General features: G+C 71.1%; 108 protein-coding genes, 6 tRNA genes and 3 pseudogenes (2 of these 117 running past the window's edge). 49 read left to right on the top strand and 68 right to left on the bottom strand.

What is annotated here, in order from left to right:
* On the top strand, positions 1–653 hold the end of the coding sequence (locus OOK40_RS10195) for an SCO7613 C-terminal domain-containing membrane protein (protein WP_266478575.1). 2143 nt of this gene lie to the left of the window's left edge; 653 of the gene's 2796 nt are visible here — the last part of the coding sequence; its start codon lies beyond the left edge, outside the window; it ends in the stop codon at positions 651–653.
* Between the two features lie 65 nt (positions 654–718).
* Here the strand turns inward: OOK40_RS10195 and OOK40_RS10190 are convergent.
* Positions 719–790 (bottom strand) — tRNA-Val (locus tag OOK40_RS10190).
* A 54-nt stretch (positions 791–844) separates the two neighbouring features.
* Positions 845–1303: a TIGR02611 family protein gene (locus OOK40_RS10185; RefSeq protein ID WP_266478572.1), complete on the bottom strand. Its 459-nt coding sequence runs from the start codon at positions 1301–1303 to the stop codon at positions 845–847.
* Between the two features lie 190 nt (positions 1304–1493).
* Here OOK40_RS10185 and OOK40_RS10180 point away from each other — a divergent pair, with 190 nt between their 5' ends.
* Together OOK40_RS10180 and OOK40_RS10175 are read left to right on the top strand one after the other, a co-directional pair.
* Positions 1494–1907: an SsgA family sporulation/cell division regulator gene (locus tag OOK40_RS10180; RefSeq protein WP_003959770.1), complete on the top strand. Its 414-nt coding sequence runs from the start codon at positions 1494–1496 to the stop codon at positions 1905–1907.
* 245 nt (positions 1908–2152) lie between these two features.
* Complete coding sequence (locus tag OOK40_RS10175; RefSeq protein ID WP_266478569.1) at positions 2153–2710, top strand: CGNR zinc finger domain-containing protein; 558 nt, start codon at positions 2153–2155, stop codon at positions 2708–2710.
* Positions 2711–2725: 15 nt separating this feature from the next.
* Here OOK40_RS10175 and OOK40_RS10170 read toward each other — a convergent pair whose 3' ends face one another.
* Positions 2726–2878 (bottom strand): hypothetical protein, encoded by a 153-nt coding sequence (locus OOK40_RS10170; RefSeq protein WP_186357054.1) that lies wholly within the window; start codon positions 2876–2878, stop codon positions 2726–2728.
* 103 nt (positions 2879–2981) lie between these two features.
* Positions 2982–3428: a hypothetical protein gene (locus OOK40_RS10165; RefSeq protein ID WP_266478565.1), complete on the bottom strand. Its 447-nt coding sequence runs from the start codon at positions 3426–3428 to the stop codon at positions 2982–2984.
* Between the two features lie 166 nt (positions 3429–3594).
* Here OOK40_RS10165 and OOK40_RS10160 point away from each other — a divergent pair, with 166 nt between their 5' ends.
* On the top strand, positions 3595–4101 hold the full coding sequence (locus OOK40_RS10160; RefSeq protein WP_266478562.1) for a DsbA family protein: 507 nt from the start codon (positions 3595–3597) through the stop codon (positions 4099–4101).
* A 6-nt stretch (positions 4102–4107) separates the two neighbouring features.
* On the opposite strand, the gene OOK40_RS10155 is transcribed toward OOK40_RS10160, so the two are convergent.
* Genes OOK40_RS10155 through OOK40_RS10145 form a run of 3 tightly spaced genes read right to left on the bottom strand, consistent with a single transcriptional unit; the run spans position 4108 to position 6875 of the window.
* Positions 4108–4947 (bottom strand): GNAT family N-acetyltransferase, encoded by an 840-nt coding sequence (locus OOK40_RS10155; protein ID WP_266478558.1) that lies wholly within the window; start codon positions 4945–4947, stop codon positions 4108–4110.
* A 42-nt stretch (positions 4948–4989) separates the two neighbouring features.
* On the bottom strand, positions 4990–5820 hold the full coding sequence (locus OOK40_RS10150; RefSeq protein WP_266478555.1) for an aminotransferase class IV: 831 nt from the start codon (positions 5818–5820) through the stop codon (positions 4990–4992).
* The gene (locus OOK40_RS10145) at positions 5817–6875 is read right to left on the bottom strand and encodes a chorismate-binding protein (RefSeq protein WP_266478552.1); all 1059 of its coding nucleotides are present in this window, start codon (positions 6873–6875) and stop codon (positions 5817–5819) included. The genes OOK40_RS10150 and OOK40_RS10145 overlap by 4 nt, the downstream gene beginning before the upstream one ends.
* Positions 6876–7020: 145 nt before the next feature.
* Here OOK40_RS10145 and OOK40_RS10140 point away from each other — a divergent pair.
* The 5 genes from OOK40_RS10140 (at position 7021) to OOK40_RS10120 (ending at position 7482) form a co-directional block, all read left to right on the top strand.
* Positions 7021–7093: transfer RNA gene (locus OOK40_RS10140), tRNA-Gly, on the top strand.
* A gap of 33 nt (positions 7094–7126) precedes the next feature.
* A tRNA-Cys gene (locus OOK40_RS10135) sits at positions 7127–7200 on the top strand.
* A 1-nt stretch (position 7201) separates the two neighbouring features.
* Positions 7202–7273 (top strand) — tRNA-Val (locus OOK40_RS10130).
* 20 nt (positions 7274–7293) lie between these two features.
* Positions 7294–7365 (top strand) — tRNA-Val (locus OOK40_RS10125).
* A gap of 42 nt (positions 7366–7407) precedes the next feature.
* A tRNA-Val gene (locus tag OOK40_RS10120) sits at positions 7408–7482 on the top strand.
* 54 nt (positions 7483–7536) lie between these two features.
* Here the strand turns inward: OOK40_RS10120 and OOK40_RS10115 are convergent.
* The 4 genes from OOK40_RS10115 to OOK40_RS10100 form a co-directional block, all read right to left on the bottom strand.
* On the bottom strand, positions 7537–7815 hold the full coding sequence (locus OOK40_RS10115; RefSeq protein WP_266478549.1) for a zf-TFIIB domain-containing protein: 279 nt from the start codon (positions 7813–7815) through the stop codon (positions 7537–7539).
* 68 nt (positions 7816–7883) lie between these two features.
* The gene (locus OOK40_RS10110; protein ID WP_266478546.1) at positions 7884–8849 is read right to left on the bottom strand and encodes a phosphotransferase family protein; all 966 of its coding nucleotides are present in this window, start codon (positions 8847–8849) and stop codon (positions 7884–7886) included.
* A gap of 952 nt (positions 8850–9801) precedes the next feature.
* Positions 9802–10008 (bottom strand): hypothetical protein, encoded by a 207-nt coding sequence (locus OOK40_RS10105; RefSeq protein WP_266478543.1) that lies wholly within the window; start codon positions 10006–10008, stop codon positions 9802–9804.
* 188 nt (positions 10009–10196) lie between these two features.
* On the bottom strand, positions 10197–10454 hold the full coding sequence (locus OOK40_RS10100; protein ID WP_266478540.1) for a hypothetical protein: 258 nt from the start codon (positions 10452–10454) through the stop codon (positions 10197–10199).
* 231 nt (positions 10455–10685) lie between these two features.
* On the opposite strand from OOK40_RS10100, the gene OOK40_RS10095 reads away from it, so the two are divergent.
* Positions 10686–11879 carry a serine/threonine-protein kinase gene (locus tag OOK40_RS10095; protein ID WP_266478537.1) on the top strand — a complete coding sequence of 398 codons (1194 nt, stop codon included), beginning with the start codon at positions 10686–10688 and terminating at the stop codon, positions 11877–11879.
* A gap of 21 nt (positions 11880–11900) precedes the next feature.
* On the opposite strand, the gene OOK40_RS10090 is transcribed toward OOK40_RS10095, so the two are convergent.
* From OOK40_RS10090 to OOK40_RS10050, 9 genes and pseudogenes are all read right to left on the bottom strand, one after another.
* Positions 11901–12719, bottom strand: a complete 819-nt coding sequence (locus OOK40_RS10090; RefSeq protein ID WP_266478534.1) for an RNA methyltransferase — start codon at positions 12717–12719, stop codon at positions 11901–11903.
* An 81-nt stretch (positions 12720–12800) separates the two neighbouring features.
* A complete protein-coding gene (cobA, locus tag OOK40_RS10085) occupies positions 12801–14072 on the bottom strand; it encodes a uroporphyrinogen-III C-methyltransferase (RefSeq protein ID WP_266478530.1) in 1272 nt (423 codons plus the stop codon).
* Positions 14073–14918: 846 nt separating this feature from the next.
* Entirely contained in the window at positions 14919–18317 is a 3399-nt protein-coding gene (gene cobT / locus OOK40_RS10080) for a nicotinate-nucleotide--dimethylbenzimidazole phosphoribosyltransferase (RefSeq protein WP_266478526.1), read from the bottom strand.
* Positions 18318–18651: 334 nt separating this feature from the next.
* The gene (gene cbiE, locus OOK40_RS10075; RefSeq protein ID WP_266478522.1) at positions 18652–19884 is read right to left on the bottom strand and encodes a precorrin-6y C5,15-methyltransferase (decarboxylating) subunit CbiE; all 1233 of its coding nucleotides are present in this window, start codon (positions 19882–19884) and stop codon (positions 18652–18654) included.
* A 102-nt stretch (positions 19885–19986) separates the two neighbouring features.
* Positions 19987–20679, bottom strand: coding sequence for a GNAT family N-acetyltransferase (locus tag OOK40_RS10070; RefSeq protein WP_266479095.1), 693 nt, complete (start codon positions 20677–20679; stop codon positions 19987–19989).
* A gap of 104 nt (positions 20680–20783) precedes the next feature.
* Positions 20784–21644, bottom strand: a complete 861-nt coding sequence (locus tag OOK40_RS10065) for a MetQ/NlpA family ABC transporter substrate-binding protein (protein ID WP_266478518.1) — start codon at positions 21642–21644, stop codon at positions 20784–20786.
* Positions 21645–21721: 77 nt separating this feature from the next.
* Positions 21722–22393 carry a methionine ABC transporter permease gene (locus OOK40_RS10060; protein ID WP_266478514.1) on the bottom strand — a complete coding sequence of 224 codons (672 nt, stop codon included), beginning with the start codon at positions 22391–22393 and terminating at the stop codon, positions 21722–21724.
* Positions 22390–23463 carry a methionine ABC transporter ATP-binding protein gene (locus tag OOK40_RS10055; RefSeq protein ID WP_266478511.1) on the bottom strand — a complete coding sequence of 358 codons (1074 nt, stop codon included), beginning with the start codon at positions 23461–23463 and terminating at the stop codon, positions 22390–22392. Before OOK40_RS10055 ends, OOK40_RS10060 begins: the two co-directional genes overlap by 4 nt.
* A 394-nt stretch (positions 23464–23857) precedes the next feature.
* A pseudogene (locus OOK40_RS10050) lies at positions 23858–24244 on the bottom strand (HAD-IA family hydrolase); the annotation flags it as partial.
* A 56-nt stretch (positions 24245–24300) separates the two neighbouring features.
* On the opposite strand from OOK40_RS10050, the gene OOK40_RS10045 reads away from it, so the two are divergent.
* Together OOK40_RS10045 and OOK40_RS10040 are read left to right on the top strand one after the other, a co-directional pair.
* Entirely contained in the window at positions 24301–24660 is a 360-nt protein-coding gene (locus OOK40_RS10045; RefSeq protein ID WP_266478509.1) for a hypothetical protein, read from the top strand.
* Positions 24661–24662: 2 nt separating this feature from the next.
* Positions 24663–25094 (top strand): hypothetical protein, encoded by a 432-nt coding sequence (locus OOK40_RS10040; RefSeq protein WP_266478506.1) that lies wholly within the window; start codon positions 24663–24665, stop codon positions 25092–25094.
* Between the two features lie 6 nt (positions 25095–25100).
* On the opposite strand, the gene OOK40_RS10035 is transcribed toward OOK40_RS10040, so the two are convergent.
* From OOK40_RS10035 to OOK40_RS10025, 3 genes are all read right to left on the bottom strand, one after another.
* On the bottom strand, positions 25101–25604 hold the full coding sequence (locus OOK40_RS10035; RefSeq protein ID WP_266478502.1) for a GNAT family N-acetyltransferase: 504 nt from the start codon (positions 25602–25604) through the stop codon (positions 25101–25103).
* 36 nt (positions 25605–25640) lie between these two features.
* Positions 25641–26150, bottom strand: coding sequence for a sigma-70 family RNA polymerase sigma factor (locus OOK40_RS10030; protein WP_266478497.1), 510 nt, complete (start codon positions 26148–26150; stop codon positions 25641–25643).
* 91 nt (positions 26151–26241) lie between these two features.
* A complete protein-coding gene (locus OOK40_RS10025) occupies positions 26242–27408 on the bottom strand; it encodes a glycerophosphodiester phosphodiesterase (RefSeq protein WP_266479092.1) in 1167 nt (388 codons plus the stop codon).
* Positions 27409–27657: 249 nt separating this feature from the next.
* On the opposite strand from OOK40_RS10025, the gene OOK40_RS10020 reads away from it, so the two are divergent.
* The gene (locus OOK40_RS10020) at positions 27658–28320 is read left to right on the top strand and encodes a lysophospholipid acyltransferase family protein (protein WP_323136044.1); all 663 of its coding nucleotides are present in this window, start codon (positions 27658–27660) and stop codon (positions 28318–28320) included.
* A gap of 220 nt (positions 28321–28540) precedes the next feature.
* Here the strand turns inward: OOK40_RS10020 and OOK40_RS10015 are convergent, their stop codons facing one another.
* A complete protein-coding gene (locus OOK40_RS10015) occupies positions 28541–30088 on the bottom strand; it encodes an MFS transporter (RefSeq protein ID WP_266478491.1) in 1548 nt (515 codons plus the stop codon).
* On the bottom strand, positions 30085–30636 hold the full coding sequence (locus OOK40_RS10010; protein ID WP_266478487.1) for a TetR/AcrR family transcriptional regulator: 552 nt from the start codon (positions 30634–30636) through the stop codon (positions 30085–30087). The genes OOK40_RS10015 and OOK40_RS10010 overlap by 4 nt, the downstream gene beginning before the upstream one ends.
* An 85-nt stretch (positions 30637–30721) precedes the next feature.
* Here OOK40_RS10010 and OOK40_RS10005 point away from each other — a divergent pair, with 85 nt between their 5' ends.
* A complete protein-coding gene (locus OOK40_RS10005; protein WP_266478484.1) occupies positions 30722–31225 on the top strand; it encodes an HAD domain-containing protein in 504 nt (167 codons plus the stop codon).
* Between the two features lie 23 nt (positions 31226–31248).
* Here the strand turns inward: OOK40_RS10005 and argH are convergent, their stop codons facing one another.
* Positions 31249–32676 carry an argininosuccinate lyase gene (gene argH / locus OOK40_RS10000; RefSeq protein ID WP_266478481.1) on the bottom strand — a complete coding sequence of 476 codons (1428 nt, stop codon included), beginning with the start codon at positions 32674–32676 and terminating at the stop codon, positions 31249–31251.
* A 113-nt stretch (positions 32677–32789) separates the two neighbouring features.
* Positions 32790–33983: an argininosuccinate synthase gene (locus OOK40_RS09995; protein WP_266478478.1), complete on the bottom strand. Its 1194-nt coding sequence runs from the start codon at positions 33981–33983 to the stop codon at positions 32790–32792.
* 316 nt (positions 33984–34299) lie between these two features.
* On the opposite strand from OOK40_RS09995, the gene OOK40_RS09990 reads away from it, so the two are divergent.
* The 8 genes from OOK40_RS09990 to OOK40_RS09955 all read left to right on the top strand — a co-directional run bounded on the left by OOK40_RS09990 (position 34300) and on the right by OOK40_RS09955 (position 41529).
* Entirely contained in the window at positions 34300–35673 is a 1374-nt protein-coding gene (locus OOK40_RS09990; protein ID WP_266478475.1) for a ferredoxin reductase family protein, read from the top strand.
* Complete coding sequence (locus tag OOK40_RS09985; RefSeq protein WP_266478470.1) at positions 35670–36263, top strand: FMN-binding protein; 594 nt, start codon at positions 35670–35672, stop codon at positions 36261–36263. The genes OOK40_RS09990 and OOK40_RS09985 overlap by 4 nt, the downstream gene beginning before the upstream one ends.
* Positions 36264–36288: 25 nt before the next feature.
* The gene (locus OOK40_RS09980; RefSeq protein WP_266479090.1) at positions 36289–37014 is read left to right on the top strand and encodes an FAD:protein FMN transferase; all 726 of its coding nucleotides are present in this window, start codon (positions 36289–36291) and stop codon (positions 37012–37014) included.
* 7 nt (positions 37015–37021) lie between these two features.
* Positions 37022–37606, top strand: coding sequence for a pyridoxamine 5'-phosphate oxidase family protein (locus tag OOK40_RS09975; protein WP_266478467.1), 585 nt, complete (start codon positions 37022–37024; stop codon positions 37604–37606).
* Positions 37607–37661: 55 nt separating this feature from the next.
* The gene (locus OOK40_RS09970) at positions 37662–38411 is read left to right on the top strand and encodes a L,D-transpeptidase (protein WP_266478456.1); all 750 of its coding nucleotides are present in this window, start codon (positions 37662–37664) and stop codon (positions 38409–38411) included.
* Positions 38412–38558: 147 nt separating this feature from the next.
* Positions 38559–39890 carry a ferredoxin reductase family protein gene (locus OOK40_RS09965; RefSeq protein WP_266478454.1) on the top strand — a complete coding sequence of 444 codons (1332 nt, stop codon included), beginning with the start codon at positions 38559–38561 and terminating at the stop codon, positions 39888–39890.
* A gap of 38 nt (positions 39891–39928) precedes the next feature.
* Positions 39929–40753 (top strand): FMN-binding protein, encoded by an 825-nt coding sequence (locus OOK40_RS09960; RefSeq protein ID WP_266478452.1) that lies wholly within the window; start codon positions 39929–39931, stop codon positions 40751–40753.
* Complete coding sequence (locus OOK40_RS09955) at positions 40753–41529, top strand: FAD:protein FMN transferase (RefSeq protein ID WP_266478450.1); 777 nt, start codon at positions 40753–40755, stop codon at positions 41527–41529. Before OOK40_RS09960 ends, OOK40_RS09955 begins: the two co-directional genes overlap by 1 nt.
* Positions 41530–41547: 18 nt before the next feature.
* Here OOK40_RS09955 and OOK40_RS09950 read toward each other — a convergent pair whose 3' ends face one another.
* From OOK40_RS09950 to OOK40_RS09925, 6 genes are all read right to left on the bottom strand, one after another.
* A complete protein-coding gene (locus tag OOK40_RS09950; RefSeq protein WP_266478448.1) occupies positions 41548–42084 on the bottom strand; it encodes an arginine repressor in 537 nt (178 codons plus the stop codon).
* A gap of 7 nt (positions 42085–42091) precedes the next feature.
* On the bottom strand, positions 42092–43288 hold the full coding sequence (locus OOK40_RS09945) for an acetylornithine transaminase (RefSeq protein WP_266478446.1): 1197 nt from the start codon (positions 43286–43288) through the stop codon (positions 42092–42094).
* Positions 43285–44190, bottom strand: a complete 906-nt coding sequence (argB, locus tag OOK40_RS09940; RefSeq protein WP_266478444.1) for an acetylglutamate kinase — start codon at positions 44188–44190, stop codon at positions 43285–43287. The genes OOK40_RS09945 and argB overlap by 4 nt, the downstream gene beginning before the upstream one ends.
* A complete protein-coding gene (gene argJ, locus OOK40_RS09935) occupies positions 44187–45356 on the bottom strand; it encodes a bifunctional glutamate N-acetyltransferase/amino-acid acetyltransferase ArgJ (protein WP_266478441.1) in 1170 nt (389 codons plus the stop codon). The genes argB and argJ overlap by 4 nt, the downstream gene beginning before the upstream one ends.
* Positions 45353–46381 (bottom strand): N-acetyl-gamma-glutamyl-phosphate reductase, encoded by a 1029-nt coding sequence (argC, locus tag OOK40_RS09930; protein ID WP_266478438.1) that lies wholly within the window; start codon positions 46379–46381, stop codon positions 45353–45355. Before argC ends, argJ begins: the two co-directional genes overlap by 4 nt.
* A 303-nt stretch (positions 46382–46684) precedes the next feature.
* A complete protein-coding gene (locus OOK40_RS09925) occupies positions 46685–47266 on the bottom strand; it encodes a TetR/AcrR family transcriptional regulator (RefSeq protein WP_266478435.1) in 582 nt (193 codons plus the stop codon).
* A gap of 128 nt (positions 47267–47394) precedes the next feature.
* On the opposite strand from OOK40_RS09925, the gene OOK40_RS09920 reads away from it, so the two are divergent.
* The 3 genes from OOK40_RS09920 to OOK40_RS09910 all read left to right on the top strand — a co-directional run bounded on the left by OOK40_RS09920 (position 47395) and on the right by OOK40_RS09910 (position 51689).
* A complete protein-coding gene (locus tag OOK40_RS09920) occupies positions 47395–48513 on the top strand; it encodes an NAD(P)/FAD-dependent oxidoreductase (RefSeq protein ID WP_266478432.1) in 1119 nt (372 codons plus the stop codon).
* 112 nt (positions 48514–48625) lie between these two features.
* Positions 48626–50269, top strand: coding sequence for an FAD-dependent monooxygenase (locus tag OOK40_RS09915; RefSeq protein ID WP_266478429.1), 1644 nt, complete (start codon positions 48626–48628; stop codon positions 50267–50269).
* A 214-nt stretch (positions 50270–50483) separates the two neighbouring features.
* Entirely contained in the window at positions 50484–51689 is a 1206-nt protein-coding gene (locus OOK40_RS09910; RefSeq protein WP_266478426.1) for a hypothetical protein, read from the top strand.
* 24 nt (positions 51690–51713) lie between these two features.
* On the opposite strand, the gene OOK40_RS09905 is transcribed toward OOK40_RS09910, so the two are convergent.
* Both OOK40_RS09905 and OOK40_RS09900 read right to left on the bottom strand, forming a co-directional pair.
* On the bottom strand, positions 51714–52748 hold the full coding sequence (locus OOK40_RS09905) for a hypothetical protein (protein WP_266478423.1): 1035 nt from the start codon (positions 52746–52748) through the stop codon (positions 51714–51716).
* A gap of 59 nt (positions 52749–52807) precedes the next feature.
* On the bottom strand, positions 52808–54004 hold the full coding sequence (locus OOK40_RS09900; protein ID WP_266478421.1) for an MFS transporter: 1197 nt from the start codon (positions 54002–54004) through the stop codon (positions 52808–52810).
* A gap of 56 nt (positions 54005–54060) precedes the next feature.
* Here OOK40_RS09900 and OOK40_RS09895 point away from each other — a divergent pair, with 56 nt between their 5' ends.
* From OOK40_RS09895 to OOK40_RS09880, 4 genes and pseudogenes are all read left to right on the top strand, one after another.
* Positions 54061–54687: a CGNR zinc finger domain-containing protein gene (locus OOK40_RS09895; protein ID WP_266478419.1), complete on the top strand. Its 627-nt coding sequence runs from the start codon at positions 54061–54063 to the stop codon at positions 54685–54687.
* Positions 54688–54732: 45 nt separating this feature from the next.
* Complete coding sequence (locus OOK40_RS09890; protein ID WP_266478417.1) at positions 54733–55086, top strand: YciI family protein; 354 nt, start codon at positions 54733–54735, stop codon at positions 55084–55086.
* Between the two features lie 8 nt (positions 55087–55094).
* Positions 55095–56291 (top strand): annotated as a pseudogene (locus tag OOK40_RS09885) (RNA polymerase sigma factor); the annotation flags it as partial.
* 12 nt (positions 56292–56303) lie between these two features.
* Complete coding sequence (locus OOK40_RS09880) at positions 56304–56714, top strand: PPOX class F420-dependent oxidoreductase (protein ID WP_266479087.1); 411 nt, start codon at positions 56304–56306, stop codon at positions 56712–56714.
* Between the two features lie 25 nt (positions 56715–56739).
* On the opposite strand, the gene OOK40_RS09875 is transcribed toward OOK40_RS09880, so the two are convergent.
* Positions 56740–57315 (bottom strand): histidine phosphatase family protein, encoded by a 576-nt coding sequence (locus tag OOK40_RS09875; protein WP_266478414.1) that lies wholly within the window; start codon positions 57313–57315, stop codon positions 56740–56742.
* 94 nt (positions 57316–57409) lie between these two features.
* Complete coding sequence (locus OOK40_RS09870; protein ID WP_266478411.1) at positions 57410–58909, bottom strand: PLP-dependent aminotransferase family protein; 1500 nt, start codon at positions 58907–58909, stop codon at positions 57410–57412.
* On the opposite strand from OOK40_RS09870, the gene OOK40_RS09865 reads away from it, so the two are divergent.
* Together OOK40_RS09865 and OOK40_RS09860 are read left to right on the top strand one after the other, a co-directional pair.
* The gene (locus OOK40_RS09865; protein ID WP_266478408.1) at positions 58908–59879 is read left to right on the top strand and encodes a DMT family transporter; all 972 of its coding nucleotides are present in this window, start codon (positions 58908–58910) and stop codon (positions 59877–59879) included. The two genes, OOK40_RS09870 and OOK40_RS09865, sit on opposite strands and share 2 nt — an antisense overlap.
* A gap of 101 nt (positions 59880–59980) precedes the next feature.
* On the top strand, positions 59981–60172 hold the full coding sequence (locus OOK40_RS09860) for a DUF1918 domain-containing protein (protein ID WP_266478405.1): 192 nt from the start codon (positions 59981–59983) through the stop codon (positions 60170–60172).
* 1 nt (position 60173) lies between these two features.
* On the opposite strand, the gene OOK40_RS09855 is transcribed toward OOK40_RS09860, so the two are convergent.
* Entirely contained in the window at positions 60174–61436 is a 1263-nt protein-coding gene (locus OOK40_RS09855) for a glycoside hydrolase family 10 protein (RefSeq protein ID WP_266478402.1), read from the bottom strand.
* Between the two features lie 388 nt (positions 61437–61824).
* On the opposite strand from OOK40_RS09855, the gene OOK40_RS09850 reads away from it, so the two are divergent.
* Complete coding sequence (locus OOK40_RS09850) at positions 61825–62685, top strand: 3-hydroxybutyryl-CoA dehydrogenase (protein WP_266478400.1); 861 nt, start codon at positions 61825–61827, stop codon at positions 62683–62685.
* A 132-nt stretch (positions 62686–62817) separates the two neighbouring features.
* Positions 62818–63075, top strand: coding sequence for a hypothetical protein (locus OOK40_RS09845; RefSeq protein WP_266478397.1), 258 nt, complete (start codon positions 62818–62820; stop codon positions 63073–63075).
* 57 nt (positions 63076–63132) lie between these two features.
* Here OOK40_RS09845 and OOK40_RS09840 read toward each other — a convergent pair whose 3' ends face one another.
* The 10 genes from OOK40_RS09840 to infC form a co-directional block, all read right to left on the bottom strand.
* Positions 63133–63663, bottom strand: coding sequence for an NUDIX hydrolase (locus tag OOK40_RS09840; RefSeq protein WP_266478394.1), 531 nt, complete (start codon positions 63661–63663; stop codon positions 63133–63135).
* Between the two features lie 51 nt (positions 63664–63714).
* Positions 63715–65055, bottom strand: coding sequence for a transcriptional regulator (locus OOK40_RS09835; protein WP_266478391.1), 1341 nt, complete (start codon positions 65053–65055; stop codon positions 63715–63717).
* A gap of 295 nt (positions 65056–65350) precedes the next feature.
* Positions 65351–66463 (bottom strand): PP2C family protein-serine/threonine phosphatase, encoded by a 1113-nt coding sequence (locus OOK40_RS09830; protein WP_266478388.1) that lies wholly within the window; start codon positions 66461–66463, stop codon positions 65351–65353.
* Between the two features lie 178 nt (positions 66464–66641).
* The gene (gene pheT / locus OOK40_RS09825) at positions 66642–69155 is read right to left on the bottom strand and encodes a phenylalanine--tRNA ligase subunit beta (RefSeq protein WP_266478386.1); all 2514 of its coding nucleotides are present in this window, start codon (positions 69153–69155) and stop codon (positions 66642–66644) included.
* A complete protein-coding gene (gene pheS, locus OOK40_RS09820; RefSeq protein ID WP_266478383.1) occupies positions 69155–70282 on the bottom strand; it encodes a phenylalanine--tRNA ligase subunit alpha in 1128 nt (375 codons plus the stop codon). Before pheS ends, pheT begins: the two co-directional genes overlap by 1 nt.
* Before the next feature lie 126 nt (positions 70283–70408).
* A complete protein-coding gene (locus OOK40_RS09815) occupies positions 70409–71530 on the bottom strand; it encodes an ATP-binding protein (protein ID WP_266478380.1) in 1122 nt (373 codons plus the stop codon).
* A 98-nt stretch (positions 71531–71628) separates the two neighbouring features.
* Positions 71629–72468 carry an RNA methyltransferase gene (locus OOK40_RS09810; protein WP_266478375.1) on the bottom strand — a complete coding sequence of 280 codons (840 nt, stop codon included), beginning with the start codon at positions 72466–72468 and terminating at the stop codon, positions 71629–71631.
* Positions 72469–73212: 744 nt separating this feature from the next.
* Entirely contained in the window at positions 73213–73605 is a 393-nt protein-coding gene (gene rplT / locus OOK40_RS09805; protein WP_266478373.1) for a 50S ribosomal protein L20, read from the bottom strand.
* A gap of 101 nt (positions 73606–73706) precedes the next feature.
* On the bottom strand, positions 73707–73901 hold the full coding sequence (gene rpmI, locus OOK40_RS09800) for a 50S ribosomal protein L35 (RefSeq protein ID WP_142216133.1): 195 nt from the start codon (positions 73899–73901) through the stop codon (positions 73707–73709).
* A 119-nt stretch (positions 73902–74020) separates the two neighbouring features.
* Positions 74021–74692, bottom strand: a complete 672-nt coding sequence (infC, locus tag OOK40_RS09795) for a translation initiation factor IF-3 (RefSeq protein ID WP_266478369.1) — start codon at positions 74690–74692, stop codon at positions 74021–74023.
* Positions 74693–75042: 350 nt separating this feature from the next.
* Between infC and OOK40_RS09790 the strand changes: the two genes are divergently transcribed.
* Positions 75043–75405, top strand: a complete 363-nt coding sequence (locus tag OOK40_RS09790) for a DUF1844 domain-containing protein (protein WP_266478368.1) — start codon at positions 75043–75045, stop codon at positions 75403–75405.
* A gap of 113 nt (positions 75406–75518) precedes the next feature.
* On the opposite strand, the gene OOK40_RS09785 is transcribed toward OOK40_RS09790, so the two are convergent.
* Positions 75519–76298: an SseB family protein gene (locus OOK40_RS09785; RefSeq protein ID WP_266478366.1), complete on the bottom strand. Its 780-nt coding sequence runs from the start codon at positions 76296–76298 to the stop codon at positions 75519–75521.
* Positions 76299–76393: 95 nt separating this feature from the next.
* Between OOK40_RS09785 and OOK40_RS09780 the strand changes: the two genes are divergently transcribed.
* Positions 76394–77287: a serine hydrolase gene (locus OOK40_RS09780; protein WP_266478364.1), complete on the top strand. Its 894-nt coding sequence runs from the start codon at positions 76394–76396 to the stop codon at positions 77285–77287.
* Here OOK40_RS09780 and mycP read toward each other — a convergent pair.
* Positions 77274–78446 (bottom strand): type VII secretion-associated serine protease mycosin, encoded by a 1173-nt coding sequence (gene mycP, locus OOK40_RS09775; RefSeq protein ID WP_266478362.1) that lies wholly within the window; start codon positions 78444–78446, stop codon positions 77274–77276. The genes OOK40_RS09780 and mycP overlap by 14 nt on opposite strands.
* A complete protein-coding gene (locus tag OOK40_RS09770; protein WP_266479085.1) occupies positions 78443–79228 on the bottom strand; it encodes a hypothetical protein in 786 nt (261 codons plus the stop codon). Before OOK40_RS09770 ends, mycP begins: the two co-directional genes overlap by 4 nt.
* Positions 79229–80294: 1066 nt before the next feature.
* Between OOK40_RS09770 and OOK40_RS09765 the strand changes: the two genes are divergently transcribed.
* Both OOK40_RS09765 and OOK40_RS09760 read left to right on the top strand, forming a co-directional pair.
* Positions 80295–81497 (top strand): amino acid deaminase/aldolase, encoded by a 1203-nt coding sequence (locus tag OOK40_RS09765; RefSeq protein ID WP_266478361.1) that lies wholly within the window; start codon positions 80295–80297, stop codon positions 81495–81497.
* 299 nt (positions 81498–81796) lie between these two features.
* Positions 81797–82780, top strand: a complete 984-nt coding sequence (locus tag OOK40_RS09760; protein ID WP_266478359.1) for an IS481 family transposase — start codon at positions 81797–81799, stop codon at positions 82778–82780.
* On the opposite strand, the gene OOK40_RS09755 is transcribed toward OOK40_RS09760, so the two are convergent.
* From OOK40_RS09755 to OOK40_RS09740, 4 genes are read right to left on the bottom strand one after another with little or no spacing between them, the layout of a single operon-like run.
* Positions 82777–83712, bottom strand: a complete 936-nt coding sequence (locus OOK40_RS09755) for a DUF2510 domain-containing protein (RefSeq protein ID WP_266478357.1) — start codon at positions 83710–83712, stop codon at positions 82777–82779. The genes OOK40_RS09760 and OOK40_RS09755 overlap by 4 nt on opposite strands.
* Positions 83713–83744: 32 nt before the next feature.
* A complete protein-coding gene (locus tag OOK40_RS09750; protein ID WP_266478356.1) occupies positions 83745–84530 on the bottom strand; it encodes a 3-oxoacyl-ACP reductase in 786 nt (261 codons plus the stop codon).
* A gap of 6 nt (positions 84531–84536) precedes the next feature.
* The gene (locus tag OOK40_RS09745; RefSeq protein WP_266478354.1) at positions 84537–85901 is read right to left on the bottom strand and encodes an aldehyde dehydrogenase; all 1365 of its coding nucleotides are present in this window, start codon (positions 85899–85901) and stop codon (positions 84537–84539) included.
* Positions 85902–85909: 8 nt separating this feature from the next.
* Positions 85910–87274, bottom strand: coding sequence for a glutamine synthetase family protein (locus OOK40_RS09740; RefSeq protein ID WP_266478352.1), 1365 nt, complete (start codon positions 87272–87274; stop codon positions 85910–85912).
* Between the two features lie 78 nt (positions 87275–87352).
* On the opposite strand from OOK40_RS09740, the gene OOK40_RS09735 reads away from it, so the two are divergent.
* From OOK40_RS09735 to OOK40_RS09725, 3 genes are all read left to right on the top strand, one after another.
* Positions 87353–88081, top strand: a complete 729-nt coding sequence (locus OOK40_RS09735) for a FadR/GntR family transcriptional regulator (protein ID WP_266478350.1) — start codon at positions 87353–87355, stop codon at positions 88079–88081.
* A 117-nt stretch (positions 88082–88198) separates the two neighbouring features.
* The gene (gene eat / locus OOK40_RS09730; RefSeq protein ID WP_266478348.1) at positions 88199–89644 is read left to right on the top strand and encodes an ethanolamine permease; all 1446 of its coding nucleotides are present in this window, start codon (positions 88199–88201) and stop codon (positions 89642–89644) included.
* Positions 89645–89677: 33 nt separating this feature from the next.
* A complete protein-coding gene (locus OOK40_RS09725; RefSeq protein WP_266478346.1) occupies positions 89678–90355 on the top strand; it encodes a gamma-glutamyl-gamma-aminobutyrate hydrolase family protein in 678 nt (225 codons plus the stop codon).
* 518 nt (positions 90356–90873) lie between these two features.
* On the opposite strand, the gene OOK40_RS09720 is transcribed toward OOK40_RS09725, so the two are convergent.
* Entirely contained in the window at positions 90874–91800 is a 927-nt protein-coding gene (locus OOK40_RS09720; RefSeq protein WP_266478344.1) for a LysR family transcriptional regulator, read from the bottom strand.
* A gap of 70 nt (positions 91801–91870) precedes the next feature.
* Between OOK40_RS09720 and OOK40_RS09715 the strand changes: the two genes are divergently transcribed.
* On the top strand, positions 91871–93001 hold the full coding sequence (locus OOK40_RS09715) for a TDT family transporter (RefSeq protein ID WP_266478342.1): 1131 nt from the start codon (positions 91871–91873) through the stop codon (positions 92999–93001).
* Here OOK40_RS09715 and OOK40_RS09710 read toward each other — a convergent pair whose 3' ends face one another.
* The 3 genes from OOK40_RS09710 to OOK40_RS09700 form a co-directional block, all read right to left on the bottom strand.
* The gene (locus OOK40_RS09710) at positions 93002–93283 is read right to left on the bottom strand and encodes a hypothetical protein (RefSeq protein ID WP_266478340.1); all 282 of its coding nucleotides are present in this window, start codon (positions 93281–93283) and stop codon (positions 93002–93004) included.
* Positions 93284–93413: 130 nt separating this feature from the next.
* Complete coding sequence (locus OOK40_RS09705) at positions 93414–94136, bottom strand: helical backbone metal receptor (protein WP_266478338.1); 723 nt, start codon at positions 94134–94136, stop codon at positions 93414–93416.
* Positions 94137–94145: 9 nt separating this feature from the next.
* Positions 94146–94724 (bottom strand): helix-turn-helix domain-containing protein, encoded by a 579-nt coding sequence (locus OOK40_RS09700; RefSeq protein WP_266478336.1) that lies wholly within the window; start codon positions 94722–94724, stop codon positions 94146–94148.
* Positions 94725–95058: 334 nt separating this feature from the next.
* Between OOK40_RS09700 and OOK40_RS09695 the strand changes: the two genes are divergently transcribed.
* Positions 95059–95964: a 5'-3' exonuclease gene (locus tag OOK40_RS09695; RefSeq protein WP_266479082.1), complete on the top strand. Its 906-nt coding sequence runs from the start codon at positions 95059–95061 to the stop codon at positions 95962–95964.
* A gap of 49 nt (positions 95965–96013) precedes the next feature.
* Positions 96014–96856 (top strand): siderophore-interacting protein, encoded by an 843-nt coding sequence (locus OOK40_RS09690; RefSeq protein WP_266478334.1) that lies wholly within the window; start codon positions 96014–96016, stop codon positions 96854–96856.
* Between the two features lie 29 nt (positions 96857–96885).
* Here the strand turns inward: OOK40_RS09690 and OOK40_RS09685 are convergent, their stop codons facing one another.
* A complete protein-coding gene (locus OOK40_RS09685; protein WP_266478332.1) occupies positions 96886–97650 on the bottom strand; it encodes a MerR family transcriptional regulator in 765 nt (254 codons plus the stop codon).
* A gap of 108 nt (positions 97651–97758) precedes the next feature.
* On the opposite strand from OOK40_RS09685, the gene OOK40_RS09680 reads away from it, so the two are divergent.
* Positions 97759–98715, top strand: coding sequence for a hypothetical protein (locus OOK40_RS09680; RefSeq protein ID WP_266478330.1), 957 nt, complete (start codon positions 97759–97761; stop codon positions 98713–98715).
* Positions 98712–99173, top strand: coding sequence for an ABA4-like family protein (locus OOK40_RS09675; protein WP_266478328.1), 462 nt, complete (start codon positions 98712–98714; stop codon positions 99171–99173). Before OOK40_RS09680 ends, OOK40_RS09675 begins: the two co-directional genes overlap by 4 nt.
* A gap of 47 nt (positions 99174–99220) precedes the next feature.
* Here the strand turns inward: OOK40_RS09675 and OOK40_RS09670 are convergent, their stop codons facing one another.
* The 3 genes from OOK40_RS09670 to OOK40_RS09660 all read right to left on the bottom strand — a co-directional run bounded on the left by OOK40_RS09670 (position 99221) and on the right by OOK40_RS09660 (position 101877).
* The gene (locus OOK40_RS09670; RefSeq protein WP_266478326.1) at positions 99221–100000 is read right to left on the bottom strand and encodes an ABC transporter permease; all 780 of its coding nucleotides are present in this window, start codon (positions 99998–100000) and stop codon (positions 99221–99223) included.
* Positions 99997–101034 carry an ATP-binding cassette domain-containing protein gene (locus OOK40_RS09665; protein ID WP_266478324.1) on the bottom strand — a complete coding sequence of 346 codons (1038 nt, stop codon included), beginning with the start codon at positions 101032–101034 and terminating at the stop codon, positions 99997–99999. The genes OOK40_RS09670 and OOK40_RS09665 overlap by 4 nt, the downstream gene beginning before the upstream one ends.
* A 183-nt stretch (positions 101035–101217) precedes the next feature.
* On the bottom strand, positions 101218–101877 hold the full coding sequence (locus OOK40_RS09660; RefSeq protein ID WP_266478322.1) for a PadR family transcriptional regulator: 660 nt from the start codon (positions 101875–101877) through the stop codon (positions 101218–101220).
* A 206-nt stretch (positions 101878–102083) separates the two neighbouring features.
* Here OOK40_RS09660 and OOK40_RS09655 point away from each other — a divergent pair, with 206 nt between their 5' ends.
* The 3 genes from OOK40_RS09655 to OOK40_RS09645 all read left to right on the top strand — a co-directional run bounded on the left by OOK40_RS09655 (position 102084) and on the right by OOK40_RS09645 (position 104849).
* The gene (locus OOK40_RS09655; RefSeq protein ID WP_266478321.1) at positions 102084–102668 is read left to right on the top strand and encodes a sigma-70 family RNA polymerase sigma factor; all 585 of its coding nucleotides are present in this window, start codon (positions 102084–102086) and stop codon (positions 102666–102668) included.
* A complete protein-coding gene (locus OOK40_RS09650; RefSeq protein WP_266478319.1) occupies positions 102665–103414 on the top strand; it encodes an anti-sigma factor in 750 nt (249 codons plus the stop codon). Before OOK40_RS09655 ends, OOK40_RS09650 begins: the two co-directional genes overlap by 4 nt.
* A gap of 64 nt (positions 103415–103478) precedes the next feature.
* Positions 103479–104849: a deoxyribodipyrimidine photo-lyase gene (locus OOK40_RS09645; RefSeq protein ID WP_266478318.1), complete on the top strand. Its 1371-nt coding sequence runs from the start codon at positions 103479–103481 to the stop codon at positions 104847–104849.
* 9 nt (positions 104850–104858) lie between these two features.
* On the opposite strand, the gene OOK40_RS09640 is transcribed toward OOK40_RS09645, so the two are convergent.
* Both OOK40_RS09640 and OOK40_RS09635 read right to left on the bottom strand, forming a co-directional pair.
* Positions 104859–106085, bottom strand: a complete 1227-nt coding sequence (locus tag OOK40_RS09640; RefSeq protein WP_266479079.1) for a class I SAM-dependent methyltransferase — start codon at positions 106083–106085, stop codon at positions 104859–104861.
* Between the two features lie 231 nt (positions 106086–106316).
* Positions 106317–106972, bottom strand: a pseudogene (locus OOK40_RS09635) (TetR/AcrR family transcriptional regulator).
* Positions 106973–107168: 196 nt separating this feature from the next.
* Here OOK40_RS09635 and OOK40_RS09630 point away from each other — a divergent pair.
* The gene (locus OOK40_RS09630; RefSeq protein WP_266478317.1) at positions 107169–107567 is read left to right on the top strand and encodes a nuclear transport factor 2 family protein; all 399 of its coding nucleotides are present in this window, start codon (positions 107169–107171) and stop codon (positions 107565–107567) included.
* Between the two features lie 95 nt (positions 107568–107662).
* On the opposite strand, the gene OOK40_RS09625 is transcribed toward OOK40_RS09630, so the two are convergent.
* The 3 genes from OOK40_RS09625 to tatA all read right to left on the bottom strand — a co-directional run.
* Positions 107663–110491, bottom strand: a complete 2829-nt coding sequence (locus tag OOK40_RS09625) for an RNA helicase (protein ID WP_266479076.1) — start codon at positions 110489–110491, stop codon at positions 107663–107665.
* Between the two features lie 233 nt (positions 110492–110724).
* Entirely contained in the window at positions 110725–111615 is an 891-nt protein-coding gene (gene tatC / locus OOK40_RS09620; RefSeq protein ID WP_266479072.1) for a twin-arginine translocase subunit TatC, read from the bottom strand.
* Between the two features lie 98 nt (positions 111616–111713).
* Positions 111714–111941, bottom strand: the 3' portion of a protein-coding gene (tatA, locus tag OOK40_RS09615) for a Sec-independent protein translocase subunit TatA (RefSeq protein WP_266478316.1). 66 nt of this gene lie beyond the right edge of the window; only the last 228 of its 294 coding nucleotides appear in the window; the start codon falls outside the window, past its right edge; it ends in the stop codon at positions 111714–111716.

Genomic DNA, 111941 nt, shown 5'->3' with positions numbered 1-111941 from the left:
TGGCCCTCCCCATGGAACTCACCGGCGCGGCCGCGGGCCTTGTCGCGGTCGTCCTCGCCACCGGGGACAGGCCGACCCTCGCCCTGGTGCTGGCGCTCGGCGCCGTGATCGCCGCGGGCACCGCGGTACGGGCCGAGCGCCGCCCCGCCGCCGGATATCTCGCCGCGGTGCTGTTCGTGCTCGCCACCTGGGTACGGCTGTACGCATCGGACGTCACCACCCCGGAGGCGTACACCCTGCTCGTGACCCTCCCCGCGCTCGCCGTCGGCGTGCTGCGCCGCCGCCGCGACCCGGGGGCCTCGTCCTGGACGGCGTACGGCCCCGGTCTCGCCGCGACGCTGCTGCCGAGCCTCGTCGCGGCCTGGGGAGACGACCACTGGCTGCGCCCGCTGCTGCTCGGCCTGGCGGCCCTGGCCCTCACGCTCACCGGCGCCCGGCTGCGCCTTCAGGCGCTGCTGGTGCTCGGCGGCGCGGTGCTCGCCCTCGACGCGCTGCACGAGCTCGCGCCGTACGTCGTCCAGGTCGTGGGCGTACTCCCCCGCTGGCTGCCGCCCGCGCTCGCCGGACTGCTGCTCCTCGCCGTCGGCGCGACCTACGAGCAGCGGCTGCGCGACGCCCGGAGGCTGCGGGACACCCTGGGCCGGATGCGCTGACTCGGCCCCGGACGCACGAACGCCGAAGGCCCGGAGACTCGACGTCTCCGGGCCTTCGGTCCGGGTGGGCGATACTGGGTTCGAACCAGTGACCTCTTCGGTGTGAACGAAGCGCTCTCCCACTGAGCTAATCGCCCGGGCACTCCGCAAAGATTACCCCATGTCAGAGTGTCCCCCAGACCATTTTCAGGTCACTCCTTGATCTTCCACGGCATCACGATGCCGAACTTCCAGACGTAGATTCCGACCAGCACGGCGATGATCACCAAGCCGATCGTGGTCAGGATGATGTTGCGCCTGCGGACCCTCGGATCGAGCGCGCGCTGCGCCGCCTCGGTCACCTTCCGCTTGGTCCAGCGCAGCACCAGCTGCGCCCAGACGAATTCCGTCGCCCAGATCGCCATGCCGCCGAAGATCACCAGCCAGCCGGGTCCCGGCAGCGGCAGCATCACGATGCCGGCGCCGACCACCGCGAGGCCGACGACGAAAACACCGACCTGCCAGCTCACATGCAGCGGCCTGGACCGCTTGATGAAGTGGGGCGCCCTCGAGCCCAGCACCGGCTCCTTCGCCGCCGTCACGTCCCCCGTGGCGGGAACCTCGGTCGTCTTTTCGACGACCTCGCCCCGCTCGTCACTCTCCGCATTCATGAAGCCAAACGTACCGGATTCGGCGTGGTCACCGGAATGGCCCTATAACACAAAGTGATGCACCGCTATACGAGCGACATGAAGGATCACAAAACGGTCAGAGGGGTTTACAACGGCACCGTAGGTGGCATGTCGATTTCGCCGACGTGCGAATCCCCGAGCGCACACTGAGCGAAAGGCCCTGGCGCTTATGAACACCACGGTCAGCTGCGAGCTGCACCTGCGCCTCGTTGTATCGAGCGAGTCTTCACTGCCTGTACCCGCGGGCCTGCGGTATGACACGGCCGATCCCTACGCCGTGCACGCCACCTTCCACACCGGAGCCGAAGAGACGGTCGAGTGGGTCTTCGCCCGCGATCTTCTCGCCGAGGGTCTGCACCGGCCCACCGGCACGGGCGACGTCAGAGTCTGGCCGTCACGCAGTCATGGCCAGGGCGTCGTCTGCATCGCGCTGAGTTCCCCGGAGGGCGAAGCCCTGCTCGAGGCCCCGGCGCGGGCCCTGGAGTCGTTCCTGAAGCGGACCGACGCCGCGGTGCCACCCGGCACCGAGCATCGTCACTTCGATCTCGACACGGAGCTCTCGCACATCCTCGCCGAGAGCTGAGCCAGGCCGATAGCTGCACGGCGCCGTCCGACTCGGGGCGACGGCGCCGCGCGGACAACCACACACGTCAGACACCGGCGCCGTCACCGCGGATTCCACCGCAGTGACGGCGCCGGTGCGCTCAGGTCCTGTCCGGTCGACCAGGCCGCGAACCCGGCAAGATCGGCCGGACAGGGTCTAGGCACGAACCGCTAGAGTCAGCGCAATTCGGCGGGCACCGGCCCGCAGCAGCCAGGGAGCGAATCGTGCTGATCCCCCACGACACCCGCATCGCCCTCGACACCGTCGTCGATCTGGTGAACACCGCCCCGGAGAGCGGGCAGGACGACGCGCTCGCGGACGTCGCCTCGCTGTACGACTTCGTACGAAGCCACAGTGTCAGCGGCGTGGGCGAGCTGAGCCAGCGGGACCTGAAGGCCGTGCAGGGCGTGCGGACGCAGTTCGCGGAGATCTTCGCAGCGCCCGACAGCCGCACTGCGGCCGAACTGGTCAACGAACTGGTGGCGGCTGCGGGAACCACCCCGCAGCTCACCGACCACGACGGCTACGACTGGCACGTGCACTACTTCGCGCCGGGTGCATCGGTCGCCGACCATCTCGCGGCGGACTGCGGGATGGCGCTGGCCTTCATCGTCGTCGCGGGCGAACAGGAGCGCCTCCGGCGCTGCGAGGCCCCGGACTGCGGGCGCGCCTTCGTCGACCTCTCCCGCAACCGCTCACGCCGCTACTGCGACAGCCGCACCTGCGGCAACCGCCTGCATGTCGCCGCGTACCGCGCGCGCCGCAAGGAAGCGGCCGGCTGAGGGGCCCCGATCCCCTCACAGCAGGAACAGATCGTGTACCGCGGCCATGAGCAGCAGAAAGCCGATCACCGCGAGAAAGATCATCAGGGGCGGCTGGGAGAGTGCGAAGAGGCAGCCACGCGGCTCTTCGGTCGGTGCGGGGGCCTCGCCCCGTGAGGTATCGAGCATCTCGGGGTGATGATGGCGCAGAGCAGCCTGCCGTGATCGATCAACACGCCCCTCGACTGCGGGAGTTCACCAGATCCCGTGTTTGCGGCCATGGCGTGATACGTCAGATGCCGTGCTTCTTGAGGATCGCCTCGATGTCGCTGAAGTCCTCGCCGGAACCGGCGGCCTTCGGCTTCGCCTTGGGCTGGGTCGCGGGACGGCTGCCCGGCCCGAGAGAGGGCGCCGACGCTGCCGGGGCGACGACCCCCTGCTCCGCCGCCCTGGCGGCGGCCTTGCGTTCCTTGCGAGTCCCACCGCCCCGCCGCTCGATGGCCCGGGTGGTCATGAAGAGCAGCCAGGCGCCGCCGAGCAGGGCGAAGCCGAACCAGGCGGACGGGCTGAAGGCCGTGTCCACGACCCATTCGACCGCGCCGGTCAGCACCAGGCCGATGGGGACCAGCGAGTAGGCGGCTATCCGTGCCGCGGCGAGGAAACGCTTGCGGTACGCCGTGACGGCGGCGATGCCCAGGCCCGCCGCGGACACCGCGGAACAAATGGTCTCGGCAAGCATCCGGTCCTCCAGGCTCAGACGGGCATGAGGGGGTACGTCCCTTCCATCGTGCACCGTCGGGCCCCGTTGCGGCCACGGTCCCGGACGACCTCAGGGAGATCTCCGGGGCGGTCTCCTCCCCAGGTCCCGGTCGATGCGGGTGGCCACGGACTGGGACACTGGACCCATGAGCGACTCCACCACCGCCCGCCCCGTCGTGCTCGACGTCTGGTGCGAGCTCCAGTGCCCCGACTGCCGCAGCGCCCTGAAGGATCTGCGGGCTCTGCGCGAGCGCTACGGCGACCGGCTCGAGCTGCGGCTGCGGCACTTCCCCCTCGACAAGCACAAGCACGCCTTCACGGCGGCGCAGGCCGCTGAGGAGGCTGCCGAACAGGGCAAGGGCTGGCCGTACATCGAGGCGGTGCTCGGACGCGTCGACGAGCTCGCCGCGAAGGGCGAGCCGCTCCTGCTCGACGTCGCGCGTGAACTGGGCCTGGACGCCGAGGAGTTCGACACCGCCCTGATCGACGGCCGGCACATCCTGATCGTCGACGCCGACCAGGCCGAGGGCCAGGCGATCGGCGTGACGGGCACGCCGACGTACGTCATCGACGGCGAGCGTCTCGACGGCGGCAAGAGCCAGGAGGGGCTGCGGGAGCGCATCGAGGCGATCGCGGACCGCCTGCTCGGCTAGGTCCGGCTAGATGAGCTGCTTGAAGCTGTTGATGTGGGTCGTCTCGTAGCCGAGCGACTCGTACAGCCTGAGCGCCGGGGTGTTGTCCGCGAAGACGTGCAGTCCGAGCAGCGGCAGCCCGGCGTCCAGCGCGACGCGCTCGGCGAGCAGCATCAGGGACCGGCCATGGCCGCGGCCGCGCTGTCCCTCGACGACCTCGACGTCGTACACGTACGCCCCCGTCTCACCGGGACGCACCTCGCGCCGGCCGACGAGGACATGGCCCACAACGGCGCCCTCCCGCTCCAGGACGTGGAGCCGGACGCCCGGGCCGGCGAGGCCCTCGGGCAGGAGCGCGCTGTGCTGAGCCTCCGACTTGGCGCGCGCCTCGGCCGCGGGGACTCCCCTGTCGATCCAGTTCTGTGCGTAGGTCTCGACGGCCGTGGCACGCCACTGCGCGAACTCCGCCTCGCTCATGGGGCGGCTCGCGACATCCGGCGGCAGGGCGGACGGGCCGTCGGGCAGCTCCTTGAGCATGTTGCGGCCGCGCTCGACGTAGCCGAGTGCGGCCGCGAGCCGCGTGGCCGCGGTCGCCTCCGGCGGAACGGCGACCTGCACCTGGGTGCAGCCCCAGCCACGCAGCACCTCCTCGGCGGCGAGCGCGGCGACGGTCCCCCGCCCGCGCCGCCGGTCTCGCTCGTCGATGCCCAGCGAGCGGATGGTGCCCGCGGTGGCGCTGAGAGCGGGGAAGGTGGCGATCTCGATCCGGCCGACGGGACGGCTGTTGACACAGACCTCGTAGAGCCGTGACTGCGCGCCGTCCGCCTCGTGTTGAAGCGGCCCGGTCGGCCGCAGGGTGGTGGTCATCAGGGGTGTTCTACCTGCCCTGCGGCCGCTCGTCACGGGGTTTTACAGAGCCTTCGGATCCGCGTCGGCGGCCGACCGCTCCTCGAAGATCCGCATGGCCTTGGCGGTGACCGGTCCCGGCGCCTCCGTGAGCGCGCGGTCGTCGACGCGCCGGACCGCCTGTACGTCGCGCAGCGTCGAGGTCAGGAAGATCTCCTCGGCCCGCTCCAGCACGTCGAAGGGCAGGTCGGTCTCCTTGGCCCCGGTCCACGCCACGGTCAGGGCGCGGGTGATGCCCGCAAGACAGCCGGAGGAGACGGGCGGGGTGTGCAGCTCGCCGTCGACGACCACGAAGACGTTGGAACCGGTGCCTTCGCAGAGCTGTCCGACGGTGTTGGCGAACAGTGCCTCGGACGCGCCCTGCTCGCTGGCCCTGGCGAGCGCGACGACGTTCTCGCCGTACGACGTCGTCTTGAGCCCGGTCAGGGCGCCGCGCTCGTTGCGGATCCACGGGACGGTGATCACCGCCGTGGCGTCGGGGCGGCGCCGGCTCTCGCCGAGCGCCACGATCAGTGTGGGCCCCTCGGTGCCGCGGTCGGAGCCGAGCGGCGAAGGGCCGCCGGTGTAGGTGATGCGCAGCCGCCCGAGCTCCATGGGGTTGGCTTCCAGTACGGCCGTGCAGGCGCGCCGCACCTCGTCCAGGTCGGGGTCGGGCAGGCCGAGGCCGCGGGCCGAGCGGGTCAGCCGGTCGAGGTGCCTGGTGAGGGCGAAGGGCTGGCCGTGCACCGCCTTGACCGTCTCGAAGATGCCGTCGCCCACGGTCAGACCGTGATCGAACACGGATACCCGGGCGTTCTCGGCGTCCGTGAGTCCGCCATTGACCCAGAGCTTCATCCAGCTGTCCTTCCGCTTGCCGCGTACACCCCCGACGCTACCGCGAGCAGCCGGGACGCCTTCAGCTCGGTCTCGTCCCACTCGCGCTCGGGGTCGGAGCCCCAGGTGATCCCGGCGCCCGTGCCGAAGCGCAGCACCGGTCCTCGGGGCTGGTCGCGGTCGATCCAGAACGTGCGTATGCCGACGGCGAGCTCGCCGGTGCCGCGGTCGGCGTCGACCCAGCCGATGCCTCCGCAGTACGGGCCCCGGGGTGCCGTCTCCAGAGCGTCGATGATCTTCAGCGCACTGGACTTGGGCGCACCGGTCACCGAGCCGGGCGGGAACGTGGCCGCCAGCAGCTCCGGCCAGCCCGCCTTCGGCCCCAGCTCGCCGCGGACGGTCGAGACGAGGTGCACGAGACCGGGATGAGCCTCGACGGCGCACAGGGCGGGGACGGTGACGGTGCCCGTGGCGCAGACCCGCCCGAGGTCGTTGCGGACCAGGTCCACGATCATCACGTTCTCCGCGCGGTCCTTCTCCTGCAGGTCCTCGGCGGTGCGTCCGGTGCCCTTGATCGGCCCGGACTCGACGATCTGCCTGTCGCGCCTGAGATAGAGCTCGGGGGACGCGGTGGCGATCTCGACGCCGTGGGCGGGCAGCCGAATCGTTCCGGCGTACGGAGCGGGGTTGCCCCGCGCCAGCAGGGCGGTCAGCGCGTCGACGTCGGCCGCATCGGGGTCGGGCAGGGGCGCCGAGAGAATTCGGCAGAGGTTCGCCTGGTAGACCTCGCCCGCCGCGATGTGTTCGCGGATGCGGTGCACACCGGCCGTGTACGCCTGCCGGTCCAGCGAGGAGGTCCAGTCGCCGGCGGCCGGTCCGCGCCAGCGCCCCGGCACGGGCTCGGGCACCGGCTGCGTACGAACATTGTCGAAGCGGGCGCAGGTCAGACGGCCCTCGAAGTCCGCGGCGACCGCCCAGAAGCCGGCGGAGCCGAGTGCTTCCGGGTCGCTGGTGACATCACGGATGTCCGTGGCGAGGAGGTGGCCGAAGCGGGCCAGAGGAGCAAGGTCGTGCACGTCTGTGAGTGTATGGCGGGCGCCGACGGGCCGCTGCGGCGTGAACATACCTCAGCACGCTGCGGAAACGCGTTTTTGTGCTGGACCAGGAATCCGCTAGAGTTCAACACGTCGCCGGGTCGCGCAAGCGGGCCGGAAACGACAAGCGGACGTGGCTCAGTTGGTAGAGCATCACCTTGCCAAGGTGAGGGTCGCGAGTTCGAATCTCGTCGTCCGCTCGATGGGGGATCTTCCCGAACCCCTGCACTCCGGGTGGAGTGGCCGAGAGGCGAGGCAACGGCCTGCAAAGCCGTCTACACGGGTTCAAATCCCGTCTCCACCTCCACGGACGATTAGCTCAGCGGGAGAGCGCTTCCCTGACACGGAAGAGGTCACTGGTTCAATCCCAGTATCGTCCACTGGATCCGCAAGGATTCGCGCGCGATTAGCTCAGCGGGAGAGCGCTTCCCTGACACGGAAGAGGTCACTGGTTCAATCCCAGTATCGCGCACGCAGCACCACGCAGGACCGCAGCACAACTCAAGATCGTCCCGCGCGATTAGCTCAGCGGGAGAGCGCTTCCCTGACACGGAAGAGGTCACTGGTTCAATCCCAGTATCGCGCACCAGCCAGAACCCCCGGCCGTCGAGACGGCCGGGGGTTCTGTCGTCCGTGGGGCGGCTCAGGAGGAGAAGAGCATCCGGCCGAAGCTCTTCTGGCGGTGGTGGCCGCCGTGGTGTCCGCCATGGTGCGGGGCGCCCCAGGCGGGCGCGGCGGGTGCGGGGTAGGCCTGCGGGGCCGGCGGCGCGGGCGGGGCCTGCGTCCACTGCGACTCCAGGCGGGTCAGGGACTCCAGCTCGCCGTAGTCGAGGAATATCCCCCGGCAGCCGCTGCACTGCTCGATCTGAACGCCGTTGCGGTTGTACGTGTGCATCGCTGCATGGCACTTGGGACACTGCATGATCTGCTCAGCTCCTCGCCGTTCGGTCGACGTCGCCGGGATGCATGCCCGGTGACAGGTGGTTCAGCCTACGACGGAGGCTCGAACTCCAACTCGGGCGGGAGGGCGGCAATTCGGGCACACGCGGCGATCACGGCCTGCTCGACCTCGTCCGGTTCGCGGTGTTCTGCGGCGGATTTCGCGAGGGCGAGGGCGGCGGTCTGGACGGTCAGCGCGCGGGCGGGAGCGTCGAGTTGGGGCCAGGGGTCGCCGTCACCGCTGACCGCGGGCCCCTGTGCGGCCGTGTACGCCCCGAGGAAACGCCCCCAGATCTCCGGGGCCAGCAGCCCGGCCGCGTACCAGGCGGCGGGCCGGGCCAGGTCCCAGGCAGGGTCGCCGAGGCCGAGATCGTCCACGTCGATGAGCAGCCAGGGGCCGGCGGGGGCGGGATGGCGGACGAGCTGGCCGAGGTGGAGGTCGCCGTGGCAGAGCGTGCCGGCGCGGGGCGGGGGCGCTTCGTCGCGGGCCCAGGCGGGCAGGCGCGCCCATGCCCGCTCCACGGTGGCGGCCGCGGGGTGCCCGGCCGCCGCCGCACGCATCCGGGCCATGGCCACGGCGGCCTTGGCGGGGCCGCGCATGGGAGGGATGGGGCCGGGGAGCCCGGCGGGCTCGATCCGGTGGAGCCGGGCCAGCAGGGCGGCGGCTTCCTCCCAGGGGGCGGTGTCGGGATCCGCGGGGTCCACGGGCAGGCCGTAGGGCCAGGCGGTGACGGGCCGGCCGTTGACGTCTCCGGCGGGGAGCGGGACGGGGGCCAGGAGGATGCCGGTGAGGCGGGGGTGGGCGGCGACGGCGAGGCGGGCGTGGTGCGCGCCGGGGTCGGTGCCGGGGGCGTGGGCCTTGGCGACGGCTTCGCCGTGCCGGACGACGGCGCCGTCGTCCCGCTCGGCGAGCACGGCCTCGTCGTGCCCGCAGGCGGGGCAGGCCTGGCGCGGCGTGAAGAGGTGGGCGGCGTCGCGGGCGACGTAGGCGAGCGTGCGGACGACGTCTGCGGTCACGGTCTCCCCCCGGGGTGCGGTTTCCCTGGCGGGAGCCTACGCGGCGCGGGTGCGGGCGGGGGTTTTCCCCCACCCCGCCCTCCCCCTACGGCCTGGCGGCCGCGGGAGGTACCCCCATCCCGAAACTGGGGCGAGCCCCCAGCCCCCAGAGGGGAAGGGAAGTGCGGGGGCTGACGCCCCCACAACCCGCGCCCCGGCTTCGCGGCGCGACCCGGGTACCCCCGTGTGCAGCGTGGGCCTTCACGAGGCGAGGCCGCCCGTTGCCGTTGCCGCGCGCGTCGGGTTTTGGGGGCGACCCATAACCCAGGCGCCGGGTTCGGGGCGCGAGGCTCGCATCGCCATGGAGCCCGGGCTTGGCGGGTTCGGGGGCGAGGCCCGCAACCCGTGGGGAGCCCGGGCTTGTCGGCGCGGGCCCCACAACCCCCGCCGGCCGCCGCGGCGCAGGGCTCGTAAACTCGAGGACCCCGGGCTTCGCCGCGCGAGGCCCGCACCGCCGTGGAGCGCCTCATTCGCGGCACACGGCCGTGCCCTCGCGGAGCCAGGGCTTCGCGGCGCTGGGCCGCCCGTACCCCCGTGGGGTCCACTTCGCAGCGTGGTGGTGGCACAGCCGAGGTCGACCAGCTGCGTGGCGCGGTGGGCGCGCACGCCGAGCCGACCAGGCGTGCGGCTCAGCGGTGTGCCTCGTAGTCCGCGCGGGGTGAGCCAACCCCCGGCTTCACGACGCTGCTGCGCCCCGTCCCGGCGGACGGAGTCCGGCGCAGCGGCCCGAAGCCCGTGAGGCCCGCCAGGGCCGAGCGGTGCGAGGGGCGCACGCACGAGGGGAAACAGCGCGATGGCCGGTCAGCTCCCCAGCTGACCGGCCAAACGCTGCCGTCCGCCGCACCCCCGTCCCCACGGGGTTGTTGGCCGGATGTCCCCGACCCGGACCGCTCTTCCGGGCCCGGGGCGCCGCTCAGCGCCCCAGCATCACGCCCACGGACGACGCTTGTGTGACCACTGCTTCCCAGCCGCCGAAGGCGACCACGAGCAGGGCTGCGAGAGGGAGCACCATCGCCGTCGCCACCAGCGGATGGCGTCGGCCCGACGGGCGGCCGCCGAACGCGGCGAATGCCCTGCGTCCCTGCGTGCGGATCATCGTCCGCGATGCCGTGTCGGCCATGGTCCCTCTCCTGTCGTATTTGGCAGCGGCGGGTGTCTGACCTCGGGGGACGAGTGCTGCACCCGCCGCTTGACTTCAACATTAGGGATCCGGGGGGTCCCGGGCGTCATGCCCTCGTACCGATTGCCGGGCCTCCCGGAGGATGAGCATCGCCCCGGTGACGTACTCCCCTGGGTGGAGACGAGCTCCTAGGACTTGGGGTCTTCCCCGAGGGGACGCTCCGAGGAGTCCTCCCGTGGCACCGGCTGCTCGACCAGTGCCAGCACCCTCGTGGCCATGAAGCGCGCTGTCCGCACCACCGTTCCCGTGCGGGTGACTTCGCTCACTTCCACCACCCCCCTGCGCACCGCCGTCTCGACCCTGCGACCCGCCCTGCTTGCCACCACTTCGTACGTACGAGTCGTGTCTCCCGCGTCCACGACTATCTCCACGCGGTCACCCTTCACGATCCAATCCCCCTTCTGCGACGGACCTTTGAGATCTCGCACGGGTCACGGGGGCCCGATCCGCGGCCCCCTGACCACTCTTCAAGTTTCCCACCCGGCACTGACAATCGATCGGGCCGCGAGGGCGCGGCCTATGAGCACACCGGGGCAGGGGTACGTAAGCTGTGCCACGTCAAACGGACGACCGTGGCAGCGGGGGTGGGGTCTCCCCACCGTAGGTAGGGGACGGACATGGCGATGATGCGGCTCCGGCGCGAGGACCCGCGTGTCGTCGGCTCGTTCAGGCTTCACCGGCGGCTCGGCGCGGGTGGCATGGGGGTCGTGTACCTCGGGTCCGACCGGCGCGGGCAGCGCGTGGCTCTGAAGGTGATCCGGCCGGACCTCGCGGAGGACCAGGAGTTCAGATCGCGCTTCGCGCGCGAGGTCTCGGCCGCGCGGCGGATCCGCGGCGGCTGTACGGCACGGCTGGTGGCCGCCGATCTGGAGGCGGAGCGCCCGTGGTTCGCCACCCAGTACGTCCCCGGTCCCTCCCTGCACGACAAGGTGGCCGAGGACGGCACGCTCCGGGCCGCCGAGGTGGCCGCGATCGGGGCCGCCCTGTCGGAGGGCCTGGTCGCGGTGCACGAGGCCGGGGTCGTCCACCGGGATCTGAAGCCGTCGAACATTCTGCTGTCGCCGAAGGGCCCGCGGATCATCGACTTCGGCATCGCCTGGGCGACCGGCGCGAGCACACTTACACACGTCGGCACGGCGGTCGGCTCACCCGGTTTCCTCGCACCCGAGCAGGTGCGCGGCGCCGCCGTCACCCCGGCGACGGACGTCTTCGCGCTGGGCGCCACGCTCGCGTACGCGGCGACCGCCGACTCGCCCTTCGGACACGGCAGTTCGGAAGTCATGCTGTACCGGGTGGTGCATGAGGAGCCGCAGCTGTACGGGGTTCCGGACGCGCTTGCTCCGCTCGTACGGGCCTGTCTGGCGAAGGACCCCGAGGAGCGGCCCAGCACGCTGCAGCTGTCGATGCGGCTCAAGGAGATCGCGGCCAGGGAAGCCCAGGGGCTGTCGGAGGCCCGTCCTCCCGCCCAGCGCGAGCGGATCGAGCAGGACCGTCCGACCTCGCGCTATCCGCAGCGTACGCAGCGCGTGGAGCGCTCCGAGAGGGTGGAGCGGACCGAGCGCCTCGAGCGGCGGACGGCGGGCACGTCCATGCCGCGCCCGGCGCAGCCGCCGCGCACCGGCGGCACGCGCCCTCAGGCGCCGCGCAACACCTCCCGCACGAACGGGCGCCAGGGCACCAAGCCCGGCGTGCGCCCCACATCGCCCGGGCGGCGGCCCGCCAATCCGCGGCTGCTGCGCCAGCGCATCATCGTCTTCGTCGTGGTGACGCTGATCGTGGCGCTCGGAATCGCGGCAGCCCAGCAGCTCTAGCAGGTTGCGTGGGGCTGCGGCTCAGGCGCCCGGGCGGCCCGTCGCGACCGCGTAGAAGGCGACCGCGGCGGCCGCGCCCACGTTGAGCGAGTCCACTCCGTGCGCCATCGGGATCCGCACCCACTCGTCGGCGGCGACCAACGCCTGTGTCGAGAGCCCGTCGCCCTCCGCGCCGAGCATCAGCGCGACGCGCTCCAGCCGGTGGGGGGCCGCCTCGTCGATGGCGGAGGCCTTCTCGTCGGGGGTGAGGGCGAGAAGCTTGAAGCCCGCTTCCCGTACGGACTCCAGGCCCCTGGGCCAGGATTCGAGACGTGCGTACGGGACGGAGAAGACCGCACCCATCGACACCTTCACGGAGCGGCGGTAGAGCGGGTCCGCGCAGTCCGGCGAGAGGAGCACCGCGTCCATGCCGAGGGCGGCGGCACTACGGAAGATCGCGCCGATGTTGGTGTGGTCGTTGACCGACTCCATGACCACCACCCGGCGGGCGGTCAGCAGCAGTTCGTCGGCCGTGGGCAGGGGCTTGCGCTGCATGGAGGCGAGCGCGCCGCGGTGCACGTGGTAGCCGGTGACCCGTTCGGCGAGCTCGGGGCTCACCGCGTACACGGGTGCCGGGAGCTCGTCGATGACGTCCCGCATGACATCGACCCACTTGGCGGAAAGCAGCATCGACCGCATCTCGTAACCGGCGTCCTTGGCGCGCCGGATGACCTTCTCGCCCTCGGCGATGAACAGGCCCTCCGCGGGTTCGCGCTTGCGCCGCAGCTCGACGTCGGTCAGACCCGTGTAGTCGCGCAGGCGCGGGTCGTCGGGGTCCTCGACAGTGATGAGATCAGCCACAGGGTGATACTGCCTTCTCCTGGGTGTGGTGCCAACGGCTGGGCGCAGGTCGGTTACTGGCGGTTACGCGGTGCGGAACGCTTATGGCTTGCGCGGGCCGACGGTGACGACATCGCCGATGACGATGACCGCCGGCGGGCGTACGTCCTCGGCCCGGACCGTCTCGGCGACGGTCGCCAGGGTCGCGTCGACGCGGCGCTGGGACGCGGTCGTGCCCTCCTGGACCAGGGCCACGGGGGTGTCGGGGCTCTTTCCGTGTGCGACGAGGGTCTGCGCGATCGCGCCGATCTTGTCCACGCCCATCAGGACGACGAGCGTGCCGCGGAGCTTGGCGAGCGATTCCCAGTCGACGAGCGAACGCTCGTCGTCGGGGGCGACATGGCCGCTGACCACCGTGAACTCATGGGCCACCCCGCGATGGGTCACCGGGATGCCGACGGCGCCGGGGACGCTGATGGAGCTGGAGATGCCGGGGACGACGGTGCACGCGATGCCCTCCGCGGCGAGGGCTTCGGCCTCCTCCATGCCGCGGCCGAAGACGAAGGGGTCGCCGCCCTTGAGGCGCACGACCGCCTTTCCCGCCCTCGCGTGCTCGATCAGGGCGTTGTTGATGGCCTCCTGGGCCATGAAGCGGCCGTACGGGATCTTCGCGGCATCGATCACCTCGACGTGGGGCGGGAGTTCGTCGAGAAGGTCCCGCGGGCCAAGGCGGTCCGCGATGACGACGTCCGCCTCGGCGAGGAGGCGGCGGCCGCGGACGGTGATCAGATCCGGGTCGCCGGGGCCGCCACCGACGAGGGCGACGCCAGGGGTACGGGTGCGGTGGTGAGGCGCCGCGAGGGAGCCGTCGCGCAGGCCCTCGACAATCGCGTCGCGCACGGCTGCCGAACGGCGCGGGTCGCGTCCCGTCAGCACGGCGACGGTCACGCCCTCGGACCGGCCGGTGGCCGGGGTCCAGGCGGTGGCGGCGCCGGCGTCGTCGGAGCGTACGCACCAGGTGCGGGTGCGCTCGGCCTCGGCGGACGCGCGCGCGTTCGCCTCTGCGTCGGAGGTCGCGATAAGGGCGTACCAGGTATCCGCGAGGTCGCCCTCGGCGTACGTGCGCCGCTCCCAGCCGATCTCGCCGGCCGCGGCCATCGCCTCGACGGAGGGCGTCGCCTCCGGGGACACGAGGACGATGTCGGCACCGGCCGCGATGAGCGCGGGCAGGCGCCGCTGGGCGACCTGGCCACCGCCGAGGACGACGACGCGGCGCCCGGTGAGGCGGAGTCCGACGGGGTAGGCGGGGTGCTCGGCTTGCTCAGCGTGCGCGGCGGGTTCGGCTTGCTCAGCGGGCTCTGCGTGCTCGGCCATGGCGGTCGTGGCTCCTCGTGCGGGGCGGTGCGTGTACGGGACCGCTGCGGCGGTGAAGCGGCTGGTGAGGTGGGGTGGGGTGGGGCCCTGGCGAATACCTTAAGGGGGTGGGGGGTTTCTCCCCTGCCCCGCCCCTTCCCGAAACTGGGGCGGTGCCCCAGACCCCGTGGGGGGCTACGCGGGGGCTGACGCCCCCACGGCCCCCGGCGGCAGCTTCGCGCCGCGGCCCGTGGCCCGGGAGTCGGGGGGCGGGCGTAGCGGCCATCGGAGGCGGCTACCGGCCGGTCGCCCGGAACGGGAGGCGGGCCTGCCGACAACCGCGCCGCGGCCGCCGACGACGCCCGACGACCCGCCAGAGGCCTCCAGCAACCGGTCTCGCTCCGAGACGGGCGGGCGGGCGGTGGGACAACGGCCCGCCGAAGGCGGGCACACCCACCACCGGACCGCGGCCACCGAGGCGGCAAGCCGCCGGGCGGAAGCCGACGACGACGGCCGCCCACCCACCGGAAGCCCCAACCGAGCCGGTCGGCCCGAACGGGCGGGACAACGGCCCGCCGAAGGCGGGCGCACCACCCACCGGGCGACAGCCACCGACCGGTCGCCCGGAACGGGCGGCGGGCCTGCTGGCCAGCGGGCGGAAGCCGCCGACGGCGCCCGACCACCCACCAGAGGCCTCGAGCAACCGGTCGGCCCGAACGGGCGGGCGGGACAACGGCCCGCCGAAGGCGGGCGCACCCACCACCGGGTCGGCCGGAACGGGCGGGCGGCGGGCGCACCCACCACCCGGCCGCAGCCGCGCAGCAGGAGGCGTCCACCCAGTCGGCCGGAAGGGGCCGCCGCCGCGGGCTACTTCTCCGTGACGCCCGCCGAGTCGAACGTCGCCACCTCATGCATCGCCCGCGCAGCACTCTGCACCACCGGCAGCGCCAGCAGCGCCCCCGTGCCCTCCCCCAGCCGCAGGTCCAGGTCGACCAGCGGCCGCAGGCCCAGTTTGTTGAGGGCCGCCACGTGGCCCGGCTCCGCGCTGCGGTGGCCCGCGATGCACGCCGCCAGGGCCTCCGGCGCGATCGCTCGGGCGACCAGCGCGGCCGCTCCCGCCGAGACGCCGTCCAGTACCACCGGCGTACGCAGCGACGCGCCGCCGAGGATGAAGCCGACCAGCGCGGCGTGCTCCAGGCCGCCGACCGCCGCCAGGACGCCGATCGGGTCGGCCGGGTCCGGCGCGTGCAGTTCGAGCGCGCGGCGCACGACGTCGACCTTGCGCGCGTGCATCTCGTCGTTGATGCCCGTACCACGGCCGGTGATCTCGCCCGGGTCGATGCCGGTGTACACGGCGATCAGCGCGGCCGAGACCGTCGTGTTCGCGATGCCCATCTCACCGGTGAGCAGCCCCTTGTTGCCCGCCGCCACCAGATCCCGCGCCGTCTCGATGCCGACCTCGACGGCCGAGAGGACCTCCTCGCGGCTGAGCGCGGGCCCGGTCGTGAAGTCGGCCGTGCCGGGCCGTACCTTGCGCGGCAGCAGTCCGGGCGTGGCGGGCAGGTCCCCGGCCACGCCGACGTCGATGACGCAGACCTCGGCGCCCACCTGATTGGCGAACGCGTTGCAGACCGCGCCGCCGCCGAGGAAGTTGGCCACCATCTGGGCCGTGACCTCCTGGGGCCAGGCCGTGACGCCCTGCGCGTGCACCCCGTGGTCGCCCGCGAAGATCGCGACGGCCGCGGGCTCCGGGATCGGCGGCGGGCACATCCGGGACAGTCCGCTCAGCTGCGCGGAGATGATCTCCAGCATCCCGAGCGCGCCCGCGGGCTTGGTCATCCGCTTCTGCCGCTCCCACGCCTCACCGAGCGCCTTCGCGTCCAGCGGACGGATGTTGGAGACGGTCTCCTGGAGGAGGTCGTGGGGCTCCTCACCGGGCAGGGCGCGACGCCCGTACGTCTCCTCGTGGACGACCCACGACAGCGGACGGCGCTTGGACCAGCCCGCCTGCATCAGCTCGGGCTCCTCGGGGAACTCGTCGACGTAACCGACACACAGGTACGCCACGACCTCCAGGTGCTCCGGCAGCCCCAGCGCACGCACCATCTCGCGCTCGTCGAAAAAGCTGACCCAGCCGACGCCGAGGCCTTCCGCGCGGGCGGCGAGCCAGAGGTTCTCGACGGCGAGCGCGGAGGAGTACGGAGCCATCTGCGGCTGGGTGTGACGGCCGAGCGTGTGGCGGCCGCCGCGCGTCGGGTCGGCGGTGACCACGATGTTCACAGGGGTGTCGAGGATCGCCTCGATCTTCAGTTCCTTGAACTGCTTGGCTCTGCCCTTCGGCAGCGACTTCGCGTACGCCTCGCGCTGACGCTGGGCCAGTTCGTGCATCGTCCGACGGGTCTCGGCGGAGCGGATGACGACGAAGTCCCAGGGCTGGGAGTGGCCGACGCTGGGCGCCGTGTGGGCGGCTTCCAGGACGCGCAGCAGCACTTCGTGCGGGATGGGGTCGCTGCGGAAGCCGTTACGGATGTCCCGGCGTTCGCGCATGACGCGCAGTACGGCTTCGCGCTCGGCGTCGTCGTATCCGGGCGCGGCCGCGCGACCGGCTGCAACCGGCTCGGGCGCGGTGACGGCGGCGGGCTCCGGCTCCAGTTCGGGCTCGGGCGCGGGTTCTTCGGCCACGACGACCTCCTCGGGAGCCACGATCGGCCCGTCCTCGGCGCCAGGCACGGCAACAGGCACGTCGGCGGGCTCGGGAACCACCTCGACGACAGGCAGGGCAGCAGGTACTTCGGCGGGCTCGACAGCCGCCAGGACGAGTGGTTCCGGGTCGCCTTCGCGCGGCGCGGGCACGAGGATCGGCTCGGCATGAGCAGCCGGCTCCGGCACGAACTGCGGCTCCGCCTCCGGCTCAGTGACCGCTGCCACGGCCCCGACCTCCTCCACGGGCTCGGGCGCCGGTTCGGGCTCGGGCGCCGTTTCGGGCTCGGCCTGCACCACCGCGGGGACCGGCGTCGGCGCGAGGTGGGGAGTGGTGGGCAGCGACCCGTTGACCGGGACGAACTGCCCGGCCGACGGCTGCTCGGGCTCCGCCTCCGGCTGCGCCTGCGGCTCGGGCTCGGGTTCGGCGGCCGCGAGAGGAGCCTCGGCGACAACGGGAGGGACCGGTGTGGCAGGAGCGGGCTCCGGGGCGACCGCTTCCACCGACGCCGGAGGAGGCGTGTGGAACTGCGGCGGCTGCGGATCCCAGGGAGCCCCGCCCTGCGGCGGAATCTCGCCCAGCTGCGGTCCCGGCAGCATGGCTGCCGACCCCTCGCGCGGGATGTCGAGGTACTCCGGACCCGCCGTGGGCGGCCCGGGGTTGGCGACCGCCATCGCGGGCGGGCGCGCGCCCGCCGGACCGCGGTCGGCGAGCGAGCGCACCACTCCGCCCGAGGTGTCGGGCAGCGGCGGGCCCATGTGCAGCGGGCGTCGCATGGGCGGAGGCGTCGGCATGCCCGATGTGGGCGGAATGCGTACGCCATTGAGGTCGACGGAACCGGAGTCCCGGCCACCGGCCTCGTGAGCACCCGACTCGTGAGCGTCGAAGACAGGCAGGGCGGGTGCCGGCGGCTCGGCCACCGGGGCCGGTTCGGCGACAGGCTCCGAGACGGGCTGCTCATCTCTGAACTCAGGCGCCGGCGGCGCGGGAGCGGCGAACTCGGCAGCCGCGTACTCCGGCGCCGCGTACTCCGGTCCAGCGGGCGACTGCACTCCCACGAACGCCTCGGCATGAACCGCGGACACAAAGGACTCGGCGCCATGGTGCTCGGAGACGAGATGCTCGGGAGCGGAGGTCTGAGCCGTCGGCGCGGGCGGCGGCACGGCCACCGGAGCCTGTCCTTCCATGGATCCCGCAGATCCATGGCCGGCCGGCGCCTGAGCCAGCGGGCCCTGCTGCACGGACTGCACGGAGACGGGCTGCACGGGCACGGACTGCACGGGGACGGACTGCATCGCCTGGACAGGCTGCGCCGACTCCACGGACTGCACGGACTGCACGGACTGCATCGCCTGGACAGGCTGCGCCGACTGCACGGGCTGCATCGGCTGCGGATCGCTCCACGCCCCCTGCGCGCCCGGCATCAGCAGCAGATCGTCCTCTTCGGAGCCGTTCTCGGAGGGGTCGAGGTAGGTGTACGAGCCAGGAGCGGGGACGCCCGGCTGCTCCACCATGCCTGCGTTCTCCGGCAGCCCCTCGCCCGGGATCTGGCCGGTGTCAGTCATGCGTACCCCTCGCCCATCGCTTGTGTTCCTTCGCCCGTCGCCCGGGACGCCCGATCGCGGCACACCTGACGCCCGTCAACAAGAACGAGCGTGTGCGCCGCGCGGCACGATGCCCCCACGGTCTCCAAGCATTCTCGCGGCCGTTCGGCGCCGCGGCCATGAGATCTGCCACGGCCCGTTGTGGGCTGCGCCACGTTGCGCTTCCCCCGGTTCTGACGTACCACATATCGGAACCAAAGCGGCCCCATTTTCCGGACATTGACGAACGAAGCGACGAACGTCCGGGTGCGGTACAACGATCGGCCAGCCTACCGCGCGCCGTCCGGCGGCAGGGTCATGGGGCGCTCTCCACCCGTCGGCCGGAGACCAGGAAGACGACGGAACGCTCCCGCTCCGCCCATGCCGTGGTGTCCATGTCGACGCACTGCAGCAGCGCGCACTCCACCTCGTAGCCGCCGGCCGCGAGGGCGGCGCCGATCGCCTCCGCCTCGTCGCGGGTCGAGGCATGGGTGACGATGCGCTGCGGCCGCCGGTCGGCGCACGCGGTCACCACCGGCACTCCCCCGCCCCCGATCCGTACGACATCGGGCTCCGGCAGCCGCTCCAGCACATGGGGCGCGCGGCCCTGGACGACCTGGAGCTGGGCGCCCGCGTGCCGGGCTGTGGCGTCGGTGCGTGCGCAGGCGTCCGCGTCAACGTCGACGGCGATGACCGCGGCGCCGAAGCGGGCCGCCTCCGCCGCGAGTGCGCCGCTGCCCGAGCCGATGTCCCAGACGAGGTCGCCGATGCGCGGCCCGAGGCGGGCCAGTTGGGCGGCGCGCAGCTGCACCGACTCGCCCTCGCCGGGACCTTCTCCGTACGCGTGTCCGTACGCCTGCGAAGGCAGCGCCCAGCCCCGTACCGCCGACGGGTAGCCGGGCTCGTGGCCCGCGATCCAGCCGCCGCCCTGGACGGCCGCGGTCCCTGCTCCCCCGATGACGATGACGACATTGGGGTCGCGCCAGGCGTGGTCGGCGGCCTTGTCGGAGGTCAGGACGGTGACCTGCTCGCGGTCGGTGCCCAGTTCCTCGCAGATGACGAAGGTGCGGTGCACGCCTTCGAGCAGCAGGGCGAGCTCGGCGGGCCCGGCGCCCGGGGAGGTGAGGACGGCGACCTTGGGGTGCGCCCGGCACACGTTGACGGCGCGGCGCAGCGTACGGCGGTGTGCGACGACGATCTGGGCGTCGTCCCAGGGCATCCCGGCGCGGGCGAAGGCCGTGGCGACGGACGAGACGGCGGGCACGACCTCGACCTCCAGGCCGTGCTCGGGCGCGCGCAGGGTGCGTACGACGCCGAAGAAACCCGGGTCGCCGTCGGCGAGGACGACGGCGCTGCCACGGTGCCCGGCGATCCGCCGGGCGGCGAGGCCGACGCTGCCCAGCCGGATGCGCTCGGCACCCGCCGGTACCTCGGGCAGCGCCAGATGGTGCGCGGCTCCGGCCACCAGCGTGGCGGCGGAGAGGGCGGACCTGGCCGCTGCGGTGAGGGGCGAACCGTCCCAGCCGATCACCGTGACGCGGTCGGCCATCGTCGTCAGTCTCCTGGTGTCGTCGCAGGTCGGGGCAGCCCGCAGGTGCGGGCATGGCGAGAGTACCTGGAGCGGGCCGCGGTGGGTCGTGGCCGGGTGGCGTCAGTTCCAGTCGGTGAAGGAGGCGTATCCCGCGTCCGCCAGCCGGCCCGAGACGCCTTCGAGGTCCTCGGGGAGCAGGCTCCAGACGATCAGATCGGTGCGGATGTCGGCCCAGCCACCGTCCTCGGTCTGAGTACGCGCTATCCATGCGTTGCGCAGGACGCCCTCGCTGATGCAGCCGATCTTCTGCGCCACCTGCTGCGAGGCGGTGTTGTCGGCGGCGGTGCGCAGTTCCAGTCGCTCGAACTTCTGGACGCGGAACAGCCACTGGGCGACGGCGAGCACCGATTCGGTGGCGTAACCCTCGCCGCGCGCCCAGGGGGCGGTGACGTACGCGACCTCGGTGGCGAGGGTGCGCCAGTCGGTGTTCTTGAGACGGACGATGCCGACGAGCCGCTGGGTGAGGAACTCGGTGACGGCCAGAACGATTCCGCGGCCTTCGGTGCGCTCTGCAGGAGCGATCCTGCGGATCCATTCGTCGGAGTCTGCGGCCGTGTACGGGTGGGGCACAGAGGTCCAGGCGGTGACCATCTCGTCGTTCATCATCTCGGTGTGCGCCGGGATGTCGGCTTCTTCGAAGGGGCGCAGCACCAACCGCTCCGTGCTGATGGACACGTCCGGGAAGGTGGTAGTCATGCGCAGCTCCATGCCGAAGACCGTGTGAGAAGGGTCGTAGCCGTAAAGGCACAGCATGCAGCATCCGGTGACGGATGCGCATGGCCGGGTGGCGAGTTGAGCGAGGCCCGGCGCACCTGCCGCGGTGCGCCGGGCCTCGCTCAAGGGGCCTATGGCAAGCCCTACTTGACGGCGCCGAAGGCGGGGACGACCGAGCCGGTGTACTTGTCCTCGATGAACTTCTTCACCTCGGGGGAGTTGAGGAGCTGCGCGAGCTTCTGCACGCGCGCGTCCTTCTCGTTGCCCTGCTTGACGGCGAGGAAGTTGGCGTACGGGTTGCCCTCCGCCTTCTCCAGCGCCAGGGCGTCCGTGGCGGGCTTGAGGTCGGCCTCGATGGCGTAGTTGCCGTTGATTACCGCGGCGTCGACGTCGTTCAGGGCGCGGGGCAGCGTGGCGGCCTCGATCTCCTTGAACTTCAGGCCCTTGCTGTCCTTGATGTCGGAGAGCTTGGCGTCGGTGCCCGCGCCGTCCTTGAGGGTGATCAGGCCGTTGTCGGCCAGCAGCTTGAGCGCGCGGCCCTCGTTGGTGGTGTCGTTCGGCACGGCCACAGTCTGGCCGGACGTGAGCTCCTTGAGGTCCTTGACCTTCTTGGAGTAGAGGCCGAGCGGCTCCAGGTGGACGTTGACGACCGGGACGATGTGGGTGTTGTTCTTCTTGTTGAAGTCGTCGAGGTACGGCTTGTGCTGGAAGAAGTTGGCGTCGACCTGGCCGCTCTCGGTGGCGGTGTTCGGCAGGACGTAGTCCGTGAACTCCTTGACCTCGAGGCTCAGTCCGGCCTTCTTCGCCAGGTTGTCCCTGACGTAGTTGAGGATGTCGGCGTGCGGCGTCGGGGACGCGGCGACGACCAGCGCCTTGGACTGGTCGGCCTTGGCGCCGGAGTCGGCCCTGGCGGCCGGGTCGGACGCGGTGCCGCAAGCGGTGAGGCCGAGGGCGAGGGCCCCGAGAGCGGCGGCGGACACGGTGAGCTTGGTGTTCTTGCGCACGAAAAGTGCCTCTTTCTGGTGGAGCGGAACGGCGCCCGGACAAGGAGTGCGGGCTGTGCGGGGGAAGGTCTGGTGGGTCAGGAAGCGGTACGGCCCCGGCGTGCCAGGAGTCGTACGACTCCGTCGCCAATGAGCTGTACGGCGGTGACGACGGCGATCAGGACGACGACCGTGATCAGCATGAACTGGGTCTCGAAGCGCTGGAATCCGTAGGTGACGGCCTTGGAGCCGAGCCCTTCGCCGCCGACCGCGCCGGCCATCGCCGAGTAGCCGACGAGCACGATCACGGTGGTCGTGACGGCGGAGACGAGCGAGGGCAGGGCCTGCGGCAGCAGCACCTTGCGGACGATCGTCGGGATCGAGCCGCCCATCGACTGCACGGCCTCGACCAGACCGTGGTCGACCTCGCGGATCGCGGTCTCGACGAGCCGGGCGAAGAACGGAATCGCGCCGACGGCGAGCGGCACGATCATCGCGGTGGGGCCGATGAAGGTGCCGACGACCAGGGTGGTGAAGGGGATCAGCGCGATCAGCAGGATGATGAACGGCAGCGAACGGCCGATGTTCACGATCACGCCGACGACCTTGTTCACCGGGGTGTTCTGCAAGAGTCCGCCCTTGTCGGTGAGGACCAGGAGCACACCGAGCGGCAGTCCGCCCGCGACGGTGACGAGGGTCGACCACAGCACCATGTAGAGGGTGTCGACGGTGCCCTGGCTCAGCAGCGGCTGCATTTCCGACCAGGTCACTTGGCGACTCCCTCGACCAGCGCGGCGGTGCTCTGCGCGGGGAGGGCGAACTGCTCGGCGGGGGCCTCGGAGTCGACGACCTCGACCTGCAGGCCCTGCTCGCGCAGGAAGCCGACCGGGACGACGTTCTCCTCGTACCGTCCGGGCAGTTCGATACGCATCCGGCCGATCTGCTTGCCGCCGACGGTGTCCATCGCGGCGCCGAGGATCGAGATGTCGACGTTGTACGTGCGCGAGAGCTGGGAGATGACCGGCTGGGTCGCGGACTCACCGTGGAAGGTGACGTCGACGACGGTGCTTTCGGGGCCGGAGGCCTCGCCGCCGACCGGGAACAGCTCCTGAGCCAGCTCGGAGCCGGGGGTCGCGAGCAGTTCGCTCACGGTGCCGGATTCGATGATCTTCCCCTTCTTCATCAGTGCTGCCGAGTCGCAGATGGTCTTGACGACGTCCATCTCGTGCGTGATGAGCAGGACGGTCAGTCCGAGCTGCCGGTTGAGGTCGCGCAGCAGCTGCAGGATCGAGCGGGTGGTCTCGGGGTCGAGGGCGCTGGTCGCCTCGTCGGAGAGCAGCACCTTGGGGTCGCCGGCGAGTGCGCGGGCGATGCCGACGCGCTGCTTCTGGCCGCCGGAGAGCTGGCCGGGATAGGCCTTCGCCTTGTCGGCGAGGCCCACCAGGTCGAGCAGTTCGAGTGCCTTGCGCGAGCGCTCGGCGCCGGAGACACCGAGGATCTCCAGCGGCAGCTCGATGTTGTCCTTGACGGTGCGCGAGGACAGCAGGTTGAAGTGCTGGAAGACCATGCCGATACGGCTGCGTGCCTCGCGCAGTTCTCTGGAGGCGCGGCGGCCGCGGCCGGCGAGCGCGGTGAGGTCCTGGCCGGCCACGGTCACGGTGCCGGAAGTGGGGCGCTCGAGCAGGTTGACACAGCAGATGAGCGAGGACTTTCCGGCGCCGCTCTGACCGATGACGCCGAAGACCTCGCCCTCACGGACATGCAGATCGACGCCGTCCAGGGCGGAGACCTCGCGGCCTCGTGACGCGTAGACCTTGGTAAGGCCCGTAGTGGTGATCACAGGGGGTTTCCGTCACATTCGAGTGCACGGCGAAGTGTCCGCCGGGCACGGGGCATTCGGGTTGTGGACAGTGGGGCGCCGCACGGCTGATTCGGCTGGTGGCCGGGGGCAACGCGGGCGCGGGGCAGGCTCGCTCCGATGCTTCCTTGTGAAGCACCGGAATCGGCTCGACTGTCGGTCTCGCTTCGGGGCGCGAGGCTCAGGCAGGGGCCCTCAGTTGGCGCACATTCGACACATACAACGAGCACCGGGCGTCGTGATCGCCTCGGTCGCAAGGGTGCGGCTGCTCGTCGTGGTCATGTCGGCAAGTAAAGCAGACAGCGGTACGAAGCGATCAGCGCTGTCCGAATAACGGACTGCACTGCCTCAGCATTCGGACGGGATACGGTCAGGCTCAGCCGGCGGCCGTGGTCTCCACTCCCCCATGCGTGGCCTGCGCGGACACGGCCGAGAGGTCCCTGACGACGACATCGGTGAACAGCTCGGAACGCTCGTGCGTTGTGGCCAAGGCCACGGTCCGCATGCCCGCCGCGCGGCCCGCGGTCAGCCCCGCCGGGGCGTCCTCGAAGACCACGCAGCGCGCCGGGTCGCCGCCGAGGCGGACGGCACCGAGCAGATACGGCTCCGGGTCGGGCTTGCCGCGTGTGATGTCGTCGGCGGCGACGAGGACCTTGGGGCCGATGCCGACCTCTTCGAGCCGTGCCTCGGCCGGCCGGCGGGTCGCGGAGGTGACCACGGCCCAGCGGTAGGCGGGCAGCCGGTCCAGCAGCTCAGCGGTGCCGCCGGCGGCCGGGGCCGCGCGCATCGGGCCTTTTGGCCCGTAATACGCTCGGGGCCATGCTTGACGCCCTGACGGTCGCGGTCGCCGTGACCGCGCTCGCCCTCGCCGCCTGGTGCGGCTACGCCGCCCTTCGCGACCAGCCCACCAAGGACTGGCACTTCATCGGCATGGCCGTGGTGTCGGTGCTGGCGCTGGCGCAACTGCTGGTCGGGATCGTGCAACTGGCACGCGGCGAGGAGGCCGACGAGGGTTCGGTCATCTTCGTCGCGTATCTGATCGGGGCGTTCGCGGCCGTACCGGCGGCGGGTTTCCTCTCACTCACGGAGCGGACCCGCTGGGGTTCCGTCACGGTCGCGGCGGGCGCGATCGTCCTGGCCGTGCTCGAAGTGCGTCTCTACGACATCTGGAACGGCTGACCATGACCGAGACCGCGGAAAGCAAGAAGACCCGGCTGGTCCAGGGCCCCGGGCTGCTGCTGGTCTGGGTGTACGGAGTGATGTCGGTGGGCGCCGTCTCGCGCTCCGTCTACCAGATCGCCACCGACTACGACTCGGCGCCGCTGGCCCACACACTCTCCGCCGTCGCGGCCGTCGTGTACGCGTTCATCACGTACACGCTGGTACGCGGCGGGGAGCGGGCCCGCAGGGCGGCGCTGGTGTGCTGCGCCGCCGAGCTCGCGGGCGTACTGATCGTGGGCACCTGGACGGTGGTGGAGCCTTCCGCCTTCCCGGACTCGACGGTCTGGTCGGCGTACGGCATGGGCTACATCTTCATCCCGGTGCTGCTGCCGGTCACCGGAATGCTCTGGCTGCGCCGCTCCCGTAGGGACATGGCGCAGCCCGCCGCCTGATCGCCGCTACGCGCTCGCGGCGAAGTCGCGCGCCACGGCCTCCTTCTCCAGCGTGAGCAGCGTCAGCCGGGGGCCGACCTGCTCGCTGGAGACCTGCACGTAGCCGCGGCTGCGGTACAGCCGCAGATTGCTCTCGCTGCGGTGGCCGGTGAAGAGCTGGAAGCGCTTGGCGGCGTCTTCGCCCGAAAAACGCTTCTCGATCGCGTCGAGCAGTCGGCCTCCCAGGCCGTGGCGCTGCATCCGGGGGTGCACGATCAGCTTGGCGATCCGGGCCGTTCCGCCCTCGTCGACGCTGCCGCGCACGGAGGCGACCACCTCGTCGCCGAGCTTGGCCACCAGCGCGTGCCCCTGGGCTATTTCGGCCCGCAGGTCGTCCAGGGACTGGGTGAGGGGCTCGATTCCGTAGTCGCCGTACAGCTCGGCCTCGCTCTGGTAGCACAGATACTGCAGCTTGAGGATCTGCTCCGCGTCCTGTGCTCTTGCCGCTGAGATGGTCACGCTCATGCCCATGTGCGCATGCCTCCCGCTCACCTGTCCGCCGGTTGTCTACCGCTCCTTTCCCCCAGGTTCAGGAGCCGCAACCTCTGCCGTCAGCATTCTGCGCAGGCATCCCAGGCAACGGGAACGCATCGGCCCCAGACTGCCTTGTGAGATTCCCAACTCCCCTGCGATTTCGCGGTAGGTCGGGTCGTCGGGCGACAGCATCGCAGTCAGCAGCCGCGGGCAGTTGCCCGGTGTGCGGGCGATCGCATCGCGCAGGGCACGGCGGCGCTCGGACCACAGCGCGGCCCCTTCCGGGCCGCCCGCCGGGTCCGCCGACGGCTCCGGACCGTACGGCCGCTCCCGGGCCGCGGTGCGCCTGGCGCGGCGCGCCTCCGCGCGTACGGCCGACCTGACCCAGCGGGCGGCGTCCGGCGGCGGGCCGGCTCCGTCGAGGCGTTCGAGCAGCCGCACCCAGACGGCCTGTTCGAGATCGCGGGCCTCTATCGCGGCGGCGGGGGCCTCGGCCGTCGCCTCGGCGCTCACGAGCGGACGGAGTTCTTCGAGAAGCGTCATGACCGGCGGGACGTGCCGTCGCACGGCGGCGGTTGCCGTGCGACGGCACAGTCACCCGTACGGGCGGCCGGGCCTCGTGTGCGGCCGCCGGTCAGCCGTTGAAGTCGGCGGCCGCAAGCAGTCCGGTGTCGGCGTTGTCGGTGAAGATGCCGTCGATGCCGGTCTCGAAGTAGATCTTGAACGCACCGAACGCGTCGCCATAGGCGTTCGGGTCGGTGCCGCGCCGGAAGTCGGCGGGCAGGAAGGCGTTCTCGTTGCGCATCGTGTAGGGGTGCAGGATCAGGCCCTTGGCGTGCGCGTCGGCCACCAGCGTCGTCGGCGTGCCCAGCTTGCCGCTCGCGTCCTTCGGGATGATCAGGTCGAGGGTGGGACCGATGCCCTGCGCGTAGGACGCGATCCACTGCAGTCCCTCGGGCTTGACCAGGTCGGCGACCGTGCGCGGGTCGCCCGCCACGACGAAGTCCCACGGGCGGCTGCTCGCGCCGGACAGCAGCACGACGCGCGGCGAGGACACGAGCTTCGCCAACCGCTGGATGCTGCTCGGCTCGAACGACTGAAGGAAGACGGGCGAGTTGCGGCGGTCGCGGCCGTACCTGCGCAGCAGCCGGGCGAGCGGCTCCTCGAGACCGAGGCCAAGACCGCGGAAGTACGTGGGGTGCTTGGTCTCGACATGGAGCCATACGGGACGGCCGCGCCGGCGGCCCTCCTTCTCGGCCCAGCGCAGCACCTCTTCGAAGGTGGGGATCGTCCAGCGGCCGTCGTAGAGGGTGTTCTCCTGACGGATGGCCGGGATCCGCTCCTTGGCGCGCAGCGTCTTGAGCTCGGCGAGTGTGAAGTCCTCGGTGAACCAGCCGGTCAGGCTGACGCCGTCGATGGACTTGGTGGTCTTGCGGGAGGCGAACTCCGGGTGGGCGGCGACATCCGTGGTACCCGTGATGTCGTTCTCGTGACGGCAGACGAGATGGCCGTCCTTGGTGGGCACCAGGTCCTGCTCGATGACATGGGCGCCGAGGTCCAGTGCCAGCTGGTAGGAACCGAGAGTGTGCTCGGGCCGGTAGCCGCTGGCGCCGCGGTGGCCGATGATGGTGGGGGAGGGCAGATCCCTGTACGACGAACCGTGTCCGTCATGGCTCACTTGGCGCTCGTCGGCCTCGGCAGTTCCGGCGGTGAGGCCGCCGACACCGAGAGCCGCAGTGCCGATTACCGCCGCGCCCAGGACGGTCCGACGTCCGGGACTTCTGTCCGCACCCTGTGTCATCGACATTCCTCCGTGTGATGTCCCGCACCTGCCAAGCGATCGCCCGATGGTAGGCAGCCGCGCCTTACCTGCGGCAGACCGTGGACGAACGCAGCGAAAATTCACGTCAACACTGCGTATCCGCTCCGTGAACCCGATGTGCGATCAGGTGCGACCCGCGAGTATGGTCCTCACCTGCACAGACTTCGCCGCCGTTACCGTCCGCCCCCACGCCACCGCCGTATGACACCGGAGGACCCGTTGTCCCGCTTGTCGATCATCAAGGCCGTGCTAGGACCGATCCTGCGCCTGATGTTCCGCCCCCGCGTGGAAGGCGCCGAGAACATCCCGGGGACCGGACCCGTCATCCTCGCCGGCAACCATCTGACGTTCATCGACTCGATGATCCTCCCGCTGGTGTGCGCCCGTCCGGTCTACTTCATCGGCAAGGACGAGTACGTCACGGGCAAGGGCGTCAAGGGCCGGATGATGGCCTGGTTCTTCACCGGCTGCGGCATGATCCCGGTGGACCGCGACGGCGCCAACGGCGGTGTGGCCGCGCTGATGACCGGCCGTCGGGTGCTGGAGGAGGGCAAGATCTTCGGCATCTACCCGGAGGGCACCCGCTCCCCCGACGGCCGCCTGTACCGGGGGCGTACGGGCATCGCCCGGCTCACCCTGATGACCGGTGCGCCCGTGGTCCCGTTCGCGGTGATCGGCACGGACAAGCTCCAGCCGGGCGGCGCGGGTCTGCCGCGGCCGGGCCGGGTGACGATTCGGTTCGGCGAGCCGATGGAGTTCTCGCGCTACGACGGGATGGACCGCGACCGCTATGTGCTGCGGGCGGTGACGGACTCGGTGATGACGGAAGTCATGGAGCTGTCCGGCCAGGAATACGTGGACATGTACGCAACGAAGGCGAAGGCGGCGTGACGGCCTGACGGCCTTGCGGCTAGGTCCTGTTCGGTCGATCAGGCCGGATCAGTGAGCGGGGTCTGGTGCGTGCGATCGCAAGGCGGAGGAAGGAGCCGACGCGGAGCGTCGGCGACTGACGACAACGCAGCGAGCGTGCGTGCCAGGGCACGCGAGCCCGGCAAGATCGGCCGAACAGGACCTAGGTGGGCCGGACCCGGCGTGGGGTCCGGCCTTTCCTCTAGGGGTGTTCGAGGCCGTCCTCGAGCTTCTGGCCGCGCAGCAGGAACCAAGCGGCAACCGCGGTGGCGAGCAGCACCGCCGCGCCCACACCCGTCGCGAACCGCAGCCCGTCGACGAACGCCTCCTGGGCGGCGCCGACCAGGGCCGCACCCTGGTGCTGGGGCAGCGCGCCCGCCGCATCGACGGCCCCGCCGAGCGACTCGTGGGCAGCGGATGCCGCCTGGGACGGCACGCCGTGAGGGGTGGCGAAGTCACGGTAGACACCGGTGACGACGGAGCCCAGCAGTGCGATGCCGAGGGCCGCCCCGAGTTCGTAGGCCGTCTCGGACACCGCGGACGCTGAGCCGGCCTGCTCCTTGGGCACGCTGGACAGAATGATGTCGGCGGTGACGGTGAAGGAGAATCCCGCGCCGACACCGACGAAGAGCAGCGCGGCTCCGAGCAGCGGATAACCCGTGGACTGGCTGATCATCGTCATCGTGGCCAGAGCGAGGCCCACGGCGGCGAGCCCGCCGGCCACCACGGACCGTACGGAGAACCGCCGTGCGACGGTGCCCGCTATCAGACCGGTCGCCACCGCGCCGATCGCGGCGGGCAGTTCGGCAAGACCGGCCTCGAACGGCTCCCTGCCCTGGACCAGCTGCAGGAACTGGGACAGGAAGAACACCAGGCCGGAGAGCCCGAGGATGGTGAGCAGGTCGGCCAGAACCGCGCCGGAGAAGCCCCGGTGGCGAAACAGCCTCATGTCGAGCAGCGGCGCCGGCAGCGTCAACTGCCTGCGGACGAAGCCGTACAGCGCGCCGAGCCCGATGAGGGCCGCGGCACCGGCCTCCCAGGTGAGGCCGTGGGTCGCTGCCTCCTTGATGCCGTATACGACGCCGACTATGCCGACGAGGGACAGCGCGACGCTGATCAGGTCCCAGGGCCCGGACACCGGGTTCTTCGACTCCGGCAGCAGCTTGATGCCGACGAGCACCAGAACGGCCATCACGGGCAGGTTGATCAGAAAGACCGAGCCCCACCAGAAGTGCTCCAGCAGGAAGCCGCCGACGACCGGCCCGACCGCCGCACCGGCGGAGGCCGTCGCGCCCCAGATCCCGATGGCGAGGCTGCGCTCCTTGGGGTCGTGGAAGATGTTCCGGATCAGCGCGAGGGTCGACGGCATGAGGGTCGCGCCTGCGACGCCGAGAAGAGCGCGAGCGAGAATCATCATCTCGGGGGTGGTGGCGTACGCGTTGAGGACGGAGACGGCGCCGAACGCGACCGCACCGACCAGCAGAAGCTTCTTGCGGCCGATCCGGTCACCGAGGCTGCCCATGGAGACGAGCAGGCCCGCTATGACGAACGAGTAGACGTCGCCGATCCACAACAGCTGGGTGCCGGAGGGCTTCAGGTCCTCGCTGAGGAACGGGGTGGCCAGGCCGAGAACGGTGGCGTCCACGGCCACCAGCAGGACGGCCAGCACCAGAACCGCCAGCGCGATCCAGCGCCCGGGGCGGTACAGGGTCTCGTCCGTCCGGCTCGGGCGCTGGACGGTGCTGCTCATTTCTCCACACTCCGTCGTGCTCCGCCGAGCAGCAGCTCGGCGATCATGTACTGGAAGTCCTTCTTGGCGACGCGGCCGTCCATGACGGACCAGGCGCAGGCACCGATGAGGCCGTAGAGAGCCTCGGTCAGCCAGGCGGGCGTCAAGTCGATCCGGAACTCGCCCTCTTCCTGGCCGCGCTTGAAGAGCGCGGACACCCGGGCGTCGAGCCGTGCCCAGCCCTCGTGGACCTGTTCGCCCTCGAAGAGCTGGTTCTCGGTGACGAGGAACGCGAGCAGATCGGCGGCGGGCTCCATCTCGGCGATGAGCCGCCGCAGCCCGTCCCCCGCCCCGCCCTCGTCGAGCCGCGCCCGGTCGAGCGCGGCCTCGAATTCCTGTATGCCGAGCGCTTCCAGGGCCTTGACCAGCGCGTCCCGCCCCGCAAAGTGCCGATGGAGGGTGGCCCGACCGATACCGGCTGCGCGGGCGACCTCGTCCATGGTGGCGGTGGACTTGCGGGAGAGGAGGGCGGCGGCGGCGCGAAGCACCTGGTCCCGGTCGAGAGTCATGAGACAACCATAGCCCACGTGAGACATGAATGTCTCACGCGATATTGCGTCGCCTCATCCGACGCGGAAAAGAGAGCATGTGCGCATGAAGCCGTTGCTACTGATCGACATCGACGGCCCGCTCAATCCGTACGCGGCGCGGGCACAGCGCAGACCGGAGGGATACCGCACCCACCGGATGCGGCCGTCCGGCTGGACGGACGGCAAGCCGTTGCGCGTCTGGCTCAACCCGGAGCACGGGGTGGAGCTGCTGGCGCTGGCCGACGTGTACGAGCTCGTCTGGGCGACCACCTGGAAGGGCGAGGCGAACGAGTGGATAGGTCCCCATCTCGGCCTGCCCGAACTGCCGTTCATCGACTGGCCCCAGATGCACGGAAAGGCCCCTCGCGGGACCTTCTGGAAGACGCAGTACATCCTGGAGTACGCGGCGGGGCGGCCGTTCGCCTGGGTCGACGACGACATCACCGACCTGGACCGCGAATGGGTGGACCAACACCACCTCGCCGCCGCCCTACTGCTGCGCATCAATGAGGGCATCGGGCTGACCCGGCCGGACTTCGACGCGCTCGCGGACTGGGCGGCGGCATAGGCGCCACGCGGCGGCGTAGGCTCCTACTCCTTTTCAGTGGCCCACGCGTGCTGGACCGCCAAGTCCGCCTTCAGCTCAGCCAGTTGCACCGCAACCGCCGAAGGCGCCGTGCCGCCCCTGCCGTTTCGCGAGGCCAGAGCGCCGTGGACGTTCAGGACCGTGCGGACCTCCGGGGTCAGGTGGGGCGAGATCTTCGCGAACTGCGCGTCCGTGAGCTGGTCGAGCTCGATACCGAGCGCCTCGCACTCCTTAACACACTCCCCCGCCACCTCGTGCGCCACCCGGAACGGCACGCCCTGCTTGACCAGCCACTCCGCGATGTCCGTCGCGAGCGAGAAACCGGCCGGGGCCAGCTCCTCCATCCGCTCGCGGTTGACCGTCAGCGTCGCCATCATGCCGGTGAAGGCCGGGAGCAGAACCTCCAGCTGGTCGCAGGAGTCGAAGACCGGCTCCTTGTCCTCCTGCAGATCGCGGTTGTACGCGAGCGGCAGGGCCTTCAGCGTGGCCATCAGGCCCGTCAGATTGCCGATCAGACGGCCCGACTTACCGCGCGCCAGCTCCGCGATGTCCGGGTTCTTCTTCTGCGGCATGATCGACGACCCGGTCGAGAACGCGTCGTGCAAGGTCACGAAGGAGAACTCCTTCGTGTTCCAGATGATGATCTCCTCCGCGATCCGCGACAGATTGACACCGATCATCGCGGTGATGAAGGCGAACTCCGCGACGAAGTCCCGCGAGGCCGTGCCGTCGATGGAGTTGCCCACCGAGCCGTGTTCGAAGCCCAGGTCCGCGGCGACCGCCTCCGGGTCGAGGCCGAGCGAGGAACCGGCGAGGGCGCCCGAGCCGTACGGGGAGACCGCGGTCCGCTCGTCCCACTGCCGCAGCCGCTCAGCGTCCCGGGACAGCGACTGGACATGTGCCAGGACGTGGTGGGCGAAGAGCACCGGCTGTGCGTGCTGAAGATGCGTACGGCCGGGCATCGCGACGTCCGGGTGCGCCTCTGCCAGACCCACCAGCGCGTCCTGGAGGCCGGCGATCAGGCCGCCGATGATGCGGGCGTGGTCCCGCAGATACATCCGGAAGAGAGTGGCCACCTGGTCGTTCCGCGACCGCCCGGCCCGCAGTTTGCCGCCGAGGTCGGCGCCGAGGCGCTCCAGCAGGCCCCGCTCGAGGGCGGTGTGCACGTCCTCGTCGGCGATCGTGCCCACGAAGGACCCGTCGGCGACATCCGCTTCGAGCTGGTCGAGCCCGGCCAGCATGCGCTGGAGCTCGTCGTCCGTGAGCAGGCCCGCCTTGTGCAGCACGCGCGCGTGCGCCCGGGAACCGGCGATGTCGTACGGCGCGAGACGCCAGTCGAAGTGGACCGACGCGGACAGCTTGGCCAGCGCCTCGGCAGGACCGTCGGCGAACCGGCCGCCCCAGAGCCGGACGTCACCGTTGTTGCTGCTCACAGCTGAAGCTCCTCTTGAGGGTGGATGTGCAACTCCCCCTAGGCCCTGGCGGGCCTGGGGGGACCCCCATCCGCCGCGGAGCAACGGGGAGGCGGCTTGGTACAAGTATGGAATCAGGCGAGGTCGCGCTTCGCGGCGATCTTCGACGACAGGCCGAAGAGCTCGATGAAGCCCTGCGCCTTGGACTGGTCGAACGTGTCGCCCGAGTCGTAGGTGGCGAGGTTGAAGTCGTACAGCGACTCGTCGGACCTCCGGCCCGTGACGACGGCGCGGCCGCCCTGGAGGGTCATCCGGATGTCGCCGGTGACGTGCTGGTTGGCCTCGTTGATGAAGCCGTCCAGGGCCCGCTTGAGCGGGGAGAACCACAGGCCGTCGTAGACCATCTCGCCCCAGCGCTGCTCGACCTGCCGCTTGTAGCGCGCCAGCTCACGCTCGACCGTGACGTTCTCCAGCTCCTGGTGGGCGGTGATCAGCGCGATCGCGCCCGGCGCCTCGTACACCTCACGGGACTTGATGCCGACGAGCCGGTCCTCGACCATGTCGATCCGGCCGATGCCGTGCGCGCCGGCCCGCTCGTTGAGCTGCTGGATGGCCTGCAGGACGGAGACGGGCTTGCCGTCGATGGCGACCGGGACGCCTTCCTTGAAGGAGATGACGACCTCGTCGGCCTCCCGCTGCACCGCCGGGTTCGAGGTGTACTCGTAGATGTCCTCGATCGGCCCGTTCCAGATGTCCTCCAGGAAGCCGGTCTCGACGGCCCGCCCGAAGACGTTCTGGTCGATGGAGTACGGCGACTTCTTGGTGGTCGCGATCGGGAGCTGCTTCTCCTCGCAGAAGGCGATCGCCTTGTCCCGGGTCATCGCGTAGTCACGGACCGGGGCGATGCACTTCAGATCGGGACCGAGGGCGGAGATACCGGCTTCGAACCGCACCTGGTCGTTGCCCTTGCCGGTGCAGCCGTGGGCGACGATGCCGGCGCCGTGCTTCTTGGCGGCGGCGACGAGGTGCTTGACGATCGTCGGCCGGGAGAGGGCGGAGACCAGCGGGTAGCGGTCCATGTAGAGGGCGTTGGCCTTGATCGCCGGAAGGCAGTACTCGTCCGCGAACTCGTCCTTGGCGTCGGCGACCTCGGCCTCCACCGCACCGCAGGCGAGCGCGCGCTTGCGGATGACGTCCAGGTCCTCGCCGCCCTGGCCGACGTCCACGGCAACGGCGATGACCTCGGCGCCCGTCTCCTCGGCGATCCAGCCGATGGCGACGGAGGTGTCCAGGCCGCCCGAGTAGGCGAGTACGACGCGCTCGGTCACGGGTTTCTCCTTACGGTGCATTCAACGATAGGCATAACTATGCACTAGTCCGTATGTTTCGTCAACGCGGTCCCCGCGACGCGCGCCACACCCACAAAACGGCGCGGCATATTCCGCTTTCTGTGGCACATCGGGCGCACGCGGTTGTCCGTCCCGGCAGGCGCGCCTACGATCGCCCGGCGGTCATACCTCCGCACGGCGTCCCCCAGCGTCCAATTCGCGGAACCCGCCCCGTTCGGAATGTCCCGGGTGCAGGCTTCCGCGCACACATGCTCTGCGGCACCCGGCGGCAGGCAGCACGTACTGGGAGATCCCCATGTCCACGGCTTACGGCGCACGCACCGCACGCCGGTATGCCGCATCTCTGCACGGCAGACGGCGCTCTCCCGCCGTTCCCGTCCTGCTCCTCGTCTGGGGCGGCGCCGCCGCCGTACTGGCCCTGTGGTGGAGCAGCACCCCCGCTGTCGTCGGCGACTCGGAGTGGATCATCGGCGCGGGCCGTATCACCGGGCTCCTCGCCGGCTACGGCTGTGCCGTCCTCGTCGGTCTGATGGCCCGGGTCCCCGGTCTTGAGCGCCGGGTCGGCAGCGACCGCATCGCCCGTTGGCACGCGATGGGCGGCCGGTACACCCTCAGCCTCGTTCTCGCCCATCTCTTCCTGATCGTCTGGGGGTACGCGACGGAGGGCGCCACCGGCATGGTGGAACAGACGGTCACCCTGGTCCTGGACTACCCGGACATGATCACGGCAGCCGTCGGCACGGCGCTGTTCGTCGTCGTCGGCCTGGTCTCGGCCGGTGCGGTGCGCCGCCGGGTCAGCTACGAGACCTGGTACTACCTCCACCTCACCACCTATGCCGCGCTCTATCTGACCTTCTGGCACCAGCTGACGAACGGCTCTCAATTCCTCGGCAACAAGGCCGCCTGCGCCGCCTGGTACGTGCTGTACGGCGGGGTGGCACTGCTGGTCCTCTGGTACCGGATCCTCGTTCCTGTACGTCTCAACCTCCGTCATCGCATGCGCGTCGAGGCCGTCGTCGCCGAGGCGCCCGGCGTGCTGTCCGTGCTGATCCGGGGCAAACGGCTGCACAAGCTGCGCGCCGAGCCCGGCCAGTTCTTCCGCTGGCGCTTCATGGCCAAGGGGCTGCGCTGGTCCGCCAATCCGTACTCGCTGTCCGCCCTGCCCCGGCCGGATCTGATGAGGATCACCGTCAAGGCCGCCGGCGGGCACAGCGCCGCCCTCGCCGCGGTCCGCCCGGGGACCCGGGTGTGGGCCGAGGGGCCGTACGGCGCACTCACCGCGGCCCGGCGCAGGCACCGCAAGGTGCTCCTGGTCGCCGGCGGGGTGGGGATCACCCCGCTGCGGGCTCTGTTCGAAGCGCTGCCGGCCGGACCCGGCGATCTGACACTCCTCTACTGGGCCCACACCGAGCAGGACCTGGCACTGCGCGGCGAGCTTGAGGCGATCGCCGACGCCCGCCGCGCACGGCTGTACTACTCGGTCGACAGCGTGCACGGCCGGCGAGGAGCCCGCCTCACCGCGTCCACCCTGCAGAAGGTGGTCCCCGACATCACCCGGCACGACGTCTATCTGTGCGGTCCGCCCGCGATGACGAAGGCCGCCCGGGAGGCGCTGCGCGAGGCCGGGGTCCGGGCCGGTCACATCCACCAGGAGATCTTCGAACTGTGAGCACCACGAGAAAGGGCGCGTTGCGCCGGGTCGTACTGAGCTCCGTGGTAACCGTCTCGGGCGTCGTACTCATGCTCGCGCTCAAGCCGCACACCGTGCCCGGCACCTCCGTACAGGCGGCTGATCCCACTCGGTCTGTGGCTCCCGCGCCGTCGGGAACCCCGACGACGACGGCCTCGGCGAGTGCCCGGCCCTCGCCCTCCGCGTCGAAGCCGGCCGCTGCGTCCGCCTCGAAGGGCCCGCAGACCAAGGCGCCGACGGCGACGCGCAGCGCATCGAAGCCGCCGTCCGCGCCCGCCAAGCAGACCGTCACCACCCGCTCCGTGACGGGCAGCACGGTGCAGACCAAGTACGGCCCGGTGCAGGTAAGGATCACTCTGTCCGGCGACCGGATCACAGCCGCCTCCGCCGTGCAGTCGCCGTCGGAGACGCCGCGCTCCCGCGACATCTCGTCGACGGCGATCCCCACACTCAACCAGCGGACCCTGTCCGCCCAGAGCGCGGACATCGACGCCGTCTCCGGCGCCAGCTACACCAGCGAGGGCTATATCGGCTCCCTGCAGAGTGCTCTGGACAAGGCCGGTGCCTGAGCGCCTGCGCCATGTCGAGGAGGCGATGGGCACCGTGTTCTCCTTCGACATACGAGGCGCCGACGAGGAGGGGGTCCCCGCTGCCCTCGCGTCGGCCGTGCGATCGCTGCACCAAGTGGACCAGGTGTTCTCCACCTACCGCCCCCAGAGCCAGGTCAGCAGGCTGGCCAGGGGCGAACTGACCCTGCCTCAGTGCGACCCGGAGGTCACCGAGGTGTGGCGGCTCTGCGAGCGCGCCGAGCTGCTCAGCGGCGGGAGTTTCACCGCCTCGTACGCGGGTTCCTGGGACCCGACCGGACTGGTGAAGGGCTGGGCGGTGGAACGGGCCGCGCAGCTCATCGCCGAGGCGGGCGCCATTGCCGTATGCGTCAACGGCGGCGGCGATGTACAGCTGTACGGCGCTCCCGCACCGGACCGCCCTTGGCGGATCGGCGTGACGGATCCGCTGGCCCCCGGGGGACTTGCGACCGTCGTGGAGGGCAGCGGCATGTGCGCGGTGGCGACGTCCGGCCCCGCGGAACGCGGCTGCCACATCGTCGACCCCCGTACCGGCGAGACCCCGGCGGACGCACTCGCCTCGGTGACCGTGGTCTGCGAGCGGCTGACCGACGCGGACGCCTGGGCGACGGCCGCATACGCCATGGGAACCGAGGCTCGCGAATGGCTGGAGGCGCTGCCCGGGGCCGAGGCGTACGCCGTTACGGCCGGGGGCACGACCTGGAGCACCAACGGCTGGCGTCGGTACGGATAATCGTGGCATGGGAAAGCTCTACGAACGGATAGACGGCCGACTGCGCACCTTCATCGAGGAACAGCCCCTCTTCTTCACCGCGACCGCGCCGCTGTCCGGCGACGGGACGGTCAACCTGTCCCCCAAGGGTCTGACAGGCTCCTTCGCCGTCATCGACGACCGGACCGTGGCCTACCTCGACTTCGCCGGGAGCCACAACGAGACCATCGCCCACCTCCGCGAGAACGGCCGCATCACCCTGATGTGGTGCGCCTTCCAGGGGCCGCCGAACATCGTGCGGGTGCACGGCCACGGCGAGCCCGTCTTCCGGGACGATCCGCGCTGGAAGGAGCTGCTGGCGCACTTCCCGGACATCGACACCACCCCGCACGGGCTGCGCGCCATCATCGTCGTACGGGCCGAAGTCGTCCGGGACAGCTGCGGATTCGCGGTGCCCTACATGACGTACGACGGGGACCGTGAGACGCACGGCCGGCGGTTCTCGCGCGAGGACGACGCGTCGCTCAGCGCGTACTTCGAGAAGAAGCCGGACATCGCCAGCAGCATGGACGGACTTCCGGGGCTCCCCCTGCCACTGCCGCCGACGCCCTGAGCCGTACGGACCAATGGCGCTGCCGCCGGGGCAGGGAGCGCATACGGTCGCCCCTATGCGCAAGGCTTCTCTCCTCGGTCCTGTTCTGTTCGTCGTCTCCTTCGTGGTCGCTTTCGTGCTCTCCGCATCGGCCGGCGCCGCGCAGGTTCACACGCCGGTTCACACGCCTGTCCGCGCGCCGCTGCCCGCGCGGATGGCCGACACCGGCGGCGGATCCCAGCTGATCACCGCCGAGGCCGCGCGGCCCGGCTCCACCACGGGCACGGTGACCTGGTGGGACCGCCGCGGTGACGGCCGATGGGTGGTCGCGGGATCGGCAGTCGCGCGGTTCGGCGCGAAGGGACTGGTCGAGGGCGCCCTCCGCAAGCAGGGCACCAGCACCACGCCGACCGGGCTGTACCGGCTGCCGTACGCCTTCGGGATCGAGGCGGCGCCCGCCGGGACCGCGTACACGTATCGCCGCGTGACGAAGACGTCCTGGTGGTGCCAGGACACCGCGTCCCGCGCGTACAACCGCTGGGTGGAGTCACTGCCCGCGGACTGCCGGGCCGCCGAGTCCGAGCATCTGACTGCCTACCGCCCGCAGTACGCCCACGCGATGGTCATCGGCTTCAACTACGACCGTCCGGTGCGCGGCCGCGGCGCCGGGATCTTCCTGCACGTCAACGGGCGCGGCGCGACGGCCGGTTGTGTCTCGGTGCCCGAGGCGGCCATGAGCCGGATCCTGGCCTGGGCCGACCGGCACCGCAACCCGCACATCGCCATCGGCACCGCTTCTGGACGCACGGCTCTCACGCGCTACTGACCGGGGCGACCGAGCCACAGATTGCTCAAGCGCCCCTCGAGTTGAACTCCACGCGCCTCGTTTGCGTATCCCCGTACGCGAAAGTGGTACAGGCGAGGAGCAGCCGTGGTGATGTTGCAGACCGGTCGGGCCGCAAGGCGTCAGACCATGCGTGCGATCCGCCCGCGGCGTGACCCGGCGGCGGCGCTGCTGGCCGTCACCTGGGCAGGGGCGGTGGCCGTCCTGTCCCTGTGGTGGCAGAACACGGCGGTGGTGCACATGACCACCGCCGAGTGGCTGATCGGTGCCGGCAGGATCACCGGCCTGCTGGGCGGATACGTGATCGCGCTGGTGGTCTTGCTGATGGCACGCGTCCCGGCTCTGGAACGGCGGGTGGGTTCCGACCGGGTGACCCGCTGGCACGCGATGAGCGGACGCTACGCGATCAGTCTGATCGTCACGCATGTCGTGCTGACCGTCTGGGGGTACGCCGTCCAGGCCCGTACGGGCCTCGTGGAGCAGACCGTCACCGTCGTCGTCGACTTCCCCGAAATGATCAAGGCGGCGATCGGCACCGGGCTCCTGCTGCTCATCGGCTTCGTCTCGGCCGGGGCAGTGCGTCGGCGGATGGCGTACGAGACGTGGTACTACCTGCACCTTCTCACCTATGTCGCGGTGTATCTGACCTTCTGGCACCAGCTGGCGACGGGTGCCGAGTTCGTGGGGAACCCGACGGTGCGCAACGTCTGGTACGTGCTGTACGGGGCGGTCGGCGCGCTGTTGGTCTGGTACCGCGTCCTGGCGCCCGTCCGGCTCAATCTCTGGCACCGGATGCGGGTCGAGTCGACCGTGGACGAGGCACCCGGTGTGGTCTCCGTGCTGATCACCGGGCGGCGGCTGCACCGGCTCGGCGCCGAGGCGGGTCAGTTCTTCCGCTGGCGGTTCCTCACCAAGGGGCTGCGCTGGAGCGCCAATCCGTACTCGCTCTCCGCGGCGCCCCGCCCCACTCTGATGCGTATCACCGTCAAGGCGGTCGGCAAGCACAGCACTGCCCTGTCCCGGCTGGAGCCGGGGACGCGGATCTGGGCAGAGGGGCCGTACGGAGCCATGACCGCCGGCCGCCGGAGCCGCAACAAGGTGCTGCTGATCGCGGGCGGCGCCGGAATCACCCCGCTGCGGGCACTGTTCGAGACGCTGCCCGGCGGCCCGGGCGACCTGACGCTGCTCTACCGGGCCAGCAAGAAGCAGGACCTGGCGCTCTGGAGCGAGCTCCAGCAGATCGCTGAGCGCCGGGACGCACAGCTGATGTACGCGGTAAACGGTCCGGACGGAGCCCGGCCCGAGATCACCTCCGAGCGGCTGAAGGAAGTGCTGCCCGACATCGACGAGCACGACGTCTATCTCTGCGGGCCGCCCGGCCTCGCCGAGGAGTCGTACCAGGCACTGCGCGCAGCGGGAGTGCCGTCCCGCCGGATCCACCACGAGTCCTTCGAGATGTGAGGCCGTCCTTGAAGAGGAAACATCCACTTCGCCGGATCATGATCGGCGCCGCCGCCACCGCGTCTGCTGTCGTCCTTCTGCTCGCGCTGAAGCAGCCTGGCACCAGCGTGGCGGAGGCGTCGTCGCAGGCAGGCTCGCAGGTGCCGCCCGCCGGCTCGGCGTCCGCCGGAAACGGAGCCGGGGCGGGACGGACGGTGCTCGGTGACAGCGCCGGCACGCAGTACGGCGACGTCCAGGTCCAGCTCACCCTCAGCGGCGGCAGAATCACCGGGGCGCAGGCGGTGAAGGCGCCCAGCGCCGAGGCCAAGAGCCGACAGATCGCCGCCGACGCAATCCCCCGGCTCAACCAGGCTGTGCTGAGGGCGCAGAGCGCACAGATCGACGCCGTCTCCGGGGCCAGCTACACCAGCGAGGGCTACATCAAGTCCCTGCAGAGCGCGCTCGACAAGGCGGCGGCGGTGGGCTCCGGTGCCGAGACCGCCGGTTCCGGCTCGGGCTCGGGTTCCGGTGAGACCGCCGGCTCGGGCTCAGGTTCCGGCTCGAACCCGGGCTCGGGCTCGGGTTCCGGCTCCGGTGGCGCCCCGGCGGCGAAGACCGTCCTCGGCAATGTGGCCGACACCCAGTACGGCCCGGTGCAGGTCCGGATCACGGTCAGCGGCGGCAAGGTCACCGCGGCCGACGCCGTCAAGGCTCCCGACTCCGACGCCAACAGCCGACGGATCGCCGCCACCGCAGTCCCCCAGCTCAACCAGGCAGCACTCACGGCGCAGAGCGCACAGATCGACGCCGTCTCCGGGGCCAGCTACACCAGCGAGGGCTACATCAAGTCCCTGCAGAGCGCGCTCGACAAGGCCGGTCTGTGATGCCCGACAGCCGTGAGCGTCTGCGCCATGTCGAGCACTCCATGGGGACTGTCTTCTCGTTCGACATCCGTATCGCCGAGGCCGGCGCCTCACCCAGGGTGCGCGCCGGACTCGCCGCCGCCGTGGCGGGGCTGCACCGTGTGGACGAGACCTTCTCGACCTACCGTCCCGGCAGCCAGCTCAGCCGGCTCGCCCGCGGCGAACTCTCGCTCGGAGACTGCGTCACGGAGGTCGCCGAAGTACTCGATCTGTGCGCGGCCGCCGAGCGGGAGAGCGAGGGCTGGTTCACCGCCCGCTACGCCGGAGAGCTGGATCCGACCGGCCTGGTCAAGGGCTGGGCGGTGGAGTGCGCGGTCCGCATGCTCGCCTCCTCCGGTGCGGATTCGGTCTGCCTCAACGGAGGCGGCGACATCCAGCTGTACGGCGGCCCCTGGCGGGTGGGCGTCAGCGACCCGCTGCACCCGGGCGGGCTGCTCACGGTGATCGATGCCGACGAGGGCCTCGCCGTCGCCACCTCGGGCCCGGCCGAACGCGGCTGCCACATTCTCGACCCGCACACCGGTCGGCCACCCGCCGAGCCCCTGGCGTCGATGACAGTCGTCTGCCCGGGGCTGACCCACGCGGACGCCCGGGCGACCGCCGCGTACGCCATGGGCGAGCGGGCCCGGGACTGGCTGGAGGAGCTGCCCGACACCGAGGGCTTTGCGGTCAATGCCGACGGCAGCACGTGGCGGACCAGCGGATTCGCCCGCCACACGGCGAAGTTGGCTGTCTGACGACCGGACCCGCCTGCCTCAGCGGTCGTTCTGAGCCAGACGCAGCAGATGGTCGGCGAGCGCCTGGCCGCCCGCCGGGTCCCGGCTGATGAGCATCAGCGTGTCGTCGCCCGCGATGGTGCCGAGGATGTCGTGCAGTTCGGCCTGGTCGATGGCCGAGGCAAGGAACTGCGCGGCGCCCGGCGGCGTACGCAGGACCACGAGGTTGGCGGAGGCCTCCGCGGAGATGAGGAGTTCCGAGGAAAGGCGCCGCATCCGCTCCTCCTTCGCCGACTCACCGAGCGGCGCCTGCGGGGTGCGGAAGCCGCCCTCGCTGGGCACGGCGTAGATCAGCTCGCCGCCGGTGTTGCGGATCTTCACCGCGCCCAGCTCGTCGAGGTCCCGGGAGAGCGTCGCCTGGGTGACGCTCAGTCCGTTGTCCGCGAGGAGCTTGGCCAGCTGGCTCTGCGAGCGCACCGGCTGCCGGTTGAGGATGTCCACGATCCGGCGGTGGCGGGCCATGCGGGTCTGGGGTACGGCGGGCCCGCCGTGCTCGGTGTCCTGCGCGTCGGTCATCGTCGTCTCATTCTCCGGCTCGTCCATCCCCGTTGGCTGCGTCGAGAACGCCCGGCAGGGCCCGGAGGAATACGTCCACGTCCGCCTCGCCGATGATCAGCGGCGGCATCAGCCGTACGACATCGGGGGCGGGGGCGTTCACCAGGAAGCCGGCGCTCTGAGCCGCCTGCTGCACCTGGGGCGCGAGGGGCTCGTTGAGCACGATACCCAGCAACAGGCCGGCGCCACGGACATGTGAGACCAGCGGATGGCCCAGGGATTCGATTCCGTCCCTGATCTTCTCGCCGAGTCGCTTGACCTCGTCGAGGATTCCGTCGGCCGCGAGTGTGTCGAGTACGGCGAGGCCGGCGGCGCAGGCGACCGGGTTCCCGCCGAACGTGGTGCCGTGCTGCCCCGGCTTCAGCAGCTCGGCCGCCTCGCCGAACGCGATCGTCGCGCCGAGGGGGAGCCCGCCGCCCAGGCCCTTTGCGAGCGTGACGAGATCGGGCTCGATGCCCTGGTGGGCCTGGTGCTCGAACCAGTGGCCGGTCCGCCCGATGCCCGTCTGGACCTCGTCGAGCACGAGAAGCGTGCCGGTGGCCCGGGTGATCTCCCGGGCGGCCTCCAGATAGCCCTTGGGCGGGACGACCACGCCGTTCTCGCCCTGGATCGGCTCGATGATCACGAGCGCGGTCTCCGCGGTGACCTGGGCCCGCAGCGCCTCGGCATCCCCGTACGGCACGTGGCTGACATCTCCGGGCAGCGGCAGGAACGGCTCCTGCTTGCCCGGCTGTCCGGTGAGCGCGAGGGCGCCCATCGTGCGGCCGTGGAAGCCGCCGGCGGTGGCGACCATGTGCCGGCGGCCCGTGAGCCGGCCGATCTTGAAGGCGGCTTCGTTGGCCTCCGCGCCGGAATTGCAGAAGAAAACACGTCCGGGGCGCCCGAAGAGCTGGATCAGCCGCTCGGCGAGCGCGAGGGGCGGCTCGGCGACGTACAGGTTGGAGACATGGCCCAGGGAGGCGATCTGGCGGGAGACGGCCTCGACAACGGCGGGATGGGCATGGCCGAGCGCGTTGACGGCGATGCCGCCGACGAAGTCGGTGTACCGCACGCCGTCCGCGTCCCAGACGGTGGCGCCCTCGCCGCGGACGAGCGACAGCTTGGGCGTGCCGTAGTTGTCGGCCATCACGCCCTGCCACCGCCGCGTGAACTCCTGGTTGCTCATGATTCCCCCAGTCCGTCGGGCAGGACCATCGTGCCGATGCCCTCGTCGGTGAAGATCTCCAGCAGGATCGAGTGCGGTACGCGGCCGTCGATCACGCGGGCGGTGTTCACCCCGTTGCGTACGGCGAACAGACAGCCCTCCATCTTGGGCACCATGCCGCTGGAGAGGTCCGGCAGCAGCTTCTCCAGCTCGCTCGCGGTGAGCCTGCTGATCACCTCGTCGCTCTGCGGCCAGTCCTCGTACAGGCCCTCGACATCGGTGAGAACCATCAGCGTCTCGGCACCCAGCGCCGCGGCCAGGGCGGCCGCGGCGGTGTCGGCGTTGACGTTGTAGACGTGGTGGTCGTCGGCGGAGCGCGCGATGGAGGAGATGACCGGAATGCGTCCGTCGTCGAGGAGCGCCTGGATGGCGCCCGTGTCGATCTCGGTGATCTCGCCGACCCGGCCGATGTCGACGAGCTCTCCGTCGATCTGCGGCTGGTGCTTGGTCGCGGTCATGGTGTGGGCGTCCTCGCCGGTCATGCCGACGGCGAGCGGCCCGTGCTGGTTGAGCAGCCCGACGAGCTCGCGCTGGACCTGCCCGGCGAGCACCATCCGTACGACGTCCATGGCTTCGGGCGTGGTGACCCGAAGGCCCGCCTTGAACTCGCTGACCAGGCCGTGCCGGTCGAGCTGCGCGTTGATCTGCGGGCCGCCGCCGTGCACGACGACCGGCTTGAGCCCTGCCTGGCGCAGGAAGACGACGTCCTGGGCGAAAGCGGCCTTGAGATCCTCGTCGATCATGGCGTTGCCGCCGAACTTGATGACGACGGTCCTGCCGTTGTGCCGGGTCAGCCAGGGCAGCGCCTCGATGAGGATCTGGGCCTTCGGCAGCGCGGTGTGCTTGCGCGTGCTGTTCGTCATGAGCTGTACGCGCTGTTCTCGTGGACGTAGTCCGCGGTGAGGTCGTTGGCCCAGATGACTGCGGACTCGGACCCCGCGGCGAGGTCGGCGGTGATCTTCACCTCGCGGTAGCGCATGTCGACGAGGTCGCGGTCCTCGCCGACACTGCCGTTCTTGCAGACCCACACGTCGTTGATGGCGACATTGAGCCGGTCCGGCTCGAATGCGGCATTCGTGGTGCCGATGGCCGACAGGACCCGGCCCCAGTTGGGGTCCTCGCCGTGGATGGCGCACTTGAGGAGGTTGTTACGGGCAATCGAGCGGCCCACCTCGACGGCGTCGTCCTCGGTCGCGGCGTTGACGACTTCGATGCGGATGTCCTTGCTGGCGCCCTCGGCGTCACCGATGAGCTGACGGGCGAGGTCGTCGCAGACGCTCTTGACGGCCTCGGCGAAGTCCTCGTACCGGGGCGTGATCCCGCTCGCTCCGGACGCCAGGAGCAGCACAGTGTCATTGGTGGACATGCAGCCGTCGGAGTCGATCCGGTCGAAGGTCAGGCGGGTCGACTCTCGCAGGGCCTTGTCGAGGGTCGCGGCTTCGAGGTCGGCGTCAGTGGTGAGGACGACGAGCATGGTGGCGAGGCCCGGGGCGAGCATGCCCGCGCCCTTGGCCATACCGCCGACGGTCCAGCCGTCCTTGGAGGCCACGGACGTCTTGTGGACGGTGTCGGTGGTCTTGATGGCGATGGCGGCCTTCTCGCCGCCGTGCTCGCTCAGCTCGGCCGCGGCTCTGTCGATGCCCGGCAGCAGCTTGTCCATCGGCAGCAGCAGACCGATGAGGCCGGTGGAGGCGACGGCGACCTCTCCGGCGGAGACCTCGGAGGCGCCGTGGCCTTCGAGAGCCTCGGCGACCCTTTCGGCGGTGGCGTGGGTGTCCTGGAAGCCCTTGGGGCCCGTACAGGCGTTGGCCCCACCGGAGTTGAGGACGACGGCACTGACCTCGCCGCCGCGCAGGACCTGCTCGGACCACAGGACCGGGGCGGCCTTGACGCGGTTGGAGGTGAAGACGCCCGCGGCGGCGCGGCGCGGACCGTTGTTGACCACGAGGGCCAGGTCCGGATTGCCGTTCTCCTTGATCCCGGCGGCGATACCGGCCGCCGTGAATCCCTTTGCTGCCGTGACGCTCACGGTGCCACTCCGATCGTGGAAAGTCCTGTGTCCTCGGGAAGCCCGAGGGCGATGTTCATGCTCTGCACCGCGCCGCCGGCGGTGCCCTTGGTGAGGTTGTCGATGGCGCTGATCGCGATGATGCGGCCCGCCGCCCCGTCGTACGCGACCTGGACCTGAACAGCGTTGGAACCGTAGACGGACGCGGTCGACGGCCACTGCCCCTCGGGGAGCAGATGGACGAAGGGCTCGTCCGCGTACGCCTTCTCGTACGCGGTCCGCACATCGGCCGCTGTCGTGCCCGGCCTGGCCTTCGCACTGCATGTGGCGAGGATGCCGCGGGGCATCGGCGCGAGGGTCGGCGTGAAGGAGACGGTGACCCGCTCCCCCGCCGCGGCGCTGAGGTTCTGGATCATCTCGGGCGTGTGACGGTGGCCGCCGCCGACGCCGTACGGGGTCATGGACCCCATCACCTCGGAGCCGAGCAGATGCGGCTTGGGCGTCTTGCCGGCGCCGGAGGTACCGGACGCAGCGGTGATCACGGCCTCGGGCTCGGCGAGGGAGGCAACGTACGCGGGGAAGAGCGCGAGCAGCACGGCGGTGGGGAAGCAGCCGGGCACCGCGATGCGCTTGGACCCCTCCAGCGCGGCGCGGGCACCCGGCAGTTCGGGCAGGCCATAGGGCCAGGTCCCGGCGTGCGCGGAGCCGTAGAACGCCTCCCAGTCGGCGGCGCCCTTGAGCCGGAAGTCGGCACCCATGTCGATGACGAGCACGTCCTCGCCGAGCTGCTCGGCGACAGCGGCGGACTGCCCGTGCGGGAGGGCGAGAAACACGACGTCGTGCCCGGCGAGCACCTCGGGGGTGGTCGGTTCGAGTGCCCGGTCGGCGAGCGGCAGGAGATGCCGCTGCAGGCCACCGAGCTTCTGGCCTGCGTTGGAGTTGCCGGTGAGGGCGCCGATCTCGGTCCCGGGGTGAGCCAGGAGCAGTCGGAGCAGTTCCCCGCCCGCGTATCCGCTCGCTCCTGCGACTGCTGCTCGTACTGCCATCGAACCCTCCATCAGTGATAGCATGACTATACGCAACTATGCACGTTTATGCAATCAGTACCGAGGGGGCCCGAGGGGGCAGCTATGACCGTGCGCGGTAGTTGGCGGATGTGCACGGTTGTTGGCGGAAGCGCCGAGACGGGCTGCGTATTCGCTGGTGGAGTGCCCGCTGCGGCGCCCGGAGCCGCCAACTATCGTGAACAGGTCCCGCCAACTGCGCTGAACAGAGACGCCCTGACCTGCGAGGACTCCGCAGGTGATCCGCCAACTACCGCGCACGGTCACAGCAGCCATGCTCGGTGATCAGCCGTCGGGGTGCGCGCCCGCCCAGCCGTGTTCGAGCAGCGCGAAGACTTCCCTGGCGGCCCGCCTCGGGTCGGGATGCCGCCCGACGAGGTCCCGGGCCTCCAATGCGAAACGGGCCAGGGCGGCGCAGGTGACATCGCCTTCGGGGGCGCCTACCTCCTCGGCGATGGCCCGGGCCACCGCCGCCTCGTGGCGCATCCACATGCGGTGGGCGTGATCACGCAGCGCCGGAGTGTCCTCCACCATGCGCCTGAACTCGCCGAACCGCGGGTCCTTGGCGGGAGCCTGCGCCTGCAGGACGTGCTCGCAGAGCGCACGCGGGATCGACTGCCCGGGGGCGCGTTCACGCACCGCGGCGACGAGCGCCGCCTCGATGTCGTCGTCCTGATCGAAGACCAGCGCCTCCTTGCTGGGGAAGTGCTTGAACAGGGTGGTCACCGACACGTCGGCGGCCTCGGCGACGTCCTTGACGCCGACCTGGTCGTAGCCGCGGTCGAGGAAGAGCTCGATCGCGGCGTCGGCCAGGGACCTGCGGGTTTGGGCCTTCTTGCGCTCGCGGCGCCCGGTCGGTTCGGTCACTGGCACACCGTACCTCGGAGCGCACTCACTACGAAAGTTGAGTCATTGCACTTATTTAGCGAGTGTGCTTTCTTGGAGATGCGCCGGGGATCTCCCGGCGTACACCCACCTTCCGAGGGGACAGCTCCATGCACTCCGCCCATGACCCCCGCATCGCGGTCGTCGGCGCCGGCCTCGGCGGCCTTGCCTGCGCCCGCGTCCTGCAACTCCACGGACGCTCCGTAACCGTCTTCGAAGGCGAGGCATCCGTCGACGCCCGCCCCCAGGGCGGCACTCTCGACATGCACGCCGACACCGGGCAGATCGCCCTGCGCGCGGCGGGCCTGCTCGATCGGTTCCGCACTTTCTCCCGTCCCGAAGGCCAGGAGTGGCGCCTGCTCGACACCGCCACCGCCGCCCTCCTGCCTGATCAGGGGCCTGCGGACGACGAGGGCGACGGCGACAGGCCGGAAATCGACCGAGGCCAATTGCGCGGCCTGCTCCTGGAGTCCCTGGCCGCGGGCACCGTGCGGTGGGGCCGCGCCGTCAGCGGGGTCACCCCGCTCGGGGACGGCACCTGCCGCCTGCTCTTCAGTGACGGCACCACCGAGGACTTCGACCTGGTCGTCGGCGCCGACGGCGCCTGGTCCCGGGTCCGCCCGGCTCTGTCGGACGCCACGCCCGGCTACACCGGTGTCACCTTCGTGGAGGCCGGCTTCGACGACTGCGACACCCGCCATCCAGAGCTCGCGCGGATGGTCGGCGACGGCACCATGCTCGCGAAGGCCGACGGCAAGGCCCTGTTCGCCCAGCGCAACAGCAATGGCCACATCCGCGCCTACATCGCGTTCCGCGCCCCGGAGAACTGGCACGTGGCCGCCGACCTGGACCTCGATGACGCGACGGCCGTGCGCACGCACCTGCTGAAGATCTTCGACGGCTGGCACGAGAGCCTGCTCCATCTCCTGCGGTACAGCGACAGCGGCTTCGTCAATCGCCCCCTGTTCGCGCTGCCCGTCCCGCACACCTGGGAGCACACCCCCGGCGTCACCCTGCTGGGCGACGCCGCGCACCTGATGCCCCCTCTGGGGCTGGGCGCCAACCTCGCCATGCTCGATGGCACCGACCTCGCCCAGGCCCTCGTCACCGAATCAGGTCTCGACGACGGCGTCCGTGCCTACGAGAGCATCATGCTGCCGCGCTCGGCCGAGGCCGCGAAGGGCTGCGCGGAGGGACTCGGCCACCTCCTGCCCCCGACGGACTCCTGAGCACGCTCCATCACCTCGTCCGCCCGGCGGCCAGCGGTGGCTGGGCATCACCCGGCGGGCGACCATTGAGGTGGATCCGCTCACACCGGGGGCCTCTCGCCGGGAGACGCCAGTGGTGCACACCTACGTAACGGACGTACTGGTCGCGGGCGCCGGCCCTGTCGGGCTGACCGCGGCCGCCGAGCTTCGGCGGCGGTCAGTCGGCTGCCGCGTCGTCGACCGGCTGCCGGCCAGGTTGCCGTTCGCGAAGGCCGTGGGGATCCAGCCGCGCACCCTGGAGATCTGGGACCGGATGGGCCTGGTACGGGCCGCGCTGGACGCGGCCGTCCCGATGCGCGGGCAGCTGACATACGTCAACGGCACGGAGCAGGCCCGGATCGACCTCGCCCTGCCGCCCGAGGTGCCGTACGGATTCGCCGCGCTGCCGCAGTACGAGACCGAGCGCATCCTCGATGAGTTCCTGGCCCGTTTCGGTACCCGGATCGAGCGCGGCACCGAGTTGGTGTCGTTCACCCAGGACGCCGACGGGGTGACCAGCCGGCTGGTCAGCTCCTCCGGGGCGGAGGAGGAGGTCCGCTCCCGGTTCCTGGTGGGCTGCGACGGCGCGCACAGCGTTGTCCGCAAGGCTCTCGGGCTCACCTTCGAAGGGGGCGCCTTCCCCCAGGAGTACATGCTCGCCGACGTGGAAGCCGACTGGGACCTTCCGCACGGGTACGGCGTACGCGCCATGCATCGCGGTGCCGACGGCGTCGTCGACGACCTGCTGGTGTGCATTCCGCTGCCCGGCCGGGGCCGGTACCGGATGTCGATGCTGGTGCCGCCCGAGCTCTCGACCGCCCGGCAGACCGAGGGAGCCGACCGGAGCCGGGTGGAGCATGGCCTGGAGGGCGGCCGGGCCCCCTCGCTTCCCCACATCCAGGCGGTCCTGGACCGGCTGGCGCCGCAGCCGACCACCGCGTCCAACATGCGCTGGTCCTCGGTGTTCCGGATCAGCCACCGGATGGTCGACCGGTACGCCGACGGCCGGGTCTTCGTCGCGGGGGACGCGGCGCACATCCATCCGCCGACGGGCGCGCAGGGCATGAACACCGGCATCCAGGACGCGTACAACCTCGCCTGGAAGCTCGCCCTCGCGGCCGAGGGTGCCGCAGATCCCCGGCTGCTCACGAGTTACGACGCCGAGCGCCGGCCGGTCGGCGAGGAAGTCGTCGGCCGCACCGTACGGCACGCCGCCGAGGGCATCCAGGCCGACCCGACGGACCCGGCGACCCTGATGCTGCGCGAAGCACAGCTGCTCGTCGCCTACCGCGGCAGCCCGATCGTGGGGCGGCCCGACCCGGGCGGCAACGGGGACGGCCCCCAGCCCGGCGACCGGGCCCCGGACTGCGGCGGCCTCGCCGGGGAGATCGCTGCGTACCCGTCGCGGCTGTACAACGTACTGCGGGACCGCGGGCACGTGCTGCTGCTGTACGGGCAAGACCCGGCGGGCAACCTGTTCGACGAACTCGCCGCAGCGGCACGTGAGGTGTCACAGGGCAGGGTGGAAGCATGCGCGGTGCTCGCCGATGGCGGGCCCGCCGACGGGACGCGGCTGCCGGTGTACCGCGACAGCCGCGGCGAGTTCGGGCGGATCTACCGAGCGGAGGAGCCGACGGCATTTGTCGTGCGCCCGGACGGCTACCTGGGCGCCAGGCTCTGCCCGCCGACCACCCAGGAGCTGGCCGCCCACCTCGCGGGCGTGTTCCGGACGGGCTGAGCCCGGCGCCTGCAAGTTCCCGGCGGCCCGCAGAGCGGCCTGGCCGGGGTGTGGCAGGCGAAGACGGCCAATGTCCCGTTCGCCGTCCAACTCGACGCGCTCGGGCGGGACTTCGGGGCGCGGGCCTTCTCGCTGCATCCCGGCGGCGGTCCCGCCGCGTCAGTCGTACAGACCCCGCGGAGCTGCGCGCGGCGGCAGTCGCTAGTCTGCCCGGATGCGTGATGGGGGAAGCAGCAGCGGCGAGGTCGACGGTACCGTCGATGAACCAGCCGAGGCGGGCCGGTTCCAGCGGTTGAGGAAGCACCGGCTGCTCGCCTCGGGCGTGGCCGTGGTGGTTCTGGCGGCGGGGGTCGCCATCCCCCTCGCCTTCGCCGACTCCGATGACATCGAGCCCTGTTGGCGGCTGCCCGCCTCGGCGCGGGCCCTCGCCGACAACCCCGGGGCGGCTGCCAGAGCCCTCGACCCGGGCGAGGATCTGGCTCGTCTCGGCTCCGCGAAGAGGCTGCTGGCGCACGAGAAGGTGTGCGGCGACGGTGCCCGCGTGCTGGGTCGCATCGTGGACGGGGCCACGCGTTCCACGGGCCCGGGCAGACCGCACACCATGGCGCAGGCCCGTACCGCCTATGCGGTTGCCTCTGCCCTCGACGGCATCGAACTCCCCGCGGGGCTGGCGCCGGGCGTGGCTCGGATGGTGGCCGAGTATGTGGTGGACGCGGGGCGGGACGACAGTCTGCACGACGATGATCTGTCAGGCCCCGCGCTGCCTCCCGAGGAGGCCCGGCTCGACGAGACCGGCTGGGTGTGGCTCGGCCGTTTCCTCGCCCCAGAGGCGCACGCTGCTTTCGGGTACGCCGACCGCAGCGCGGACGCGGACGCCGACATCGAGGAGCTGGTCGCCGAACTCGCCAAGGACCCCCAGGCCTTCGCGATCCTCTACGACGCCGAGCGTGCCTATCTCGCGTACTACCTGGAGCGGCTGACCGCGCAGGGCGGCGACCCCGCCCACCGGCCCACGCGCCGCGGACTGGATGCTCGCTACGCGTCGAAGGCGACGACCTGGACCGACAACGACCCGGAGGACGTGGCGGACCGCATCGGTGACCTCATGAAGTTCCGCGCCGACTACACCAGGGACGGAACGATCCCCGGTCTCGCCGCCTTCGACGCGTCCGTACACGAGCACATCCGGGGCACCTTCCGTCCGGCTCCCGTGCAGTTGAACACCCGTCCGCCGATGGGCGACATTGCCGGCCGGCCGGTCGCCGGGCCGGTGCGTGGCGACCTGATGAACGGGCGGCACCAGATGTTCACGGTGCTGGACGACTGGGCGAAGAAGCGGAAGGTGCCGCCGAAGCGTGCCGCCGCGATGCGGCAGTTGCTGGACGACGCGTATGTCCGCGCACTGTGGCTGAGGTTCTGACCCCACCGGGCGCGCGCAACGGCGTCAGGAGAAGAACCGCAGGCCGGAACAGCCGCGCCGCCGCACCTCGTCCTGCGCGAACTCCTTGAACATCCGCTCCTTCACGGCCCGGCCGACCCCCGGAATGTCGTCGGCGGCGCTGAGGGCGTAGTTGGCGGCCTCGCCGTCGCAGCGGGCGGTGGCCGTCATGGGACGGGGCTCGCCGTTGCCTTCCTCGGCCGTGAGCCGGTTGCTCCAGTCGCCGTACCAGGCGACGAAGGCCATCCGTGACCGCTCGTGCGGGGACTCCGGGTCAGCCGAGTGCAGATCGCAACGTGCCGTGGGTGCGGCGTTGTTCGTGCCCACGGCGACCCGCCAGTCCGTACTCTGCGACAGCCCGGACCTCGTCATCCACCCGCAGCCCGTGTTCCTCGCCTGCGACAGCGGCACCGTCTTCGGGTCGTCCTCGGGGTCGGCCGGCACGGCGTCCCCCTTCGGTGCCTTGAGGGGCTTGGCGCCACAACCAAGCCTGCCCGAGGCGGAGTTGGCGAGAGCGACGGCCGTACGGTAAGCGGCTCCCGGGACCCCGCTGTTGACGTCCCGCCCCAGCGAGGTCCGTACCAGAAGCTTGCGCTGTCTGCCTTCGGCATCCTTGCCGAGATCCGGGCAGGGCAGCAGAAGCTGGATGCCGCCGAACCTGTCGATGAAGCCGGGCAGCCCCTCGGGCACCGGAGCCTGCGGGGAGAAGCCCTCCTCGGGGAAGAGCGACATGAACTCCCGGTCCTGATCGTCCCGACGGGTGTACGCCGCCATGCGGACCAGTCGCTTGTCGTTCACGTCCTCGCCCTTCATGGTGAGGCTGCAGCCGTAGGAGCCCAGCCCCTTGGTGTACTTGGACTCCTCGCCCTCCAGGTGCGAGCCTTTCGGTGCGAGCTGCTTCACGGCGTCCCGTGGCAACTCCCCGCCGCAGGCGTTGCGGGCCAGCATCCACTCCTGCGCATAGGGCTCGGCGATGTACCCGCCCACGCCCAGGACTGCCGCAGCCGCCACCGACACCTTGATCCAGCGCCGCATCGTCATCCGCCCCCGTAACACCCGACAACACCTGTGGCCCCATGGCCCTATGTACGCGCCGGACCCTACTCGTTGCCGTCGGACCCCTTGTGCTCGGCCTCGCGCCACAGCAGGGCGCAGCTCAGCGCGGCGAGCAACTGGCATGCGGCGGCCGTCAGCAGCGCTCCGGGCAGCGAGCGGACGGCCAGGGGTCCGGCGATGGCCGCGCCGACGGCGAAGGCGGTCAGCTTGAGACTGGCGCCCGTGGTGAAGATCTGGCCGCGCAGCCGCTCGGGTGCCTCCCGGTGGCGTACCGCGAACAGCGCGGTGAGCTGGGGTCCTTCGCCGATTCCGGTGAGGACGACGGCGGCGATCAGCAGAGTCGGGCGGCCGGTGGCCGCGAGGAGGAGAGCTCCGGCGAGGACGAGGGTGCTGCACCACATGACGGTGTCCGGGCGCAGGAGTTCCGGGTGGCGGGCGAGCAGCGCGTTGGCCGCGAGAGCGGATACGGCGATGCCGGAGAGCAGGAGCGCCCCGTGACCGGCTGTGCCCAGGACCCGCTGACCGAGCAATGGGGCGCAGGCGACCAGCATCCCCTCGCCCACGCACGAGATCACCGAGACCGTCGTCGCGCGGGCGAGCGGCCGGATATGGAGGATGGCACGGAAGCCGGCGGTGAGGTCGGTGCCGACCGGCGTACGTATGCGGGCCTGCTCCCGTTCGCGGGTCACCGGCAGCGCCCAGGCGGCGGGCAGGGCAAGGCAGATGAGCACAGCGGCCACGATCACGCCCGCCGCCGCCCCGACCAGAGCCGCGACCGCTCCGGCCAGCGCGGGTCCCGCCAACCCTGCGGCGTTGAACGTCATCGCGTCGAGGCCGTTGGCGCGGGCGAGAGCTTCGGGCGGGACGACGTGCGGCAGTTGGGAGGTCCAGCCGCCGGAGAGGGCGGGTCCCAGCAGGCCCGCGAACACCGCGATCAGCACGGTGAGGGCGATCGGGATGCGGCCGAGGGCGATCAGGATGACGACGAGCGCGGAGGCGTAACCCGTCAGAGCCCCGGTCAGCAGGCGGCCCGGCCTGGCGGACCTGTCGAGCAGTACGCCGAAAAGGGGGCCGCCGACCGCGGCCGCGATCATGATGCCCGCCAGCAGTGACGAGGCCACGGCGGCCGATCCTGTGACGGCGAGCCCGGCGAGGAGCAAGGCCGGGCCCGACATCTCGTCGCCGGTGCGGGCGGCGGCCGCTCCGGCGGTATAGCGCCCCAGTGTGTAACTCTTTGTCATCCTGATCACGTTACGCACGTAACTCAAAACCACGCCAGGTGCGTTACATTGGCAGTGTGTTCCCCTTGAACGGCACCGGCGCTGACGGTGAATGGTCGGCCCGGCATTCGGTTCAGGCCGTCGCCCTGCGAACGGCCGCCCTGATCAACGCCCTTGCCGATGAGAGCGGGTCGACCGGCCGCATCGCCGAGGTGCTGCGCACGCACGGCGAGACGGACCCGGTCGAGCTGTCGGACCGCGACATCGCCGGGATGCGCGCGGCCGCCCTGCTGCTGCGCGAGGTCTTCGCCGCCGATCACGTCGACGCCGCCGCGGCCTGCCTGAACCGCCTGCTGCCACAGAGCACCGGCCCCCTGCGCCTCACCTCGCACGGCGGCCGCTCCCCCTGGCACCCGCATCTCGACAGCCATGACGACGCGCCCTGGGGTGAGTGGTTCCTCGCCTCGTCGTGCCTGGCCCTGACCGTCCTCGTCTGGGACCGACAACGCCCGCCCGGCGGCGTCTGCGCCTCCTCCGGCTGCCGCAATGTCTTTCTCACTCAGGGCAGCGGACCGACACGTCGCTACTGCTCACGGCGATGCGCGACACGTGAACGCGTGGCCGCCCACCGGCGGGCGAAAAATCTTGCGGACTTGGCCGCGTCCGATGTCGATCCGGCCGGGGGCCGTTCGTACAGGGGGTGAGAGGCCGGCCGCCCGGCGCCGGCCACCGCACCGAGGAGGGACGCCATGCAGCACTATCTGCTCAGCATCTACCAGCCCGACGGGGGCCCGCCGCCGCCCGAGGTGCTGGATCCGATCATGCGGGATCTCGAAGCGGTGAACACCGAGATCAAGGCGGCAGGTGCCTGGGTGTTCTCCGGGGGTCTGCACCCGCCGAGCACGGCCACCGTCGTACGGGTGAAGGACGACGAGGCGCTCATGACCGACGGTCCCTACGTCGAGGGCAAAGAGCACATCGGCGGGTTCACGGTCATCCGGGCGGCCGATCTCGACGCCGCCCTCGAATGGGGCCGCAAACTCGCCCGGGCAATCACTCTCCCGATCGAAGTGAGGCCGCTGCAGCACGTGTCCGGCGGGTGAGTTCCGGCATGCCGGAGGTGACCGCGTCGGTGATGGAGCGGGTGTTCCGCGAGGAGTACGGTCGCGCGGTCGCCGTCCTGGTCCGCGTCTTCGGTGACATTGGCATCGCCGAGGAGGCGGTCCAGGACGCGTTCACCACGGCTCTGGAACGGTGGCCGTCCACCGGGCTGCCGCCCAGCCCGGCCGGCTGGATCATCACCACCGCCCGCAACCGGGCGATCGACCGGCTCCGCAGGGAGGCGTCACGCGCGGACCGGCACGCGCAGGCCGCCCTGCTGTCCGCCGACGGCGAAGCGTTCGAGGAGGGCCCCGTGCGCGACGACCGACTGCGTCTGATCTTCACCTGCTGCCACCCGGCGCTGGCACCCGCCGCCCGGGTCGCGCTGACGCTGCGCCTGCTGGGCGGGCTCACCACGGCCGAGATCGCGTCGGCCTTCCTGGTCGCCGAGCCGACCATGGCGCAGCGGCTGGTCCGCGCCAAGGGCAAGATCCGTGATGCGGGAATCCCCTACCGGGTCCCGCGCGACGCCGATCTGCCGGACCGTCTGCGGGCCGTGCTCGCCGTCGTCTACCTCATCTTCAACGAGGGCTACACCGCGAGTTCGGGCGAGCGGCTCGTCCGCGAGGACCTGTGCGCGGAGGCGATCCGCCTCGGCCGGCTGCTGGCCGAGCTGATGCCCGACGAACCGGAGGTCAAGGGGCTGCTGGCGCTGATGCTGCTCACCGAGTCGCGCCGGGCCGCCCGCACCACGCCCGACGGCGGCCTCGTCCGGCTGGCCGAGCAGGACCGCGACCTCTGGGACCGCGACCTCATCGCCGAGGGCCAGGATCTCGTCCGGCAGTGTCTGAGGCGCGATCAGCCCGGCCCCTACCAGATCCAGGCGGCCATCAACGCAGTCCACAGCGACGCACCGGTCCCGGCCGCGACCGACTGGCGGCAGATCCTCCAGCTGTACGACCAGCTGCTCGCCCTCGGTCCGAATCCGGTCGTGTCTCTCCACCGGGCGGTCGCGGTGGCGGAGGTCGAGGGCCCGGCGGCGGCGCTCGCCCTGGTCGACGATCTCGATCTCGACGAGCACCACCTCTTCCATGCGATCCGCGCGGATCTGCTGCGTCGCCTGGGGCGCAAAGCCCAGGCCGCGCGTGCCTACGAGGCCGCGATCGAGCGCACCGGAAATGCGGCCGAGCGCTCCTTCCTGCGGCGTACCCTCCTGGGCATGTCCATCACATTCGGCGATGACGCACTCAGACTCCTCGACGAGCCGAACCCCGCGGTCCTGGCGACCGTCAACCCGGACGGAAGCCCGCAGACTTCGGTCGTCTGGGTGGCCAGAGAGGGGGACGAACTACTCATCTCCACCGAAGCCGGACGCCGCAAGGACAAGAACGTACGGCGCGAGCCGCGGGTCAGCCTCACGGTGTACGACCGGAACGATCCGCTGCAGTACATCGAGGTGCGCGGCACGGCCACCGTGAGCGAGGACGCCGGGAGGAAGCTCGCCGTGTCGCTGGCCGAGGAGTACGAGGGGTCCGGCGCGGGCGAGGAGTATCTGGAGCTGCCGCCGGAGGTCGTACGCATCGTCATCCGGATCACGCCGGAGCGGGTGGTGGGCAGCGCCACCGGGTGATGCCTGCCGGCCCGGCGGGGCCGTGTCAGACGGTCGTCCCGAGGCGCAGGCTCCAGCGGCCCGCCCGGCCGGCCAGCGTCACGGTCGACAGGGGGCGGACGTCCACGTTCCAGTACGACGAGGGCGGTGCCTTCAGCGCGTAGACGAGGGCTGCCCTGACGACCGCCGGTTCGGCGACGGCGACCATGGAGCCGCCGTCCTCGGCGGGCCTGGTGTCCAGCCAGCCTCCTATGCGCGATATGAACGAGAGCAGCGGCTCACCGCCGTGCGGCGCCGAGCGCGGGTCGGCGAGCCAGGCATCGACGGCGGCGGGCTCGCGGGCCGCGACCTCGGCCAGGGTGTAGCCGCGCCAGCGGCCCATGTCGCAGTCGCGCAGGGCGGGCTGCGCGATCGGCGCGAAGCCGAGGGCCTCGCCGGTCGCCCGGCTGCGGGCGGTCGGCGAGCAATACCGCAGCTCGGCAGTGTTGAGCGGCACCAGGGCATACGCAGCGAGCTGCACCTCGTGCCAGCCCGCGTAGTCGAGTGGCCGGTCGTCGTCGAAGCGCTCCGCGAGCACGGCGGAGCTGCGGGCCGCGGCGACCAACGTGATCCGGACAGTCATGGCGTGATCGTGGTTCCCAATGCCCCGCAGGTCAAGAGGCGACCGGAGGGTCGCGCTCCGGGCGGTCCGCGGCCCTGGCGGGGGTCTCGCCGGTTCAGGACCGTCGGTTTTCCGGGGGGTGCGGCTGCTCTGCCGGGTCGCCGCTGACGGCCCGTCGGCCGAGCACCTCGTCGCAGGCGGCGCGCAGTCTTCGGACGCCCTCGGCAATCTCGGCCGGGCCCGCCACACCCGCGAAACTCAACCGCACATGACCGGCCGGGGGTTCGGCGCAGAAGTAGGGACGGCCGGTGGCGATGGCGACGCCCGCGCGCAGGGCGGCGGAGAGCAGGGCCGCCTCGTCCGTGCCGTCGGGGAGCCGCAGCCAGAGGTGGTAGCCGCCGGACGGGATGTGCGGGAGGGCGAGTTCGGGCAGGCAGAGGCTCAGGGCGGCTGACATGGTGTCACGTCGGGCCTTCAACTCGGCGGCCACGGCACGCAGATGGCGATTCCAGGCGGGTGAGCCGACCAGCTCCAGAGCTGCTTCCTGGAGCGGGCGGGGCACGAAGAAGGTGTCGACGACATGGATGGCACGCAGCCGTTCCAGAACCGGACCGCGGGCCGCCAGCATGCCCACCCGCAGGCTGGGCGAGGTCGCTTTGGTGAGGGAGCTGACATGGACGACGACTCCGTCGTGATCGTCCGAAGCCAGCGGACCGGGCAGCGGGCCCGCGTCCTCGTGGACCAGTCGGCGGGCGAAGTCGTCCTCGACGACAAAGGCACCGGACTCGCGGGCGATGCGCAGCACCTCGCCGCGGCGCTCGGGCGCGAGCACCGCACCGGTCGGGTTCTGGAAGAGCGGCTGGCAGACGAAGACGCGGGCGCCGGTGGCCTTGAAGGCGGCGGCGAGCAGGTCCGTGCGCACCCCCTGGGCGTCCACCGGGACGGGCACCGGCCGCAGCCCGGCGGCGCGGGCGATCGCCAGCATGCCCGGGTAGGTGGGTGACTCGACCAGGACGGGGGCGCCGGGCGGGGCCAGCGCGCGCAGGGCGGTGGTCAGCGCCGACTGGCCGCCGGCCGTGATCAGCACATCGGCCGCGCCGCTGCTTTCGCCGAGGCCGCGGGCGAACCATTCGCGCAGCTCGGGCAGCCCGTCGGTGGGCGGCCGACCCCAGGCGCCGGGCCGCCGTCCGGCCCGGGCCAGTGCGGCGGCCATGGCCCGTTCCGGCTGGAGGGTGTGGTGCAGATAGCCGCCGTTGAACTCCACGACGCCAGGCGCCGGAGCGGCGAGCGTCGCGAGGACTCCGGAGGCGTCCACGGCACGCGGCACCAGCTCGGTCGTCGCGTCCGCACTGAGGGTGACCTCCTGCCAGGAGGTGTCCCCGGGCGCGGGACCGGTGCCGGTGCGGGGCTGCGCCCGGAAGGCTCCCGCGCCGGGGCGGGTGACGACCAGACCCTCGGCAGCGAGCTGGGCGATCGCGCGTGAGACGGTCACCGGGGAGACGCGGTACCTCTCGACCAGAGCCCGGCTCGACGGCAGCTTCTCTCCTGATGAGTAGCGGTCGAGCTCACGCTTCAGGGAGTTCGCGAGTTCCGTGACACTGCTACGCTCATTCATGAAGGCACAGGATAGCGCTACTGCACGCACCTCGATAGCGGTCGCCGGACCGGCGCAAGGCGCCACGGCAGATCGCGCCGACGCCCTCGCATCTCAGCACCGAAGCCCCGCCGCGGGACGCAGCGGCACAGTCCTCGCCGCACTGGGCGTCGTCGCGTTCTCGCTCACCTTCCCGTCCACCGTCTGGGGCCTGGAGAGCTTCGGCCCCTGGTCGCTCGTCGCCGTACGCTGCGTCCTGGCGGCCGTCGTCGCGGGCGGCTTTCTGCTGGCGCTGCGCGTCCCCCTGCCCGAGTCGCGCCACTGGGCGGGTCTCGCCGTGGTGGCGGGCGGTGTGGTCGTCGGCTTTCCGCTGCTGACCACGCTGGCCCTGCAGACCTCCACCACCTCGCATGCCGCCGTGGTCGTCGGCCTGCTGCCGCTGACGACCGCCGCCTGCGCCGCGCTGCGTACCGGCCGCCACCCCTCGCGCACCTTCTGGCTGGCGGCGCTGGCCGGCGCGGCCGTGGTCATCGCCTTCACCGTGCAGCAGAGCGGCGGCGTGCTGCAGAGGGGCGATCTGTATCTCTTCGGCGCGCTGCTGGTCTGCGCGGCCGGCTACACCGAGGGCGGCAGGCTGGCGGGCCGGATGCCGGGCTGGCACGTGGTCGGCTGGGCACTCATCCTCTGCCTCCCGCTGAGCCTGGCGGGCTCGGCCATCGCCCTGTCCGTCGAGCCGGTCCGGCTCACCGCGCACGGCGTGATCGGACTCGCCTGGGTGGCGGCAGGCTCAACCTTTTTCGGTCTGTACGTCTGGTACCGGGGCATGGCCTCGATCGGCATCGCCAAGGCCAGCCAGCTCCAGCTCGCGCAGCCGCTGCTCACCCTGGTCTGGTCGGTGTCCCTGCTGGGCGAGCGGCTCTCCCCCGCCGCACCTGTCGCGGCCGTCGCGGTCCTGGTCTGCATCGCGGTCACCCAGCGGGCCCGCAGCTGACGACCGGGCGCCGGGATCGACCGAGCGCCTCGGGGGTGCAACTCCCGGCCCCGGCCTTAGACTCGAAACACGGACCACCGCCTTCGAGGAGGTCACTCCCGATGCAAGCGAACGTGGGCGACACACTGCTGGTCCACGGCAGAATCGTGGGACAGCACGACAAGACCGCCGAAGTCGTCGAGGTACTGGGGCAGAAAGGCAGCCCCCCGTACCGGGTGCGCTTCGACGACGGCCACGAGGCTCTGCTGTCCCCGGGCCCCGACACCGTCGTACGCCACCACGAGCAGAGCTGACTCAGTCCGGCGGACGCACCCTGGTCGGATAGTGATCGGCCACCACCCTGGCCATCGCCCCGATCCGGTCCGTCCTGACCTCCTTCGCCGCGAAGAAGCAGTGCCCGCGCACTCCTTCGTACCCGCGAGCCAGCGTGAGATGGCGTGAGAGCTCGGCCGGGTCCTGCCAGGGCGCGGGCTGGGCGGGGTCACCCGCCTTGTAGAGGGCTTCACCGGCGTAGAGATCGACGTCCGTGTCCCGTACGACGTCGTTCCACCAGGGGAGCAGCCGGGCGTAATCGGCCACCGGGAACCCGATGTTCCAGTAGATCTGCGGGACGACGTAGTCGATCCAGCCCTTCTTGACCCACTTGCGGGTGTCGGCGTGCAGATCGTCGTAGGTCTGCACGCCCGCCGCGGTGTCCGAGCCGAGCGGATCGGTGGCGGCATTGCGCCACACCCCGAAGGGACTGATCCCGAAGGGGATGCCCCTCTTGTACTTCTTGATCCGGTCGGCCATCTCGCGCACCAGCCGGTCGGTGTTGTCGCGCCGCCAGGCGGCCTTGTCGGGGAATCCGGCGCCGTAGCGTGCGTAAGTCGCGTCGTCGTCGAAGACCTGGCCGGTGACCGGATAGGGGTAGAAGTAGTCGTCGAAGTGCACGCCGTCGATGTCGTAGCGGCGGACGGCGTCCATCATCGCGTCCTGGACGAAGCGGCGGACCTCGGGAATGCCGGGGTTGTAGTACAGCTTCCCGCCGTACGGAAGGACCCACTCCGGGTGCACCCGGGCCGGGTGGCTCTCGACCAGCCGTGACGGATCGGTGTGCACGGCGACGCGGTAGGGATTGAACCAGGCGTGCAGTCGAAGATCGCGCCGGTGAGCCTCGGCCACGGCTGTGCCGAGCGGGTCCCAGCCGGGGTCTCGCCCCTGTGATCCGGTGAGGTACTGCGTCCAGGGCTCGTACGGTGACGGCCACAGGGCGTCCGCGGTGGGCCTGACCTGGAGGACGACGACGTTCAGCTTCCGGGCGACCGCGGTGTCGAGATGGGCGCAGAGTTCGGCGCGCTGCCGGTCCGGGGTGAGGCCGGACGCGGAGGGCCAGTCACGGTTGGCGACGGTCGCGATCCACATGCCGCGGAACTCCCGGGCCGTCGCACCCCGCCTCGACGCTTGAGCCGCGGACTGCGCTGCCGCGTCCCCAGGAGTCGCGTCCCCTGCTGTCGCCAGTGCGGCCATGGCTCCGGCCGCCGTCATCACGAACCCTCTTCTCCCGATCCGCCCCATATGGCGCCCTCAGCTCCCTCGCTGCCGACGTTCGTATCCGCACAGCATGCCCGCCCCCCAGGGGGTTCCCTTCGGACCATGCCGGGCTCGCGTGCCCTGGCACGCACTCCCCCGTAGCCCTTCGGGCACGGGAGGTGCCCCCACGCCGCGTTGCGTCAGTCGCCGACGCTCCGCGTGGGCTCCATCCTCCGCCTTGCAGCTGCACGCACCGCAGTGACATCAGCCGCTCCGCGCCGGGCCGCTCCCTGATCCGGCCTGATCCGAAGGGCACCCCCTAGCCGTCGTCCACGCATACATCCGGAGTAACGTCGGGGGGTCGAGGCGGCCACCGGAATCACACGGGGGACTCGCCGCACGAATCAGCGAAAGGCACGAGGTGACGGACTCAATGGCCGACATTGCACGCGTCGGAGTGGTCGGCTGCGGCCAGATGGGCGCAGGCATCGCGGAGGTGTGCGCCCGCAGCGGCCTCGATGTGAAGGTCGCCGAGACCACGGGCGAGGCCCTGGAGATCGGTCGCACCCGCCTCTACAACTCCCTCTCGAAGGCCGCCGAACGCGGCAAGATCACTGAGGAGGAGCGCGACTCGACCCTGGAGCGCCTCAGCTTCACCACCGACCTGGGGGAGTTCGCCGACCGTGATCTCGTCATCGAGGCCGTCGTGGAGAACGAGCAGGTCAAGACCGAGATCTTCCAGGTGCTCGACCAGGTGGTGACCCGGCAGGACGCGATCCTCGCCTCCAACACCTCCTCCATCCCGCTGGTGAAGCTGGCCGTCGCGACCTCCCGCCCGGACCAGGTCATCGGCATCCACTTCTTCAACCCGGCCCCGGTCCAGAAGCTCGTCGAGCTGATCCCGGCACTCACCACCTCCGAGGAGACGATCAAGCGCTCCGAGGCCGTGGTGCAGCAGGTGCTCGACAAGCACCCGATCCGCGCCCAGGACCGCTCGGGCTTCGTGGTGAACGCCCTGCTCATCCCGTATCTGCTGTCCGCGATCCGGATGTTCGAGTCGGGCATCGCCAGCCGCGAGGACATCGACAACGGCATGGAGCTGGGCTGCGCCCACCCGATGGGTCCGCTCAAGCTCTCCGACCTGATCGGTCTGGACACCGTGGCCTCGGTCGCCGACTCGATGTACGCGGAGTTCAAGGAGCCGCTGTACGCCGCTCCCCCGCTGCTGCAGCGGATGGTGGACGCGGGTCGCCTCGGCCGCAAGACGGGCTCCGGGTTCTATCCGTACTCCTGATTCACACGGAGTGTGCGGGGCGTGCCCGCATATGCCGTGCGCACACGCTCCCGCCCTCCTGTCAGGGAGAGTTGACTCGGTTCCGCTCAGCCAAGGGTCCGCTGTACAACCTTCCGAATTGGAGTTGAATCCGTGACCACCGACCCTGATCATTTAGTGGTCGTCGAGGAGTTCGCCGAGTTACGCCGCTGCCTCGACGTCGGCCTCGCCCGTATCGACGGGCATCTGGCACTGCTCGCACAGCGCAACGACCAGATCGACCGCGATCTCACCGATCTGGCCGCGCGCGTCGGGGCACTCGAGCACGCCAGGTGGCCGCTGCCCGCCGTGGCCGCGCTGACCGCGCTCGGAGCGCTGGCGGTGGCGGTCTGGCAGGCGCTCGGCCAGTAGCAGGCAGCCGGGGCACGCCGTCCGGGGCGATCCGCCGGGGCCGGCCGTCCGAGACCGTCAGCCGAGCCGCAGATGGTGGAGCATCAGCAGCCCGGCCGCCATGTTGGCGGCCGGGACCTCACCCCGGGCGATCATGTCCGGGACCAGCTTGAGCGGTATCCACTCGCGGCGCGAGGACTCGAAGTCGTCCTCGGGGTGCCCGATGTACGTCGCATCCTCGGACCAGTAGAGATGGTGCCGGGCGTCGGTGAGGCCGTTGGACGGCTCGACGGTCATCAGGTGCTGGAGGGGGCCCGGGCGCCAGCCCGTCTCCTCCTCCATCTCCCGGGCGGCCGCGGCCTCGATGTCCTCGCCGTCCTCGACGACCCCCGCGGCGAGCTCCCAGCCCCAGCTGTTGGTGATGAAGCGGTGCCGCCAGAGCATCAGCACCTCGTTGGCCCGGTTGACCGCGGTCGCGACGGCGACCGGGCGGAGCCGAATGAGGAAGTGGTCCAGGTGCCGGCCGTCGGGGAGTACGACGTCTGCCAGGTTGACCCTGAACCAGCGGTTTTCATACACAGTTTGTTCGCTTAAGTTCGTCCACTGCACTTTTCTGCCACCTTCCGACAAGTAGATGGCAATATCGCAGCAGGAGCTAGGTCAGAGGGGAACTCGCAGTGCCCCGTCGATGAGTTCGGCCGCCTCGTCCGCGTTGGTGCAACCGCTCGCCACGAGATGCTCCCGCACCGCGCGCAACCGGTCCCTCAGACGCTGCGACTCCATCCCCCTCGCCCGCTCCACCATCTCCGCGGCCGTGTTCGCCGCCCGGTCCACCTCGCCCTGGCGCAGCTCGATCTGGCTGAGCATGGCGAGCCGGTGGACCCGGCCGCGGTCGTGCGCGGGGGTGTCGACGGCGGCCGTGGCGTGCTCGCGCGCGGCCGGGAGATCACCGAGACTCAGCAGGGCCTCCGCGACCTGGACGTTCACCAGGCCCGGCTGGACATAGCCCGTCTCGTCCGGCTCATACCCCGGACGGATCCGTTCCGCCTCCAGCTCGGCCCGCCGGATACACCGCAGCGCGCTGCTGCCGTCACCGAGATGCGCGTACGCCTTGGCCTGCATCGCGTACAGATCGGCGGCCAGCGCCGGGGTGATTTGCTGCCCGGCCGCCCGCAGGGCCGCCTCCGCGAAGGCCACCGCCTGCCGGTGCTCGGCCATGAACAGCGACTGGTTGACCAGCAGCGCGATGACGTACGCGCCAAGTCCCCTGTCCCCGCTGGCCTTTGCCAGCCGCAGCGCCTGATGGAAGTAGCGCTGGGCGAGACCGTGTGCGTCGGAGTCGTACGCGCAGATACCGGCCACCGCCACCAGACCGCCCGTCGCCCGGTGCAGTTGGCGGCCCAGCTCGTCGCTGTAGCCGCCCCGCAGCAGCGGCGCGGTCTCGGCGTTGAGAAAGCCGACGATGCGGGCACGGGTCGCTATGCCGCCCGCCTTGCGGTACATCAGCTCGTAGTGTGCCCGTGCGGCCCGCAGCATCTTGATGTCGGCCATGCTGACGCGGGTCTGCCCGGAGCGCGAGACGTCGGAGTCCTCCGGCGGGTTTTCCCACTCCCATACGGGCATCACGGCGGGGGTGCCGGTGACGGCGGGCGCCTCGATGATGTGCGGCCGCTGCTGTTCGTCGCAGCGCCACAGTGCGGTGGCGCGCTCCACGAAGCCGCACAGCGGCGAGCCGGGCGGTGTGACCAGCTCGCCGGGCCCGCCGAGACCGATGTCGCCGAGCGTTATGGCCCGGTGCAGCCGGCCAGCGAGGACCTCACAGATCAGGTCGGGCACCTGGCCGCGCGGACGCTGGCCCTTCAACCAGCGTGCCACGGCCGTGTGTTCGTAGCGCAGCGACAGGCCTCGTGCCCGGCCCGCCTGATTGACGCGGGCGGCGAGGCCCGCGTTGGAGATACCCGCCTCGTCGAGCAGGGCGTCGAGCAGTGTGTTGGGCTGCATGGGGCAACTCCGGTGGCTCGGTGGCCTCAGCGTAGTGGAGGGGGATTCGCACGGGGTGTGAACCAAGTGCCCCGATCTGTGCCTCGCGCGCTCTGCCGCCGTACCGCACACCCCGGTTGACTGAAATGCCTCTCACAGAGGCGGCCGGGCCGCCGGCTCCCCCTCGTACAGTGCGGCGGCCCTCGATCGCGTCGTCTGCCCTGCTGATCTGCCCGACACTCCGCGGCAGGGCGGGCGGCGCCGGCCGCACGGCAATCCCTTGGTTGCCGAAGCTGCACATGGCTGCAGGTGACGGCTAGCGATTGGAGGGTTCCGGCCGGGTACGGCGCAGTGTGGCGTCCCCGCACTGCGCCGGCACCCGGGAGCGGTCATTGCGCAGCACCAGCAGCGCCACATCGTCGGCGAGCCGCCCACGCGTGTGCCGCAGCAACTGCGAGTGAACGGTGGTGATCACGGCGGCGGGCGAGACCGGCGAGCCGAGCGCCGCCTCGGCGAGCACGGCTTCCAGAGCGAAGAACTTCCCCGACGCGTCACGGGCGTCCGCCGCCCCGTCCGTGTGCAGGAACAGCGCCTCACCGGGAAGCAGCCGCGCACACCGGTGCACGGGCAGCTCGGCGGGCAGCGGAAACAGGCCAACGGGTGGCAGCGGATCCACACAGGCGAGCGGCGACACCCCGTGGCAGCCGAACCGATAGGGCCAGGGGTGACCGCAGTTGAGAGCCACCAGGCTGCCGTCGGGACCGATCTCCAGCAGCAGTACGGTGACGAACTCCTCCGCGGACGGGCAGTCGGGCTCACCTCCGCCGGCCGCCGGATGCTCGTCCCTGCCACGCTCCCGCAGATGCCGCTGGACCGCCCGGTCCAACCGGCGAAGCACACCGCCCAGTTCGGGCTCGTCGTGGGCGGCCTCCCGAAAGCTGCCGAGCACCGCGGCGACCGCTCCTATCGCGGCCAGGCCATGCCCCCGCACATCGCCGATGACGATCCGTACGCCGTACTCCGTGGCCACTGCCTCGTACAGATCACCGCCGACCGCGGCGCCGCGGCTCACCGAAAGCTGCCCGGCGGCGAGCGCCAGACCGTCCAGGCGCGGTGGCAGCGGCCGCAGCAGCACCCGCTGTGCGGCATGGGCGACTTCGCGCACCCGTCTGAGCTCGCGGCTCAGCTCCCGGTGGATGCCCAGCACAAAACCGGTGCCCACGGCGAAGAAGACGACAGCGGTGACGATCCGCCGGACAAGACTCTCCGGCTGGTCCGGCGGCCAGGCGACCCTCCAGATCAGGGCGGCGCCGCCCCACGCGGCGGGAAGCAGCAGAGGCAGCAGTCGTCTGATCCGTGAGCCGCCGGCGTGCGCTGCCTTCGCCCGCCGCGGGGTCCGCAAGGGACCCCCAGACCTGAAACGGATCATGCGGATGGTCCCCTCGTAGGCCCTCCGGCGCGCAGGCAGGCCCCCGCGGCCGCGTCGATTCTGTCGATCAATCGAGCCCCGCGGGAACGTCACCCCGCGTTCTCACCCGAATGAGTGAGGGGCTCACCCGGTGGTCCGGGTGAGCCCCTCATCAGGCGGTACGGCAGATCACACGCGGTCAGGCTCCGCGCAGGACCGCCCCGGTGCGCTCGGCGGCCAGCGCCACGGCGGCGTCACGGGCGGCCGATGCCTCCTCGACCGTGAGCGTCCGGTCCCCGGCACGGAACCGCAGCGCGTACGCCAGCGACTTCCTGCCCTCGCCGATCTGCTCACCGGTGAAGACGTCGAACAGCCGGATGGACTCGAGCAGTTCACCCGCGCCCTCCCTCAGCACCCGCTCGACCTCGGCGGCCGGAACCTTGTGGTCCACGACCAGCGCGACGTCCTGGGTCGCCACCGGGAAGGTGGAGATCCGCGGTGCCTGGAGGGCGCCCTGGGAGGAACGCTCCAACAGGTCCAGGTTCAGCTCCATCGCACAGCTGCGCGCGGGCAGATGCAGCGCCTTGACCACGCGCGGGTGAAGCTCACCGGCGTAACCGACGGTCTGCTCCACTCCGTCGATCACCACGGCCAGCTCGGCGCAGCGGCCCGGGTGCCACGGACCGTACTGCCCCTGGCGGACGATCAGTTCGGCCCCGGCCTCGCGGGCGACCGCGCGGGCGGACTCGACCGCGTCGGCCCAGTCGGCCGGGCGGCCCTTGCCCCACCAGCCGGCCTGCTCGCGGGCACCGGCGAGCACGACCGCGACATGGCGCGGCTGCACGGGCAGCACTCCGCTCAGACCGGCGATCTCCTCGTCGGTCGGACGGCGGTGGACCGGCAGCCGGACCGCGATGCCCTCCTCCTCGGGAGCCCGGAAGACCAGGCCGGTCTCGAAGAGCGCCAGGTCGTGGCTGCCGCGGCCGTCGTTGCGGCGCAGCGCGCCGAGCAGCCCGGGCAGCAGCGTCGTGCGCAGCGCGGGCTCCTCGTCGGAGAGCGGGTTGACCAGCTTGACCAGTCGGCGGCTCTCGTCGTCCGCCGGGATGTCGAGCTGGTCGAGGACCTGCTCGCCGATGAACGGGTAGTTCAGCGCCTCGACATAACCGGCACCGGCCAGCGCCCGGCCGACGCGGCGGTAGAGCCGCTGCCGTTCGGTGAGCCCGCGGCCCGAGGGGGGCTTGGGCAGCGTCGAGGGGAGGTTCTCGTACCCCTCGAGACGGATGACTTCCTCGGCCAGGTCGTTCGGCTCGGCGAGGTCGGGACGCCAGGACGGGACGGTGACGACCAGCTCGTCCTGTCCGTAGACGTCGCAGCCGACCTCCTGGAGGCGGCGTACGACGGTCTCGCGGCCGTAGCGGACACCCGCCACACGGTCGGGGTGGTCCGCCGGCATGGTGATCGTGCGGGGCGCGGACGGGGCGACGATCTCGGTGACCCCGGCCTCGGCGGTGGCGCCCGCGAGCAGCACCAGCAGGTCGACGGTCCGCTGGGCAGCGGCGGCCGCGGCCTGCGGGTCGACGCCGCGCTCGAAGCGCTTGGACGCCTCGGAGGCCAGCTTGTGCCGGCGCGCGGTACGGGCGATGGAGATCGCGTCGAAGTGCGCGGCCTCGATGACGACCCCGGTGGTGGCACCGGCTTCGTCGTCGTGGTCGGCGATCTCGGTGTTGGCGCCGCCCATGACGCCCGCGAGACCGATCGGCCCACGGTTGTCGGTGATCACCAGGTCCTCGGCGTCCAGCACCCGCTGGGCGCCGTCGAGGGTGGTGAGCTTCTCGCCGGGCTCGGCGCGGCGCACCCCGATCGGCCCGTCGAGACGGGCGCGGTCGTAGGCGTGCAGCGGCTGGCCGAGCTCCAGCATCACGTAGTTGGTGACGTCGACGGCGAGCGAGATCGGGCGCATTCCGGCCTTCTGCAGCCTGCGCTGCAGCCAGATCGGGGAGCGGGCCTCGGGCTCCAGGCCGACGACGGTGCGCGCGGTGAAGCGGTCGCAGCCGATGGGGTCGGCGACCTTCACCACATAGCCGTACGAGTTCGGGGCGGGGACGTCGAGGAGCGCCGGGTCGCGCAGCGGCAGGCCGTAGGCGATGGCGGTCTCGCGGGCGACTCCGCGCATCGAGAGGCAGTAGCCGCGGTCGGGCGTGACCGCGATGTCGAGGACCTCGTCGACCAGCTCGAGCAGCTCGATGGCGTCGGTGCCGACCTCGTACTCGGGCGGCAGCACGATGATGCCGCCGCTGCCGTCGTCGCCCATTCCGAGCTCGTCGCCGGAGCAGATCATGCCGTGCGAGGTCTTGCCGTACGTCTTGCGCGCGGCGATCGCGAAGTCGCCGGGCAGCACGGCGCCCGGCAGGACCACGACGACCTTGTCGCCGACGGAGAAGTTGCGCGCGCCGCAGACGATCTCCTGCGGGTCGCCGGTGCCGTTGGCCTGGCCGACGTCGACGGTGCAGAAGCGGATGGGCTTCTTGAACTCTGTCAGTTCCTCGATGGTGAGGACCTTGCCGACGACGAGGGGGCCTTTGAGCCCGCCGCCGAGCTGCTCGACGGTCTCGACCTCGAGGCCGGCGGCAACGAGCTTGGCCTGGACGTCACGGCCGGTCTCCGTGGCCGGCAGGTCGACGTACTCCCGCAGCCAAGAAAGCGGGACCCGCATCAGATCTCCATCCCGAACGGCCGGGTGAACCGGACGTCACCCTCGACCATGTCTCGCATGTCTTCGACGTTGTGGCGGAACATCAGCATCCGCTCGATGCCGAACCCGAAGGCGAATCCGCTGTACTTCTGGGGGTCGACGCCGCAGGCGATGAGCACCTTGGGGTTGACCATGCCGCAGCCGCCGAGCTCGATCCAGCCCTCGCTGCCGCAGGTGCGGCAGGGCCGGTCCGGGTTGCCGACGGACTCGCCACGGCACACGTAGCAGACCATGTCCATCTCGGCGGACGGCTCGGTGAAGGGGAAGAAGTTCGGGCGCAGCCGCGTCTTCATGTCCCGGCCGAAGAGCGCCTGGACCATGTGGTCCAGGGTGCCCTTGAGGTCGGCCATGGTCAGGCCCTCGTCGACGGCGAGCAGCTCGATCTGGTGGAAGACCGGGGTGTGCGTCGCGTCCAGCTCGTCGGTGCGGTACACGCGGCCCGGTACGACGACATAGACCGGCGGCTCGCGGTCGAGCAGCGTGCGGGCCTGCACCGGGGAGGTGTGCGTACGCAGCACGATGCCGGACTCGTCGTCGACGGTGCCCTTGGGGCCCTGGACGAAGAAGGTGTCCTGCATCTGCCGGGCCGGGTGGTCGGGCACGAAGTTCAGGGCGTCGAAGTTGAACCACTCCGCCTCGACCTCGGGGCCCTCGGCAACCTCGTATCCCATGGATACGAAGATGTCCTCGAGCCGTTCCATGAGCGTGGTCAGCGGGTGGCGGGCGCCGGCCGGGACACGGTCGTGGGGCAGCGTGACATCGACTGCCTCCTCGACGAGCACCCGGGCGTCGCGCTCGGCCTCGAGCTCGGCCTGGCGGGTGGCCAGCGCCTTGCTCACGGCGCCGCGGGCCTGGCCCACGCGCTTGCCGGCCTCGGCCTTGGCCTGCGGCGGCAGCGCGCCGATCTCCCGGTTGGCGAGCGCGAGCGGCGAGGCACCGCCGGTGTGCGCGACCTTCGCGTGGGCGAGCTCTTCGAGGTCGCCCGCTGCGGCGAAGGCGGCGAGCGCCTCGTCCCGCATGCGCTCGATCGCTTCCGGTTTCAGTGCCTCGACCTCAACAGGGTCGTACGACTTATTGGGTGCGGACATCTCTTCCCGTACTTCCGATGGGCTGGCTGGGGCCCCCGCTCGTCGACCTGGGACGGACCGAGGACGTAAAGGTGCCAAAGGCCGAGTCTAACGGGGTGTGGAGTGGCGAATGAGCCCGCGGGCCGCTCAGGCGAGATACGCAGGAGCGCCGACGGGCAGAATAAATCGGAACTCGGCGCCGCCGCCGGGTCCGCGGCCGACGGTGATCGTCCCGCCGTGCGCCTCGACGATGCCCTTGACGATGTAGAGGCCCAGGCCCGTGCCGCCGCGCTTGCTCCCCCGCCAGAAGCGGGTGAAGACGCGGCCCATCGACTCCTCGGGGATGCCGGGGCCTTCGTCGCTCACGGTGACGGCCGTACCCTTCTCGTCGTCCTTCGCCGCTGCCGGCGCCACCTCGATGGTGACCGTTCCGGCGCCGTGGCGCACCGCATTTTCCAGCAGGTTGCCGAGCACCTGGTCGATCTTGTCGGGGTCGGCCCACAGATCGGGCAGGCAGCGCTGGATGCGGACGAAGAAGCGGTCGGGGGACTGGCCGCTGGCTATGTGTGCCTGGATGTGGCGTCCGACGGCGGCGGCGATGTCGATGGGCTGGCGGCGTACTTCGAGCCGGCCGGAGTCGATACGGGAGATGTCGAGCAGCTCGGCGATGAGCCGGGTGACGCGGTTGGCGTCGGCGTCGACGGTCTCCAGCATGAGCCGCTTCTGGTCGTCGGTGAAGCGTTCCCACTTGGCCAGGAGCGTTGCCGTGAAGCCCTTGACGGAGGTGAGCGGCGAGCGCAGCTCATGGGCGACGGTGGCGATCAGCTCGGCGTGGCTGCGTTCGGTGCGGCGCCGGGCCTCGGTGCCGCGCAGGCTGATGACCAGGCGGCGTATCGGCCCGGTGGGGCGCTCGCGCACATAGCGCGCGGAGACGAGGACTTCACGGCCGCCGGGCAGCAGCAGATTGCGCTCGGGCTGGCCGACGCGGGTGGCGAGTCCGCCGTACGGATCGGTCAGCGTCCACCAGCGGCGGCCCTTGAGGTCCTCCAGCGGCAGCGCGGTCTCCAGCGGATGTCCGAGAGCGTCGGCTTTGGCGACGGCGGTGATCCTGACGGCCGCGTCGTTGAAGCAGATCACCCGGCCCCTCTCGTCGGCGACGACGAGTCCGTCGGGGAGGTCGTCGGGGTCGATGCCGAACACCTCGGGGGCGCCGGAACGGCACAGCAATGCCCCGTGTGTCTCCGCGGGCCTGCTCGTCCCGACAGCCATCCCCGTACCCCACCTCTCCGCCGGCGCAGTGGGCCCCCGAGCCCGTCACCCTACTAGCTGGAAGTGACGGAGCGGACCCCCTGAGCGAGTACTCGAGCTCAGCGAGCACTGCCTGCGCGCTGGGCGCGCGCCGAGGCATAGAGGCATACGGCTGCGGCGGTCGCGAGGTTCAGACTCTCGGCTTTTCCGTGGATGGGGACGCGTACGACGGCGTCGGCGAGCGCGCGGGTCTCCTCGGGGAGCCCCCAGGCCTCGTTGCCGAAGATCCACGCGGTGGGTCCGCCCATGGTGCCCGCGTCCAGCTCGTCGTCGAGGTCGTCCTGGCCCGCGCCGTCGGCGGCCAGTACGCGCACTCCGGCCTCGCGCAGTCCCCGCACCGCCTCTTCGACGGGGACGCCCACGGCGACGGGCAGATGGAAGTGGGAACCGACCGAGGCGCGTACGGACTTGGGGTTGTACAGGTCCACGGAGGCGTCGGTGAGGACGACGGCGTCGGCGCCGGCGGCGTCCGCACAGCGCAGCACGGTGCCCGCATTGCCGGGGTCGCGTACGTGCGCGAGTACGGCGACGAGCTTCGGCCGGGCCGCGAGGATCTCCTCGAAGGGAGAGTCGAGGAAACGGCACACGCCGACGAGACCCTGCGGGGTGACGGTCTGCGAGACCTCGGCGAGGACGGCGTCGGACGCGTAGTGCACCCGGGCTCCGGCGGCCCGGGCCGCATCCACGATGTCCGCGTACCGCTCGGCTGCCTCGACGGTGGTGAACAGCTCCACGAGGGTGGGCTCACCCCCGGGCCCGCGGTGCGCGACGGCCTCGCGCACGGCCTGCGGCCCCTCGGCGATGAACAGGCGCTCCTTGCTCCGGAAGGCACGCCTGGCCAGCCGCCGTGCGGCGGTGACGCGCGGGGATCGCGGGGAGATCAGCTCGGGAGTAGGCATGTGCCTGCGACTCTCTGACTCGGGTCCGGGGGTCCCGGACGCGCCTGCGGGGGTGGTTGGGTGGCGGCACCGATCGGGCCGTACCGGCGGGGTGCGGGTCATCCCGGACGCGGGGGCCGGAGTCGGTCCCTGGCCCGTACCTGTCGGCCGCCGGGACTCGCCCCGTGCGTCCCCGCGCAGGTCCGGCACCGCCGTCCGGCGATTCGCCCCCGACCGGGGGTCCGGATGGGACCCACCCGCCGGGGCGGACAGTCCCGGTACGGGCCGGCAGGCTCGAAGGGCGACCGGGCCGGGGCGCCGGAGCCGACTGGGCCCGTACCGCAAGCCGACCGGGGCGCAGGCCCGGCTGGAACGCCCCCGCCGGGGGGCGGGTCCAGAACGCAGCCGCCGGAGCGGGCAGTCCCGTACGGCCGACACGGGCCAGGGGCCCGGCTCGAACGCCCCCGCCGGGGCCGGTACCAGCCGGTCCGCACCCGCCGGGGGCGGCCGGTAGTCCCGTGCGGGCAACGCACACGTCCCAGGCGGCCTGCCGGCCGACCGGGGCGGGACGTCCGGCTCGATCGCCCCGCCGGGGGCGATACCTGCCGAACGCACCCGCCGGAGCGGGCGGCAGTCCCGTACGAGCCACGCGCAGGTCCCCGCGCGGCCCACAGGCCGACCGGGGCCGGGCGGCTCCGAGGCAAGGCCAAACACACCGGACCCGCAGGCCGAAGGCCTGCGGGTCCGGTCGGGTCGGCGCGGCCGTCAGGCCGCCGACGCGGCCTTCGGCGCGTTGACGTCGCTCGGCAGCGCCTTCTGCGCAACCTCGACCAGCGCAGCGAACGCGTTGGCGTCGTTGACCGCGAGCTCGGCCAGGATCTTGCGGTCCACCTCGATGTTGGCGGCCTTCAGACCCTGGATGAGGCGGTTGTACGTCATGCCGTTCTGGCGGGCAGCGGCATTGATGCGCTGGATCCACAGCTGACGGAAGTCGCCCTTGCGCTTCTTGCGGTCGTTGTAGTTGTAGACCAGGGAGTGGGTGACCTGCTCCTTGGCCTTGCGGTACAGGCGCGAACGCTGACCGCGGTAACCGCTGGCGGCCTCGAGAATTGCCCGGCGCTTCTTGTGGGCGTTGACTGCCCGCTTGACGCGTGCCACTTGTTAACTCCTTGTAGCGGGGCCGTGGTTGGACTCACACGGCCCGGAAACGAATTGGTCCCGGTCTCGGCGCGTGTCCCCGGGGACCGGGGACACGAACGTCACTTGCCGAGAAGCTTCTTGATGGTCTTCGAGTCACCCGGGGCCATCTCGGCGTTGCCGGTGAGGCGACGCGTCAGCTTGGACGACTTGTGCTCGAGCAGGTGGCGCTTGCCGGCGCGCTCACGGAGCACCTTGCCGGAGCCGGTGATCTTGAAGCGCTTCTTGGCACCGCTGTGCGTCTTGTTCTTCGGCATCGCGCCGTATCTCCTCGTCAGTGGCGCTCCCCCGGTGCGGACACCGGACTGCAGGAGCGTCAGATCTTGGTTTGTGGTTCCGGGCGGGACCCGGGGCGCCTGGATGGCCGCCCCTCAGGTCACGCCTCGGAAGTCTCGGCGGGTGCTTCGGCCGGAGCCTCGGCAGCCTCTTCCGAGGTCTCCTCGTTCGCGTAGCCCTGGCGCTCCGCCTTGCGGGCGGCCTGAGCCTCACGTGCCTCGGCCATGGCCTCGGTCTTCTTCTTGTGCGGGCCGAGAACCATGATCATGTTCCGGCCGTCCTGCTTGGGGTTCGACTCGATGAATCCGAGGTCCTCGACGTCGGAAGCGAGACGCTGCAGCAGGCGGAAGCCAAGCTCGGGGCGGGACTGCTCACGACCACGGAACATGATCGTGATCTTGACCTTGTCACCCTGCTTGAGGAACCGGACGACGTGACCCTTCTTGGTGTCATAGTCGTGCGGGTCGATCTTCGGCCGGAGCTTCATCTCCTTGATGACCGTGTGCGCCTGGTTCTTGCGCGCCTCACGGGCCTTCATGGCCGACTCGTACTTGAACTTCCCGTAGTCCATGAGCTTGCACACGGGCGGGCGGGCTGTCGCCGCCACCTCGACGAGGTCGAGGTCGTACTCCTGAGCAAGCTCAAGGGCCTTGGCAAGCGGAACAATCCCGACCTGCTCGCCGCTGGGACCGACAAGTCGCACTTCGGGAACGCGAATCCGGTCGTTGATGCGGGGCTCGGCGCTGATGGATCCTCCTCGGTAGCACCACACGGCTGGCTGGCAGGCAGCCGCGTAACGTCTGTTTTGTTGGACCAACCGCACCGGAACATCAAAAATGCCCCGGACGGGACACAGGCGGGAGCTCCTGGAATACCGGAACACCGCCGCGTGCAACCGCGGGGCTTATCGGGTGGCTCCATCGTCCGTACGGAACGATGGGCGCCGCCTGACCGGTGACCCGCCGTCCCGGAGGACAGTCAGGTGGGAGATCGGAGCCTCCACTTGTGGGCCGGGCACACACGTGTCCGGCCGGTCGTTACACAAGGTTAGCAGCTCTGGCCGGAACAGGCTAACCGGTGGCCGGGACCGGCCACCGGGCGGCGGGGCATATCGTGTGGGTCATGAGTGACGCGACCACACCCAATGAGTCCCCCGGCTTCGACGACATGACCCGCGACATCGCTGAGGTCCCCGCCGTCGAGGTCATCGTCACGGTCGCGGTGAACCTGATGAGCGCGGCGGCCGTGAAGCTCGGCCTGACCGAGGACGGCGCCGACCACAAGGACCTGGACGAGGCCCGGAAGCTGGTCCATGCGCTGGCCGGCCTGATGGACGCCAGCGCGACGGAGATCAGCTCCTTCCACGCGGCGCCACTGCGGGACGGGCTCAAGTCGCTGCAGCTGGCCTTCCGCGAGGCCTCGCTGGTCCCGGACGAGCCGGGCCAGGGTCCGGGCGAGAAGTACACGGGCCCGGTCTACGGCTAGTCACACGGGCGCGCCCGCCCCGGCCGCCGCCTTTTCGTAGGGGTACGGGGGTCGCTCCCCGGAAGAACACAGCCACCGGTCCGGTCTACGGCCAGCCGTTACGACGGCAACCGCTACTCACGTACGAACAGGGGCTCGCCCGGAAGCGACGCCTCGGCCGGCAGCAGTGCCAGGTCGAGGCCCCGCACCAGGCGGGCCCTCAGTACGTCGTCGGCCGCCAGTGCCTCGGCGACGCGACGGGCCGACCGGGCCGGGTCGGCGTCCGCGGCGAGAACCAGGGCGAGGGTGCCGTCCGCGCCGCCCGGGCCCAGATGGGCGCGGAGCACCCCGGGTTCGGCCGCCACCGCGTCCCGTACAGCCGTCGTGACGGCCGGGTCGTGGAGCGGGTCCGTACTGGTGCGCCCCTCGGCGAGAGCCAGCAGCGCGCGGCCCGTCAGCTGGTAGGTGACGGGCCCGGCCAGGTCGAGTACGAGCGTGTCGGCCTTCTCGTGCGCGGCCGCCTGGAGCGCCTGATGGAGCGGCACGGCGACGGGCCGCGCCTCGGGGTCCCAGCGGGCGAGTGAGGCGATCGAGGTGAAGGCGGGCAGCGCGCGGCGGTCGCCTGCCGTCAGGGTGGGCACGGCCATGTCACTGGTCTTCTCACGGCGCAGACCGCCCACCCGTCTCCCACCACCACCCTTGCCTGACGCTTCGCGGCCCCCCTGATCGTCCTCCTCGACCTCGCCGAGGACGGCGACGACGGGGACGAGCAGCCGGGCCCCCTTGAGGGCTTCGAGCACCGGCCCCTCGGCCGTGCGGTCGGCGGACCACGCGGCGAGAGCCGCGGTCAGCCGGGGATCGGCAGTGCCGTCGTCGTCGGAGAAACCGGGGTCAGGGATGTTCTTGAGCGCCACGCGACGAGCCTAGCCGCCCCCGCTCCGGCGCTTTCTCACCGGACCCGAAGGCTGGACACAGGCCGCTCCCAGGCGCGGTTCCTAGCGTCCGGGCCATGCCTCCTCGCCACAGAGCCCGCGCCCGCAGATCCGTCGTCTGCGCGGCGGTCGCGGCGGCGGTGCTGGTGACGGGTTCGGTCGCGGCGGGGGCGTACTCCCTCGGGCGCTCGCCGGATGCCGCGACCCGCGCCGTATCGTCGGCCCCGCCGTCCGAGTCCCCGTCGGGGACTCCCCAACCAGCGGAGGTCACCGTGGATCTCGATACGGTGCTCGCCGCCGCGGTCGAGCCGGTCGTCGCCCGGTCCGGCGCGTCGCTGTCGGTCGCGGTGCTCGACACCGGGAGCGGGGAGAGCGCGGTGTACGGCGAGGAGACGTACGACACCGCGAGCATCGTCAAGGTGGACATCCTGGCGGCTCTGCTGCTGGCGGCGCAGGACGCGGGCCGTTCGCTAACGCCACAGGAGAAGACGCAGGCAGCCGCCATGATTCGGCTCAGCGACAACACGGCGGCCACGGCACTGTGGCAGACGATCGGCGGGGCGCAGGGGCTCGACGCGGCCAATGAGCGGCTCGGTCTCACCGAGACTGCCGGGGCCGGTGCCTGGGGGCTCACGCAGACCACCGCCCGCGATCAACTCGTCCTGCTTCGGGCCGTGTTCGGTGCGGACTCGGTGCTGGGCGAGGCATCCCGTACGTATCTGCAGGGGCTGATGGAGCAGATCTCGACGGACCAGGACTGGGGGGTGTCGGCGGCCGGTAGCGGCTGGGCGCTCAAGAACGGCTGGATGCCACGGACCGCCACCGGGCTGTGGGACGTCAACAGCATCGGCCGGGTCTCGGTGAACGGCCGGGTCTGCCTGCTGGCGGTCCTCTCGGACGGGCACGCGACGAAGGAGGCGGGCATCGCGCTCGTCGAGGCGGCGGCGCGGAAAGCGGTCAGTTCCCTCTGACCGGGCCGCCGCGCCAGAGGGCGGCTGCGCCCAGCAACACCAGCACGCCCATGCCGCCCGCGAGCGGGGCGAGCCAGGCCGCCGGTTCCGAGTCCTTGTCCGCGCGGGCGGGGCCCGGGCCGAAGTACGGCTTGCCGTAGCCCGCGGATGCGGCTTTCAGATCCGCGGGGCGCAGCTTCGCGCCCGCCTTGATCGCGGCGGCCGGGTCGACGCTGCCGTAGCCCTTGGCATCGTCGCGTCCCCCCTTGGGGCCGTTGCGGGCGGTGTCCGCGAGGAGCTTCTTGATCTGGGCCGGGGTGAGACCGGGATGGGCCGCGCGCACGAGGGCGACCGCGCCGGAGACGAAGGCGGACGCGGCGCTGGTGCCCCAGCCCTGGTAGTACTTCCGGTCGGGGTCGGCGATGACGATGTCGACGCCGGGGGCGCTGACGGTGGCGTACCAGCGGCGGGTGGAGAAGGCGGCGTGCGTGCCGAAGCGGTCGACGGCCGTCACGGCGATCACACCGGGGTAGGCGGCGGGATACGAGATGTGGTCGCCCTTCTCACCGCCGTTGCCTGCCGAGGCGACGACGACGCAGCCCTTGGCGAGCGCGTACTGCACGGCGGCGTCCTCACCCGCCTCCGGGTGCGCCGACTCGCTGTCGTCGCCGAGCGAGAGGTTGATGACGTCCGCGCCGTTGTCGGCGGCCCAGCGGATGCCCTGGGCAAGGGCCGTGCCGCGGGTCTTGCGGGCCTTCTCGCGGGCCGTGTCGGTGCCTTCGAGGATGACGCGGACGGGGAGGATCTTGGCCTCGGGGGCGATGCCGATCACACCGTCCTCGTCGTCGAGGCCGTGGCCGTGGGCGGCGATGATGCCCGCCATCGCGGTGCCGTGCCGCGCCCAGGAGCGGTCGCCCTGCACGGCGCCGAAGCCGATCAAGTCCTTACCGGGCAGGACCGAGCCCGCCAGGTCGGGGTGGCTGTCGTCGACTCCCGTGTCGAGGACCGCGACGGTGATGCCCTTGCCCTTGGTGGTGTTCCAGGCCTGGTCGGTGTGCAGGGCGTCGAGGCCCCACTGCTGGGCCCGGATGCCGTCCGCGTGCGCGGGCGTCGCCGGGAGCAGGGCGAGAGCGGCCGCAGCGAGGGTCGCGGCGACGCGGTGGCGATGGCGGCGGTTCATTCGGGCTTCTCCGTGGCCGTGCTGACGGACTTGCGCAGACCGCCCTCGATCCGGTCCGCGATGCCCGTCGCCTCATGGCCGAGGCCCGCCTGCGCAGGCGCCGACGTCGCGCCCTCCGCCTTGGCCTCGGCGGCGGGCAGCGGGTCGGTGACGGTGCGTCCATCGGCGAAGCCGGACACGGCGTAGACGACGACGGGCATCTCGGTCAGGACGCTGACCGTCCAGCTCGCGCGCTGCCGGTCGCCGAAGCCTGCGGCGGCGGTGCCCTTGGCGGGGAGGGTGCGGGGCATCAGATCGCGGCGCTCGTCGAGACCCTGCTCGGTGAAACGGGAGTTCAGCGTGCCCATCGCTTCTGCGTCGGCCTCAGTGAAGATCATTCCGACCGTGGTGACACTGCTCGCGGTGGCGTCGGTGTACGTGGCGCGCAGCACCCGGACGCAGCCGACCGGCTGGAGCGTCTTGAGCAGCAGCGGGTCGAGTGCGGGTGCGCAGGCGCCGTCCGGCGCGACGGCGATCCGCGTCCAGACGCGGTCGGCGCCGCCGGGTCCTGCGCCCTCGCCCCTGAGGGTGCGGGGGAAGAGCGTGTTCACGGGAACGCTGTGCCACAGCGTCCGGGTCTCGGTGTACCCGGTGCGGGCGGTGGGGTTCGCACTCGAGTCGCCGGTCAGCCAGCTGCCGGTGGCGGCGCCGCCGATCAGCCCGAGGCCGAGGACGACACAGGCGAGGGCGCCGATGGTCCGTGCGGGGCGCCGGGTCCGTACGGGGCGGAGCCGGGTGGTCATCTCGGCCGGGGTCTCCGGCGGCACCCAGGAGTATGCGGCGGGTCCCGGGTGCGCGGGGCGTGTGCCGGGTGCGGGAGGCGTGAGGTCGACGGAACCGACGGGCCTGCGGCGGGCGGGGGCGACGACGGGTCGCGGCGGGGCCTCGGGCGGCAGGGGTGCGGTGCGGGGTGCGGCGATGGGCCGCAGCCTGGCGGTTGTCTCGACGGGTGCGACGGGCGACTCCGCGCCGGCGGACGGCCGCGCGGGCGGTACGTCGGGCCGCGGGGGTATGGGGGCCGGCGGCTGTGGCGCGGGGGCGCTCGGGGTCGGCTCGGGACGCGGGGGTGGACCGGTCGGCGGCCGGTGCGCGGGCACGCTCGGCGACGGGGCGGCGGCGGGTGCGGGCCGGGGCGCGCGCGGGGGCGCCTCAGAACGCCCGGCGGCGGGCGGACGGGCCCCGGTGGAGGGCGTGCTCGGCGACGCGTCGGAGGCGGACGGGCGACGAGGTCCGTCGGCTTCGGGGCGACCGGCCGCGGGTGCCGGGCGACCTGCTCCACCAGCCGAACCGGGACGGCCGTCAGAAGCCGGGACCGGCGTCGAAGGCGCGGGACGACGAGGCCTGTCGGTGTCAGGGCGACCGGCCGCAGGTGCCGTCGAAGGCGCGGGGCGGCGGGGTCCGTCGGCTTCGGAGCAACCCACCTCTGGCGTGCTCGGGGCCCCAGCGCGGTCGTCGTCGCCGGGGGCCGGGGGCAGCAGCTTGGCGATGCCCGAGATGCGCAGTTCCTTCGGGGCCGTCTCCGGCGGGACCAGCGCATCCGTGATGCGCGACGCGCCGGGCGTCGTCCCCCCACCGTCGGACTGAGACGAGCCAGAGCCGGAAGGGCACTGCGCCTCCGTGCTCATCCCGCCCCCTGTTCCTCGTCCACGTATGCCAACGGATCGCCTTTCGGGGCAGGCCCGTTCGTCACCGCGTGTGCGTCACTCTACGGGCTCGAACGCACCCGGCGGCAACGAGACCGGGGGTCCGGGCGGATCTGCCCAGAACATCCCCCTACCCTGCGGTAATCCGGTCTGGCAAGCTCGGGCCATGACGCCCCTCGCCGCTGACCGGGCCCGCTACGACAGGGCCACCGCCCATCTCGACGCGCCGCTCGCGGTCGTCGATCTCGACGCCTTCGACGCGAACGCCGACGACCTGGTGCGCAGAGCGGGCGGCAAGCCGATCCGGGTGGCAAGCAAGTCCGTACGCTGCCGGGCGCTGCTGGAGCGGGTCCTGGCGCGGGACGGATTCGCGGGGATCATGTCGTTCACGCTGGACGAGTCGCTGTGGCTGGCGCGGGCCGGTTTCGACGACGTACTGCTGGCCTATCCGTCCGCGGACCGGTCCGGTTTCGCCGAGCTCGCGGCTGATCCGAAGCTCGCTGCCGCCGTGACCGTGATGGTCGACGACGCGGCTCAGCTGGAGCTGATCGACCGCTCGCGCGCCGGCGGCAAGGAGGAGATCCGGGTCTGTCTGGAACTCGACACCGCGCTGCGGCTGCTGGGCGGTCGGGTACGGATCGGGGCACGCCGTTCGCCGCTGCGTGAGCCCGCCCAGCTGGCCGAGCTGGCCCGTTCGATCGCGCGCCGCCCGGGCTTCCGGCTGGTGGGACTCATGGCATACGAGGGGCATGTCGCCGGTGTCGGCGACTCGCTCGCGGGCCGTCCGCTGCGCTCGCGGGCGATCAGGCTGATGCAGGCGGCCGCCCGCAGGGAGCTGGCGGAGCGGCGGGCGGCCGTGGTGCGTGCGGTGCGGGCGGTCACGCCGGACCTGGAGTTCGTGAACGGCGGCGGCACCGGCAGCGTCCAGCACACGGCGGCCGAGGACGCGGTGACCGAGATCGCCGCGGGCTCCGGGCTGTATGTCCCGAGGCTGTTCGACAACTACACGTCGTTCACGGGTCGTCCGGCCGCACTGTTCGCGCAGCCCGTGGTGCGCAGGCCGGGCGTGGGCGTGGTGACCGTGCTCGGCGGCGGCTATCCCGCGTCGGGTGCCGCGGGCGCGGACCGGCTGCCCGTGCCGTATCTCCCGGAGGGGCTGCGTTACGACCCGCAGGAGGGCCCGGGCGAGGTGCAGACCCCGCTGCTGGGCTCACCCGCAGACGACCTGCTGATCGGTGACAAGGTGTGGTTCCGGCACGCCAAGGCCGGCGAGTTGTGCGAGCGCTTCGACACGCTGCACCTGATCGAGGGCGACCGCGTGACGGGGACGGCGCCCACTTATCGGGGCGAGGGCCGGACCTTCCTCTAAGCAGGCGAGCAGTCCTAGGCCGTGTCTGACAAATAGCGCCGTCCGCCCGCAGGGCGGGGTGCGCGGCGTCCGGTGCGTGCAATCGCAAGGCGGAGGATCATCCTCGTACTGGACGTACTTGGATGACTCCGACAACGCAGCGAATGTGCGTGCCGGGCGTCGCGCGCCAGGCGAGATTTGTCAGACACGGCCTAGCTGTATTGATCACGAGCGTTGTTAACAGTGGTGGGTCTTGATCATGGCGAAGACCTCCGGTGTGGTGGAGGTGTCTAGGCTCCACACCACGCACGGAGGTCTTCGTGTCCCACCGTAATGCCCGGCTGACTGTCTTCGGGAGGCGGCTGCTGGTCGAACGTGTCCTGGCTGGCAGTCCGGTTGCTCATGTGGCGGCCGAGATGGGTGTCTCGCGGCCGACCGCTCACAAGTGGATGCGTCGGTGGCGGACGGAGGGCGAGGCGGGTCTGCACGACCGCTCCAGCCGGCCGCATACGACCCCGCACCGCACAGCGCCCGAGGTGGAGGCCCGTGTCTGTGAGCTGCGGCAGGCCCGCAAGCTGGGCCCGGCCCGCATCGGCCCCATCATCGGGCTACCCGCCTCTACCGTGCACCGCATCCTGACCCGGCACGGCTTGCACCGGCTGGCCTGGCTGGACCGGCCGACCGGCGAGCCGATCCGCCGCTACGAGCGGGCCCGGCCGGGTGAGCTGGTCCATGTCGACATCAAGAAGCTCGGCAACATCCCCGACGGCGGAGGGTGGCGCACGGTCGGCAGGGCAGCCGGCGACCGCAACCGGCAGGCCACCACCGACCAGCGCAAGAGCTGCAAGCCGGTGATCGGCTACAGCTACATCCACTCCGCCGTCGACGACCACTCCCGCCTCGCCTACAGCGAGGTCCTGGCCGACGAGCGCAAGGAGACCGCCGTGGCCTTCTGGCAGCGGGCCCACGCCTTCTTCACCGGCCACGGCATCACCGTCGAACGGGTGCTGACCGACAACGGCTCCTGCTACAAGTCGTTTCTCTGGCGGGACACCCTGTCCGCAGCAGGGATCGCGCACAAGCGCATCCGGCCCTACCGGCCGCAGACCAATGGCAAGGTCGAACGCTTCAACCGCACCCTGCTCGACGAATGGGCCTACCTGCGGCCCTACACCAGCAACACCGAACGGACCGCAGCCCTGGCAGACTTCCTCCACACCTACAACCACCACCGCTGCCACACCGCACTCGAAGGCAAGCCACCCATCAGCCGCGTAAACAACCCTGCAGGCCAATACACCTAGCCCGGGCCGATGCTGCTGCCCACCCCGCCGCTCGTCGCGTCGCCGATCGGCCGGATGCTCGCGGCGATCTTGTCCATGTCCGCGAGTTTCGGAGCCTCGGGGCTCGCGTCGAAGGCGAAGCGGACGATCACCATCGACTCGCTCCCCACCGACGAGGGGAAGACCAGCGACTGCACGTACCCGCCGGGGCCCGCTCCGGTGACGACCCGCCAGCGGACCAGATGGCCGGCGCGCCCGGCGACCGCGACGGACTGGGACTTGAGCACGGTGTGAGATCTGATGCCGCCGTAGATGCGGGTGCCGACGGCGTCTTCCTCGTACGCCTTGTCCGCCGCCGTCGCGATGTCCTGCTCGGCCAGCGCCGCGGGCGATTTCCCCTCCGTACGCGACGCGGTGATGGAGGACACCCGGCCCCGTCGGCAGAGCGGCGACCCGCCGGCCGGGCAGTCGTAGGTCTCGTCCGTGACCATCGTCGCGCCCTCGTCGAGCGAGCTGTCCGATTTCTCCCAGCCCTCGGGGACCGGGATGGTGATGCCGTTGAGCTGGTCGGTCAGTGACCCGGAGTCGTCCGTCGCGGGCGGGGTCGCGGACCGGCTGTTCTTCGGGTCCGCCGTGGTCGCGGCCGGTTCCGAGACGTTCGGCGCGGCGCCGGGGTCCGCGTCGTCCCCCTTCCCGAGCAGCACCGCACCGACGGCGACAGCTCCCACGAGGAAGACACCCGCGGCGACGAGCGCCAACAGCCGCCCCCTGCCGCCGCTTCCGGACGTCGCCTGCGCCATCGGCACGGTCGGCGGCCCGAACCCGGCGGGCCCGGCCGGGACCTGCGCCTGGACCGGGCGTGTGTGCGCGGTCCAGGCGGTCCCGTCCCACCAGCGTTCGGTGCCGGGCGTGTTCGGATCCGGAAACCAGCCGGCCGGCGTCGTCATGCTCATCCGGCCACCCTAGGTCGTGTCTTCCACGGGGGTCATACGGGAGTGACGTACGCGCCAGCGATACCGCCGTCGACGAGGAAGTCCGTCGCATTGATGAAGGAGGAGTCGTCGCTGGCGAGGAAGGCCACGGCGGCGGCGATCTCGTCCGCCTCCGCGAAGCGTCCGGCCGGGATGTGCACCAGGCGACGCGCGGCGCGCTCCGGGTCCTTGGCGAACAGCTCCTGAAGGAGCGGGGTGTTGACCGGCCCCGGGCACAGCGCGTTGACGCGGATCCCGTCGCGCGCGAACTGCACACCGAGCTCGCGCGACATGGCGAGCACGCCGCCCTTGGATGCGGTGTACGAGATCTGCGAGGTCGCCGCGCCCATCCGGGCCACGAAGGAGGCGGTGTTGATGATGGAGCCGCGGCGCTGGCTGCGCATGTAGGGGATGGCGGCCTTGCAGCACAGATAGACGGAGGTGAGGTTGACCTCCTGGACGCGCTTCCAGGCCTCCAGGCTCGTGGTGAGGATGGAGTCGTCGTCCGGGGGCGAGATGCCCGCGTTGTTGAAGGCGATGTCGACGCTGCCGTAGGTGTCGTACGCCGTCTTGAACAGCGCCTCGACCTGCTCGGGGTCGGTGACGTCGACGCGTACGAACGTGCCGCCGACCTCGTCGGCCGCGGCCTTGCCCGCACTCTCGTCGATGTCGGCGCACACGACGTTCGCGCCCTCGGAGGCGAGGCGGCGCGCGGTGGCCAGCCCGATGCCGCTGCCGGCGCCGGTGACGACTGCGGTACGCCCCACGAGGCGGCGGCAGATGGGGGTCTCAACGGTCATGATGGTTCAGGCCTCCGTGCTGATGAAGACGTTCTTGGTTTCGGTGAAAGCGGTGAGGGCGTCGGGGCCCAGTTCACGGCCGAGGCCGGACTGCTTGTAGCCGCCGAACGGCGTCCAGTAGCGGACGCTGGAGTGGGAGTTGACCGACAGGTTGCCGGCCGTGACGGCACGCGAGACGCGGATCGCGCGGCCGATGTCGCGGGTCCAGATCGATCCCGACAGGCCGTACTCGGTGGAGTTGGCGAGCCGGATCGCATCGGCTTCGTCCTCGAAGGGGAGGACGACGGCGACCGGGCCGAAGACTTCCTCGCAGGCCGCGGGGGCGTCCGGCGCGAGGCCGGTGAGGACGGTCGGCGGGAACCAGAAGCCGGGGCCCTCGGGGGCGGTGCCGCGGATCCCCTGCAGCTCGTCGGTGACGTACGAACGCACCCGGTCCAGCTGGACCCGGGAGATCAGCGGGCCCATCTGCGTCTTCTCGTCGGCCGGGTCGCCGACGACGACGGACTCGATCGCGGGCGCGAGGAGCTCCATGAAGCGGTCGTACACCGAACGCTGCACCAGGATGCGCGTGCGGGCGCAGCAGTCCTGGCCGCTGTTGTCGAGGAAGGACATGGGGGTCGCGGCGACCGCGGCCTCGATGTCGGAGTCGGCGAAGACGATGTTGGGGCTCTTGCCGCCGAGTTCGAGCGTCACACGCTTCACGCGCTCGGCGCACCTGGCCATGATGCTCTTGCCGACCCGGGTCGAGCCGGTGAACACGATCTTCGCGACGCCGGGGTGCTCGACGAGCGCGCTGCCCGCCACGTCGCCCGCGCCGGGCAGTACCTGGAACAGATCCTGTGGAAGGCCTGCCTCCAGGGCGAGTTCGGCCAGCCGCAGTGCGGTCAGCGGGGTCGTCTCTGCGGGCTTGAGCAGGACGGCGTTGCCTGCCGCCAGCGCCGGGGCCGTGCCCCAGGCCGCGATCGGCATGGGGAAGTTCCAGGGCGCGATCACACCGATGACGCCGAGCGGTTCGAGGATGGTGATGTCGAGGCCGCCCGCGACGGGGATCTGGCGGCCGCTGAGGCGCTCCACTCCCCCGGCCGCGAAGTCGAGGAGATCGCGGACGTTGCCCGCTTCCCAGCGGGCGTTGCCGATGGTGTGTCCGGCCTCCCGGACCTCCAACTGGGCCAGTTCTCCGAGGTGTTCGTCGACGACGACGGCGAAGCGGCGCAGCAGCCTGGCCCGGTCGGCGGGTGCGGCCGCCGACCAGCCCTGCTGTGCCTTCGCGGCCCGGGCGACGGCGGCATCGACCTCGGCGGCCGTCGTCGCTGGGACGCTCGCGACGACTTCTTCGGTCGCCGGGTTCAGTACCTGGAGCTCGTACGACAAGTGGTTCCTCACAGACGTTCGAAGGAGCGGCGCAGCTCCCAGTCGGTCACCGCGGCGTCGAAGGCCTGGAGTTCGACCCGCGCCATGTTGCGGTAGTGCGCGACGACTTCGTCGCCGAACGCGGCCTTGGCGATGGGGCTGTTCTCCCACAGTTCGGCGGCTTCGTGCAGCGTGGTGGGGACCTGTTCGTACCCGGCGGTGTAGGCGTTTCCGGTGCACTCGTCCGGGAGTTCCAGCTGCTGCTCGATGCCGTACAGACCGGCGGCGACGAGTCCGGCGACGGCCAGGTGCGGGTTGACGTCGCCGCCCGGCAGCCGGTTCTCGAAGCGCATCGAGCGGCCGTGGCCGACGACGCGCAGCGCGCAGGTGCGGTTGTCGTAGCCCCAGGCGACGGCGGTGGGCGCGAAGGAGCCGGGCTGGAAGCGCTTGTAGGAGTTGATGTTGGGCGCGTACAGCAGCGAGAAGTCACGCAGCGCGGCCAGCTGTCCGGCCAGGAAGTGCCTCATGACCTGCGACATTCCGCCGGGCCCCTCGCCCGCCATCACATTGCGGCCGTCGGCGTCCTGGAGCGAGAGGTGGATATGACAGGAGTTGCCCTCGCGCTCGTTGTACTTGGCCATGAAGGTGAGCGAGACGCCCTCCTGGGCGGCGATCTCCTTCGAGCCGGTCTTGTAGACGGCGTGCTGGTCGCAGGTGACCAGGGCCTCGTCGTACTTGAACGCGATCTCGTGCTGGCCGGGGTTGCACTCGCCCTTGGCGGACTCGACGGTGAGACCGGCCGCGGCCATCTCGTTGCGGATCCGGCGCAGCAGCGGCTCGATACGGCCGGTGCCGAGGACGGAGTAGTCGATGTTGTACTGGTTGGCCGGGGTGAGATCGCGGTAGTTGCGGTCCCAGGCCTGCTCGTAGGTGTCCTTGAAGACGATGAACTCCAGCTCCGTGCCCACATGGGCGGTGAAGCCGTGTTCGGCGAGGCGCTCCAGCTGGCGGCGCAGGACCTGGCGGGGTGCGGCGACGACGGGCGAGCCGTCGTTCCAGGCGAGATCGGCGACGAGCAGAGCGGTGCCCTCGTTCCAGGGGACCCGTCGCAGTGTGGTGAGGTCGGGGTGCATGGCGAAGTCGCCGTAGCCGCGGTCCCACGAGGACATCTCGTAGCCCTCGACGGTGTTCATCTCGGTGTCGACGGCGAGGAGGTAGTTGCAGCCCTCGGTGCCGTGTTCCAGGACCTCGTCCAGGAAGAAGGGTGCGGCGAACCGCTTGCCCTGGAGCCGCCCTTGCATGTCGGGGAAGGCCAGGACGACTGTGTCGATCTCACCGCTCGCTACGAGGACACGAAGCTCCTCGACCCCGAGCGGGGGTTTGCGGTCTGCCACGGGATTACGCCTCCTTGGGTCAGCCGGAAGCCATAAGGTATTACCCAAGACCATTGCCTGGGAAGAGGAAACGGCGACGTGGTGAAGAAGAACGATGCGGGCGACCGGCTGACACCCGTACTGCGCACCGTACGCGCGGGCAACGGCTTCGAAGAGGCGCTGGAACAGATTCTTCAGCTGCTGCGCCTCGGTCTGGTCCCGGGCGGCGAGCGGCTGCCCGCGGAACGTGAGCTCGCCGAGCGGATGGGGATCAGCCGGGTCACGCTGCGCGAGGTGCTGAAGGTCCTGACCGACCAGGGGCTCGTGGAGAGCAGGCGCGGCCGGTACGGCGGCACCTTCGTCCTGCACCGCCCGGACGCCCACGGCGAGGACGAGCTGCGCAGGCGCGTCGCGGCGGTGGACGTCGAGGACACCCTGCGTTTCCGCGAGGTCCTGGAGGTGGGAGCCGCCGGACTGTGCGCCGCGTACGGCCTGACCGACGAGGGCGCGGAGCGGCTGCGTACGGCGCTTTCCGCGACACACGACGCACCGCTCACCGAGTACCGGCGCCAGGACACCCTGCTGCATCTGACCCTCGCCGAGCTCTCCGGCTCCCCCACCCTGACCGCTCAGTACGCCGCCGTGCGGGCGACGCTGAACGATCTGCTGGACTGCATTCCGCTGCTCGTACGCAATCTGGAGCACTCCCAGCATCAGCACACCGCGCTGGTCGAGGCGGTTCTGGACGGGGACGCGGACGCGGCGCGCGAGGTGATGCGGGAGCACTGCGAGGGTACCGCGGCGCTGCTGCGCGGCTTCCTGTCCTGACACACGCCGTCGGCCGATCCGTAACCACAGGTTTACGCGCGGGTCTTGCGCATTCCCGACGGCTACCGCAATGGTGTCCGCACAAACCTTTGAACCTCTGCCTGCCAGGAGCGACTCATGGCCCAGGGCACCACCACACGCGACTCCTCCCCAGCCGACGACGCCTATCTGAAGGCCCGCACGCTGCGCCGCGGCAGCGCCGGCTGGCTGCTGCTCACCGGCCTCGGCGTCGCGTACGTCGTCTCCGGGGACTTCTCCGGCTGGAACATCGGCCTTGCCAAGGGCGGCTTCGGCGGGCTCGCGATCGCGACCCTCCTGATGGGCGTGATGTACGCCTGTCTCGTCTTCGCACTCGCCGAGCTGTCGGCGATCCTTCCCACCGCGGGCGGCGGCTACGGCTTCGCCCGGCGGGCGCTCGGTACCTGGGGCGGGTTCCTGACCGGCACCGCGATCCTCATCGAGTACATCCTCGCCCCTGCCGCGATCTCCATCTTCATCGGCGACTACGTCGAATCGCTCGGCCTGTTCGGCCTGGAGTCCGGCTGGCCCGTCTATCTCGCCTGCTTCGCGATCTTCATCGGAATCCATCTGTGGGGCGTCGGCGAGGCGCTGCGCTTCAGCCTCATCGTGACGGCGATCGCGGTCGCGGCACTGCTGATCTTCGCGGTCGGCGCCTTCACGGACTTCAGCACGGGCAATCTGGACGACATCCCCGTCGACAAGGACGCCCTCGGCTCGGGTTCCTGGCTGCCGTTCGGGCTGCTGGGCATCTGGGCGGCGTTCCCCTTCGGCATGTGGTTCTTCCTCGGCGTCGAGGGCGTACCGCTGGCGGCGGAGGAGGCAAAGGACCCGGTGCGCTCGATGCCGCGGGCACTCGCCATCTCGATGGCGATCCTGGTGCTGCTGGCCGTGGTGACATTCTTCGCGTCGACCGGCGCGCGGGGCTCGGCGGCGATCCAGGAAGCCGGAAACCCGCTCGTGGTCGCACTCCAGGGCAACGGCGACCCGACCGCGCTCAGCCGCTTCGTGAACTACGCGGGCCTGGCCGGCCTGGTCGCGTCCTTCTTCTCGCTCATCTACGCGGGCTCGCGCCAGCTCTTCGCGCTCTCCCGCGCCGGCTATCTCCCCCGCTTCCTCTCCCTCACCAGCCGCCGCAAGTCGCCGTACCTCGGGCTGCTGATCCCCGGGGCGATCGGCTTCGCGCTGGCGGCGGGCACCGGGAACGGCGCGCGGATGCTCAACATCGCGGTCTTCGGCGCGACGATCTCGTACGCGCTGATGGCCCTCTCACACATCGTCCTGCGCCGCCGCGAGCCGGACCTCGAGCGCCCCTACCGCACGCCGGGAGGTGTGCTGACCTCCTCCGTGGCGTTCGTACTGGCGCTCTCCGCGCTGGTGGCGACGTTCCTGGTGGACAAGGACGCGGCGTTCATCGCGCTCGGCGTCTACGCCGTCGCCCTCGCCTACTTCGCGATCTACAGTCGGCATCATCTGGTCGCTCGCGCGCCGGAGGAGGAGTTCGCGGCGTTGGCGGCGGCGGAGGCCGAACTCGAACGCAACTGAACAAGACCGGAACGGAACGAAACGGGAGTCGCTGTGTCCAAGCCGCTCATCGGTGTCACCACCTACCTGGAAACGGCCGCGTGGGGCGTGTGGAAGATGCCCGCGGCTGTACTGCCCGCCGGATATCCCCGCCTCGTCCAGGCGGCGGGCGGCCTCGCCGCACTGCTCCCGCCGGACGACCCGGCCTCGGCCGAGTCGGTCGTGGCCCGGCTGGACGGCCTGGTCGTCGCGGGCGGCGCGGACGTCGAGCCCGTACGGTACGGAGCCGAGCCCGACCCGCGCACGGGCCCACCGGCGCGGGACCGGGACGCCTGGGAACTCGCCCTGATCCGGGCGGCGTTGGCGGCCGGAACCCCACTGCTCGGTATCTGCCGCGGCCTGCAACTGCTGAACGTGGCGCTCGGCGGGACGCTGGTCCAGCACCTGGACGGACACGTCGGGGGTGTGGGTGTCTTCGGCCGCCACACGGTCAAGCCGGTGCCGGGGACGCTGTACGCCTCGATCGTGCCGGAGGCGACGTCCGTCCCGACCTACCACCACCAGTCGGTGGACCGCCTCGCCACCGCGCTCACGGCGAGCGCCCACGCGGAGGACGGCACGGTGGAGGCGGCGGAGCTGGAGGGGGCGTCGTGGGTGCTGGGGGTGCAGTGGCATCCGGAGGCGGGGGAGGACGTGCGGGTGATGTCGGCGCTGGTGGGGGCGGCGGGGTGAGTTTCCCGCGTGCCGTTCCGGGGGGATCGGTGGGCTGACGCCCGAGCCCACCCGTGGGGGCGCCGGTTACGGCCGCGCGAACCCTGGCGGCCCGCAGCCCCTGGGGCGTCGGCATCGGGGCGGGGGCGGTTTGTTCCCCCACCCCGCCCCTTCCCGAAAGGGGGGCAGTCCCCCAGCCCCCCAACCGGGGAGGAGGGAGAGCGTGGGGGCTGACGCCCCCACACCCCCAAGCGCCCGCTTCGCGGCGAGAAACCCGCCCACTCCCGCCTCGCGGCGCGGGGGACCGACAAAGCGTTGCCCCACAAGGGGGCCGTGGAGCGGGTGGAGTCGGGACGTAGAGCGTGATTTGTGGCGCGGGAACGCCCGCGCCCCGCGGCAGACCAGAGACGCGCCGTAAATCATGCAGTCCCGGCTCCACCCCGGAGCGGACCCCAAACGGCACGCCCACGGCACCGGGCAACCCCCTGGCCCGCACCGAACGCGCACCGGGCAACCCCCGGGCCCCCACCCCGGACCGCTCACCCCGACCTCGTCAGCGTGAGCAAATCCCTCGCCGGGCCCGTCGGGCGGTGCGAGGTCGGCCAGACCGCGCGCAGGGCCCGGCGCAGGTCGACCCCCTCCAGCGGGATGCGCGTCAGGCGGCGCGACGCCAGTTCCTCCGTGACGGCCAGTTCGCTCATCACCGCCGGCCCCGCCCCGCTCACCGCCGCCGCCTTGACCGCCGTCGTCGAGGCGAGTTCAAGCAGCGGCTCCGCCAACCCCCCGCATCCGCTCAGCGCCGAGTCGAGGACCTGCCGCGTCCCCGACCCCCGCTCCCGCAGGATCAGCGGGGCCGCCGCCAGTTCGGGGGCCGAGAGCGGCGTACGGCGCCTCGCCCACGCATGGCTCGGCGCCGCCACCACCACGAGCCGGTCGTGGCCGATCACCGCCCCGTCCAGGCCTTCCGGCACGGACAGGCCCTCGACGAACCCCAGGTCCGCCTCGCCCGCGAGCAGCCGCTGAGCGACCGCCGCGGAGTTTCCGGCCGACAGCGAGACGGCCGTGCCGGGCCGGGCCGCACGGAGCGCGATCAGCCAGCCCGGCAGCAGATACTCCGCGATCGTCATCGAGGCAGCCACGCGTAGCCGCGAGTCCCGTCGCCCCCTCAGCGCCTGCGCCCCCGCGTCGAACGCCTCGGCCGCCTCCACGACCCGCCGCGCCCAGTCGGTGACAAGCGCCCCCGCGTCCGTGAGCCGGGAGCCGCGCGGGGACCGGTCGACGAGTGCCACTCCCAGTTGGCGCTCCATCGAGCGGATCCGGCTGCTCGCGGCGGGCTGGGTGATCCCGAGTTCACGCGCCGCGCGCCCGAGGCTGCCGTGCCGGGCAACGGCCAGCAGCAGCTCCAGCGCGCCCAGATCCGGCACCCTGTGTGCGAGCGGAATCCGCTCTTCATCGCCATCGCTCATAAACCCAGCTTATGGGGCCATAGGACAGCGGTCCGTGGTGGGGAGCCACGCCCGGCGTGACAGTGGGGAAATGGTCACAGCCGTGCAGCCCCGCACCCACACCACCGCGTCAGCTCTCACCACCGTCCCGCTGCCGACGCTCCGCCATTTCGGCCCCCAGTGGTACGCGACTGTCATGGGCACGGCCATCGTCGCGACCGCCGGCGCCGGCCTCCCGGTCGATGTGCCCGGCCTGCGGACCGCCTGCACCGCTGTGTGGGCGCTGTCCGCGGCGATGCTCGCCGTCGTTCTGACCGCTCGCGCCGCCCACTGGGTCCACCACCGCGACCAGGCCCGCGACCATCTCGTCGACCCGGCGATCGCGCCGTTCTACGGCTGTCTGGCGATGGCACTGCTGGCCGTCGGCACCGGCACCCTGACCGTGGGCCAGGACGTGATCGGCCAGAGTGCCGCGCCGGCGACGGCGGCGGGGCTGTTCGGCGTCGGCACGCTCATCGGCCTCGCCGCCGCAGTCGTCGTCCCGTACTTGATGGTCGTACGACGGCGACTCGGGCCCGCCACCGCCTCACCCGTCTGGCTGCTTCCGGTCGTCCCGCCGATGGTCTCCGCGTCGCTCGGCCCCCTGCTGGTGCCGCATCTGCCCGCCGGACAGTGGCGCGAGGCCCTGCTGCTCGCCAGCTACGCCATGTTCGGGATCAGCCTGCTCGCGACGCTCATCATCCTGCCGGTGGTCTTCTCCCGGCTGATCCACCACGGCGCCCTGCCCCTCGCGCTCACCCCCTCCCTCTTCCTGGTGCTCGGCCCGCTGGGCCAGTCCACGACCGCGGTCAACAAGCTCGCGGACGCCGCTCCGGGCGCGATCGACGCCCCGTACGCACAGGGCTTCGGCGCGTTCGCGGTGATCTACGGCGTACCGGTGCTGGGCTTCGCCCTGCTCTGGCTGGTACTCGCCGCCGCGATGGTGGTGAGGGCCGCCCGGAAGGGCATGCCGTTCACGATGAGCTGGTGGGCCTTCACCTTCCCGGTCGGCACGTGTGTGACCGGCGCGGAGGGCCTCGCCCACCACACCGGCCTGGTGGCCCTCGAATGGCTGGCCGTCGGCCTGTACGTACTCCTGGTCACCGCCTGGGCGGTGGCCGGCTTCCGTACGCTGCGCGGCCTGTTCGGCGGAGCGCTGCTCGCGCCGCCCCGGCAGAGGTGACTACGGGATCAGAGAGTTGTGCAGCTCGACCACCGACGTGTCGAAAGGCGGCGCTCCGAGCTCCTGTGCGACAGGCATGAGCGTCCCTTCCACGAACTGCCGGAACGCGGCTTCCGACTCCCATACGTCAACGACCTGCCAGCCGCCGTTCTCCCCGGGCGCAGCGAGGTGGGCGATGAGCCCCGCGGGCGGCTTCGTACGGTCCGGGATCGCACCGTCGAAGGTCGCCTGGTACAACTCCTCGTTCCAGCCCGCGCCGTAGTTCTGCACCAGAACTGCCATCTCAGCTCCTCGATTCACGTCCGAAATCAGCTTGCCTGCCACGCTATGTCCACACATCGGTTACAGCGAGTGGTGGCGAACGCCCCTGCGCCGTCCGACGGAATCCCGAAGGAACGCAGGTATCAGGCAGCTACAGCCGGCCGAGTCCTCGTCGCAGCGCCGCGCCGAGAATCGCCGGGGCCTCGGCCAGTGACGGCCCGTACCAGGTGAGATGCCGGCCGCTGAGCAGCGCGGCCGGCATTGAAGGAAAGGCTTCTGGCCCGTCGTCCGCCGTGAAGCGGTACGGCTCGTCCGGCAGGACCGCCAACTGGGCGCCGCAGTCCCGCAATTCCTCCAGCGGGATACGGGGATAGCGCTCGGCGTGCCCCGCGTACACATTGCCGGCGCCGAGCCGGGCCAGCAGATCACCGGCGAAGGTGTCGCGCCCGAGCACCATCCACGGCCGCCGCCAGATGGGCACGACCGCCCGCACCTCCCCCAGCGGCGCGAGCCCGGCCCACGCCGCCTGCGCCTCGTCCAGCCAGCGGGGCCGCGTCAGGCCGCACCCGGCCACCAGGACCCGCTCCAGCTCGCGGAAGGCCTGGTCGAGGTCGCGTATCTCCGTTTCGAGCACCTGGATGCCCGCCGCCCTGAGCGCGGCCAGGTCGGGCGCCCGGTTCTCCTCCTCGTTCGCGATCACCAGATCGGGCCGCAGCCGGATCACGGCCGCCACGTCCGGGTTCTTGGTGCCCCCGATCCGTACGACGTCGAGCCCGGCGGGATGGCTGCACCAGTCCGTGGCTCCCACCAGCAGCCCGGGCGCGCTGACGGCAACGGCCTCGGTCAGCGAGGGCACCAGGGAGACGACGCGCATAACGGCTTCCTACGGCTCCGGCGTCTCGATGTGGTCGGAGACCGTGACGACGATGATCCGGGTGTCGGGCGCGGTCGCGCGCCAGCGGTGCCGTACGCCTCCGGAGAGGAAGAGGGTGTCGCCCCGCGCCAGGCGGTAGGCGCGGCCTTCCGCCTCGACCTCCGCAGCGCCGTCGGCGACATACATCAGCTCGTCGTTACGGTGCTCGAACTCGCGCCCCGCGTCCTGCTCCCCGGTGAATTCGAGGGCCTGCAGCTGGTGCTGCCCCCGCACGAGCCGGCGGGTCCTCGCAGTGGGCGGCAGTTCACCGCCGTGCGGGGCGCGTACGACTTTGATGGTGCGGGCGGCGTCGGAGGCGGCGAGCAGCCGTGCGGTCGTGGTTTCCAGGGCGTCGGCGACCCGCTGGAGCGAGCGGGTGCTGGGGCGGGCCCGCTCGTTCTCGATCTGACTGAGGAAGGGCACGGAAAGGCCGCTGCGCTCCGCCACCGCGGCGAGCGTGAGGTCCAGGGCGCGGCGGCGTCTGCGGACAGCGGCACCCACCCGAAGGGGTTCGGTCTCCTTCGGGTCCTTCGCGTCCTTCGCGTCCATCTGGCGGGCTCCCCTCCCCTTCCCTGGTCCTGTCTCACCTTACGCAGCTTCCGGCTCCGGTTTCCCGCGCAGGCCACCGCACCCGTGCGCAGCACGGGCCCGCGCCCGGCGGGGCAGCCCGAAGGGGTGGCCCCGCCACCGGCGAGGACCACCCCTTGTGCGTACTGCAGGCTACTGCGGAGCGATCTCGTCCGCGCCCGAACGCTCCACCACGGCTCGTGAAATCCTCGAGCCGGCAGCCGCGGCTCCTCCAGGACCAACGAGGTCCACGGGTCGGCAAGGCCGGTGACTGTCAGTGCCGTGCGGCATCATCAGGGTTGTGACGCGACGCCTGATGCTCCTCGACACCGCTTCCCTGTACTTCCGCGCCTACTTCGGCGTCCCCGACTCGGTCCGGGCCCCCGACGGCACCCCGGTCAACGCCGTGCGCGGGCTGCTCGACTTCATCGCACGGCTGGTCCAGGACCACCGCCCCGACGACCTGGTGGCCTGCTGGGACAACGACTGGCGGCCGCACTGGCGGGTCGAGCTGATCCCCTCGTACAAGGCGCATCGCGTCGCCGTCGAGACGGAGTCAGGACCCGACACGGAGGAGATCCCCGACACCCTCTCCCCCCAGGTCCCGGTGATCGAGGATGTCCTCGACGCGCTGGGCATCGCCCGTGTCGGAGCCGACGGCTATGAGGCGGACGACATCATCGGCACCCTCACCGGGCGGGCCACCGGGCCCGTCGACATCGTCACCGGAGACCGGGACCTCTTCCAACTGGTGGACGACGCGCGCGGCCGGCGGGTGCTGTATCCGCTGAAGGGCGTCGGGACGCTCCAAGTCACGGACGAGGCGTGGCTGCGCGAGAAGTACGGCGTGGACGGGCCGGGCTATGTCGATCTGGCGCTGCTGCGGGGCGACCCGAGCGACGGCTTGCCGGGTGTGCCCGGGATCGGCGAGAAGACCGCGGCCAAACTGCTGGACACCTTCGGCGATCTGGCCGGGATCATGGCCGCGGTCGACGATCCGCGCGCCAAGCTGACGCCCTCGCAGCGCAAGCGGCTGGACGAGGCCAGGGACTATGTCGCGGTCGCCCCCAAGGTGGTGCGGGTCGCCTCGGACGTGCCGTTGCCCGAGTTCGATCCGGCCCTGCCCGACGAGCCGCGCGATCCGGCGACCCTGGATGAGCTCGCGGCCCGTTGGGGATTGGGCGGAGCGCTCCAGCGGCTGCTGTCCACACTTCAGGGCTGAGGTGTTAACTTAGGCAAGCCTAAGCACGCACGAGCCCAGGGAGACCGCCGTGGCAGAACGACCCGCCCGCAAGGGACCCAAGCCGTACGAGGCGCGGGTGGTGCGCACCGAGCGGATCACCCCGCACATGGTGCGCGTCGTCCTGGGCGGCGAGGGGCTGGCCGGTTTCACCCTCGGCGCGTACACCGATCACTACGTCAAGCTGCTGTTCGCGCCCGAGGGCGTGAGCTATCCCGAACCATTCGACATCGAGCGGATCCGCGAGGAGTTCCCGCGCGAGCAGTGGCCCGCCAACCGCACCTACACGGTACGGAGCTGGGACCCGGTCCTCGGCGAACTCGCGGTCGACTTCGTGGTGCACGGCGACGAGGGGCTGGCCGGTCCCTGGGCGGCGCGGGCGCAGGTGGGCGACATCATGTGGATCAGCGGTCCGGGCGGGGGTTACGCCCCGGCGCCGGAGGCGGACTGGCATCTGCTGGTGGGCGACGAGAGCGCCCTGCCCGCGATCGCCGCGGCCATGGAGCGGATGCCGCCGGGCGCGGTCGTCCACGCCTTCGTCGAGGTCGCGGGCCCGGAGGAGGAACAGAAGGTCGTCACGCCGGACGGTGTCGAGATCACCTGGCTGCACCGCGGGGACCTCCCGGCGGGCGAGTCGCTGATCGCCGCGGTGAAGACGCTGGACTTCCCCGAGGGCGCCGTCTGCGCGTTCGTCCACGGCGAGGCGGCGTTCGTGAAGGAGCTGCGCCGCCATCTGCGCCTGGACCGGCAGATCCCGCGCGAGCAGCTGTCGATCTCGGGCTACTGGCGGCTCGGCCAGAGCGACGAGGCGTGGCGCGCGGTCAAGCGCGAGTGGAACGAGCAGGTGGAGCGCGAGCAGGACCGCGTGGCCTGACGCCCGCCACCCACAGACCCCCGGCTGCCTCAGCCGGGGGTCTTGTTGTCGGCAGAAGTCCCGCGGCCCGCACCGGACTTGAGGCCGCCTCGAGCCTTGCCGTCCGCCCGAGCTTTGTCGCGGGGCGCCTCGTCGCCCGCCCCCGCCTCGTCCGTCCCCGCCTCGTCGTTCTCGTACACGCGGGCCGAGCCGTCGGCCTGGGCGAGCCTGCGCAGCGAGGCGATCAGGCTGTCCCCGAGCACGGTGCCGACGACCGCGCTCTCCACCAGGTCGTCCAGCCCCGCGAGCCGTGCCACATAGGCGAGGTCGGCCCGTGCGATCTGCTCGGCCGCGTCCGCGTAGGCGTCCAGGACCTCGGCGAAGGCACCGTGTCCGGCCCGGTTCAGCGCGGCCAGCGCCATGGCGAGCGCCTCGCCGGCGGGAGAGTCGTCGTCCGTCAGCCAGCCGCGCCGGGCGATCAGGTCCCGGACCTCCTTGCGGGCCGCGTCCAGTGCGGCGTCGGGCTCGACGTCCGCATAGGTCGGGACGATCAGTTCCGTCGCCACGCCCAGCACCTTGTGGACCGATGTGCCGGGCTCGTCCACGGCCGTGAGGACCTCCGCGATGGCCGCTACTTTCAGCCCTCCTACGTCGAGGAGCGCGCGGATCAGCCGAAGCCTGCGCTCGTGCGCTTCGTCGTAGCTCGCCTGATTGGGGCTGGTCAGCTGCCCTGCGGGGAGCAGACCTTCCCGTATGTAGTACTTGATCGTCGGTACCGGAACACCGGTTCTGCGACTCAACTCGCCAATGCGCACTGCCCGTTCATCCTTCCGCCCTTGCCAACGCCACACACCAGCATAGATAGTTTCACTACCGGATAGCAGATGGTGTCACTATCCATTCTACTCGGGAGGGAGTTCCGCATGCCTTCATGGCGTTCCTGGCACCAGCCGCTCATGATCTTCGCCGCGTCGATGGCCGTACTGACGGTGGTGTCGGGCATCGGCATGATCGCCGACGACCGTGTTCTGGTCGGCTCACCGATCTGGTTCAAGCCCTTCAAGTTCTCGATCTCGCTGATGATGTACGCCCCGGCACTGGCCTGGATGCTCTCGATGGCCACCCGCGGCCGACGGGTGGGCTGGTGGGCGGGCACGGTCGTCGCCCTGGCCGGGGCGATCGAGATGGTGATCATCGTCGGTCAGGTGATCCGCGGCAAACGCAGCCATTTCAACTACGCAACCGCTTTCGACACCCTGCTGTTCAACATCATGGGCGCCACCATCATCACTCTCTGGGTGAGTTCCATGGTGATCGCGTTCCTGCTCTTCCGCTCGCCCCTCGCCGACCGCGCCGCCGCCTGGGCCATACGGCTCGGCTCGGCCATCGCGCTGGTGGGCGCCGGACTCGGCAACCTGATGACGCGCCCCACCTCCGAGCAACGGGCGGAAGGCGAGCTCGCCAAAGTCCTCGGTTCCCACAACGTCGGCGTTCCGGAGGGCGGCCCCTCCCTGCCGATCACGGGCTGGTCGACGACCGGCGGTGATCTGCGCATCCCGCACTTCGTCGGGATGCACGCCCTTCAGCTCATCCCCCTCTTCCTGCTCGCCCTCATCGCTCTGGCGCCGCGCTTCGCCCGGCTGCGTGACGAGGGCGTACGCCTGCGGCTCGTGCTCGTGGCCTGCGGGGTGTACGCCGCCGTGGTCGCCCTGGTCACCTGGCAGGCGCTGCGCGGCCAGGCCCTGATCAACCCGGACGGCGCGACGCTCACCGCCGCGGCCGCGATCCTCGTCGCCGCTGCGGTCGGATCACTCCTCGCACTGCGGACAACTCCCCCTTCCCGTACGGCAGACGACACCCACAAGGAGCTCGTGACATGACCGAATTTCTCTTCGACCTGTCCTTCTATCTGGCAAGCCCCATATGGCTGCTGATGATCTTCGCCCCCAACTGGCGCCCCACGACCCGGATCGCCGCCTCGCCACTGACGGTCGTCCCGATCCTGGCGGTCTATCTGACCATGGCGATTCCCGTCTTCCCCGAACTGTGGGCGGCCGTCAGCAGCCCGTCCCTCGACGGATTCCGGGACCTGGCAGCCCTCGCGAACGGCGCGGGAGCCGTCTGGGCGCAAGTCATCGCCTGGGATCTGCTGCTGGGCCAGTGGATGTTCCTCCAGTCGCGCCGGCTGGGGATCCATCCGCTGGTGATGGGCCCGCTATTGGTGCTGACGATCCTGCTCTCGCCGATCGGGCTGGTGATCTTCCTGGCACTGCGCGCGGCGAAGGCCCGGTCCGCGACCGGAGCCGAGGACCGGGCCGTACAACCGTCGTCGTACTAGCCTCGCTTCAGACCGCGTTCAAGCCCGCGTTCTGGCCCGCGTTGCGGCTAGACCGACTTCTGGTACGAGCGGAGAGCGCGCGTCGACAGCCACACCGCGACCACCGCGAGGCCGACGAGCGCTCCCCCGCGACCGAGCACATCGCCCCAGTCCGGCTCGGCGGCCAGCGCCGAACGGCCAGCCACCATCGCCCAGTTGACCGGGTTGAAGTCCGCGATCCGGGCCATCCAGGGCGGCATCTGGCTCGGGGCCATGAAGGCCGAGGAAAGGAAGGTCAGCGGCAGCAGCAGGAAGGTGTTGAAGCCGATGATCGACTCGCGCTGGCGGACCAGCATGCCCACCGCGTTCGAGAACGCGCCGAAGACCGCGCCCAGCAGCACCGAGGCGAGGACGAGGACCGCGATCCCGGCCGCGCCGCCCGGGTACTCCGCTCCCCCGGCCAGGCCGAGCAGCACGATGATCACGGACTGCAGGGCGGTACTGATGCCGTTCTGCACAACATTGGCGTTCATCAGCGCGCTGCGGCTCACGGGCGTGGTCAGGAAGCGGTTGAGCGTGCCGCGCTCGATCTCCTCGAGCGTGCCCATCCCGGCCCACATGCTGGAGTTGAGCGCGCTCATCACCACGATGCCGGGGATCAGGTAGTCGAGATAGGTCGTGGTGCCGAAGCCGCCCAGCTCCACGATCTTCTTGAAGAGATTGCCGAAGAGGAACAGCCAGATCACCGGCTGGATCAGCATCATCACCAGATAGGCGGGCTGGCGGGCGACCGCGACGAGCTGACGCTGTGTCATGTACCAGGTCTGGGCGACTGCGTTGGTGCTCATCGGGTGCCTCCCGAGGCGGCGAGGGCGGGCTCGTCCTGGGTGTCGGCCTGCGTCGGCACGGACTGAGCCTCGGACTCGGCTTCGGCGAACCGGCGTCCCGCGTACCGCAGATAGACGTCGTCGAGCGAGGGCCGGGCGACGGTCGCCGCGGTGACGGCGGCTCCCGCCCGCTCCAGCGCGCCGAGCAGTACGGGCACGGCGGCGGCGCCGTCGTCGGCGCGGACGCTGACGCGGCGGCCGTCGACGAGGACCTCGTGGATGCCCGGCAGCGGGGCGAGGGCTCCGGTGAGATGTGTCCGGTCCCCCTCCGTCCGCAGTTCCAGATGCACGGCGTCGCCGCGCAGTTCGCCCTTGAGTCCCTCGGGGGTGCCCTCGACGACGACCCTGCCGCGGTCGACGATCGCGATCCGCTCGGCCAGCCGGTCGGCCTCCTCCAGATAGTGGGTGGTGAGGACGATGGTCATGCCGTCGTCACCGGCAAGGCGGGAGATCTCCTCCCACATGGCGGTACGGGATTCGGGGTCGAGGCCCGTCGTCGGCTCGTCCAGAAAGAGCACCTCTGGCCGGTGCACCAGTCCCAGCGCCACGTCCAGGCGCCGCTGCATCCCGCCGGAGTATCCCCTGACCTGGCGCTTCGCGGCGCCGGTGAGGTCGAAGCGGGCGAGCAGCTCATCGACGCGGCGGCCCAGCACGGCGCCCCCGAGCCCGTACAGCCTGCCCTGGAGCAGAAGGTTCTCACGGCCGGTGGCGACCGGGTCGGCGCCGGACCTCTGGGCGACGACGCCGATCGAGCGGCGCACCCGGTCGGGGTGGCGCAGCACATCGTGGCCCGCCACGACGGCGCTGCCGCAGTCGGGCCTGGCCAGGGTCGTGAGGATCTTGACGGTGGTGGACTTGCCGGCGCCGTTGGGGCCGAGCAGTCCGAAGACGGTGCCGGTCTCGACGGTGAGATCCATGCCGCGCAGGGCGGTGACATCACCGGGGTAGGTCTTGATCAGTTGCCGCGCCGCGACGGCGGGCACAGGGGTGCTCATGACGGAGCTCTCCTCGGGGTTCGTCGGCTTCTGGGTATGCCGGGCCGAACCGCGTGAAGAGCATCGGGCTATCCTGGGTGTGCCGCACCTCGATCGCCCGGTCTGCCTTCTCGGCGGGTCCGGTCCGGGGTTCGAGACCCTGGCGGGAGCTGCTCCAACAGCCTCCGCCGGGGTCTTTTCTGGTTACGTATCCGTGGAGCGGCCCTCGGCTCTCTGCTGAAGTTCCTTGAATTCCGGAGGCAGTTCACCGGTCTCGTGGAAGGTCCGCCACTCCGCGACACCCTGGTAGGTGCCGTGCTCGACCTCCTTGAGGAAGCCGCGGACCCACTCCGCCTCGGCCTCGAGCATGTGGAGCTGGTACTCGTTCTCGACGACGAAGATCCGGGGCAGCGTGCCGTACAGCATCTGCAGCGCGCCACGCGCGGAGGCGATCTGGACTTCCAGAGCGGCGAGCCGGTCCGCGAGCAGCGGGATGACCTCGTCGGGCGGCAGGACGGCCATGAGTGAGAGCGCGGTCTCGAAGAGCGGGTACTCACGGGCAGGCACACTGAGCAGATCGGACAGCCACTCCGCCGTTTCCGCACGGCCGGCATCGGTGATGCCGTACAGCGTGCGCTCGGGCCGGTTGCCCTGGCGCTGCACATCGGTGACCTCGACCAGGCCGTGCTTCTCGAGGTTCTGCACGACGGTGTAGAGGGAGCCGAAGTTGACCTTGACGCTGTTCTCCTTGCCGCGCTGGCGGATCGTCTGCGCGATCTCGTAGGGATGCATGGCCCGCTCGGAGAGCAGCACCATCACCACGAGCGCCAGCGGGTTGCTGAGCCTGCGCCTCTTGGTGGCCATTCCGATCACCTCGCTCCCGAATACTCGTGACCGAACATATCGCGAGTCAGGCCGCTCGTCAACCACGACATATCGCGAATCTGTGAGGCTTCAGGAGACTCGCGTGCAACCATCTGCGCATCCCTACCAATCCACCGCCTCACGGGCTCCGAATGCCTGGTGAAATCCTGTCCGGACTACATGCCCGCACAGTGGAGGAAAGCCGCGTGAAAGAAGCCGTACACATCGGCGGCCCCGCCCCGGCGGGACCCGATCTGCAACAGCTGCTCGGACTGGTCGCCCGCGGGGACCAGGAGGCCTTCTCCCGGCTGTACGACGCTGTTTGCGGTCCGGTCCTGGGGCTGGTGCGCGCCGTGTTGCGCGATCCGGCCCAGTCCGAGGAGGTGACCCAGGAAGTGCTGATCGAGGTCTGGCGCAGCGCGGCGCGCTTCCAGCCGTCCCGCGGATCGGCGATGACCTGGATCCTGACGCTGGCGCACCGGCGGGCCGTGGACCGGGTCCGCTCGGCCCAAGCAGCGACCGACCGGGAGCGCAGGGCGGCGCTGCTGGAGCAGACACCCGCCTACGACGAGGTCACCGAGCAGGTCGAGGCCCGTCTTGAGCGCGAACAGGTACGACGCTGCCTGCGCACCCTCACCGAGCTGCAACGGCAGTCGGTGACGCTCGCGTACTACCGCGGGCTGGCCTACCGCGAAGTGGCCGAACTGCTCGCCGTGCCACTCGGCACGGTCAAGACACGACTGCGCGACGGGCTCATCCGGCTGCGCGACTGCCTGGGGGTGAGCGCATGACCACCGCTGATCTGCACACGCTGACCGGCGCCTATGTGCTGCACGCGCTGGCGCCCGACGAGCGTGCCGAGTTCGAGCGGCATCTGCTGGTGTGTCCTGCCTGCGCCCAGGAAGTGCGTGAACTGGCCGCCACCGTCGGCAAGCTGGGTCTCGCGGTGGCCGTGACGCCGCCGCCCGCGCTGAAGCATCACGTGCTGCGGCGGATCGCCGCGGAGCGGCAGGATCCGCCCCGGGTCGCACGACAGGGGCGCTCCGGCGGCGCCCACCGCAGCCGGACGATGTCGCGCTTCGTCCTGGCCGCATGTGTGGCCGCAGCCGCCGCGTTCGGCGGTGTCTCGTTCTGGCAGCACCAGGAGGCCCAGGACGCCCGCCAGGAGGCGCAGCGTGCACAGCAGCGGGCCGAGGAGCTGGCCTCGGTGCTCGCCGCGCCCGACGCCCGGGTGAGCAGCGCGAACCTGAAGGGCGGTGCGCGCGGCACGGTCGTGGTCTCGCAGAGCGAGAACAAGGCGGCCTTCCTGACCTCGGGACTGCCCAGGCCGCCGCAGGGCAAGGTCTACCAACTCTGGTTCTCCGACGGGGAGAAGTTCCGCTCGGCCGGTCTGATGGACCCGGTCGTCACCAACAACGCCGTACTGATGGACGGTCCGCTGGACGCCGCGTCGGGCATGGGGATCACGGTCGAACCGGCCGGCGGCTCGACACAGCCGACGACCGATCCGCTGGCCCTGGTGCGGTTCCCGACGTGATGACCGCCCGGGTCCGGCGCCTGTCCGCTGCCTGTCCGACGCCTCGTCCGAGGAAGGACGCCGCATGAGCGTTGCGGTCATGCTCTTCACCTCCGATCTGCGACTCCACGACCAGCCGGCGCTGAGTGCCGCGCTGCGCGAGGCCGACGAGATCGTGCCGTTGTTCGTGCTGGACAGGGGCATACGGAAGGCGGGCTTCGACACGCCCAACCGGCGGGCGTTTCTGGCGGACTGTCTGCACGCGCTGGACGCCGGGCTGCGCGAGCGCGGCGGCCGGCTGGTGGTCCGTACCGGCGATGTCACCGAGCAGGTCTGCCGGGTGATCACCGAGAGCGGCGCCCGCTCGGTGCACGTCGCGGGCGGAGTCAGCGCATACGCGCTGCGCAGGGAGGAACGGCTGAGGGAGGGGCTGAGCGCGCTCCGCTGCGCCCTGCACGTCCACGACGGGGTGGTGACCGCGCTGCCGCCGGGTCGGGTGACACCGGAGGGCGGCGACCACTTCGCGGTGTTCACGCCGTACTTCCGCAGGTGGCAGGACACCCCACCGCGCGAGACGTTGCCCGCGCCGCGCGCCGTGCCGGTTCCCGAACTCGCGGGCCATCCCATGCCCCGGCGCACCGCGGTCGGCGGGGTGTCGCCGGGGCTGGCCCTGGGCGGGGAGACGGAGGCCAGACGGCGGCTGCGGACCTGGCTCGCCGACGAAAGCCACGGCATCGCGGCGTACGACGGGCGGCAGAACGATCTGCCAGGCGATGCCACCTCCCGGCTGTCCCCGCACCTCCACTTCGGCACGCTCTCGGCCACCGAAGTCGTCCAGCGGGCACGCGCCAAGGGCGGCCCGGGCGCGGACGCGTTCGTACGGCAGCTGGCCTGGCGGGACTTCAACCATCAGATACTCGCCGCCCGGCCCGACGCGTCCCGCGCCGACTACCGCGGCCGCGACGACCACTGGCGCGGCGACGAGAAGGAGATCGCCGCCTGGAAGGAGGGCCGCACGGGCTGCCCGATCGTGGACGCCGCGATGCGCCAGCTGCTGCACGAGGGCTGGATGCACAACCGGGCGCGGCTGCTGACGGCGAGCTATCTCACCAAGACGCTGTACGTGGACTGGCGCGTCGGCGCCCGTCACTTCCTGGAGCTGCTGGTGGACGGGGACATCGCCAACAACCAGCTCAACTGGCAGTGGGCGGCGGGCACCGGGACCGACACCCGCCCCCATCGTGTCCTCAATCCGGCGGCGCAGGCGAAGCGCTGCGACCCGAACGGCGACTATGTCCGGCGCTGGGTGCCGGAACTCGCGGAGCTGGCCGGGCCCGCCGTCCACGAGCCGTGGAAGCTGGACGTGCTCCAGCGGGCCCTGCTGGACTACCCGGATCCGCTGGTGGACCACGCGGAGGGGCGAGCCCGGTTCGAGCGGGCCCGCGGCCTCGACTGATCCTCCGCCCTAATCCGCCAACTCCTCCTTCGTGAACAGCAGTTGCTGCACATCCAGCGTTCCGGACCGGAAGCCCGCCTCCCTGTGGGCGAGATGGAAGATCCACATCCGGCAGAAGATCTCGTCGAAGCCGAGGGCGTCGGCACGCGCGGCGTTGTGCGTGAAGCGTTCGCGCCACAGCCGCAGCGTCTCGGCGTAGTGCGGGCCGAAGCTGTCCCGTCCGGCCAGGCTCAGCCCGGTGCGGCGGGTGACGAAGCGCTCGATCGCCTCGGCCGACGGCAGCAGCCCGCCGGGAACGATGTACTTCTGGGTCCAGGTGCGGGTGCCGCGCGAGGCGAGCAGCCGGTCGTGCGGCATGGTGCTCGTCTGCAGGGCGACACGTCCGCCGGGCGCGAGCACACGGTCGAGCGTCAGGAAGTACTGCGCCCAGCACTCCTCGCCGACCGCCTCGATCATCTCCACACTGACGATGGCGTCAAAACGGCCGAGCACCCTGCTGAAGTCGCGCAGCAGGACACTCACGCGGTTCTCGAACCCCGCGTCACGGATGCGCCGCTGGGCCAGTTCCTGCTGCTCCGACGACTGGGCGACGGTCAGGACCCGTGCCCCGCGCTGCGCCGCCCTGATCGCCAACTCACCCGATCCGGTGCCGAGTTCGAGGAGCTGGGTGCCGCTGCCTACCTGGGCGAGGTCGAGCAGCCGGTCGGCCTTGCGGTGCTGCGCCGCCGCCAGGAGATGCTGCTCGGCCGGGAAGCCGCGGAAGAGCGCGGAGGAGTACGTCAGCGTCTCGTCGAGGGAAAGCGCGAGCAGTTCGCCGGAGAGGTACGGGCGCGGGCGACCGTCGGCCAGCTGGGCTCCGCGCGTCCGCCGGAGCGGCCTGGGAACGAGGGCGGCATCGTGCTCGGCGAGCACGGTCAGCACACCGACGAGATCGCGGGCTTCCCACTCCCCGGCCATATAGGACTCACCCAAGCCGACGAGGCCGCCGGCGCCGATCCTGCGGAAGAAGGCGGCCGGATCGCGCACCTCCATGAGGGGGCCGCCTCGGCCGACCGCGTCGCCGCCGCCGAAGCGCACCCGAAGCGGCAGCGCGCCGAGCGCATGCCGCACACGCCGTCCGGCCGCGGCCGTCCGCAGTCGGGAGGACGGGGGCGGGCTTGCCACATCGGGCCAACGGCGTGCGGCGACGGGCGCGGTTGGCCGGGCCTGGGACCAGGATGCCGGGGACAGGGACACGCTCAATTCACACCCTCCTGGGGAGCCGGACTCCACTGAACATGGCGACGGTGGCGCCGTCCTCAGTGGGCATTCGGCGCGGGGGCGGCCGCGGATTGGTACCGCGGCGGGATCTTTCGGCGAACGCAGCTCCGCCGGCTGCGCGGCACATGGCCCCGCCACCACCGCGACGGAGGAGAAGGGCAGCCCCTGTTCTTCCTGGGCCCTGCCGATCAACGCACTGGCCGTGGCCTACGGCCTGCTGATGACGGGCTCCCCCGACCGCGACGCTCCCACTATGCGCAGGGCCGCGTCCGCCATCGCCGCCGCCAGGCCCGAGACCGCCCGGCCCGGTGTGCCCCTGTGGATCAGGATGACGCCCTCGATCAGGCCGAACACCAGGTCCGTGCGCAGCGCCCGCTCCAGACGGGAGAGTTCCGAGCCCGCCGCCGTCGCCGCCAGCAGCTGTCCGTACGCCGCCTTCAGGTCCGCCCGTACGCCGTGGAAGCGCTGGAATCGTTCGCCCTGCACCTCCGGCAGCAGGTACAGCGCGCCCAGGTTGTGCGGGCCCCGGCACAGCAGTCCCACGTCGGAGCGGCACAGCTCCCACAGGCGGTCCTCCGCCGGGCGCCCGTCGTCCGCCAGCAGTGCGCGCGCGAGGGTCAGGGACGGCGTGACCGTCGACTCGAGCAGCTCCGCCAGCAGGTCTTCCCGGTGAAGTAGTGGTACATCGTCGCCTGCCGCATGCCCGCGCTCTCGGCGACCGCCCGCGTCGTCGTCGCCGCGTAGCCCCGCGTCGTGAACAACTCCGCGGCGGCCAGCAGGAGTTCGTCACGTGCGGACATCCCGCTGTCCGGCCGCTGCGTCGCGCGCGGCCTGCCGACTCGTCGTCCCGTGGTGGTGCCCATAAAGCCGATCGTCGCACACGCCCGGAACGCCCCCGTCCGCAAGATCACGGTGAGCGTTCCCTAACGGTCCCGCAATCGCCCGGACCCGCAAGGACAGGCGTACAGAGACAGCTGACAGCCCCTGCGTGGACAGCCCTCCACGCCCGGCGGAACATGGAACAAAGGGGAAGTTATCGGGACGGAAGGCGTGATTCGCATGGCTGAGCACCCGGACAGTGCCCTGGTACGCCGGGGTTACGCAGCGTTCGGAGCGGGTGACATGGAGACACTCGGCTCTCTGATGACGGCGGACGTCGTCCACCACGTGCCCGGGAACAACATCTTCTCCGGGCACCACAAGGGCCGGGACGCGGTTCTCATGTTGTACCGCCGCCTGGGCGAGGAGACCAACGGCTCCATGCAGGTCGAACTCGAAGCAGTGCTCGCCGACGGGCGCGGGCACGCCATGTCACTCCATCTGACCCGGGCCGACCGGGGCGACCGCGGTATCGAGATCCGCCAGGGGCTCTTCTTCACGATCGTCGGCGGCAAGATCACCGACATTGACGAGTGCACCGAGGACATCGACGAGGAGGACACGTTCTGGGCGGCCTGACCGGGCGCCGACGGCGGCGTTTTGTCGCCGGAGACGCGCGACGGCCCCGTTCGCCGCCGAAGGGCGGTGCACGGGGCCGACGCGCGTCGTCCTGGTCAGCCGACCGAGCTGTACGCCACGACACCCCGCAGCAGCGCGTCGACCGCCCTGCGCGCGTTCTTCGCGACCGTGCTGCCCTCGCGCGGCGCCGCGGCCGCGATCTGCCCGAGCACGTCGATGACCTGCTTCGTCCACCGTACGAAGTCACCCGCTGGCATCTCCGCCTCGCGCAGCACCTCGTCCAGCGTCCGGTCCGAGGCCCACTGGTGCGCGGCCCAGGCGAAGCCGAGATCCGGCTCCCGCTGCCCGACACCCTCCGCCTGGTTGATCTTGAACTCTTCCTCCAGCGCGTCGAGCCGGCCCCAGATGTGGACCATCTCGCCGAGCGCGGCCTTCGCCTTCCCCGCCGGGACCTTGGGTGCGACCGCGTCGTCCGACTGACGCGCCTCGTACACCAACGCCGAGACGCACGCGGCCAGTTCGGCCGGGCTGAGCCCCTCCCACACACCGTCGCGCAGGCACTCGCTCGCCAGCAGATCCAGCTCCCCGTACAGCCTGGCGAGCCGCTTGCCGTGCTCGGTGACCTCGTCGGCGCGCAGATAGTCCAGCTCGGTCAGCAGCGCCACGATCCGGTCGAAGGTACGGGCGATGGTGTTCGTCCGGCCCTCGATCCGGCGCTCCAGCTGGCGGGTGTCACGCTGCAGCCGGTGGTAGCGCTCGGCCCAGCGCGCATGGTCCTCGCGCTCGTCGCAGCCGTGACACGGATGCGCCCGCAACTCCGTGCGCAGCCGGGCGATCTCGCGGTCGTCGGCCGCTGCCGCCCGGTTCCTGCGGTGCCGCTCGGGCTCGATGTGCCCGGCCTTCGTCCGCAGCGCGGAGGCCAGGTCGCGGCGCGACTGCGGCGAGCGCGGGTTGAAGGACTTCGGGATCCGCATCCGCTCCAGCGGCTCCACCGGCACCGGGAAGTCCATCGACGCCAGCCGCTTGACCTGCCGTTCGGCCGTCAGCACCAGCGGACGGGGGCCGTCGTGGTGCTCGAACCCGCGGTGGCCGTTGCTCCGTCCCGCCGGGATACCCGGGTCGAGGACCAGCGCGAGGCCCGCGAACTTGCCCGTGGGGACATGAATGACATCGCCCGGCTTCAGCTTTTCCAGCGACGTGGCAGCAGCCGCCCGACGCTGGGCCGCGCCCTGCTTGGCCAGTTCCGTCTCGCGGTCCTTCAGGTCGCGGCGCATCCGCGCGTACTCCTCGAAGTCCCCCAGGTGGCAGGTCATTCCCTCGCGGTAGCCCTCAAGTCCCTCTTCGTTCTTCTGCACCTGGCGGGAGATGCCGACGACGGACTTGTCCGCCTGGAACTGCGCGAACGACGTCTCGAGCAGCTCGCGCGAGCGGTGCCGCCCGAACTGCTGCACAAGATTGACGGCCATGTTGTACGAGGGCTTGAAGCTGGAGCGCAGGGGGTAGGTGCGAGTGCCCGCGAGCCCGGCGAGACCGACGGGATCCATGCCGCGCTGCCACAGCACGACCGCATGGCCCTCGACGTCGATACCGCGCCGCCCGGCCCGTCCGGTGAGCTGGGTGTACTCACCGGGGGTGATGTCGGCGTGCTGCTCGCCGTTCCACTTGACGAGCTTCTCCAACACCACGGAGCGGGCGGGCATGTTGATGCCGAGCGCCAGCGTCTCGGTGGCGAAGACGGCCTTCACCAGACCACGGACGAAGAGCTCTTCGACGACCTCCTTGAAGGTCGGCAGCATGCCCGCGTGGTGCGCGGCGATGCCCCGCTCAAGTCCTTCCAACCACTCGTAATAGCCAAGGACATGAAGGTCCTCGGACGGAATGGCGGAGGTCCGCTCCTCGACGATTTCGCGCACCCTCGCACGCGCCTCGTCATTGTTCAGCCGCAGTCCCGCGTACATGCACTGCTGTACGGCGGCCTCGCAGGCGGCGCGGCTGAAGATGAAGGTGATCGCGGGCAGCAGCCCTTCCGCATCCAGCCGCTCGATGACCTCCGGCCGTCCCGGTGTCCAGATCCGGGTGCGCTGGCGCCGCTCGCGCTCCCGGTCCGCCTCGCGCACCATCTTTCCGCGGCGGCGGTCCTTGGGGTTGTACGTGCGCTGGTTCTCCATCCGTGCCAGACGGGCGAGTTCGGGATTGACCTCGCGCCGGCCGGGGCCGCGGCCGCCGTGGTCGGTCTCCTCCTCGAAGAGGTCGTACATCCGGCGGCCGGCCATGACGTGCTGCCACAGCGGCACGGGCCGCTCCTCGGAGACGATGACGTCGGTGTCGCCGCGGACGGTGTCGAGCCAGTCGCCGAACTCCTCGGCATTGGACACGGTCGCCGACAGGGACACCAGAGTCACCGACTCGGGGAGGTGAATGATCACTTCCTCCCACACGGCCCCGCGGAAGCGGTCGGAGAGGTAGTGCACCTCGTCCATGACCACGTAGCCGAGTCCGAGCAGCGACTGCGAGCCCGCGTACAGCATGTTGCGCAGCACCTCGGTGGTCATCACGACCACGGGGGCTTCGGAGTTGACGCTGTTGTCGCCGGTGAGCAGGCCGACCTTCTCCGGGCCGTAGCGCTTGGCCAGGTCGGTGTACTTCTGGTTGGAAAGGGCCTTGATGGGCGTGGTGTAGAAGCACTTGCGGCCCTGCTGAAGGGCCAGATGGACGGCGAATTCGCCGACGATGGTCTTGCCGGAACCGGTGGGCGCGGCAACGAGCACGCCCTTGCCCGCCTCCAGGCTCTGACAGGCTTCGATCTGGAAAGGGTCCAGCTCGAATTCGTACATCGCGCGGAAGGGGGCCAGTGCAGTGGCCTCCTCAGCAGCGCGGATGCGGGCGGCGGCGTAGCGCTCGGCGGGAGAGAGGTCCTCGGTCATCTTGCTCACGAGCCTACCCGCCACCACTGACAGTCAGGCGATCTTTAATTGACCGGGGCAAGCACCGGCGAGAGCACCCGCACCGCACCGGGCACGCAGTATCCCGTGACCCCCTCGGCCAGGAGCGTGATCGTCCGGACGCGGTGGGTGCTCGCCTTGGGGTAGGTACGTTCCCCTTTGGACCTGACAAGGGCCGGATGGATTCCCATCCGGCCCCTCGCACAGTCCGCGTCTCAGGTGACGTCGTCGTAACCGTTGAGCCGCTCCGAGCGGCTGCCGTGCGCCTGCTCGGGCAGGACGCGGCTGGCCGGTACGGACTCGATCTCGCCGATGTCCCCGGGGGTGAGGTCGAGGTCGGACGCCTCGTCGTCGTCAAGTTCGGCGTCGGGGTTGTTCCGAGCGCGCCGCTTGTCGTTGAGGATCGAGAAACCGACCGCCATGAAGTAGAGCACGATGATCGGCCCTGCCAGCGCGACCATGCCCAGCGGGTCCGTCGACGGCGTGGCGACGGCCCCGAAGACGAAGATCCCCATGACCACGCCCCGCCACCAGCCGGCCATCCGGCGTCCAGTGACGACGCCGGCCGCGTTGAGCATGATCAGCAGCAGCGGCAGCTCGAAGGAGAAGCCGAAGATCAGCACCATCCGGACGGCGAAGTCCAGGATCTTGTCGACCTCGAGGAAGTTCGCCGCAGTGTCCGGAGTGATGCTCAGCAGCACCTTCATGCTGACCGGCATGACCACGAAGGCGAGATAGGCACCGGCCGCGAAGAGGGGAACGGCCGCGGCGGCGAAGTAGTACGTGTACTTCTTCTCGTTCCTGTGCAGACCCGGGGCCACAAAGGCCCACAGCTGGTAGAACCAGACCGGGCAGGACGCGATGATGCCCGCCATCATGACCACCTTCACCGTGGTGGTGAACGGGGACAGCAGGTCCGTGTACACGATCGTGGCGCACTTGCCGCCGGTCTCGAGCACGCCCTTTTCACAGGCGGTGACCGGCGAGGCCAGGAGATGCATCAGCTCCTGGCTGTAGAACGCGGCCGCGACAGACGCGATCGTGACCGCAAGCATCGCCTTCGCAAGCCGGTTGCGGAGCTCACGCAGATGGTCCGCGAGCGGCATCCGCCCCTCGGGGTCCTTCTCCTTCGGTTTAGAGCGGGCAGGCTTGAGCAACCCACGTCCTCATCTCGTGCGGCAGGCCGCTGCGGGCGGCCTTGGGGTCAGCGCTGGGGGGTGGTGTCGGTCGGCTCGGCCACCGGGCGAGCGCTCGTCACATCGCCGGGGGACGCCTGGATCGTCCGAGGAGCGGCCTGACCCTGGGCCGGGTCCTGCGGCGGGTCGGCAGGAGTGGCAGCCGGCTGACCCTCGGACTTCATGGCCTTGGCCTCGCTCTTGAGGATCCGGGCCGACTTGCCCAGCGAGCGGGCCATCTCGGGAAGCTTCTTGGC

The organism is Streptomyces sp. NBC_01481, from assembly GCF_026339995.1.
GTDB lineage: Bacteria > Actinomycetota > Actinomycetes > Streptomycetales > Streptomycetaceae > Streptomyces.
Note: the sequence above shows the minus strand (reverse complement) of the source record. Positions and strands in the feature narration are given on the sequence as shown.

Coding starts and splice junctions, on each gene's coding strand:
- OOK40_RS10185 (WP_266478572.1), bottom strand. CDS start 1,303: ATGAATGCGGAGAGTGACGAGCGGGGCGAGGTCGTCGAAAAGACGACC.
- OOK40_RS10180 (WP_003959770.1), top strand. CDS start 1,494: ATGAACACCACGGTCAGCTGCGAGCTGCACCTGCGCCTCGTTGTATCG.
- OOK40_RS10170 (WP_186357054.1), bottom strand. CDS start 2,878: ATGCTCGATACCTCACGGGGCGAGGCCCCCGCACCGACCGAAGAGCCG.
- OOK40_RS10165 (WP_266478565.1), bottom strand. CDS start 3,428: ATGCTTGCCGAGACCATTTGTTCCGCGGTGTCCGCGGCGGGCCTGGGC.
- OOK40_RS10160 (WP_266478562.1), top strand. CDS start 3,595: ATGAGCGACTCCACCACCGCCCGCCCCGTCGTGCTCGACGTCTGGTGC.
- OOK40_RS10155 (WP_266478558.1), bottom strand. CDS start 4,947: ATGACCACCACCCTGCGGCCGACCGGGCCGCTTCAACACGAGGCGGAC.
- OOK40_RS10150 (WP_266478555.1), bottom strand. CDS start 5,820: ATGAAGCTCTGGGTCAATGGCGGACTCACGGACGCCGAGAACGCCCGG.
- OOK40_RS10115 (WP_266478549.1), bottom strand. CDS start 7,815: ATGCAGTGTCCCAAGTGCCATGCAGCGATGCACACGTACAACCGCAAC.
- OOK40_RS10105 (WP_266478543.1), bottom strand. CDS start 10,008: ATGGCCGACACGGCATCGCGGACGATGATCCGCACGCAGGGACGCAGG.
- OOK40_RS10095 (WP_266478537.1), top strand. CDS start 10,686: ATGGCGATGATGCGGCTCCGGCGCGAGGACCCGCGTGTCGTCGGCTCG.
- cobA (WP_266478530.1), bottom strand. CDS start 14,072: ATGGCCGAGCACGCAGAGCCCGCTGAGCAAGCCGAACCCGCCGCGCAC.
- cobT (WP_266478526.1), bottom strand. CDS start 18,317: ATGACTGACACCGGCCAGATCCCGGGCGAGGGGCTGCCGGAGAACGCA.
- cbiE (WP_266478522.1), bottom strand. CDS start 19,884: ATGGCCGACCGCGTCACGGTGATCGGCTGGGACGGTTCGCCCCTCACC.
- OOK40_RS10070 (WP_266479095.1), bottom strand. CDS start 20,679: ATGCTGTGCCTTTACGGCTACGACCCTTCTCACACGGTCTTCGGCATG.
- OOK40_RS10045 (WP_266478509.1), top strand. CDS start 24,301: ATGCTTGACGCCCTGACGGTCGCGGTCGCCGTGACCGCGCTCGCCCTC.
- OOK40_RS10040 (WP_266478506.1), top strand. CDS start 24,663: ATGACCGAGACCGCGGAAAGCAAGAAGACCCGGCTGGTCCAGGGCCCC.
- OOK40_RS10035 (WP_266478502.1), bottom strand. CDS start 25,604: ATGGGCATGAGCGTGACCATCTCAGCGGCAAGAGCACAGGACGCGGAG.
- OOK40_RS10030 (WP_266478497.1), bottom strand. CDS start 26,150: ATGACGCTTCTCGAAGAACTCCGTCCGCTCGTGAGCGCCGAGGCGACG.
- OOK40_RS10025 (WP_266479092.1), bottom strand. CDS start 27,408: ATGACACAGGGTGCGGACAGAAGTCCCGGACGTCGGACCGTCCTGGGC.
- OOK40_RS10015 (WP_266478491.1), bottom strand. CDS start 30,088: ATGAGCAGCACCGTCCAGCGCCCGAGCCGGACGGACGAGACCCTGTAC.
- OOK40_RS10010 (WP_266478487.1), bottom strand. CDS start 30,636: ATGACTCTCGACCGGGACCAGGTGCTTCGCGCCGCCGCCGCCCTCCTC.
- OOK40_RS10005 (WP_266478484.1), top strand. CDS start 30,722: ATGAAGCCGTTGCTACTGATCGACATCGACGGCCCGCTCAATCCGTAC.
- OOK40_RS09990 (WP_266478475.1), top strand. CDS start 34,300: ATGTCCACGGCTTACGGCGCACGCACCGCACGCCGGTATGCCGCATCT.
- OOK40_RS09980 (WP_266479090.1), top strand. CDS start 36,289: ATGGGCACCGTGTTCTCCTTCGACATACGAGGCGCCGACGAGGAGGGG.
- OOK40_RS09975 (WP_266478467.1), top strand. CDS start 37,022: ATGGGAAAGCTCTACGAACGGATAGACGGCCGACTGCGCACCTTCATC.
- OOK40_RS09970 (WP_266478456.1), top strand. CDS start 37,662: ATGCGCAAGGCTTCTCTCCTCGGTCCTGTTCTGTTCGTCGTCTCCTTC.
- OOK40_RS09965 (WP_266478454.1), top strand. CDS start 38,559: ATGCGTGCGATCCGCCCGCGGCGTGACCCGGCGGCGGCGCTGCTGGCC.
- OOK40_RS09960 (WP_266478452.1), top strand. CDS start 39,929: ATGATCGGCGCCGCCGCCACCGCGTCTGCTGTCGTCCTTCTGCTCGCG.
- OOK40_RS09955 (WP_266478450.1), top strand. CDS start 40,753: ATGCCCGACAGCCGTGAGCGTCTGCGCCATGTCGAGCACTCCATGGGG.
- OOK40_RS09950 (WP_266478448.1), bottom strand. CDS start 42,084: ATGACCGACGCGCAGGACACCGAGCACGGCGGGCCCGCCGTACCCCAG.
- OOK40_RS09945 (WP_266478446.1), bottom strand. CDS start 43,288: ATGAGCAACCAGGAGTTCACGCGGCGGTGGCAGGGCGTGATGGCCGAC.
- argB (WP_266478444.1), bottom strand. CDS start 44,190: ATGACGAACAGCACGCGCAAGCACACCGCGCTGCCGAAGGCCCAGATC.
- argC (WP_266478438.1), bottom strand. CDS start 46,381: ATGGCAGTACGAGCAGCAGTCGCAGGAGCGAGCGGATACGCGGGCGGG.
- OOK40_RS09920 (WP_266478432.1), top strand. CDS start 47,395: ATGCACTCCGCCCATGACCCCCGCATCGCGGTCGTCGGCGCCGGCCTC.
- OOK40_RS09910 (WP_266478426.1), top strand. CDS start 50,484: ATGCGTGATGGGGGAAGCAGCAGCGGCGAGGTCGACGGTACCGTCGAT.
- OOK40_RS09905 (WP_266478423.1), bottom strand. CDS start 52,748: ATGACGATGCGGCGCTGGATCAAGGTGTCGGTGGCGGCTGCGGCAGTC.
- OOK40_RS09900 (WP_266478421.1), bottom strand. CDS start 54,004: ATGACAAAGAGTTACACACTGGGGCGCTATACCGCCGGAGCGGCCGCC.
- OOK40_RS09890 (WP_266478417.1), top strand. CDS start 54,733: ATGCAGCACTATCTGCTCAGCATCTACCAGCCCGACGGGGGCCCGCCG.
- OOK40_RS09880 (WP_266479087.1), top strand. CDS start 56,304: ATGTCCATCACATTCGGCGATGACGCACTCAGACTCCTCGACGAGCCG.
- OOK40_RS09875 (WP_266478414.1), bottom strand. CDS start 57,315: ATGACTGTCCGGATCACGTTGGTCGCCGCGGCCCGCAGCTCCGCCGTG.
- OOK40_RS09865 (WP_266478408.1), top strand. CDS start 58,908: ATGAAGGCACAGGATAGCGCTACTGCACGCACCTCGATAGCGGTCGCC.
- OOK40_RS09870 (WP_266478411.1), bottom strand. CDS start 58,909: ATGAATGAGCGTAGCAGTGTCACGGAACTCGCGAACTCCCTGAAGCGT.
- OOK40_RS09860 (WP_266478405.1), top strand. CDS start 59,981: ATGCAAGCGAACGTGGGCGACACACTGCTGGTCCACGGCAGAATCGTG.
- OOK40_RS09855 (WP_266478402.1), bottom strand. CDS start 61,436: ATGGGGCGGATCGGGAGAAGAGGGTTCGTGATGACGGCGGCCGGAGCC.
- OOK40_RS09850 (WP_266478400.1), top strand. CDS start 61,825: ATGGCCGACATTGCACGCGTCGGAGTGGTCGGCTGCGGCCAGATGGGC.
- OOK40_RS09835 (WP_266478391.1), bottom strand. CDS start 65,055: ATGCAGCCCAACACACTGCTCGACGCCCTGCTCGACGAGGCGGGTATC.
- OOK40_RS09830 (WP_266478388.1), bottom strand. CDS start 66,463: ATGATCCGTTTCAGGTCTGGGGGTCCCTTGCGGACCCCGCGGCGGGCG.
- pheT (WP_266478386.1), bottom strand. CDS start 69,155: ATGCGGGTCCCGCTTTCTTGGCTGCGGGAGTACGTCGACCTGCCGGCC.
- pheS (WP_266478383.1), bottom strand. CDS start 70,282: ATGTCCGCACCCAATAAGTCGTACGACCCTGTTGAGGTCGAGGCACTG.
- OOK40_RS09815 (WP_266478380.1), bottom strand. CDS start 71,530: ATGGCTGTCGGGACGAGCAGGCCCGCGGAGACACACGGGGCATTGCTG.
- OOK40_RS09810 (WP_266478375.1), bottom strand. CDS start 72,468: ATGCCTACTCCCGAGCTGATCTCCCCGCGATCCCCGCGCGTCACCGCC.
- rpmI (WP_142216133.1), bottom strand. CDS start 73,901: ATGCCGAAGAACAAGACGCACAGCGGTGCCAAGAAGCGCTTCAAGATC.
- OOK40_RS09790 (WP_266478368.1), top strand. CDS start 75,043: ATGAGTGACGCGACCACACCCAATGAGTCCCCCGGCTTCGACGACATG.
- OOK40_RS09780 (WP_266478364.1), top strand. CDS start 76,394: ATGCCTCCTCGCCACAGAGCCCGCGCCCGCAGATCCGTCGTCTGCGCG.
- mycP (WP_266478362.1), bottom strand. CDS start 78,446: ATGAACCGCCGCCATCGCCACCGCGTCGCCGCGACCCTCGCTGCGGCC.
- OOK40_RS09770 (WP_266479085.1), bottom strand. CDS start 79,228: ATGACCACCCGGCTCCGCCCCGTACGGACCCGGCGCCCCGCACGGACC.
- OOK40_RS09765 (WP_266478361.1), top strand. CDS start 80,295: ATGACGCCCCTCGCCGCTGACCGGGCCCGCTACGACAGGGCCACCGCC.
- OOK40_RS09755 (WP_266478357.1), bottom strand. CDS start 83,712: ATGAGCATGACGACGCCGGCCGGCTGGTTTCCGGATCCGAACACGCCC.
- OOK40_RS09750 (WP_266478356.1), bottom strand. CDS start 84,530: ATGACCGTTGAGACCCCCATCTGCCGCCGCCTCGTGGGGCGTACCGCA.
- eat (WP_266478348.1), top strand. CDS start 88,199: ATGGCCCAGGGCACCACCACACGCGACTCCTCCCCAGCCGACGACGCC.
- OOK40_RS09720 (WP_266478344.1), bottom strand. CDS start 91,800: ATGAGCGATGGCGATGAAGAGCGGATTCCGCTCGCACACAGGGTGCCG.
- OOK40_RS09715 (WP_266478342.1), top strand. CDS start 91,871: ATGGTCACAGCCGTGCAGCCCCGCACCCACACCACCGCGTCAGCTCTC.
- OOK40_RS09710 (WP_266478340.1), bottom strand. CDS start 93,283: ATGGCAGTTCTGGTGCAGAACTACGGCGCGGGCTGGAACGAGGAGTTG.
- OOK40_RS09705 (WP_266478338.1), bottom strand. CDS start 94,136: ATGCGCGTCGTCTCCCTGGTGCCCTCGCTGACCGAGGCCGTTGCCGTC.
- OOK40_RS09700 (WP_266478336.1), bottom strand. CDS start 94,724: ATGGACGCGAAGGACGCGAAGGACCCGAAGGAGACCGAACCCCTTCGG.
- OOK40_RS09695 (WP_266479082.1), top strand. CDS start 95,059: ATGCTCCTCGACACCGCTTCCCTGTACTTCCGCGCCTACTTCGGCGTC.
- OOK40_RS09680 (WP_266478330.1), top strand. CDS start 97,759: ATGCCTTCATGGCGTTCCTGGCACCAGCCGCTCATGATCTTCGCCGCG.
- OOK40_RS09675 (WP_266478328.1), top strand. CDS start 98,712: ATGACCGAATTTCTCTTCGACCTGTCCTTCTATCTGGCAAGCCCCATA.
- OOK40_RS09670 (WP_266478326.1), bottom strand. CDS start 100,000: ATGAGCACCAACGCAGTCGCCCAGACCTGGTACATGACACAGCGTCAG.
- OOK40_RS09665 (WP_266478324.1), bottom strand. CDS start 101,034: ATGAGCACCCCTGTGCCCGCCGTCGCGGCGCGGCAACTGATCAAGACC.
- OOK40_RS09660 (WP_266478322.1), bottom strand. CDS start 101,877: ATGGCCACCAAGAGGCGCAGGCTCAGCAACCCGCTGGCGCTCGTGGTG.
- OOK40_RS09650 (WP_266478319.1), top strand. CDS start 102,665: ATGACCACCGCTGATCTGCACACGCTGACCGGCGCCTATGTGCTGCAC.
- OOK40_RS09645 (WP_266478318.1), top strand. CDS start 103,479: ATGAGCGTTGCGGTCATGCTCTTCACCTCCGATCTGCGACTCCACGAC.
- OOK40_RS09630 (WP_266478317.1), top strand. CDS start 107,169: ATGGCTGAGCACCCGGACAGTGCCCTGGTACGCCGGGGTTACGCAGCG.
- OOK40_RS09625 (WP_266479076.1), bottom strand. CDS start 110,491: ATGACCGAGGACCTCTCTCCCGCCGAGCGCTACGCCGCCGCCCGCATC.
- tatC (WP_266479072.1), bottom strand. CDS start 111,615: ATGCCGCTCGCGGACCATCTGCGTGAGCTCCGCAACCGGCTTGCGAAG.